The following is a 115343-nucleotide window of genomic DNA, read 5'->3' as shown; positions in this document are numbered from 1 at the left end:
CGCCATAGCCCTGTTTCTTCTGCACCTGGCCGGATCGGTCGCCCTGCTGCTGTGGGCGGTGCGGATGATTCGCACCGGGGCCGAGCGCGGTTACATGGCCCGCCTGCGGTCCGGCCTGCGCGCGGCCGATGGCAGCCGGTTGCGGGCGGGGCTCTATGGCGCCCAGTCGGCGCTCCTGCTGCAAAGCTCCACCGGGGTCGCGCTTCTGGTCACGGGATTCGTTTCGGTCGGCACGCTGCAGTCCGTGACCGGCGTGGCGATGATTCTGGGGGCCGATGTCGGATCAGCACTGACGGTTCAGGTCTATTCGCTGCCGATCGGCGAGATCATCCCGTTGCTGCTGCTGGTGGGGGTAACACTGTTTCTCAAGGCGTGGAACCGCACGGTCAAGCAGACCGGGCGGATCATCACCGGGTTGGGGCTGGTCTTTGTGTCGCTCAGCATGATTCGTGCCGCCACCGCGCCCCTGCGCGACAGCCCGACGGTGGAAATGATCATGGGCTATCTGGCCACGGACCCGATCAGCGCGTTCCTGATCGGCGCGGTGCTGGCCTGGGCGATGCATTCCTCGATCGCGGCGGTCCTGACCTTCGCCACCTTTGCGGCGCAGGGGATCCTGCCGGTCCCGGCGGCCACGGCGCTGGTGCTGGGCGCCAATCTGGGCGGCGCGGTGATCCCCGTCGCGCTGTCCCTGTCGGCCGAGGCGAATGCCAGGCTCGTGGTGCTGGCCAACCTCGCCCTGCGCGGCGGCGGGGCGCTGCTGGCGTTGATAGCCATCGTTCTGGCGGCGCCGGATCTGTCGTGGCTGGGAGCGTCCGCCGCACGGCAGGTGGTCAACCTGCACCTTGCCTTCAACGTCGCCGTCGCGGTCCTGTCGCTGCCGCTGATTGCGCGGGTCGCGGCCGGGCTGCGATCGGTTCTGCCGCTTCCGTCAACCGCCCGGATACCGGCCCGGATCAGCGCGCTGGACGACGAAGCGCTGGCCCATCCCGAACGCGCTCTCGGCTGCGCCACCCGCGAAACCCTGCGCATGGGCGAGACGGTGCATTCGATGCTGGGTTCGATCATCGGGCTCTACCGCGACTGGAACGATGACGTGGCCGAGTTCATCGACCAGTGCGAACGCGAGGTGGACCGCACCCATTTCGAAACCAAGCTCTATATATCCCGGCTGCTCGAAGGCCGGATCAGCCAGACACAATCCCGCCGCGCGCTGGACATCGCCGCAATCGTCAACAATCTCGAAGAGGCGGCCGACCTGATCTCGTCGCAGATGACCGAGATCGCCCGCCGCATGCACAAGGAGCAGATCACCTTTTCCGAGGAAGGCTGGCGCGACATCACAGAGATCCACGATTGCGTCATGAGCAATGCCAAGCTGGCGCTGGACGTGCTGTTGTCGGGGGACGTGGAACTGGCCCGCCAGCTGGTGGCGGAAAAGGATCACATCCGCGCGCTCGAGATGAAGCTGCAGGCGCGCCACCTGTCGCGGCTGTCGCTCAACCCCACCAGCATCGCCACCAGCAACCTCCACCAGGAGACCCTGCGCGCGCTCAAGCAGATCAACAGCGCGTTTTCGTTCATCGCCTACCCGATCGCCGAAGAGGCCGGGGAACTGCTCTCAAGCCGACTGTCCAGCGCGCGGGGCGGCTCGTTCGGAGCAGGATAGGGGGCGGACCGGCGGCCGCACCGGGACCTTGCGCCGCAGACGGGGGCAGGGGGCCGAAGCCCGGAACCGGCGGCCCGGTCGCGGCGGGCGCGCCTCACCGGTCCACGAATTTCGCCGACGCCAGGCCCCGATAGCGCGCCACCAGCTCTTCGTCGACTTCGCTGCCATCCACCAGAAACGGCAGAATCCCCCGCCGCATCGACCGGCCGCGCATCGCCTTGATGTCGTCCTCGGATTTCGTGAGCCGCTGCGCCAGCCGCCGGCCCCATTGCGCGAGATATCCGTAGAGCCTGTCGATCTCGGCCTGATGCGCATCGCCCTTGGCCAGATCGTAAAACTCCTGCGGATCGTTTTCCAGATCGAACAGCATCGGCCGGAACCCGCCTTCGGCATGGATCAGCTTGAACCGGCCGTCGAACACCATGAACAGGCGCGCATCGCGCGGCTCGACCCCCAGTTTCACGGCCTGTCCGGTCGCGGAATAGTCGTATTCGCTGATCACGAAATCGCGCCACTCAGGCCGTTCACCCCGCAGCCACGGCAGCAGCGACCGCCCTTCGATGATGTGATCGGGCACCTTGCCGCCGGCCGCCTCGACAAAGGTCGCGGCCAGGTCGATGCTCTCCACCAGCGCGTCGCAGGTCGTCCCCCGCGTCGCGTCGGCCTCAGGCCGCGGGTCATAGACGATCATCGGCACCTTGACGCTGGGCTCGTGGAACAACTCCTTTTCCCCCAGCCAGTGATCGCCCAGGTAATCCCCGTGATCCGAGGTCAGCACGATCATCGTGTCCCGCATCCGCCCCGTGGCTTCGAGATGATCCAGCAGCACGCCCAGCTGGTCGTCGCATTGCTTGATGAGGCCCATATAGGCCGGGATCACCTTGGCCCGCACCTCTTCGCGCTGAAACGCCTGCGCGATGCGGTTCTCCATATAGGCGCCATAGATCGGGTGGGGATCCTCGCGCTCGACCGCGTGGCGGACGGGTTGCGGAACGTGGTTCGGCCCGAACATGGCGTGATAGGGGGCGGGCACGATATAGGGCCAGTGCGGCTTGATATAGGAAACATGCGCGCACCACCGTTCCTGCGCCTGGTCGATGAACTCGATCGCCCGGCGCGTCAGCCACGGGGTTTCGCTGTCCTCCTCGCGGATATTGGCGGGTTTGTCGGCATTGACGAACATCCAGCCCGAAGCGATATTGCCCGCCTCGTCCACCCCGGCATTGGCGAAATCGGCCCAAGGGTTTTCCGACGGATAGCCTCTGGCCTTGAGGTATTCGTTGTAGGGCGAGCGGCGCTCGTCATAGAACCCGTCCGGTCCCTCGGCCCAGAGCCCGTCATCGCGGATCCAGACGTCGAACCCGCATTCCGCCTGTCGCGCTCCGATCACGCTGTCGGGGCTGAGCCCCAGCCGCGCCATGCCTTCGGCATCGGCCTTCATGTGCGTCTTGCCGATCAGCCAGCAGCCCATGCCCAGCTTGCGCAGATGGTCGCCCAGCGTCATCTCGCCCACCCGCAGGGGAAAACCGTTCCACTGCGCCCCGTGGGACGAGGCGTAGCGGCCGGTATAGTAGCACATCCGCGACGCGCCGCAGATCGGCGACTGGACATAGGCACTGGTGAACCGCACTCCCATCCCTGCCACCCGGTCGAAATTCGGCGTCTCGAGATGGGGGTGTCCCGCGCAGCCCAGGTAGTCGAACCGCAATTGGTCATACATGACGAACAGGATGTTCATGGCGCCTCCTCGCACGGTGATGCCGTCTGCTCCGCCCTGGCCCTGACCAAGCACGATTCACGCCCCCTGTCCATGTCGCTCCCCCTTGCGGGCCCTGCCCGGTCGCCCAACCGGAAAACCGATCCTGCTTCTTTCTGGTTCCAAATACCCATGCGCCACCCCGGCCCCCAGCGCAACGCCGGACGCGGCGCGCCACGCCAGCCGCGACATCCCGCCCCGGGCCGCTTGTTGCCGGGCGCGGCGTATCCATATCAATCCTGATGTCCGTTGCGTGCGACGCTGGTGAGGAGGTTCGGACATGGCAAATCAGGGATTTCCCTTTGCAGATCGCGCCGACGCGGGGCGCCGGCTAGCCTCGGAACTGATCAAGCGCAGGATCGACGACCCGGTCGTCCTTGCCTTGCCGCGCGGCGGCGTGCCGGTTGCGGCCGAGGTGGCCGAGGCGCTGGGGGCGCCGCTCGACCTCGTGCTGGTGCGCAAGATCGGCGCGCCGCAGAACCCCGAGGTGGCGCTTGGCGCCATCGTCGAAGGCGACCCGCCCGAGATGGTGTTGAACGAGGACGTGATGCGCCGGTCCGGGGCGACGCAGGACTATTTGCGGGCCGAGCGCGACCGGCAGTTGCGCGAAATGGAGCGCCGCCGTGAACGCTATCTGGGCAGCCGCGCGCGGGTGGACGTACATGGCAAGACGGCGATCGTTGTCGATGACGGGCTGGCGACCGGCGCGACCGTCAAGGCCGCCCTGGTCGCGCTGCGTCGCCGGGGCGCGGCGCGGGTGATCGTCGCGGTGCCCGTGGCGCCCGCCTCGGAACTCCCGGTGCTGTCCGAGATCGCCGACGAGGTCCTGTGCCTCCATCCCGACCCGTATTTCCGCGGCGTGGGCGGGGCCTATGCCGATTTCCACCAGCTGACCGACGAGGAAACCATAGGCCACCTCCGCCGCGCCTGGACCGTGACCGAAACCACGCCGGCCGGCGAGATGCTGCGCCATGCGGTCAGCATTCCGCCGCTTGGCCTGCAGGGCGATCTGGTGATCCCGCCCGATCCGCGCGGCATCATCCTGTTCGCCCATGGCAGTGGCTCCAGCCGGCTGAGCCCGCGCAACCGGCAGGTCGCGCACAGCCTGAACGAACTGGGTTTCGCCACGCTGCTGCTGGACCTTCTGACCCCGCAGGAGGCCGCCGACCGGCGCAACGTGTTCGACATCCCCCTGCTGGCCGAACGGCTGCTGCAGGCCGACCTGTGGATCGCCGGCGAACCGGAACTGGCCGACCTGCCGCTGGGCCTGTTCGGCGCCAGCACCGGTGCGGCGGCGGCCCTGATCGCGGCGGCCGAACTGGGAGGGCGGATCTCGGCGGTGGTGTCGCGCGGCGGCCGGCCCGATCTTGCGATGCCGCGGCTGGCCGAGGTCACGGCGCCCACGCTGCTGATCGTCGGCGGGGCCGATACGCAGGTGCTAGAATTGAACCGCCGGGCGCTGGCGGCGCTGCAATGCGAAAAACAGCTGCGCATCGTGCCCGGGGCGGGGCACCTGTTCGAGGGCCCCGGCGAGCTGGAAGCCGTCACGCAGATGGCCGGCGCATGGTTCCAGCACTACCTTGTGCCCACGCATGCCGAACTGACCCCGCCGCCCGAAGCCTTGGCGAAACCGCCCGCCACCCCGGCCGAGGTGGTGCGCGCCGCGGCCGAGCCCTTGCCCGACCCCGACGACCCGGCCTTCGGCACCGCCTTCGACCGCTTCGGCGACGCGCGGGTGGTGCTCTTGGGCGAGGCCTCGCACGGAACCTCCGAATTCTACCGCGCCCGCGCCGCGATCACGCGGCGGCTGATCGAACGGCACGGTTTCAACATCGTCGCGGTCGAGGCCGACTGGCCCGACGCCGCGGTGATCGACCGCCACGTGCGCGGTCTGCCGCAGCGTCGCCGCAACGTGCCGGCCTTTTCCCGCTTCCCCACCTGGATGTGGCGCAACCGCGACGTGGACGAATTCGTGACTTGGCTGAAGCAGCACAACGAAGGCCGGCCCGCCGAGGCGCGCGTGCGGTTCCAGGGGCTCGACATCTACAGCATGTTCAACTCGATCCACGAGGTGCTGGCCTATCTCGACCGCCACGACCCGCAGGCCGCCGCGCAGGCACGCCGGCGCTATGGCTGCCTGGCGCCGTGGTCGCGCGAACCGGCGGCCTATGGCCGCGCGGCGCTGAGCCGGGGCCATGCCATGTGCGAAGAGCCGGTAACGCGTGTTCTGGTCGATCTGCTGACGCGGGAACTTTCGCTCGCCCGACGCGACGAAGAGGCGTTCTTCGACGCGGTTCAGAATGCCCGGGTGGTTGCCGGAGCAGAGCGCTACTATCGCGCCATGTATTACGGTTCGGCGCAAAGCTGGAACCTGCGCGACACCCACATGTTCCAGACCCTGAAACGGATCATGGATCATGTCGGCCCCGACGCCAAGGCGATTGTCTGGGCGCATAATTCCCATATCGGCGATGCTCGTGTGACCGACATGGGCGCCAGCCGGGGCGAGCTGAACATCGGCCAGCTCTGCCGCGAGGAATGGGGCGACGCCGCCGCGCTGATCGGGTTCGGCACCGATTCCGGCACAGTGGCCTGCGCCTCGGACTGGGACGGCCCGATGGAGATCAAGGCCGTGCGCCCGTCGCGCCCCGACAGCCACGAATCCGTCTGCCACGCGGCCGGGATCGAACGGTTCCTGCTGGACCTGCGGCCGGGTGTGAACGAAGACTTGCGCGCAGCGATGGCCGAACCGCGGCTGGAACGCTATATCGGCGTGATCTATCGCCCCGAAACCGAACGCTGGAGCCATTACAGCCACGCGATCCTGTCGGCGCAGTATGACGGATTCGTCTGGTTCGACCGCACCCGGGCTGTCGTGCCCCTGCCGATCGAAACGATCGGCGGAGGAGAGGACGAAACCTACCCCTTCGGCCTGTAGCGGAACGTGCGCGCAACGACGGGCCCCCACCATCATTCGATCCGGTCGGAAAGGGCGCTCCGCGTCCGCCTTTACGCTTGATTCGTGAGAGCGCCCCCGGCCCATTCATCTTGCCTGAAATACTCCGGGGGGTGCGGGGGGCAGCGCCCCCCGCATCGGTCGGATTGGCAACGCCAATCCGAAACCGCGCGCCGTTGCACCACGCGCTCACCCTCGCCCGATAAAGGGCATCTTGGTCGCCATCACCGTCATGAACTGCACATTGGCCTCAAGCGGCATGTTCGCCATGTGCAGCACCGACGACGCCACATGCGCCACGTCCATCACCGCCTCGGGCCTGATCGACCCGTCCGCCTGCGGCACGCCCTCGGCCATCGGCGCGGCCATCTCGGTCAGCGCATTGCCGATGTCGATCTGCCCGCAAGCGATGTCATAGGGCCGCCCGTCCAGCGACAGCGTGCGCGTCAATCCCGTCACGGCGTGTTTCGACATGGTATAGGGGGCCGAACCCGGTCGTGGCACATGCGCCGATACCGATCCATTGTTGATGATCCGTCCGCCCTGCGGGCTCTGCCGCCGCATCTGGCCAAAGGCCGCGCGGGCGCAAAGGAACATGCCGGTGATGTTGACCTCGGCCAGCGCGCGCCAGTCGGCCACCGATATTTCATCAATAGGCTTTCCGGGCAGCGACATGCCGGCATTGTTGAACAGCGCGTCCAGCCGGCCCGTCTCGGCCACGAAGGCCGCGAAACCGGCATCGACCTGCGACTCGCTGGTCACGTCGCAGGGCAGGATCAGCGCATTGGCGTGCCCCTGCGCGGCCTCTTCCAGCGGGTCGCGGCGCCGGCCGATCAGGCCCACGGTCCATCCGTCCGCCAGAAAGGCGCGGGCGCAGGCACGGCCGATCCCGGTGCCGGCTCCGGTGATGATGATGGTCCTCGTCATGGTCTTCCCCGCCTCAGCCCGTCAGTGATTGTCCCGTGGCAGATCCTTCGCCACCTGTCGATAGGCCGTCGCCAGCTCCAGGCAGCCGCCATCGGCCAGCTGCCCGACATGGGTTCGGTATATCTCCTGCCACGGCGTCTGGTGGTGCAGCTTCGGCGGCGCCCACGCGGCCTTGCGGGCCTCCCATTCCTCCTCGGGCACCAGCGCGTTCAGCGTGCATTCGTTCAGGTCCAGCCGCACCCGGTCCCCGGTCTTCAGGTAGGCAAGCCCGCCGCCCACCACGCTCTCGGGCGAGGCGTTCAGGATCGAGGGGCTTTCCGACGTGCCCGACTGTCGCCCATCGCCCACCGTCGGCAGGTGGTTGATCCCCGCCTTGATGAGCGCATCGGGCGGCTGCATGTTCACCACTTCGGCCGAACCGGGATAGCCCACGCAACCCACCCCCCGGATGAACAGGATGGTTTCCTCGTCGATGCCCAGCGAGGGATCGTTGATCCGCGCGTGATAATCCTCGGGGCCCTCGAACACGACCGCGCGGGCCTCGAACACGTTTTCCGACCCCGGTTTCGACAGGAACCTGCGCCGGAAATCGTCGGAAATCACGCTGGTCTTCATCAGCGCCGAATCGAACAGGTTGCCCGACAGCACGAGGAAACCGGCATTCTCGCGCAGGGGTCGGTGGTAGGGGCGGATCACGTCGGGATCGCGCGTGCGCCAGTCGGCCACCGCCTCGCCCACGGTCCGGCCCGAAATCGTCTGTGCGCCCTCGTGCAGCCGCCCGGCCGCGGCCAGCTCGCCCATGATCGCGGGCACGCCGCCCGCGCGATAAAACGCCTCGCCCAGATATTTCCCTGCGGGCTGGATATTGGCCAGCAGCGGCACGTCATAGCCGACGGTCTGCCAGTCGCGCACGTCCAACTCCACGCCCGCATGGCGGGCAATCGCCTGCAGATGCGGCGGCGCGTTGGTGGATCCGCCGATCGCCGAATTGACCATGATCGCGTTCTCGAACGCCTCGCGGGTCAGGATGTCGGAGGGCTTGAGATCCTCCAGCACGATTTCCACCGCGCGCTTGCCGGTGGCATAGGCCATCGCCATGCGTTCGCGAAACGGCGCGGGGATCGCGGAACAACCCGTCAGGCTCATGCCCAGGGCCTCGGCCATGGCGTTCATGGTGCTGGCGGTGCCCATCGTGTTGCAATGGCCCAGGCTGGGCGCGCTGGCGCAGACCCGGCTCATGAATTCCTCGTAGTCGATCTTGCCCTCGCTCAAGAGCCGGCGGCTCTCCCAGACCACGGTGCCGGAACCGACCAGTTCACCGTTCCACCAGCCGTCCAGCATCGGCCCGCCCGACAGCACGATCGCAGGCAGATCGGCGGTGGCCGCGCCCATCAGCATCGCCGGCGTGGTCTTGTCGCATCCCGTCGTCAGCACTACCCCGTCGATCGGATAGCCGTGCAGCACCTCGACCAGCCCCAGATAGGCCAGGTTGCGGTCCAGCGCCGCGGTGGGGCGCTTGCCGGTTTCCTGGATCGGGTGGACCGGAAATTCCATCGGAATGCCGCCCGCGTCGCGGATGCCCGCCTTGACCCGGTCCTTGAGGAAGACATGGATCTTGTTGCAGGGGCTCAGGTCGCTGCCGGTCTGGGCAATGCCGATGATCGGCTTGCCGCCCTGGAGTTCCTCACGCGTGAATTCCTGGTTCAGGTAACGCTCGATATAAAGCGCGGTCATCCCCGGATTGTTCGGGTTGTCGAACCATTCCTGGGAACGGAACCGCTTGTTGGCGCGGGTGTCGGACATGGGGGCCTCCAGCCATGCGGGGGGTTGATCTGGCGGCAGGATTGCAATTTGGTATACCAAATGCAAGCAGGATCGGAGGCGCGCTGATCGCAGGGGCGCGAGTGAAGGGACGTGATACGGCATTTCATGGTAAGGGCGCTTGTCACGCTGTCGGCCGGGGCAGGGGCCGCGCAGCCGGCCGGCGATCGTCTGGCCGATCCCGAAGGCTGCCTGTCGCGGCAGGCCGAGGCGAACCGCCCGGTGGCCGATTGCGTGAACGAGGCGCAAGTGGCCTGTTTCCAGTATGAAGAGGCCAGCCCGGCCGCCAATGCCTGTTTCCTTGCCGCCAAGGAAGAATGGGGGGAGCTGATCGCGGCCCGAATGGACCGGATCCGCGCCACGGCCCCGCCCGAAATCGCCGCCATTGCGGGCATCGAGGTGAAATACGACCTGCGCGGCAACCTGATGCAGTGCGACCGTATGGAGGAACTGGCGCTGGTGCGCGAGGATCCCGGCCCCGCCGTGCTGGCCCGGCGGGTGCGGTGCGAGGCGACCGCCGTGGGGCTGGCCTATGCCAAGCTGTGGTTGCAGTCACGCGACATGCATTGAACAGGCGGGTATTTGCCGCCGGCCTGCGGCGCGGCTGGACATGCCGGCGCCCCGCCCTTAGGTGCAAGCGCAGGAAATGACACGCGAATGTGAAGCGGGGCGCAGCGTGCGGCGCTTGCCCGCGCGGGGCGGCCCACGCATCATGCACCGGTGGACCAAGGGAGGGGCGGTATGCTGACCCGTCGCCATTTCATCATTACCAGCGCGGCGATGTTTTCGCCCGCGATCGCCGGCCCCGTGCTGGCGGATCGGTCGAAATGGGACGAGTGGGACGCGCTCGTGACGCCGCCGAACTATGATCCCTTCACGTCGAACCCGTGGGGGCTGCATCCGCGGTTCCTGCCGCATGTGGTCGAGGCCCGCCCCGGTTTGCGTCAAGGCGACCTGCATGTGGACGCGGTGGCGCGCTATCTCTACCATATCCGCGAGGCCGGCATTGCCATGCGCTATGGAGTGGCGATCGCCAAGGGCAACCTCTACGAGCCCGGCACCTACCGCGTCGGGCGCAAGGCGAAATGGCCGCGCTGGACGCCGACACCGGCGATGATCAAGCGCGAGCCTGAAACCTATGCACAATATGCCGACGGAATGCCGGGCGGACCGACCAACCCGTTGGGATCGCGTGCCTTTTACCTGTATGAAGGAAGCCGCGACACCTATCTTCGCATCCACGGATCACCCTATCCGCAGTCGATCGGCGGGCGGGCGAGTTCCGGCTGCGTGCGCATGGTGATGCGCCACATCATCGATCTTTACCCGCATGTGGAGGTGGGCGTGACGGCCTATCTCTATCCGCCGGAGGAATATGTCACAGCGTCGAACTAGGCGCCGTCTGCAGGTCCATTGCCGGACTGCCGTAGCGACGCGGCGGTTTCGGATTGGCCGGGCCAATCCGACCGATGCGGGGGGCGCTGCCCCCCGCACCCCCCGGAGTATTTTCGGGCAAGATGAAGGAACGGTCATTCGCCGGCCGCGCCGCTGATCCGGGCAGCGCCGGGTGTCAGCCTTCGGTCCTGGTGCAGATCGGATTGCCTTGGGCCGTGCGGAGCGGAAGGAAGGTCGATTCCACGGGTCCGTTCCAGAGGTAGTAGAAGCAGCCATCTTCGGGCGCGATCTTGACCGTCGAAAGGTCCTGGCCGGGTGCGGCAAGCATGCGCACGCTGTCGGGCACCTCCTTCAGGATGCCCGGTTCGACCACCTCGGAGCCGTTCGGCATGGAGGCCGCGCAGGCCGCAAGCGTCATCAGAACGGGGAAAGTCCACATGGGTTTCATTCGGTCGTCTCCGCAGGGCCGCGTGTCATCCAGTGCAGGCTAAGCGTTTCGGGGGCCGGTTTCCAGAAGCTCTCGGGAAATCTTGGGAATCGGCGTGACGCGGGCTCCGGATTCAGGAATTGCCCTTGCGCACCTCTTCCTCCATGTCGAGCCCGCTCAGCCTGGCCACATGGTCGCTGATCATCGGAACGTAGTCGCCGCCTTTTCCGATCGCTTCGACATGGGTGTAGTAGTGCTTGATCGCCGCGCCCATGATGTTGACCACGCTCGCCTCGGACGCCATGTTGGCGGCATAGCGCACGTCCTTGGATGCGTTCTGGATGGTGAACTTATGTGCGTCCCGGTCGCGGTCGATGACGTAGCGCATGAATGTCTCGTAAAACCCGTTCGCCATGCGGCTGGATCCGATCACCTTGTGAAACACCTGCGGCGAAATGCCGACCTTGGCACCCAGGGTGAGTGCCTCGGCATAGAGCGCGCCGTAGCCCATCCCGATCATGTTCATCAGCAGTTTCATCTGGTGGGCGCTGCCGGTGGGGCCGATATGGGTGATGTTCCCGGCCCAGCAGTCGATCACCGGGCGGATCCTTTCAAATGTCTCGGCATCGCAACCGACCATCGCGTCCAGCGTGCCTTCCTCGGCCTCTTTCGGCGTCCGGCCCAGCGGCGCGTCCACAAGCGTCACGCCGCGTTCGGCCATCTCGGCGGCCAGCGCCCGGGTCGAGGCCGGGTCGGCGGTGGTGGAATCGATCACGATCAGACCCGGCCGCGCGCCGGCAAGGATCCCGTCCGGCCCGCGGATCACGGATTCGACCTGGGAGCTGTTCGACAGGCAGACATGGATGATGTCGCACCGCGCCGCCATGTCGGCGGGAGAGGCGGCCTCATGTGCGCCTCGGGCCACAAGATCCTCGACCGGGTCGCGGTTGACATGGCCCTTGATCCACAGTTCGTAGCCGGCCTTCAGGATGTTGGCCGCCATGCCGTGGCCCATGAAGCCCACGCCGATGAAGCCGATGACGGGTTTGTCCGATGCGGTCATGTGATCCCCCTGTGGACGCGGAAAAAGGGGCGCTTGCGGCGCCGTAAAAATGGTATACCATTTCGCGGCGCAAGAACAAGCCGGCGGGGACAGGACATGGGGCCGCAGAGGGGAACCGGGACATGCTGAGCTTTGCGGCGGCGGTGTTTCTGCTCATCATCACGCCGGGGCCGGGGGTTTTGTCAACCGCCGGCATGGGCGCGGCTTATGGGTTCCGGCCAACGCTGCGCTATGTGTTCGGGCTGTGGGCGGGCAACAACCTGGTGGCGCTGGCCGTGATCACGGGCGTTGCCGCGATCGTGCTGGGGGTGCCGGTGGTGCGAAACGTGCTGCTGGTCGCGTCGGTCGTGTATCTGCTGTATCTTGCCGCCCGCATTGCCTTTGCCGGGACCAGGGTCGCCTTCATCGAGGCGAAACGTCCCCCCGGCATCGCTGCCGCGCTGATGCTGCAGGCGATCAATCCCAAGGCATATGCCGTCAACACCACGCTGTTCACCGGCTTTGCCTATGCGCCCGACAATCTGGTCTGGGAAACCGCAAGCAAGCTGGTCATCTTCAACCTGTTCTGGATCCCGATCCACCTGGCCTGGGCCTGGGCGGGAGTGACGCTGGAGCGGCTGAACCTGGGCGTGCGGCACCAGTTCCACATCAACGTGGTGATGGCGCTGGCCATGCTGGGGGTGGTGATCCTGGCGCTGTTGTCCAGCTTTGGCGCCAATTGACAAGGACAGGAGTCCGCACATGCCGCACCTTCTGAGCATCGGCGAATGCATGGTGGAACTGGCCCCGGCGGGGGCCGACACGTTCCGCATGGGGTTCGCCGGCGATACATTCAACACCGCCTGGTATGCCCGTCGGCTGCTGCCGCCGGACTGGCGCGTCGGCTATTGCACGCGGGTGGGGACCGATGCGATCTCGGACAGGATGGTCCAGTTCATCGACGATGCCGGTATCGAGAACGCCGACATCGCTCGCGATCCGGATCGGACCGTCGGGCTCTACATGATCCAGACCGAGGACGGAGAGCGGCATTTTTCCTACTGGCGCGGAGAATCGGCCGCGCGGCGGCTGGCGGAGGATCCGGGATGGCTGGCGGGCCGGCTGGGCCGCGCGGACGTGCTGTTCTTTTCCGGGATCACGCTGGCCATCCTGCCGCCCGAAGGGCGCGCGCGGCTCTGCGCCGCGCTGGCCGAAGCCCGCGCCACCGGGAAACGGGTGGTGTTCGACACCAACATGCGTCCGCGCCTGTGGGAAGATGCCGACGCGTTGTGCCAGGGGATCATGGCGGGGGCAGGGGTGGCGGATATCGTGCTGCCGTCGCTCGATGAGGAAGTCGCCGCCTTTGGCGACACCGACGCGAGAGCGGTGGCCGATCGCTACCACCGGGTCGGGGCGGGGCTGGTGGTGGTCAAGAACGGCGGCGGGGAAATCCTCGCCTCGGACAACGGTGCCCGGACGCGCGTCCGGCCGCCCGACGTGGCCCGGCCGGTCGATACCACCGCCGCGGGCGACAGTTTCGATGGCGGATTTCTTGCCGCCCATTTGACCGGGGCGCCGCTGGCGGCGGCCCTGACGCGCGCCGCGGCATTGGCCGCACGCGTGGTGCAGGCCCCCGGCGCGCTGGTGGACCCCGGATCCGATTTCGCAACAGAAGAGGACACGCCATGACCCGACCCACCCTGATCGCCATCGGCCGCTATTACGACTGGGACATCGAGCCGATGCGGGCCGAATACGATCTGCACGTCGCCACCGATACCGGGGCAGTGGCGGATCTTCCCGAAGCGGTGCGGACCACCTGCGAGGCAGTTGCCTTCAAGGGGCATGCGGCCTTTGGCGGCGCGGTCATGGACCTGCTTCCCGCGCTGAAGCTGATCGCCAATTACGGCGTGGGCTATGACACGATCGACGTGGAGGCGGCCAGTGCGCGCGGCGTGAAGGTGACCAACACGCCGGACGTTCTGAATGACGACGTGGCGGATCTGGCGGTGGCGCTTCTGCTGGCGCAATCGCGCGAATTGCGGCGGGCCGAGAACTGGGTGCGGTCGGGCGACTGGGCGCGGCGGGGCGACATGCGGCTGGCCCGCAAGGTGAGCGGCGGACGCGCCGGGATTCTCGGCCTCGGGCGGATCGGGCGCGAGATCGCCGACCGGTTGACCGCCTTCAAGATGGAGATCCATTACCATTCCCGCGCGCCCAAGGACGTGCCGGCGGGGTGGGTCCATCATCCCGATCCGGTGTCGCTGGCCGCGGCGGTGGACTTTCTGTTCGTTGCGCTTGTCGGAGGCGAGGCGACGCGGGGGATGGTCTCGGCCCCGGTCATCGAGGCGCTGGGTCGGGACGGGGTGATCGTCAACATCTCGCGCGGGAGCACCATCGACGAGGGCGCGCTGCTGGACGCGCTGGAGCAGGGGCGGATCCGTGGCGCCGGGCTGGACGTGTTCCTGAATGAGCCGAACATCGACCCACGGTTCATGGCGCTGGAGAATGTGGTGCTGTTGCCCCATGTCGGATCGGGCACGATCGAAACCCGCAAGGCAATGGGACAGTTGCAACGCGACAATATCGCGGCGCATTTTGCCGGAAGGCCGTTGCCGACGCCGGTGAATTGAAGGCGAAGGCGGTGCGCCGGGGGCTCTGCCCCCGGACCCCCGGGATATTTTTCGCAAGAGGAAGGAACATGGTCTCGGTGGCCGCTGGCGAACGCGGGTCAGCGTTGGCTTTCGGCGCCGGTGGCCCCGGCCATCCGGTCAAAAAGCCAAAGCACGCCTGCATCACCGTCGGACCGGGCATGGCGATAGAGCCAGGTCTGCATGGGCGGCACGTCGAAGGGCAGCGGCAGAACGGTGAGCCCGAGCGCGCGTGCCCAGCTTTCGGGCAGGCTGACGGCAAGATCGGACACCATGACGAGGGCGGGAACGGCCAGGTAATGTTGCAGCCGCACCCGGATGCGCCGCCGCAGACCCACCGCGCGCAGGGCGATGTCCACCGCGCCAGAGCCGCGCTGCCGGCCCGAAACGTGGATGTGGTCGAGGGCCAGGTAACGCTCCATCGTCAGCGGCGCCCGCGCTGCGGGGTGGCCGGGGCGCAGGCCGCAGACATGGGGTTCCGGCGGCAGAGGGCGGCGGATCAGACCGGCGGCGTCGGGCAGCGCCACCTCGGCGGCGATGTCAAGCGTGCCGCGCGCCAGAGCCGCCGGGATGTCCGCACGCGGCAGGCGAAAGCTGCGCAGCCCGATCCCCGGCGCGGATGTGGCCAGGTCGGCGAACAGTTTCGGCAGAACGAGCGTGTCGAACGCGTCCGTCATGCTGAGTCGGAACACCCGGTTCGATCGCGCCGGATCGAACGCCTGCGCCCGCTGCGCCGACGCCGCCAGCCGCTGCAGCGCCTCGCTGACATCCGCGGCGATGCTTTCGGCATAGGGGGTCGGCGCCATCCCGTCGCCGGTGCGGATGAACAGCGGATCCCCAAGCGCCGCCCGAAGGCGCGCCAGCGCATTGCTGACCGCCGGCTGCGTCACCGACAGCATCTCGGCCGCGCGGGTCAGATTGCGTTCGGCATAGATCGTGTCGAACACGACGAACAGGTTCAGATCCAGCTGGCTAAGTTTCATAACATAATTCACATTATGAATATCACAGATCATCATAATAAATTTCAGGAATAAGGTGAAGCGATCTATCCTCGCCCCGATCGAAAGGACAGGAGGCGACCATGGACTTTTCCTTCTCACCGAAATGCGAGGAGATGCGGCAGAAGCTGCTGGCCTTTACCGACAGCTACATCATCCCGCGCATTCAGCAGCACCACGAAGAGACGCAGGCCGGGAAATTCCCCGTGTCCTTCATGGAGGATCTCAAGGCGCTGGCGCGCGAAGAAGGGCTTTGGAACATGTTCCTTCCCTCGCTGCGCGAGGGCGAGCCGGGAACGGCCATGTCGAACCTCGACTATGCGCCGCTGGCCGAGATCATGGGCCGCGTGCCCTGGAGCGCGGAAGTGTTCAACTGCTCGGCCCCCGACACCGGCAACATGGAGCTGCTGCACATGTTTGCCACGCCGGAGCAGCGCGAACAGTGGCTGGTGCCGCTGTTGAACGGCGAGATCCGGTCGGCCTTTGCCATGACCGAGCCGGACGTGGCCAGTTCGGACGCCACCAACATCACCACCTCGATCCGGCGCGAGGGCGACGAATACGTGATCAACGGGCGCAAGTGGTTCATCTCGAACGCCTGTCACCCGAACTGCAAGGTCTTCATCGTGATGGGCAAGACCGACCCGGACAACCCCGACCGGCACCGCCAGCAGAGCATGGTGATCGTGCCGCGCGACACGCCGGGGCTTGAGATCGTGCGCAATCCCACGGTGCTGAACCATCACGCGCCCGAAGGCCATGCCGAAATCCTTTTCCGCGACGTGCGGGTGCCGGTCAGCAATCTTCTGGGCGAGGAAGGCAGCGGCTTTGCGCTGGCGCAGGCGCGGCTGGGGCCGGGGCGGATCCATCACTGCATGCGCTCGATCGGCGCGGCGGAACTGGCGCTGGAACTGATGGTGGAGCGTGCACAGGATCGCCGCGCCTTTGGCAAGTATCTGGCCGACCGTGGCGTGATCCGCGAATGGATCGCGCAGAGCCGGATCGAAATCGAACAGGCCCGCCTGCTGACGCTCAAGGCCGCGTGGATGATCGACAATGTGGGCGCCAAGGCCGCGCGCAAGGAGATTTCCATGATCAAGGTGGTCGCGCCCAACCTGCACACCCGCGTCACCGACCGCGCGATCCAGGTGTTCGGCGCGATGGGGCTGACGCCGGACACGCCGCTGGCGGATCACTACACATGGGGCCGCGCCCTGCGCTTTGCCGACGGGCCGGACCAGGTGCACCTGCAATCCATCGCCAAAATGGAGATTCGCGAGACCAACCGCGGCAAGTCGGCCGACTACCTCACCCCGCCCGACCGCGGCTGAGCCGGGTCAGAGCGCGGCGCAAATCTCGCCGAGGAAGTCGAGCAATGCGCTGACCCGGGCCGGCATGCGACGACGGCCCGGGTAAACGGCGGAGAGGGTCGCCGCGTTGTCTTCGAACGTGATATGCGGGCAGACCTGAACCAGCCGTCCCTCTTGCAGCGCCTTGCGGCAATACCATTCCGGCAGGAATGACACCCCGCCCCCGTGCTGCAGCACGTTTCGCACCGATACGGGATCATTGATCGCGGTGGTGTCGCGCCCCAGATCGATCCGGCGGCGCAATCCATCGACCAGCACATTCATGCGGCGGGCGTGGGACTCTTCGCACACCCGCACATGGGGCAGAAGGGCTTCGACCGACGGATCGGGCGCCAGCTTTGCCGCATAGCCGGGCGCGCAGACCCAGATCAGCCGTCCCTCGCACAATTTGCGGCTTGCCAGGTCCGATCCGGTGAATGCGTCGGCCACCACCGCGAGGTCCGCCTGATTTCCGACCCGATCGGCGGGGCGCATGCAGGTCAAGATTTCCAGAGAAACATTCGGGTATTGCCGGTGAAAATCGGCGAGTCTCGGAGACAGGATTTCGCGCGAAAAGGCAAAAGGCATCGCCGCCGTGACCCGCCCTGCCGGCGACCCGCTCAGTCCGGACATGATGCTGTTGGCCTCGGCAACCTCATCCAGGATGCGCTGTGCCCTGCGATAGAACGCCTGACCCTCGGACGTGACACGCAGATCTCTCGGATTTCGTTCGACCAGCTTCAGGCCCAGGCCCTTTTCCAGCCGGGTCAGGGCCTTGCTAACCGTTGACTTCGATATTCCCAGATGCCGAGCCGCGGCCGAGATGCCGTTGCGCTCGACCACCGCCGCGAATATCGGCACATCGTCGATCTGCCAATTCATCGCCATACCCACCCACTCGTAAATGAAAAACTCCAAGCAATCAGGCACCCACGGTAAATCGAGTGGACCGGGTTTTCCATTGCTCGGAAGGTGTAGGCCGAACGGCTCGGGCGGCGAAAAACCTGCCCGTTCGGGTCAGGTTCCGCGCGGGCTTTGCCCCGATCGGATCAGCAGACCGACCAGCGTCAGGGCTCCGAAAGCTGCCCCCGTCACAAAGGTTGCCGGCGCGCCGAACCGATCCCAGAGCCACCCCGCCAAGGCACTGGCGCCAAGAAGGGCAACGCCGCTGACCAGGTTGAACATGCCGAAGGCGGTGCCGCGCAGATCGGCCGGTGCAGTGTCGGCCACCATTGCCGACAGCAACCCTTGCGTCATGCCCAGATGCGCGCCCCACAGCAGGACACCGCCCAGCACCATGGCCCAATGGGTCGCGGCGGCCAGTATCAGGTCGGCCACAACCAGCACGGCCAATCCCAGCGTGAGCAGTCCGCGCCGCCCGATCCGATCCGACAGGCGGCCCACGGGATAGGCCGATGTGGAATAGACGACATTCATCGCCACCATGACCAGCGGAACGAGAGCCATCGCAATCCCGCTTTGCTGCGCGCGCAGAACCAGGAAAGCTTCGCTGAACCGGGCCAGGGCGAACACCGCGCCGATCGCCACCACCCACCAATAGGCGGCCCCCAATCGCCGCAGGTTCGCCCGCGTGATCGGGTTCCGGCGGTGACCATCGCCGCGTCCGGGCGGTTCGCGCAGCCCCAGCGCCAGCAGGCCGACCGCCACCGCGCCGGGCAGAACCGCCACCCAGAACACGGCGCGGAAATCGTCGTGCCACGCCAGCATCAGCCCGACCGCCAGAAGCGGCCCGAGGAATGCGCCGACCGTGTCCAGCGATTGCCGCAGCCCGAAAGCCGCGCCGCGGATCTCGGGCGGGGTCAGGTCGGCGATCAGCGCATCCCGCGGCGCCCCCCGAATGCCCTTGCCGACGCGATCCAGCAGCCGCGCTGTCAGCACCAGCCCGATCCCCGGCGCCATCGCGAACAACGGCTTGGTCGCGGCCCCCAGCCCATAGCCCAGCACCGCCAGCCCCTTGCGCCGGCCCAGCCAATCGCTCAGGGCACCCGAAAACACCTTGACGATCAAGGCGGTCGCCTCGGCCAGTCCCTCGATCAGCCCAACCATCAGCGCACTGGCGCCCAGCGTCGTTACCATGAACATCGGCAGCAGCGCGTGGATCATCTCGGACGAGACATCCATCAAGAGACTTACGAAGCCAAGGATCCAGATCCCCGCAGGGATCCGCGCCCGCACGCGCGCCATCGGGCTATTCCACGCCTGCCGGCATGGGTAGATCCAGCATCCGCCGGGCGGTGCGCCAGTCCGCAACCGGGCGTTCGTACCGCTCACACAGCTCCACTACCCGCCGCACCAGCGCGGCATTGGAGGGTGCGAGGGTCTCGCGGTTCAGCCGCACATTGTCCTCCAGCCCCGTGCGGGTGTGGCCGCCCGCCGCCACGCACCATTCGTTCACCTCGATCTGATGCCGCCCGATCCCAGCTGCGCACCAGTCGGCTTCGGGTGCCAGCCGCTCCATCGTGCGGACGTAGAAGTCGAACACCTCCCGATCCACAGGCATCGCGTTCTTCACGCCCATCACGAACTGCACATACAGCCGCCCGGGAATCCGCCCGTTGCGGTTCATCGCCACGGCCTGATGGATGTGGCTCAGGTCAAAGGCCTCGATCTCGGGCTTTACCCCGTATTCGCGCATCTCGCCGGCCAGCCAGTCGATCAGCTCGGGGCTGTTTTCGTAAACGCGCGTGGGAAAGTTGTTCGACCCCACCGCCAGCGACGCCATGTCGGGCCGAAGCGGCAGCATCCCGCCCCGTTCGCGCCCCGACCCGGACCGCCCGCCGGTCGAGAACTGGATGATCATGCCGGGACAGTGTTTCCTGACCCCCTCCATCAGGCGCGCGAACCGATCGGGGTCGCTGGTCGGGGTGCCGTCATCGTTGCGCACATGGGCGTGCATGATGCTGGCCCCCGCCTCAAAGGCTTCATGTGTGCTCTCGACCTGTTCCGCCACGGTGATCGGCACCGCGGGGTTGTCGGCCTTGGTCGGCACCGACCCGGTGATCGCCACGCAGATGATACAGGGTTTGGCCACGTCCTCTCTCCGGTCCTGCCACGGGATGGCGCATATTCCTCCAGCCCGCCGGCGCCGTCCAGCCCCGATCGCACGGGGCGGGTTCCGCAGCGTCATCCAAACCGGCTGCTTGACCGGCCCGGCGCTCGGGCGCGACAGTCCCGCCACACGACCAGTGGAGGATCCCCAATGGCCGCCCTGCCCCAGGCCGCAGACTTTCTCGAAGAATCCCAAACGCTGTACGCGGCGATTGCGCCGCTTTCGGACGCAGACCTCCGGCAACCCACCCAATTCAAGGGCTGGACCATCGACGACGTTCTCGTGCACCTGCATTTCTGGAACAAGGCGGCGGATCTCTCCACCACGGACGAAGCCGCCTTCACCGCGCTCATGGGCCAGCTGATGGGTAGCCTTCAATCAGGCGGCCTGCGCGCCTTCGAGAACGCGCAAATCCCCGAACGCGGCACCGAACTGCGCGACCTCTGGATCGCTCATGCCCGCGACATGGCCGCCCGCTGGGCCGACATGGACCCCAGACGCCGCCTGCCGTGGGCCGGTCCCTCGATGTCGGCACGCTCTTCGATCACGGCGCGTCAGATGGAAACCTGGGCGCACGGGTTCGAGGTGTTCGACGCTCTCGGCCTGCGCCGGCAGGAAACCGACCGCATCCAGAACATCGTGGTGCTCGGCGTCAACACTTTCGGCTGGTCGCACAAGGTCCATGGCCTCCCCGTGCCCGACACCCTGCCCAGCCTGCGTCTCACCGCCCCCAGCGGCGCGCTCTGGATCTTCGGCGACGATGCGGGCGCCATCACCGGACCAGCCGTGGATTTCGCCGCCGTGGTCACCCAGACCCGCGCGCTGGCCGATACCGCGCTCCGGGTCGAAGGCGAGATCGCCCGCACCTGGATGGAAAACGCCCAGTGCTTTGCCGGCCCGCCGGAAACCCCGCCCGCGCCGGGAACCCGAACCGTCGCGGGTTGACTGCCGATCCTGCTTCTTTCTGGTCCGAAATACCCCGGGGGAGTCGCGCATGGCGCGACGGGGGCAGCGCCCCCACCTGCCGCGCTCAGTTCGAAAACACCCCCGCGTATTGCTCGCGCAGCGTCTTCTTCTGCACCTTGCCCATGGTGTTGCGCGGCAGCGCGTCCACCAACACCACCCGCTTGGGCTGCTTGAACTTCGCCAGCCTGCCCGCAAGCCCCGCCATCACCGCCTCTTCGGTCAGGCCCGGATCGGACGGCACCACCACCGCCACCACGCCCTCGCCGAAATCGGGATGCGGCACGCCGATCACCGCGCTCTCGACAACGCCCTCCATGTCGTCGATCACCTCCTCCACCTCCTTGGGGTAGACGTTGAACCCGCCCGAGATGATCAGATCCTTCGCCCGCCCGACGATCGTCACATAGCCGTCCGCATCCACCGACGCCAGGTCGCCCGTGATGAACCAGCCGTCCGGCCGCAGTTCCTCGGCGGTCTTCTCGGGCATCTGCCAATAGCCCTTGAACACGTTGCGCCCGCGCACCTCCAGCACGCCGACTTCGCCCACCTCCGCCTCGCGCCCTTCGACCATGATCCGCGCCTCGACTCCGGGCAAGGGAAAGCCCACGGTCCCGGCTCGCCGCTCGCCCTCATAGGGGTTGGAACAGCTCATGTTGGTTTCAGTCATGCCATAGCGTTCCAGAATCCGGTGCCCGGTGCGCGCCTCCCATTGCCGATGCGTCTCGACCAGCAGCGGCGCCGAGCCCGAGATGAACAGCCGCATGTTCGCCGCCCGCTCGCGCGTGAGCCGGGGATCGGCCAGCAGCCGGGTATAGAAGGTCGGCACCCCCATCAGCGCGGTCGCGCGCGGCATCGCCTCGAGGATTGCGTCAACGTCGAAACCGGGCAGAAAGATCACTTGGGCCCCCGCCAGCAGCGCCACGTTGGTCGCCACGAACAGCCCATGCGTGTGAAAGATCGGCAGCGCATGGATCAGCACGTCCTCAGCCGTGAACCGCCAATAGTCGCGCAGAACCTCGGAATTCGACGACAGGTTGTCATGGCTCAGCATCGCGCCCTTGGACCGCCCCGTGGTGCCCGAGGTATAGAGGATCGCCGCCAGATCGTCCGCCCCGCGCGCAACGGCCCGAAATCCGGGCACCTGCGCCTCGGCCAGATCGCGCAGGCTGCCCTGCCCCGCCTCGTCCAGCGTCAGCACCTGCGCCCCGCCGGCAATGCTGCGGATCTCCTCCGCGCGGGCCGGGTCGCAGACCACCACCGCCGGTTCCGCGTCGCCCAGGAAATAGGCCACTTCGGGCGTTATATAGGCGGTGTTGAGCGGCAGAAAGACCGCCCCCGCCATCACCGTGCCGAGGTAAAGTTCGATCGCTTGAATCGTCTTGGCCACCTGCACCGCCACCCGGTCGCCCGGCCGCACCCCCTGCGCTGCCAGCGCCGCCGCCATCCTCTCGGCGCCTGCAAACAACTCGCCAAAGGTCACCGGGTCGCCACCGGGGATCTGCGCGAACACCGAATCCTCGCGCCCCACCGACGCAGCGCGCAGGCGGCTCAGCAGGTGGTTGTCGTCATACATCGGGCGGCCTCCTCGTCTGTCCGTCGTTATCTGCCCCCGGCAGCCTCCCGAAATCAAGCCGTTGATCTTTGCCCGCAACAGGCGCAGTGTCGCGCCATGGCAACATCGTTAACATCGCATCGACCCGGACTGGGCGTGGCGCTGAAGCTCGGCGCGATCTTCCTGTTCACGGGCATGTCGGCGCTGATCAAGGCCGCCTCGGACTCCGTGCCACCGGGCGAGGCGGTGTTCTTCCGCTCCTTCTTTGCCATCCCGGTGATCCTGGCCTGGCTGACCTGGCGGGGCGAGCTGTCACAGGGTCTGCGCACGCGCAACCCGATGCTGCATGTCAAACGGGGGCTTCTGGGCACCGCGTCGATGGGGCTGACCTTCGCGGGACTCGGCCTGTTGCCCCTGCCCGAGGTCACGGCAATCGGCTTTGCCGCCCCGATCTTTACACTGATCCTTGCCGCGCTGATCCTGGGCGAGCGCATCCGGCTCGTGCGGATTTCGGCGGTGGCGGTGGGACTGGTGGGCGTACTCGTCATGCTCTGGCCGCGGCTCAGCGGTGCCTCGACGCTGGAACAGGGGGCAGCGTTGGGGGCGCTGTGCGTGCTGGGCGCGACCCTGGGGCGGGCGCTGGTGCAGATCCATATCCGCCGCATGGTCGAAACCGAACCGGCGCCGACCATCGTGTTCTGGTTCTCGGCCACGGCCTCGGTGCTGGGGCTGATGACCCTTCCCTTCGGCTGGGTCGTGCCCGACGCCACCACGGCGGGTCTGCTGATCTCGGCCGGACTGGTAGGCGGCGTGGCGCAGATCCTCGTCACCTCGTCCTTCCGCTTCGCCCCCGCCTCGCTACTGGCGCCCTACGACTATTCGTCGATGCTGTTTGCCATCATCGTCGGCTATACCCTGTTCGGAGAGCTTCCGACCCCGGTCATGCTAGCCGGGGCCGCGCTGGTAATTGCGGCGAATGCGGTGGTGCTGTGGCGCGAACGCCGGCTGGGGCTGAAACGCGACCGCGAACGGGATGCCGCCGCCCTGCCCCGAAACTGAACGATCAGGCGGGCAGCCGGGTTTCCGCGACCTTCTTCCACAGCGATTCGACCTGTCTGCGGTCGTGCCGAGCCTGTTTTTCCAGCCGCCTGACCAGCCTCCGCCCGACCGCGTGGGCGGGAGAATCCTCGGGCATGTCCTTGCAGATCCGGTCCAGAACCTCGCGCGCCACCACCGCATCGTTCATCGCTCCCAGCGCATTCTGCAGCCGCTTGAGCCGTTTGCGGAACTTCACGCGCGCCGGCCCGCCGGCGTCCCACGCGCCGCAGTCCAGCGTATAGCGCAGCTTCTTGATTTCCTTGCGGAATTCATGCCGGTGCGCGTCATCAAGCTTGTGAAACCGGCGCCCAAGCCTGCCCGCCTTGCGGACCCGTCGCTTCAGGGCCTTGTCCGCCGCCTCGCCAGCCGGCCGGTCGAGAAAATCCGCATCGCTGCCGAGCAGCGCCGCCCAGCGGTCCAGCACCTTGCCGCCCTCGCCATGGGCGAGGTATTCGCGCAGCGCCTTGCGCGCGGCGATGCGAGCCTCGCTCAGCGCCACCTCAAGCGTCCACAGCCCCGAATCCGCCGGGTCGGCGTGGCGTTCCGGCGCGATGATCTCGACCGCCACCACGTCCAGATCCCGCAACTCCCCGATCCGCCGTCCCAGAAGCCGGGCCTCGTCGCGCAGTGCGCGGGCCTGCGGGTCGTCCTTGCCGAAGATCCCCAGCGCGGTGCGCAGCTTGCGCAGGGCGACCCGCAACTGGTGCGGGCCTTCGGGCACGGTCGAGGTCATCAACACCCGCCGCGCCTGTTGCGCGTCCCGCAGAAAGCCGGAGAGAACGTCGCGGACGTTGGGCATGTGCGGCGCGTCCTTGGGCATGGGCGGTCCGATCGGTGGCAGCATATCGCCGCGACAGGGTGCGCGTTCGGGTGGCCCCCTGTCAACCTCGGCCTGCCCAAGACCGCCGCGCGCAAAACGGCCCCGGCGAAGGTTCGCGCGGGGCCGCATCTGTCGATCGGGTCCGGTGCGCGGACCACAGAATCATTCGCGCACGAGTTTCTCGTAGGCGTCCGCGATCTCGCGGGTCAGCTGCCCCACCTCGAAGTTGTAGGGGCCAATCTGGCCGACCGGCGTGACCTCGGCCGCGGTGCCGGTCAGCCAACACTGTTCGAAGCCTTCCATCTCTTCGGGCATGATGTGGCGTTCATGCACCTTGATCTGACGATCCTCCAGCATTCCGATCACGGTCTGGCGGGTGATGCCGTTGAGAAAGCAGTCGGGCTTGGGCGTATGAACCTCGCCATCCTTGACGAAGAAGATGTTGGCGCCGGTCGCCTCGGCCACATAGCCGCGATAGTCCATGAACAGCGCGTCCGAACAGCCCTTGTTCTCGGCCTCGTGCTTGGACATGGTGCAGATCATGTAAAGGCCGGCTGCCTTGGCGTGCACGGGGATCGTCTCGGGGCTGGGGCGTTTCCATTTCGCGATGTCCAGTTTCGCCCCCTTCATCTTGGCATCGCCGTAATAGGCGCCCCATTCCCAGGCGGCGATCGCCACGCGCACCGGGTTGCGGCGCGAGGCAACGCCCATGTCCTCGCCCGCGCCGCGCCAGGCGACCGCGCGCACATAGGCGTCCGACAGGCCGTTGGCCTTCAGCACCTGACGCTTGGCCTCTTCGAGCTGATCCACGCTCCACGGGATCTCGAAATCCAGCATTTTCGCCGAGGCATGAAGCCTTTCGGAATGTTCGCGGCTCTTGAAGATCTTGCCGCCATACGCCCGTTCGCCTTCGAACACCGAAGAGGCGTAGTGCAGCGCGTGGGTCAGGATGTGTACGTTCGCGGACCGCCAGTCGATCAGCTCGCCATCCATCCAGATCTGGCCGTCACGGTCGTCATATCCAGCCATTGCGCATCCTCCTGTATCACACGCGCCGTTTCCGAAAGTTGCGCTAGAAAGGGCCGATGCGGTCACAATCTTGCGCAAAAACTGCGATTCGATACCGCTTCGGTCTTGGAATGTCAACAAGGCTGACATAAACTCGGGACAAACGGAGATGAGGCAAGGAGACGCAGCATGTCGGATGGACGCGCCGCACCGGTTTTCGGGGGCGAAAGCCTGCTGTTTCTGACGGACGAACAGCTCCGCCAGGGGATCGAGGCGATGTTCTTTGCCTATCGCGGGTTCACCGCCGATCCGGACCGCATCCTGGCGGACATGCATTATGGCCGGGCGCACCACCGGGCGATCCATTTCATCAACCGTGCGCCGGGGACTACGGTGACCAACCTGCTGTCGATTCTCGGGGTGACCAAGCAGTCGCTGAACCGGGTGCTGCGCACGCTGATCGACGACGGGCTGGTGGAAAGCCGCGTCGGCACCCGCGACAAGCGCGAACGCCATCTGTATCTGACAGACAGGGGGCGCGCGCTCGAGGCGCGGCTGTCGGATGCGCAGCGGACGCGGATGCGCGCGGCTTATCGCGAAGCAGGCCCAGAGGCGGTGGCCGGGTTCAAGAAGGTGCTCGAGGCGATGATGGATCCCGAGATGCGCCGGCTCTATGCAAGGCTGAAGGACGGCAAGTGATGACCGGGACGGCCGCGCATCTTCTGATCGTCGATGACGACGAGCGTATCCGCGAGCTTCTGAAGAAGTTTCTGATGCGCAACGGGTTCCTCGTCACCGCGGCGCGGGATGCCGAACATGCCCGCCGGGTTCTGGCGGGGCTGGATTTCGACCTGATCGTGCTGGACGTGATGATGCCGGGCGAGGACGGGCTGTCGCTGACCCGCAGCCTGCGCGAGACCCGCGCCACGCCGATCCTGCTCTTGACCGCGCGGGGCGAGACCGAGAACCGGATCGCGGGGCTCGAGGCGGGAGCGGATGACTATCTGCCCAAGCCGTTCGAGCCCAGGGAGCTGCTGCTCAGGATCAACGCCATCCTGCGTCGGATGCCGGGGATGTCCGAGGGCGACACCGCGCCCAAGATCCTGCACCTTGGCCCGATCCGTTATGACGTCGAGCGGGGCGAGATGTGGCGGGGCGAGGAACCGGTCCGCCTGACCGCGACGGAAAGCCAGCTGATGCGGATCTTTTCGGCGCGACCGAACGAGCCGGTCAGCCGCGCGCGCCTGGTTGAGGATCTGGGCCGCGACAAGGGACAGGCGCAGGAACGCGCGGTGGACGTGCAGATCACCCGGCTGCGGCGCAAGATCGAGGCGGATCCGAAGCAGCCGCGCTATCTGCAAACCGTGCGCGGCGAAGGTTACATGCTGTCGCCGGACTGAGAGGGCGCGGGACGGCCCTGACGGGCCGTGCCTCCGGCGGAGATATTTGAAGCAAGAGGAAGAGTCGGGGAAAGAGATGAAAACGGCGTTGCTGACCCATGCGGACTGTTTGAATCACGTGACGCCCGAGGGACATCCCGAACGGGTGGCGCGGCTGGAGCATGTGCTGCATGCGCTGGAACCGCTCGCGCTGAATCGTGTCACGGCGCCGATGGCGGCGGACGACGACATTCTTCGGGTGCATCCGCAACGATATGTCGATTACCTGCGCGAGATGCGGCCCGAGACGCGTTTCGCGCGGCTTGATGCCGACACATGGATGTCGCCGGGGTCGCTGGATGCGGCGTTTCGGGCCGTCGGCGCAGTGGTGCGCGCGGTGGACATGGTGACGGGCGGCGAGGCGAAGAATGCCTTTTGCGCGGTGCGCCCGCCGGGCCATCATGCCGAGGCCGAGACGCCGATGGGGTTCTGCCTGTTCGGCAATGCGGCGATCGGCGCCAAACACGCGCTGGAATTCCACGGCGCAGGCCGGGTCGCGGTGCTGGATTTCGACGTGCATCACGGCAACGGCACGCAGGCGTTGCTGGAGGACGACCCGCGGGTGCTGTTCGTGTCCTCGCACCAGATGCCGTTGTGGCCTGGCACCGGGCGGGCCGAGGACACGGGGCCGCATGGCACGGTGATGAACATGCCCTTGCCCCCCGGCAGCGGCGGGGCCGAGATGCGCGCCGCCTGGAGCCGCGCCTTTGACCGGGTGCGCAGGTTCGGGGCGGATATCATCATCGTCTCGGCCGGGTTCGACGCCCATGCCGAGGATCCGCTGGCGAACCTGGAATGGCAGACCGAGGATTACCGCTGGATCATGGAGGAGATCTGCGCGCTGGCCGATGCGTTGTGCGGCGGCCGGATCGTCTCGACTCTGGAGGGCGGTTATGATCTGACTGCGCTGAGCGCCGGGGTGAAGGCGCAGGTGGAAGTGATGATGAAGGCCGCGACATGACCGAGACAGCCGAAAAGCCCGTTGAAGAGATGACGTTCGAGGAAGCCATGCGCGAGCTGGAAGCCGTGGTCACGCGGCTGGAACGCGGCGACGTGGCGCTGGACGAATCGATCACGCTCTATGAACGCGGCGCTGCGCTGAAGAAGCGCTGCGAAGAGGAACTGGCCCGCGCCGAAGAGAAAGTGGCGCAGATCACGCTGGATGCGGACGGGACTCCGACCGGGACCAAACCCGTCGAAGGCATGTGAATGTTCCGGCAACGGCTGGCCGCGGATGCGGCGCGGATCCAGGCGCATATCGACCGGGTGCTGCGCGGGTTCGACGATCTGCCGGTGGTGCAGGGCATGGCCTGGGCGACCGAGGGCGGCAAGCGGCTGCGCGGGTTTCTGGTGATGGAGAGCGCGCGACTGCATGGCGTGGACGAGGGTCGCGCGATCTGGCCGGCGGCGGCGATCGAGGCGATGCATGCCTACAGCCTGGTGCATGACGATTTGCCCTGCATGGATGACGACGACCTGCGGCGCGGCCGGCCGACGGTGCATGTGAAATGGGATGACGGCACCGCCGTTCTGGTGGGCGATGCGCTGCAGGCGCTGGCCTTCGAGCTGGCGGCGCATCCCGAATGCGGCGACGCGGCGGTGCGGGCGGATCTGGCGCTGACGCTGGCGCGCGCGGCCGGCGCGGGCGGCATGGTGCTGGGACAGGCGCTGGATATGGCGGCCGAGAGCGCGGCCGAGCCCTTGACGCTCGATCAGGTCATCGCGCTGCAGGCGGGCAAGACCGGGGCGCTGATCGAGTGGTCCGCCTGTGCGGGCGCCCGGCTGGCCGGGGCGGATCCCGGGCCGCTGGCGGCCTATGCGCGCGCGCTGGGGCTTGCCTTTCAGATTGCCGATGACATCCTGGATGTGGAGGGCGATGTTGCCAAGGCAGGCAAGCGGCTGCAGAAGGATGCGGGGCGCGGCAAGGCGACCTTTGTGTCGCTGCTGGGGCTGGATGGCGCCAAGGCGCGCGCGGCGGAGCTGGTGGAAACCGCCTGTTCGGCCCTTGACCCCTATGGCGAAAGGGCGGAATGCTTGCGAGAGGCGGCGCGCTTCGTTATCTCGCGCAAAAGCTGAAACTTGCCGCCTTGGGAGGCGCGCGTGCCCGACCGACCGAACACACCGCTTCTGGATCTCGTGAATCGCCCGGCCGATCTGCGACAGTTTTCCGACGCCCAGCTGGCGCAGCTGGCGCGGGAGCTGCGGGCCGAAACCATCGCCGCCGTGTCGCAGACCGGCGGGCATCTGGGCGCCGGGCTGGGCGTGGTGGAGCTGACCGTCGCGCTGCACGCGGTGTTCGAAGCGCCGCGCGACAAGATCATCTGGGACGTGGGCCACCAGTGCTATCCGCACAAGATCCTGACCGGCCGGCGCGACCGTATTCGCACGCTGCGGCAGAAGGGCGGCCTGAGCGGGTTCACCAAGCGCGCCGAGAGCCCCTATGATCCGTTCGGGGCGGGGCATTCTTCGACCTCGATCAGCGCGGCGCTGGGGTTTGCGGTGGCGCGGGATCTGGGCGGGGTGATCCCCGAAGGGATCGGCGACGCGGTGGCGGTGATCGGCGACGGCGCGATGAGCGCGGGCATGGCGTTCGAGGCGATGAACAATGCCGGCCATCTGAAGAAGCGGATGATCGTCATCCTCAACGACAACGACATGAGCATCGCGCCGCCCGTGGGGGCGCTGTCCTCCTATCTGTCGCGGCTTTATGCCGGGGCGCCCTATCAGGAACTGAAGGCCGCCGCCAAGGGCGCGGTGTCGCTGCTGCCGGAACCGTTCCGCGAAGGCGCCAAGCGCGCCAAGGAGATGATCAAGGGCATGACGATCGGCGGCACCCTGTTCGAGGAACTGGGGTTCTCTTACGTCGGGCCGATCGACGGGCACGATCTGGATCAACTGCTGCCGGTGCTGCGCACGGTGCGGGCGCGGGCGACGCGGCCGGTGCTGGTGCATGTAGTGACGAAAAAGGGCAAGGGCTATGCTCCGGCCGAGGCCGCCCGCGACCGGGGGCACGCGACGGCGAAATTCGACGTGGTGACCGGCGAGCAGAAGAAGGCCCCGTCGAACGCGCCGAGCTATACCAGCGTGTTCGGCAGAACGCTGGTGAAGCTGGCCGAGCAGGACGACAGGGTCGTGGCGGTGACGGCGGCGATGCCGGACGGGACGGGCCTGAACCTGATGGCCGAGCGGTTCCCGTCGCGCTGTTTTGACGTCTCCATTGCCGAGCAGCACGGGGTGACCTTCTGCGCCGGGCTGGCGGCAGGCGGGATGAAGCCGTTCTGCGCGATGTATTCGACCTTTTTGCAGCGCGGCTATGACCAGGTGGTGCATGACGTGGCTGTGCAGGGGCTGCCGGTGCGCTTTGCCATCGACCGCGCGGGGCTTGTGGGGGCGGACGGGCCGACGCATGCGGGGGCCTTCGACATCGCGTTCCTCGCGAACCTGCCGGGCATGGTGGTGATGGCCGCGGCGGACGAGGCCGAACTGGTGCACATGGTGACAACGGCGGCCGCGCATGACGAAGGCCCGATCGCCTTTCGCTATCCGCGCGGAGAAGGGGTCGGCGTGGACCTGCCGGAGGTGGGCGAGGTGCTGGAGATTGGCAAGGGCCGCATGATCCGCGAAGGCGCGCGCGTGGCGATCCTGTCGCTCGGCACGCGGCTCTCGGAGGTACTGAAGGCCGCAGAGTCTCTGGCCGCGCGGGGGATCGAGCCAACGGTGGCCGATGCGCGGTTCGCCAAGCCGCTGGACCGTGATCTGATCCTGCGGCTGGCCGCTGATCACGAGGCGCTGATCACCATAGAGGAAGGCGCGGTCGGCGGATTCGGCAGCCATGTGGCGCAGCTTCTGGCCGAAGAAGGCGCGTTCGATGGGGGGCTGAAGTTCCGGTCGATGACCCTGCCGGATCGGTTCATCGACCATGCCGCGCCGTATGACATGTATGACGAGGCCGGGCTCAACGCGCCGCAGATCGAGGCGAAGGTGCTGGAGGTTCTGGGCGTGGCGTCGCTGGCGGGCAAGCGGGCGTGACCCGGTAGGCCGGCGGCGGAGGCCGGATCGAGGGGCTTTGCCCCTCTGCCCCTGCGGGGCATTCACCCCAGAGTATTTGAGACAAGATGAAGGGGCGCGGCGCGCCGGTGCCTGCCGCGGGTGGCGCGGCTACAGGATCACGCGATGCTCGGCCTGGCCCTTGATGCCGATCTCGGCCGAAAAGGTTCGGCCATCGTCGCGACCGGGATCCTTCAGGCCGGTGCGGGCGGAGGTGACGAAAAGCCGGGAGAGGTCCGGGCCTCCGAAGGCCGGGCAGCTGGCCTGTTGCGCGGGCACCTCGAGTGCCGACAGGAATGTGGCGTCCGGCGAATAGCGCGCGACCCTTGCGGCCCCCCATTGAGCGACCCAGAAACAGCCCTCGGCATCCACCACCGCGCCGTCCGGGTTCAGCGCGTCCTCGCGCAGGTCGAGGAAGAGCTCCGGGTCGCCCTTCGGCCAGCCGTCCGACCCCAGCGTCTGGCGCATCACGCGGCGGCTCCAAGTGTCGGTGAAATAGGCCCATTGCCGGTCGGGAGAGAAGCAGATCGCGTTCGGCACGGTGATCCTGTCGAACAGCCGCCGCAGCCGCCCGCGATACCAGCGCCAGATCGACCCCGCGTAGGGTTCGAAATTCTTGCCCATCGTGCCGATCCAGAACCCGCCCCACGGGTCGGCCCGCCCGTCATTGGAACGGGTCACCGGATTGTCGGCCTCGATCGCCGCGACGGGAATTTCGGCACCGCTTTCCCGATCGAACACCAAAAGCCCGGTTTCGGAGGCAATCAGCAGTCGGTCGCGGTCCACCCAGCCCGCGGCCGAGACATGCCGGCCGAACCGCCATTCTTGCGGAGCGCCGTTTTCGGTCGCCATCAGGCGCTTGCCCAGGATGTCGAACCAGAAGAGCTGTTCGCGTTCGGGGTGCCACAGTGGCCCCTCGCCGAGTTCGCAGATCCGGTCGTCGTGGATTTCGACGGTCATGCCGCGGCCTTTCTGGCCGCGCGAAGCCCCGCCAGCGTCATGTCGGCGGCATCTGCGCGCAGCGGCGCCACGCCCTGTTCCGTCAAGGCCCGCACATAGTGGCCCGCCAGCCCGCCGGAACCGACCACCGCCACGTTCTGACCGAGCCAATAGCCCTTGGCGCCCGCCAGATCGACGCCAATCAGCAGCCCCGACAGGCGCGCCCGGGCCGCGCGCGGCGGCAGATTCTCCAGCAGCGATTCCGCGCGCAGTCCGAAGAGGCGCGCGGTGAGGTGCTGCGGTGCGCCCATCGCGTCCTGCAGCGCTGCGACGAAGGCAGGTTCATCCCAGCCCTTGTCGGTCAGTGAATGGCGCAGGATCGAGCGGTCGGACAGGAGCGCGAACAGCTCTCCGGTCATCGCGGTGCGAAAGCTGACGATCTCGCCTGCGCTGACCTGCACCCATTTGGTATGGGTTCCGGGCAGGCAGACCACCCCGTCGAAATTCGGATGCGCCGCCATGAAGCCGGCGATCCGGGTTTCCTCGCCGCGCATGACGTCGGCGGGATCGGACTGGCTGACGCCGGGAAGGATGCGCACGTCCAGGCGTTTGTCTTCGGTTTCCACTGCCATGGCCTGCCGCACATCCGGCGGTGCGCAGGGGACGGAAACGTATGGCGCCTGAACCCAGCCCTGCCTTGACCCGGCCATGCCGCAGATCAGGACCGGCAGCTTGCCGCGCCTGGGCAGGTGGCGTTCGAGCAGATCCAGTAGCGTCGGTTCGTAGTCCGCAGGCCCCAGCAGATTGACGCCGCGCGCCGAGGACAGTTCCGCGATCACCTGGTCCCGGGCGTCCATGACCCAGACCCGCAGGCGCGATGTGCCCCAATCCGTCGCGATCCAGTTTGCCGTCATCGCTCCTCTCATTGCGAAAACCTTCTGTGTTCAGAGGTATAGCGGCAAGCCTGTCGCACCCAAACAGTTTTATCGGAGCGGATGATGTCAGGCGTGTTTCGGATCGGCCTGGCCGATCCGACCAAGGCGAGGGGGCGCTGCCCCCTCGCGCTCCCCCGGAGTATTTCCCGGCAAGATGAAGGATCAGGCCGGATCAGCGTGAGGCGAGGCGCTTCAGCAGCCCAGCGGTAGAGCCGTCCTTGCCAGTGACCGGCGCGCCCCGCACCATGGGCAGGAGCGCATTGGCCAGTTCCTTGCCCAGTTCCACCCCCCACTGGTCGAAGGAATTGATGCCCCAGATCGTGCCTTCGACGAAGACCCGGTGTTCGTAAAGCGCGATGATCTGGCCCAGCGTGAAAGGGGTGAGCTTGGGATAGGCGATGGTCACCGATGGCCGGTTGCCGGGAAAGGTGCGTTGCGCGGCCTGGGCGTGCCGTTCGTCGCCTTCGAAACCGAGGCGCGCGGCGAGTTCCATCGCCTGGTCGAAACTGCGGCCGGTCATCAGGGCCTCGGACTGGGCGAGGCAGTTGGCCTTGAGCAGGTCGTGGTGGTGCTTCAGCTGCGGCTCGTGGCCCTGCGCAGCGATCAGGAACTCGGCGGGCACGATGTCGGTGCCTTGGTGCAAAAGTTGGTAGAAGGCGTGCTGGCCGTTGGTGCCGGGCTCGCCCCAGACCACGGGACCCGTGGCGCGGGAAAGCGGTGCGCCGTCGCGGGTGACGCGCTTGCCGTTGCTTTCCATGTCCAGCTGTTGCAGGTAGGCCGGCAGGCGTGCCAGGCGCTGGTCGTAGGGCAGCACCGCCCGTGTGGGGTAGCCGCAGATGTTACGGTGCCAGAGGCCCACCAGCCCCAGCAGGATCGGCAGGTTGCGGGACGGCGGCGCGGTGCGGAAATGGTCGTCCATCGCGCGCCCGCCGGACAGGAAGGCGCGGAAATTCTCGGGCCCCACCGCCAGCATCACAGGCAGCCCCACCGGCCCCCAAACCGAGTAGCGCCCGCCGACCCAGTCGGCAAAGCCGAACACGCGGTCGGGGTCGATTCCCATTTCAGCGGTGCGGTCGAGCGCGGAGGAGACCGCCGCCAGATGGCCGGCCGCGTCCTCACCCACCGCCGCGCGCAGCCAGTTCAGCGCGGTGGCGGCGTTGGTCATGGTCTCGATCGTCGTGAAGGTCTTGGATGCGATCACGATCAGCGTGGATCGCGGGTCGAGCGCCTTGAGCGTGTCAGCCACATGCGCACCGTCCACGTTCGACACGAAATGCGCGCGCGGCCCATCGTGATAGGGCGCCAGCGCGGCGGTCGCCATCACGGGGCCCAAGTCGGAGCCGCCGATGCCGATATTCACCACGTCGGTGAATGGCTGCCCGCCGGGCGCCGTGATCTCGCACGAACGCACGCCGACGGCGAAACGCTCCATACGGCGCAGGGTATCGGCCACGGCGGGACGCACGTCACGGCCGTCCACGATCAGCGGTTCGGCATCCTCGCCCGCCCGCAGCGCGGTGTGCAGCACGGCGCGGTTTTCGCTGGTGTTGATCTTCTCGCCCCGGAACATGGCATCGCGGCGGGCGGCCACGCCGCGGGCCTCGGCCAGTTCCAGCAAGAGCGCCAGCGCCTCGCGGTCGATGGCGGTCTTGGAGAAATCGAGCAGCATGTCGCCGGCTTCGGCCGAAAACGCATCGAACCGGGCAGGGTCGTCGAACAGCGACAGTATCGGGCGGTCCCTGGTGGCCGCCCGATGTCGTTCCAGCCTTTGCCAGATCGCATCGCTCATGCGTGGCCCTCCAGCTGCGCGGCCTCGCGGGCCAGAAGCTCGATCGCCGCCCAGTCGCCGGCAGCGATGCGGTCGGCGGGGGCGACCCAGCTGCCACCCGCGCAGATCACGTTGGGCAGGGCCAAGTAGTCGCGCGCATTGGCCGGGCTGACCCCGCCCGTGGGGCAGAAGGTGATCTGCGGCAGGGGCGCGCCGATGGCCCTGAGCGCCGGTGCGCCGCCCGAGGCTTCGGCGGGGAAGAATTTCAGCATGTCATAGCCGCGCGCCAGCAGCCGCATCGCCTCGGTCGCGGTGGCGGCGCCGGGCAAGAGCGGCAACTCTGCCGCTTCGCAAGCCGCCAGCAGCTCGTCGGTCGCGCCGGGCGAGACGCCGAACTGCGCGCCGGCCTCTTTCGCCGCAATCACGTCGGCGGGCGTGACCAGCGTGCCCGCCCCGACCACGCCGCCCGGCACCTGCGCCATCGCGCGGATCGCCTCCAGCGCGGCGCGGGTGCGCAACGTGACCTCGAGCGCTGGCAGGCCGCCTGCGACCAGCGCTTCGGCCAGCGGGCGGGCTGTGGCGGCGTCGTCGATGACGATCACGGGGATGATGGGGGCCAGCGCGCAGATTTCGCGGGTGCGGCGGCTGGCGTCATGTGCGGTCAGGACCATGGGGTCAACCTCCGAATATGGATGCGCCGCGGTCGGCCGATCCGACCGCATGGCGGAATGCGGCGAAGAGTTCGCGCCCGGTGCCGTGCTGATGTGCGGACAGATCGGCGACGGCCGCCGGGCGGTCCGGCACGCCGGGGGTCAGGATCTCGAGCCTGCCGGCCTGCGCATCGACCCGCACGAGGTCGCCGTCGCGCAGCCGGGCGATCGGGCCGCCATCTACGGCCTCAGGGCAGACATGGATCGCCGCGGGCACCTTGCCCGAGGCCCCCGACATGCGCCCGTCTGTCACCAGCGCCACCTTCTGCCCCCGCCCCTGCAGGATCGACAGGATCGGCGTCAGGCTGTGCAGTTCGGGCATCCCGTTCGCCTTGGGCCCCTGAAAGCGGACCACCACCACCAGATCGCCGCTCAGATTGCCGGCCTTGAACGCCGCCTTGACCTGATCCTGGTCGTCGAAGACCCGCGCGGGGGCCTCGACCACATGATGTTCGGGCGCGACCGCCGACACCTTCATCACCGCCGTGCCCAGCGATCCCGTCAGGCGTTTCAGCCCGCCGGTGGGTTGGAACGGATCGCCGGCCGGGCGCAGGATCCTGTCGTTCAGGCTGCGCCCCGCGCCGTCCCGCCAGGTCAGTTCGCCGTCCCGCAGAACGGGTTCGCGCGTGTAGTGGTGCAGCCCCCGCCCCGCTACGGTCAGCGTGTCGGGATGCAGCAGCCCTGCGTCCAGCAGCTCGCCGATCATGAAGCCGAACCCGCCGGCGGCGTGGAAATGGTTCACGTCCGCCAGACCGTTGGGATAGACCCGCGCCATCAGCGGAGTGACCTCGGAGAGCTCGGCAAAATCCTCCCAGTCCAGCAGGATGCCCCCTGCCCGCGCCATCGCGACCAGATGGATCAGCAGGTTGGTGGACCCGCCCGTGGCATTGAGCCCGACGATCCCGTTGACGAAGGCGCGTTCGTCCAGCACCTCGCAGACCGGCGTATAGTCGTTGCCAAGCGCGGTCAGTGCCAGCGCCCGTTTCGCCCCCGCCTGCGTCAGCGCATCGCGCAGCGGCGTGTTGGGATGCACGAAGCTGGCGCCGGGCAGATGCAGCCCCATGAACTCCATCAGCATCTGGTTTGTGTTCGCGGTGCCGTAAAAGGTGCAGGTGCCGGGGCCGTGATAAGCGGCCATCTCGGCCGCCATCAGTTCTTCGCGCCCGATCTCGCCGGCGGCGTATCGCTGGCGCACCTTGGCCTTTTCCTCGTTCGGCAGACCGCTTTCCATCGGACCGGCGGGCAGGAACACGGCCGGCAGATGCCCGAAGGCCTGCGCCGCGATCACCAGCCCCGGCACGATCTTGTCGCAGACGCCCAGGAACACCGCGGCGTCGAACACGTTGTGGCTGAGCGCGACCGAGGCCGAAAGCGCGATCACGTCGCGGGAAAAGAGGCTCAGCTCCATCCCCGAAAACCCCTGCGTGACCCCGTCGCACATGGCCGGCACGCCGCCGGCCACCTGTGCTGTGGCGCCAGAGTCGCGCGCCGCGACGCGGATCAAGTCCGGAAAGCGTTCGAACGGCTGATGCGCCGAGAGCATGTCGTTATAGGCGGTGACGATACCAAGGTTCGGCGTGTGCCCCTTGGCCAGCCGGTCCTTGTCCGGGCCAGAGGCGGCCACCGCATGGGCCAGCGCACTGCAGGAAAGATGTGCCCGCGCCGGGCCGGCCTCGCGCGCCGCGGCCATCCGGTCCAGATGCGCGCGACGGGTCTCCCTGCTGCGGTCGATGATGCGGTCGGTCACGCGCCGCACGGTGTCGTTCAGTGCCATTCCCCCCCCTCATGCGATCTCGCGCCAGCGCCGCCCGTCGCGGTGCAGCAGCATCAGCGCATCCTCGGGCCCGGAACTTCCGGGATCATAGGGCTCGGGCGCCGGCCCGGCCTCTTCCCAGCCGGCGATGATCGGATCGGCCCAGGCCCAGGCGGCCTCGACCTCGTCGCCGCGCATGAACAGGGTCTGGTCGCCGCGGATCACGTCCATGATCAGCCTCTCATAGGCATCCTGCGGCGCGGCCTCGGGGCCCAGGGCCTCGGCAAAGGTCATGTCCAGCTTGACCTCGGTCAGGCGGAACCCCCCCGGCCCCGGCTCCTTGATCGTGTTGCGCAGCGTGATCCCCTCGTCCGGTTGCAGCCGGATGATCAGCGCATTGCCGCGCCGGCCCTCCATTTTCGGAAAGATCATATGCGGCGGGTCGCGAAAGACCAAGGCGATCTCGGACATGCGGGCGCGCAGCCGCTTGCCGGTGCGCAGGTAGAAGGGCGTGCCGGCCCATCGCCAGTTGCCGATATTGACCTTCATCGCCAGGAAACTTTCGGTCAGACTGTCGGGATTGCCCACGTCGTCGCGATAGCTGCCCTGCCCGTCGCGCCCGCGATACTGGCCGCGCACGATGTCGGACATCGGCACCGGCTCCAGCGCCTCGATGACCTTGAGTTTCTCATTGCGCACCGAATCGGCCCGGAACCGCGACGGCGGCTCCATCGCGATCAGGCACAGAAGCTGCATCAGGTGGTTCTGCACCATGTCCCGCATCGCGCCGGAGCGGTCGTAATAGTCGCCGCGCCCCTCCACCCCGATGCTTTCGGCCACGGTGATCTGGACATGATCGACATGGGTCGCGTTCCACAGCGGCTCCCACAGGGAATTGGCAAAGCGCAGCGCCATCAGGTTCTGCACCGTTTCCTTGCCCAGGTAATGGTCGATCCGATAGATCTGATGTTCGTCAAAGGCCTGCCGCAGATCGGCATTCAGCGCCTGCGCGGTCTGCAGGTCATGGCCGAAGGGCTTTTCCACCACGATCCGGCTGTCCGGCGTGGCGACGCCGTGATCGTGCAGGCGGGCCGCGATCGGGCCGAACAGCGCGGGCGACACCGACAGGTAGAAGGCCCGCACCACATCCGGGCGCAGAGCCGCCTTCAGTGCCGCCCAACCATCCGCCCCGGCGGCATCGACGGGAATATAGTCGATGCGCGCCAGAAACGCCTCGCGCAGGGCCTTGTCCGCCTTGGCGGCGGGGGCAAACTCGATCAGAGTGTTGCGCACGAAGTCGCGAAACCCGTCACGGTCCATCTCGCTGCGGGCCGAGCCGATCACCCGTGCCTCGGCCGGCATCTGCCCGACCTGAAAGCGGTGAAACAGCCCCGGCAGGATCTTGCGCCGGGCAAGGTCTCCGGTGGCGCCGAAAATGACGAGGTCGAAGGGATCGACCGGGATGACACGGGACACCATTGACCTACCTCGCCTCGGCCCGCGCGGCCGGGCCATGTTGGGGTTTCATTCGGCACTCTCCTGTAACGACACCGGGCACCGCGCGGCAAGAGTGCAGGCCGGAAAGATGCGAATCCGATTTTCCGTTAGCGTTAACATTTTGCGCGCGCAAAAATCAACCGCGAACTTCGGCGCCGCTTCACGTCCCGCAACAGGTTGTCAGATCAGGCAAAATCGACCGCGACCGATCCGAAAGGTCCGAAATCCGCGCGAATGCGGCTGCCTGGGGGGCATTCCACGGGGCGGATGAAGCTGCCTGACAGGATCACCTGCCCCGCCTCGATCCGCTGACCGTATTGCGCCATGCGGCGGGCCAGCCAGACCACGCCGGCCACGGGATCGTTCAGAACGCCCGCGCCCAGCCCGGTTTCTTCGACCTCGCCGTTGCGGCTGACGATGGCGCCGACCCAGCGAAGGTCAACCGCATCCGGCGCGTGGCGGGCGTCGCCCAGCACGATTCCGGCATTGGCGGCATTGTCGCTGATCGTGTCCACGATGCCGCGCGCCTGCCCGGTCGCCGGGTCGCGGCGCAGGATCCGGGTGTCGAGGATTTCCAGCGCGGGGGCCACGTGGTCGGTGGCCGCCAGAACGTCGTCGCGGGTCACGGTCGCGCCGGCCAGCGGCGCGCGCATGACAAAGGCGATTTCGGCCTCGATCCGCGGCTGGATAAAGCGGCCGGCGGGCACGGTCGCGCCGTTGTCAAAGAGCATGTCGTCGAACAGCACCCCGGAATCGGGAATGTCGATGCCAAGCGCGCTCTGCATCGCCTTCGAGGTCAGGCCGATCTTCCAGCCGATGATGCGGCGGCCCTGGGCCAGCTTGGCCCGCATCAGCGCGGCCTGAACGGCATAGGCGTCATCCATCGTCATGTCCGGGTGACGCAGGGACAGAAGGCCGATCTGCTGCCCGGTCCGTTCGGCCGCCAGAAGGTCGGCGGCGGCGCGCTCCACCTCTTTGGGGGTCATGCTTCGTCCTCGACCGTGTTGCGCAGGGTGCCGATGCCGGTGATCTCGATTTCGACCACATCGCCGGGGGCGAGGAATTGCGGCGGGTCCAGCCGGGCGCCCGCGCCGGTGGGTGTGCCGGTGACGATGATGTCGCCGGGAACGAGCGTGGTGAAGGTCGAGATATAGGCGATCTGCTGCCGCACCGGGAACAGCATGTTGGCCACCGCATCGTCCTGCCGGACCTCGCCATTGACCCGCGTGGTGATGCGGGCCGCGTCGATCTGGGCGGGCGCGGTGAAGGGCACGAGCCACGGCCCCATCGCGCCGGAGTTGTCCCAGTTCTTTCCCTGGGTCACGTTGAATTTGGCGTGGCGCACCCAGTCGCGGATCGTACCTTCGTTGCAGATGGTGAGCGCGGCGATGTGGTCATAGGCGTCCTGCGCCCGGATGCGCCGGCCGCCCCTGCCGATAACTACGGCCAGTTCGCCTTCGTAATCCAGCATGTGGCTTTCCGGCGGACGGATCAGCGGCCGGTCATGGCCGGTGAAGCTGCGCGGAAAGCGGGGGAACAGCGACATATGCGCGGGCTGGGCGCTGCCGTCGCGGTATTCGGCGTTTCGGTCCGGGAAATTGACGCCGACGCAGATGATCTTTTCCGGGTTCGGGATCGGGGGCGCGTAGTCGAACGTGCCCTTGGGATGCGTTACCGGGTGCTCCCCGGCGGCAAGGCACAGATCGTAGAGCGCGCCGGCCTCGATCACCTCGCGCAAGGAGGGCCATTGCCGGAAATGCGGCGACAGCGCGATGGCGCCTTTGTCCGTGATCGCGCCATAGAGGGTCTGGCTGCCGTGGCTGAACGTGGCGATGCGCATGCGGGTTCACTCGACGGGAAAGATCACGTTGGTCTGGCCGGTGCCCGAAGAAGGGAAATAGTCCGTCACCACCTCGCATTTGCCGGTGTAGTCGTCCCAGCCGAGTGCGCCGTAGAGCATCGCGGTGTCGTGCATCGCCCCTTCGCCGCTGCAATGGCGGGCATAGTCGGGCAGCATCCTGAGAAAGGCCGCGTGGTCGCCGCGCTGCCACATGTCCAGCACGTGCAGGTCCATCTGGCGGTTAAATTCCGAACTGATGGTGAATGTGCCGTTGTTGGCGGCGTAATCCTTGTTGGCCCAGATCTTGTGGGAAAGCGAGCCCGAGGCGACCAGCAGCACGCGGCTGTCGGAGGCTTCGATCGCGGCGCGGATCGCCTGACCCACCACGCGGCTTTCGTCGTGGTCATGCACCGTGCACCAGGCGGCGACCGAGACGACCTTCATCCGATGTTCGCGGGACATGAAATGCATCGGCACCAGCGTGCCGTATTCCAGTTCGAGACTGTCGAGGTGATGGCCGAGCGTATAGGCGCCCATGTCGCTGGCCGCCTGCGCGATGGCATCGCCGAGCGCGGGGTTGCCTTCGTAATCGTAGGGCAGGTTCTGGATGAACTGGGGAAACTCGTTCGAGGTGAAGAGCCCCTTGAAGCGCGCGTTGGCGTTGATGTGAAAGCCCGCGTTGATGACCCAGTGCGTGTCGCAGATCACCACCGTGTCCACGTCGAGCGCGCGGGCGCGGCGGGCGATTTCCAGATGGCCGTCGATGGCGGCCTGACGCTTGCCCTTGATGGGTCCGTCCTGTTCCGACATCAGCATGGTCGGCACATGAGTCATCTTGGCGGCGAGTACGAGTTCTCCCATCGGTTCCTCCTTGTGGCGATGGCGGGGCGAGGGGCTCTGCCCCTCGCGCTCCCCGGGATATTTTCAGCAAGAGGAAGGATCAGGCGCCGAGGCGCGGAATCCGGTGTCGTCCCGTGGCAAAGCCGACATGTTTCTGTTCCATGTAGAATTCGAAGCTCCAGTCGCCGCCGTCGCGGCCGATGCCCGACGCCTTGACCCCGCCGAAAGGGGTGGGCAGGTGGCGGACGTTTTCCGAGTTGACCCAGATCATGCCTGCCTCGAGCCGATCTGTCACGCGCAGGGCGCGGGTGAGGTCGTTGGTCCAGACGTAGGCGGTCAGGCCGTAGGGGGTGTCGTTGGCGATGGCGAGGGCCTCTTCTTCGGTCGAGAAGGGGATCGAGGTCAGGACGGGGCCGAAGATCTCCTCGCGCGCGATGCGCATGTCGTTGGTGGCATTGGTAAAGAGCGTGGGGCGGACGAAGAACCCGTCGCCGTCCAGTGCGGTGCCGCCGGCGGCGATGGTGGCGCCGTCCTGTCTGGCGATGTCGAAATAAGAGGTCACCTTGGCAAAGTGTTCCTCGCTGATGAGAGGGCCGATCTCGGTGGCGGGGTCCAACGGGTGGCCGACGCGGATCCGGTTGACCCGTTCGATCAAGCGGGATTCGAAGGTTTCGCGGATCGTGTCCTGCACCAGAAGGCGCGAAGAGGAGGTGCAGCGTTCGCCGTTGATCGAGTAGATCATGAAGATCACCGCATCCAGCGCCCGGTCGAGATCGGCGTCGTCGAACACGATCACCGGGTTCTTGCCACCCAGTTCCAGGTGCAGCCGTTTCAGCGTGTCCGCCCCCTGTTTCATGATGATCGACCCGGTGCGGGATTCGCCCACGAAGGCGATGGCGCGGATCAGCGGATGTTCGGTCAGCGCGCGACCGGCCTCTTCGCCAAAACCGTTTACCGTGTTGAGTACACCCGGCGGCAGGCCGGCCTCTTCGGCGATCTCGACCAGCAGCCGGGCGGTCAGTGGGCTGGCCTCGGCCGGTTTGTGGACCACGGTGCAGCCGGCGGCGAGCGCCGGCGCGATTTTCCAGGTGGAAAGCATGAAGGGCGTGTTCCACGGGGTGATGACGCCCACCGGGCCGATGGGGACGCGGGTGGTCACGTTCATCAGCGTGGGCGATGGCAGGTTCTGCCCGTCGCGGGCGCGCGGCGCCATTTCGGCGAAATAGCGGAAGTTTTCCGCCCCCCGCAGCGCCGCCTTGGACATGAAGCGCAGAGCCTGCCCTGTGTCCCAGCATTCGCAGAGCGCGATTTCCTCGGCGCGGTCTTCGATTGCGTCGGCGATGCGCATGAGGATGCGGCGACGGTCGGTCGCGGGCATGTCGCGCCATTCCGGGAATGCGGCGGTGGCGGCTTGGGCGGCCGCGTCGACGTCGTCGGCCGTGCCATGTGCGACCCGGCAGATTTCGCTGCGGTCCACGGGCGAGATCGTGGCAAAGCTGCCGCCTGCGCCGGGTTGGTCCTGCCCCGCGATCCGGTTGAGGATGCCGGTGTCGCGGAACCGGCGCAGATATCCGTCGAGATTGGCGAGATTCTGGTCCAGATCGCTCATGCGAGATCTCCCGCTGCTGGGATAGTTGCGTTGTTAAGGAGATATCTAGGGCAATGGTCCCGCTCGGTCAATTATTAATATGTTAAACAGATTGACGACCGCAGATTGCCGCCTGCGACCGGGCGCGCGGGTGGACATTGCCGGATCGCCCGCGATGTCGGTCAAGCCTCGTCGGCCGCCTGTGGCTCGGGCGTGCCCTTGATCCATTCGCGCGCCTTCTGCATCACCGCGTAGAGCACCGGCACCAGCACCACGCCGATCACCGTCGCCGCCAGCATGCCGCCGAACACGGCAACGCCGATCGCCTTCTGGCTGGAGGCCCCTGCCCCGTTCGCGGCCAGAAGCGGCACCACACCCAGAAGGAAGGACAGCGCTGTCATCATCACCGCGCGGAACCGCTGGCTGGCGGCCTCGGCGGCGGCCTCGATGATCGACAGGCCCGCCGCGCGCTGCTCCATCGCGAATTCGACGATCAGGATCGCGTTTTTGGCCGCCAGACCTATGAGCATGATCATCCCGATCTGCGTATAGAGGTTGATGTCGCTGCCCACCACGGCCACCGCCGCCACCGCGCCAAAGAGCGCCACCGTCACCGACAGCAGGATCGCCACCGGCATCGACCAGCTTTCATACTGCCCCACCAGGAACAGATATCCGAACAGCACCGCAAGCCCCAGGATCACCACCACGATCCCGCCGCTGGCCAGCTGCTGCTGGGCGCTGCCGGTCCATTCGAACTGATAGCCGGGCGGCAGAGCGGTTCGGGCGACCTCGGTGATCGCATTGATCGCGTCGCCCGAACTCAGCCCCGGCGCGGGCACCGCCGTCACGGTCGCCGACCGGAACAGGTTGTGCCGTTTCAGCAGAACGGGGCCCAGGATGTTTTCCACGTCGATCAGCGTGCCCAGCGGCACCATGTCGCCGTTCGCCGAACGGACGTAGAGGTTAGAGATGTCCTCGACCTGATCGCGGTAGCTGCCCTCGGCCTGGATCATCACGCGATAGACCCGGCCGAACAGGTTGAAATCGTTGACGTAGAACGATCCAAGTTGCGCTTGGAGGGTCTGGAACACCTCGGCCACCTGCACCTGCAACAGCTTGGCCTTTTCCCGGTCGAGATCGACGAAGACCTTGGGCACGTTGGCGCGGAAGGTGGTGTAGGCGTGGCTGATCTCGGGGCGCTGGTTGACCGCGTAGATCAGCGACCCCACCGCGGCGGACAGATCCTGCGGACTGCCGCCGGCGGTCTGCTGCACCTCCATCTCGACGCCCGCCGACACGCCAAGGCCCTGGATCGGCGGCGGGTTGAAGGCCACGATCGACGCGGCCACCTCGCCATTGGCGATCTCCAGCAGCCGGCCCAGGATCGCGTCGGCGCCGAGCGATTCATCCTGCCGGTCATCCCAGTTGTCGAGGTTCACGATGATCATCGCTCCGTTGGGGCTCAGTCCGTTCAGGATCGAGAACCCGTTGACCAGCACGGTGTTCGCCACGCCGTCGATGGCGCGGATCTGCTCGTTCACGCGGGCGGTTACCGCCTCGGTCCGGCTCAGCGTCGCCGCATCGGGCAGCTGCACGTCCACGAACAGATAGCCGTTGTCCTCGAGCGGAATGAAGCCCTTGGAGGTGGCGTTGAAGATCGACCCGCCGGCCAGCATCAGCGCGGCGATGATCGCCAGCCCCAGCAGCGGCACCCGCAACAGCCGCCGCACGATGCCGACGTAACCGCTGCGCATGCCGCCGATGAAGCCCTCGAACATCGCGATCAGCCCCTTGGGCGGACCCGAACGCGGTTTCAGCACGAGAGCGCACAGCGCCGGCGACAAGGTCAGCGCGTTGACCGACGAGATCAGCACCGCGGTCGAAATCGTCACCGCGAATTGCGAAAACAGCCGCCCCGTCATGCCCGGCATGAAGGTCACCGGCACGAACACTGCCAGCAGAACCAGCGTGGTCGCGATCACCGGCCCGGTGATCTGGCCCATCGCCTTGCGCGTGGCCTCGGGCGGACTCAGCCCTTCTTCGGCGATGATGCGTTCCACGTTCTCGACCACCACGATCGCGTCATCCACCACGATGCCGATCGCCAGCACCAGCGCGAACAGCGACACGGTGTTCAGCGACATGCCGAACATCAGCAGAAAGGCGAAGGTGCCGATCAGCGACACCGGAATCGCCACCGCCGGAATGATCGTGGCGCGCACGCTGCCCAGGAACAGGAACACCACCGAGACCACCAGAACAAAGGTCATCATCAGCGTGGGGATCACGTCACTCATCGACTGTTCCACGAAATCCGTGGAATCGAAGGGCACCGCATATTCCACGTCGTTGGGGAAGGCGGCCGAGAGGCGCTCCAGCTCGGCCCGCACCGCCTCGGACACCGCCAGCGCATTGGCGCCCGGCGCCTGATAGGCCCCGATCACCGCCGCCGGCTGTCCATCGAACCAGCCCGAGGCCGCATAGAACTGCGAGCCCAGCTCGACCTTGGCGATGTCCTTCAGCCGAACCACCGCTCCGGCCTCGCCGGTGCGGATGACGATGTTCTCGAACTCTTCGGGCGTATCCAGCCGCCCCTTGGCCTTGACCGTGTATTGAAAGGTCTGGTCCTCGGGCAGCGGCGGGGCGCCGACCTGACCGGCGGAAACCTCGGCATTCTGGTCGCGGATCGCGCCGATCACGTCCGAAGGCGCCAGACCCAGCGCCGCCATCCTGTCGGGATCCATCCAGACCCGCATCGCGTATTTCAGATCCGTCAGCACATCGGCCTTGCCCACGCCAGCCACTCGCGCCAGCGCGTCGCGAATGTTGATCGAGGCATAGTTGGCCAGGAACACGTCGTCATAGGTGCCCCCCGGCGAGGTCAACGTCACCACCAGCAGCATGTTGGTGGATGCCTTCTGCGTGACCACGCCCGAGGCCGTCACCTCGGTCGGCAGGGTCGCCATCGCCTGCGCCACGCGGTTCTGCACGTTGACCGAGGCGATGTCGGGATCGGTGCCCACCTCGAAGGTGACGTTCAGCGAATAGCCGCCATTGTCGGAGGAGGTGGAGGTCATGTAGAGCATGTCGTCCACCCCGTTCACCTGCGCCTCGATCGGCGCGGCGACGGCGTTCTCGACGGTTTCCGAGCTTGCCCCGGTATAGTTGGCCGAAACGTTGACCACCGGCGGGCTGATGTCCGGGAACTGCGCCACGGGCAGCGCGACATAGCCGATCGCGCCCATCACTGTCAGCACCAGCGAGATCACGAGCGCAAGTTTCGGACGATTGATGAAGATCGTGGAAAACATGCGCTCAGTTCCCGCCGTCCGCCGCGACCTTGGACACCGGCACGCCGGGGCGCACGCGCTGCAGACCTTCGACGATCACCTCGTCGCCGGGGTTCAGCCCCTCTTCCACGATGATCTCGGTCTCGACCGCGCGGCCGGTCTTGACATAGCGCTGTTCGACCATCTGCTGGTCGTTCACCACCAGCACGAACGGCCCCTGCTGGTCGCGCTGCAGCGCCGCCTGCGGGATCAGCAGCTTCTGTTCGGGCTCAAAGGCCAGGATCCGCACGGTGACAAAGGCACCGTCCACCAGCAATCTGCTGTCATTGGGAAACTGCGCCCGGACGGCGATCGCGCCGGTGCGCGGGTCGATGCGGTTCTCCACGAAATCCACCTGCCCGGTTTCGTCCAGATCCGACCCGTTGGGCAGGGTCACACGAACCTCCGGGGACCGGTCCGAACGCGCCAGCGTCTCCGGCGTTTCGCCCAGATGTTCCAGCACGGTGATGAACTGCTTTTCGCTCAGCGAAAAGGCGACGTGAACGGGACGTTCCCGCACCAGCGTCACCAGCGGCCCCGTCGTCGGCCCGACCACTTCGCCCTCGCTGACGTTGATCCGGCCGATGCGCCCCGAAAACGGCGCGTGAATTTCGGTATAGCTCAGGTCCAGCTCGGCCTGCCGAATGGCCGCCTCGGCGGACTTGATCGCCGCCTCGGCCACCAGTTCGTTGGCGCGCGCCACGTCCACCTCGGATTGTGGCGTGGACCCGCGCGCGAGCAGCTCAAGTTTTCACGCCAGTTCAACCTTTGCCAGTTCCAGATTGGCCCTGGCGCGATCCAGATCGGCCCGGCGCGCGGCCAGCGTGGCCTCGTAAAGATCCGGCTCGATCCTGAACAGCAGATCGCCCTTTTCGACCTCGGCCCCGTCCTCGACCAGCCGTTCCTTCAGGAACCCCTGCACGCGGGCGACTATGTCCACCTTGTCGATCGCCTCGACCCGGCCGATGAAGCTGGCTTCGTCGGTGATGTCCTCGACATGGGCGGCCGAGACCACCACCTTGGGGGGCGCGGCATCCTGCGCCAACGCTGGCGATGACAAAACCGCCGCCAATCCCAAAAGCACCTGTCCGAAAATCGACAATGGCGTTCGAACGCCGCCTTCCTTGAAAAGCACCTGCAGCAACTCCCGAATGGCTGAGGAAAACGACGCAACGAATAACTACATCATTGTCCGATCACGCAGAAAAAACAAACCAAAACCCTTGATCCCGGAACGCCGCCGCCCAGACGCTGTTCCTTCATCGCCGGGACTGCCTCTCGTTTCGCTTCTTTCTGGTCCGGAAATACCCCGGGGGAGTCCGCGCTCGCGCGGACGGGGGCAGCGCCCCCTTGCCCGCCCCGTTCAGTCCGCCGCCAGCTGCGTCGCAAACAGTCGCCCGAATTGCGGCAGGCAATCCCCGACTCCCGCCAGCCGCAGCATGTGCCAGCCGAGCGCCAGGTTGCTGGCGATCACCGGCACGCCGGTCGCGGCCTCGATTCGCGGGATCACCGGCAGACAGCGCAGGTTGGTGCAGGCGATCACGACGGCCTCAGCGCCCGCCGCCACCTGCCGCGCGCCACGGTCGATCGACGCCGGCGCGATCCGCGCCACCACGCGATCGTCACCTTCCTCGAACGACCCGAAGTCCGCGATTTCGAACCCCGCATCCGCCAGCCTGTCCCGCATCTGCGCCGACACCTGCGGCACATAGGGCGTGAGAAACCCCAGCCGCCGCACTCCCAGCGCCTGTCCGGCGGCGATGATCGCAGCCAGCGGATCGGTGACCCGCACCCGTGAAAAAACCTCCTGGATGGCCCGCGCCACCGCATCCGACCCGATCACCGTCGCCGCAGAGGTGCAGCCATAGCCGATCACGTCGAAGGCCGGCGCAGACGGCAACAGCCGCGCCGCGGCCGGCAGATCCGCCTCCATCCGCGCCAGGGTGTCGGGGCGCACCTCGGGCGCCATCGGGATCCGGCTGTGGTAAAGCGCCACGCCATCGAGCGCCATCATGCGGGCGAATTCGGGCTCCAGCGTTTCGTCGGTTTCCAGAACGATCACGCCCAGGGTGGCGCGGGTGCCGATGCCGGCATCGGTGTCAAAGGGCAGTTTCATGCGATCACCGGCAGCTCGGGCGCGGCGCGCGCGGTCAGCAACTGCGGGCCGTCGGCGCGCACCACGATGTTTTCCTCGTGCACCATGATCCGCCCGTCGCCATAGGACAGCGAAGGCTCCAGCGTCAGCACCATGCCCTCTTCGATCACCGTTTCGTCAAAGGCGGCGATCGACGGCCATTCGGTCAGCTGCATCCCCAGCCCGTGACCGAACCGGCCCACATCTCCGCCGCCGGGGTCCATCTCGGACGTCACCGCGCGCATCGCCTCGAACAGTTCGCGGCAGGTGGCGCCGGGACGGGCGGCCTCGATCCCCGCTTCGGTGGCGCGCCACAGCACGTCATGGACTCTCCGCGACAGTTCGTCGGCGCGGCCGATGGCAAAATTGCGGTCGAAATCGCAGAAATAGCCGTCCCATATGGCGCCGGTGTCCGGCATCAGGATGTCGCCCGCCTGCAGCGGCCGGCGCGAAGGCGGCGAGATCACGTCATGATAGCCGCCCCGATCCGCCCCGCCGACCAGATAGGGCACGTCATCCGCCCCCTGCTCCAGCGCGGCGATGCGGAAGGCGCGGAACAGCTCCTCAAGCGGCTGGCCTTCATGCGCCAGCTCCGGCAATTCGGCGAAGACGCTCGAGCCGATGGCGCAGATATGGGCGATCTTGGCAATTTCGGCTTAGGATTTCACCATGCGCAGCCGGCGGATCAGGTCGGTGCAGTCGGCCACCCTCAACCCCGGCAGCGCCGCCACCAGCCGTTCGAAATCGCCAAGCGGCATCCGCAGGTGGGTTTCGTGCCCTTTGGGGATGCCGATGGCCGCCCCCTGCCCCGCAAGCGGCGCCAGCAGTTCCACCAGCAGCGACACCCCGTCATCGTCCGGCGCAGGCGCGCTCCAGCTGCGAATGTCCCGCACCCATGTCCGGCGCATCAGCGCGGCGCCGATCTCGGGGATCACGGCCACAGGCCTGCCCTCGGCGGGCACGAACAGAAACCACGGCCGCGTCGGGCTTTGCCAGAACAGGGTATGGAAACCGCTGAAATACCGCAGTTCGGCTTCGGTGGTCAGCAACAACCCCGCGAGCCCCTGTTCGGCCATCATCGCCTGCGCGCGTGCCATTCGGGCAGCAAACTCGGCCTCGGCAAAGCCGCGTGGGGGCGCCTCAGGCGGCATCTTCGCCCTCCATGATCGCGGCGAAGATGTCCGGGTCGGTCACGCCCTCGGATCCGATCAGCAGCACGCGAGACGCCGCATCCAGCCCGAGCGCAACGGACAGCGCCTTCGATTTGCGCGCCGCGATCAGCGCGGCCAATCCGGCAACGGCGCTTTCGCCGGCACGCACCGCCGGATCGCCCGTCTCGCAACGGGCCAGCAGACGCACCGTGGGCGGGATCAGCGCATCGGGGATGGTGAGAAAGTCGCGCGCCTCTTCGCGCAGGATTTCCCAGGCCATTTCCGACGGCTCGCCGCAGGACAGCCCGGCCATGATGGTTTCTTCCTCGATCGCCACTGCGGTGGGGCGGCCATTGCGCGCGCTTTCGAAAAGGCAGGCGGCGCGGTCCGGTTCGACGATCACCACGCGGGGGCTGTCCGCCCCGTAATGCTGGCGCAACCCGGCCGCGACTGCGGCCGCCAACCCTCCCACCCCGCCTTGCAGAAAGACATGGGTCGGCGGCACCGGCAGCGCGGCGCATATCTCACGCGTCATCACGCCATAGCCCGCCATCACGTCGCGCGGCGGATCGGTGTAGCCTTCCCACGACGTGTCGGAGACCACGAACCAGCCGTTTGCTTCGGCCTCTTCCCGCGCTTGGCGCACCGATGCGTCATAGTCGCCGTCGATGCGGATCACCTCGGCGCCGAGCGCGCGCATCGCGGCGGCGCGGCCTTCGCTCACCTCGGCGTGGATGTAGATCCGGCAGCGCGCGCCGAAGCGCCGACAGCCCCAGGCCAGCGATCGGCCGTGATTGCCGTCGGTGGCCGAGACCAGCGTGATCGCCGCACAGGCATCGCGGTGGCGGCGCTGGCGGATCTCGGCTAGCGGCACCTTGCGCCCCAACTGCCGCGATATCTCCCGAGCCAGCACGCGCAGCGCTGCGTAGGAGCCACCCAGCGCCTTGAAACTGCCCAGACCGAAACGTGGACCTTCGTCCTTGTAGTGGAGCGCCGCCACGCCAATGCATGCCGCAAGTCCCGGCAGGGGCACCAGCGGCGTGGGCGCGTAGCCTTCCCACGCGGTGATCTCGGCCCACGCGGCGGCAAAGTCCCGCGGGCCGATCACGCGCTGCGCGGCGTTGCCCCCAGCCGGTTGCACCTGAACATGCTCAAGCGGCATGGCAAAGGGATTGCTGTCTGGCGCCATTGTTGCTCCTCCCGATGCCGCGAAATCCTGTCTAGCGCGTGGCACCGGCGATGGCGAGTGCGCGGCCGCGCTCACCGGCCGGGCTGTGAAACCGCTCTCGGTCCGAAAAGCGCCGCCAGACGATCGTCGATCACGCCGAACCACTGACGCTCGCCCGTGCGGTTTCCCAGTGCACGCGCTTCTTCCAGCCAGTCGCGTGCCGCGCGCAGGTCGCCCCCGAGCCGCGCGATTTCCGACAGCAACACCAGTTGCACCGTGCGGTGGATGAACACCCCCATCGCGTCATAGGCTTCGATGGCCGCTTCGATCAGGACGCGCCCGGCATCGACATCGCCGCGTTGCGCCACCAATAGCCCCCAAAGCATCTGGCCATAATGCAGCCAGTAGGGAAATCGACGCTCCTTGCCGATCCGGCACAGTGCCTCGGCATGGACGCCAAGCGCATCCTGATCGCCGGAAAGAACCGCCAGCCCCCCCAGCATCGAATGCGCCAGCGCAAGACTGTAGGCATGGTTCATGCTCTGCGCCCGCGCCAACCCGTCGGACACCCGCCGCAGACCCTCCTCGCGGCGGCCCTGCAGCCACATCCCGTAGCCGCCCAGAACCTGCGCGACCACGCAAGGGCAGACTGCATACCGGCCGGCAAGTTCGCTGGTATCGGTGTCGATCGTCTTGCCGATCACCCAATCCAGATGCGCGAGCGCCCGGTCGAAATCGCCCATGATCCAGTGGCTGCTGCCGACGCAGCGATGGGCAAGGATCAGCGCCTCGTCCGCGTCGATCCGTTCGGCAAGATCCAGCATGTCCCGCGCCACGCCCAGCGACCGGTCCAGATGCCCCGCCATCCACCGATAGCCCCACAGCCCGAACAGCGCGTGAAACCGGCTGGGATCGTCGCCCAGTTCCAGGGCGATTTCCTCGGCCCGCTGAAACGCGCGCACGGTGGCCTTTGACGTATAGCCATGCGTTGCGATCAGGGGCGTGCCGATCATGTTCCGGATCTGCAATTCCAGTTCCATCGCGCGGGAGCGGGAAATGCGCGTCTTGCCGGTGACCAGCTTCAATGCGCGTTCGAGATGGACCAGTGCCTCGGTATTGGCCGATCTCCGCACCGCCGCCAGGCCCGCGTCCAGCAGGCATTGCGCCGCCCTTTCGGGTTGTTGCGCGGCCTCGAAATGATGGGCCAGCACTTCGGGCAGAGGCGGGGGCATGTCACCGCCGCCCTGTTCCATCACCTCGACGATGCGGGCGTGGATCGCGCGACGGTCACGGCGCAGCATCAGCTGATAGGCGACATCCTGAATCAGCGCGTGACCAAAGATCAGCCGCTCGGGATCGCTGCGCGCCGGCGACCGGATCATCTGTGCCTCGAACAGTTCCGCAATTGCCCGGTCGAACCGGTCGCGCCCATAGCCGGACACGCGGCGCAGCAGGGTCCGGTCCACCTCGCGCCCGATCGCGGCGGCGACCTGTGCCAGCTGTTTGGCTGTCGGCAGCGCATCCAGCCGCGCGGCCAGCGAATCCACCAGGCTTTCCGGCACCTCCCAATTCTGCGGCACCTCCGCGCCCGCCTGACCCTCGGACGAAGACTCGAGCCGCCGCACCACGGATTTGGTGAGCTCTTCGGCAAAGAGCGGCAACCCTTCGCTGCGCCGGATGATGGTCTGCCGGGCTCCGTCGGGCACCGCCGCGGGGCGGGCGGCATTGTCGATCAGTTCGCCCAACGCCCCGGCCGCCAGCGCCGCCAGTTCGAGATGCGTGTCGAACCTGTCATGTGGCGGCGGTTCGCGCTCCGCCCGAAAGGTTACCAGCATCATGATCCGCGCCCGCGCCAGCCGGTGCTGACAAAGCCGAAGCAGCGAGAGGGTGGTCGGATCCGCCCAGTGGCAATCCTCGACCCAGAGCAGAACGGGCGTGTGTCGCGCCACCGCCTCGGCGTGATCGACCAGCAAGAGCAGCGTTTCCTCGAGTTTCTGGCGAGGGCTCATGTCCAGCGGCGCGACCGTCCCGGCCAGGTCGATCGACAGAAGCGACGCCGCCAGCGCCCGGTTGCACGGATCGTCCATGCCCGCCCGATCCAGCCATGCGGCCAGCGCCTCGGCTCGGTTGGCGCATCCCTGCGTCACGAGGTCGTCCATATGCTGGCTCAGCCGGCTTATGACCGGAAAGAGCGGCGTGCCCATGTGATGGGGCGAGCACTGAAGGGTGACCAGAGCCTTCGGTTCGGATCGCACACCGTCCAGAAACGCCCGCGACACGCGCGACTTGCCGATCCCCGCGGGCCCCGAAACCAGAACCGACCGCCCGCGCCCGGCAACCGTTTCGCGCCAGATACCGATCAGCCTGTCCACCTCGGCCTGCCGACCCACAAGCGGGGTGAGGGTGCCGTTGTTGCGGATATCGAACCGGGTTCTCGACGGGTTCTCGCGCCGGACACGATACAGTTTCATCGGCCCTTCGACCCCTTTCAGCCAGCGCGGCTCGAGCTGATCATAGTCGAACCGGTCCCCGGCCAGCCCGCGCGTGCGGTCGCCGGTCAGGATCTCGCCGGGGGCGGCCTGCACCTGGATTCGCTGGGCGACATTCGGGGCGTTGCCCATCAACTCCTCGACCGACACCCCGTCCGCGCCGGGGGCGGTCACGACCACGGTGCCGGTATGGATGCCGATGCGCGCCCTGACCGGGATCCGTTCGCCGGTATCGGTTTCGAACGGTGTTCGCGAGATCGTCTCAAGGCAGTCCAGCGACGCAAGGACCGCCCGTTCGGCATCGTCCTCGTGCGCATGCGGGTAACCGAAACAGGCCAGAACCCCGTCGCCGAGGATCTTCGCCACATGCCCGTCGAACCGTTCGACCGCACCGGTCACCGACAGGGTGAAGTGCTGGACGAGGTCCGCGAAATCCTCTGGATCCAGCCGCACCGAAAGTTCGGTCGAACCGACGAGGTCGCAGAAAATGACGGTCAACCGCCGGCGCTCGCCAGGATGGGGGGTGGTTTTCACCCGCCCGGCCGCCGGCCTTTCCGCCAGCGTGGCCGCAGCGGCGACCATTCGGCGGCGGGCCACCAGCGGCAGTCCGAGTTCCCTGAAGTCGTTTGACGTCAGCAGCGGAAGGCTTGAAAGATCCACGCCGCCGGTTTCCAGCAATTCCGCGTAGCGGCCAAGATCGTGTTGGTTCAGAAACGCTGTCAGGTCGTTGTATTGCCGTGACATGGCGACAACCCTCCCCTCGGGTATTTCATCATGCTAGGCGATCGGCGGTCGCAGAGTCCACTGCAAGCGGCCGATCGCCGCTTTTTTTGAGCGATCACTCTGCCGCTGCGCGAGACGGTCGCGCGGCGATACCCGGATATGGCAAGGTTTCGCGATCAGAGGTGCCGTCTGCCTCTTCGCGGGCACAGGCAAAGGACAGCGCCCGGGCCGTCCGGTGGCGGATCAGACAGGCACCGATATCCGGCCACGCACCGTAGCGCTTCATCAAGTCGCTCCAGTTGCCCGCCCCATGCGCCCGCGCCAGTTCCCGTTCCGCGCGGCGCAGATCCGCCGGCGTGGGGCGCAGATGCGCCCGCCGCGCCCGTGCCACCGCCATGCGGAAGGCGGCGAACCGCAACGCCAGCGCTCCTAGTTCGAAAGTCAGGCTTTCAGGGCAGCGCAGCGACGCCGCCGCCGGACGGTCTTCGGACCCGACAAGCAGGTCGAACCGGCCGGTGATCCACAACCACTTCAAGAAATCCGGCCACAGCGCCTTGATGTCGCCACAGGGATAGGGTTCGGCGCCACGTTCGCGTGTCCTGCCCAGTTGCCCGAGCCCGGCCCGTGCATCCTTTCGCGGCGCCGCGCATACCGTCCCCCAACGCAACCGCCGCGCAACCAGACGGCAACATCCGAGCGCGTCCGATTTCTTCGCGACCTGACGCTTCAGGAAGGCAAGCTGCCCGGTCGACAGTTCGACGCCGGCCGCGCGCGCGATCCCGGCCCAGGTCCGGTCGGGGAAGGCCATGCCCTCGGCCGCGATCACGAGCGCCTGCGCTTCGGCCTGCCCCAGCACATCGCACCGGACGGCACGGCGCGCGCCCAGGCGGATGCCGACCAGCGGCTCGCTCAGCGCAGGCCAGGGCCGATCGGGCAGGAAACTGACGGCGACCTCGTCCTCGCTGGAAATCGCGCGGCAGCGGAACAGCCGGTAGATCGCCCCGTGGCCTATCGCACCGGCGGGCGCGCAATCAGCGGCCCGCAGCGCCCCCATGCTCGCCGCGCCAAAGATCGCGGCGCCGTCCTCGATCACATCGACCACCTCGCGGGGCGAAATGGCCAGCGTATTGGCGAAAACCCCGTCCAGCACCACGAAGACCGAAAAACCCAGGATCCGGTAGCGATAGAGATCGCCGCGCCGCGCCGGCGGAACGATCAGAGCCTGCGGCAGGATCGCGCGGATCGGCTCGACCGGGCAGGAGGGGCCGACAAAAACGACGGTCTGAAGCGCCTTTCCGGTCATGGTCACACCAGATGCCGCATGCAGCGCCAGCCGACGCGGGCGCGGTCCACGACGAACACCGACAGATCCGGCACCCGCACCCGCACCACGGGCAGGCCAATGGCCGGATCCGTCATGTCGGCCACGATCGCCTGATCCACCCCGACCTCCCGCAGACGCCGCAGGATCGCATCCACGTCCTCGGCGATGCTGTCCGACGGCTGCACCGGCGGTCCGCGCCCGAAAGACTGCTCATCCGGCCCTGGATCGGGCGCCGGTCGCAGGGGAGAGCGCCGTTCGATCAGGTTGAATGAATCCCGGGCGCTCTGGATCGTGCCGATGCGGGCTTGGTGCGCCTCGGTCAGGGCGCGGTTCACCGCGTGTTCCATCACCGGATCACATCCCCAGCCGCCGAAGGTCATGCAAACCACCCCCGCCGCCGAAGGATAGGCGGCGTCGGCAATCGTGCATTCGACGACCGGAACGCGGATGTCGGTAGAGATCTCCGTCAGCGCGATCGAAACACCGCCCTCCGACAGCCGACCGAGGTAATCCGCGCAGCCGGGCGGCAGGGTCTGCGACGCGATGGCCCTCCGCGCGGGCGGATCCCGGTCGTCCCCGCCGTAGATGTCGAAGAACAGGTGCTGGCTGACCGCGTCGCGCTCGATCACTTCCAGAAGCGCATGGAGGATCGCTTCGCCCCGGGTCGCGCCGGAGGCCAGCCCGTTCGTATCCACCTGGGTCAGCAGCCCCTCTTTCGGCGGGCTGCGGCACAGATCGGCGGGAATCCAGATCTCGCGGCCCTCGATCATCTCCCAGGCCTGCACCCAGGCGATGGAGACATCCGGGCGATAGCGCGAATCCGGCGGCAGATCGAAGCGTTCGGGATCCGCGCAGTGTTCACCAATGCGCAACAATTCAACCCGCGAACATCGCCGGAACGGTGCGTGAACGCGCTCGGCCGACACACGCTCGACCCCTTCCATGATGGCGCTGATGCGCGCGGCCTGCGGCGTTAGCCCCTTGCCCATGTGGGTCGTCAGATCCCGGGCCAGCGGCGTCGTTGCCGCAAAGACCGGCAGGTCGGAGCCGATCAGGCGCGAAATCTCCGACACGCGCGTGATCGGCACCCGGTCCAGCACCGCGTCGGCGCGTGCTTCCATCACCTCGACCGGCAGGGTGCGGTTGGTCCCGCGACGGCATTTGTCGAACGCCTCGCCGCGGGTCAGCGGGCAATTCTTCAGATACACGGGTCTGACTGCGGTCAGAGCCCCATCGCCACGACGTGGTTGTTCTTGTCGTGGACGAACAGATGCGCATGCGCCTTGTTGGCAAGCTCGATCAGCATGTCCATCTGCTCTTTGGTCAGTTCGTCGATCGCCGTCTTGACGTGATCGCCCAGATGCCCCGGATCGGTTTCCGGTATGGCGTTGCCCTCGGCCAGATACCGTAAATTCACCGCAAGGTTTTCATAATCGGCCACTTTCCCCTCCCACTCGTCAAAAAGTCAAAAAAGAGATGTGAAAAAATCAATCTCCAAGTAATGTTAACCTATCAGAAACAATCCATCGAGTCCACGAAAGGCCCTGTCGGCCGCTCGAAGGACGCCGGATGGCGGCTGGGAAGATTTCGCCGGCCACGGCGCACCCATGGCCCGTTGCCGGGTCGCCCCGGCGCGCGTTGCAAGGAGGCAAACCATGACCGGACCGGGACCGGGCGCGATCCTGCGCGCCAAGATGACGCTGTGCACCGGGCCCGTGGACGCGGTGTTCACGCGGCTGTGGACACACGAAGACCCCGCAAGGATCGTTCCGGCCTTTCTCGTCATGCTGCACCAGATCATGCGCGCATCCGTTCCGGTGATGGAGGCCGCGATCCGCCGGTGCGAGGAACTGGGCACGGATGACGACCTGATCGGCCCGCTGGCGGACTATTACCGCCACCACCTGGAAGAAGAGCGCAACCATGATGTCTGGGCGCTCGAGGATCTCGAGGCCGCGGGATTCGACCCTGCGGCAGTGCTGGAGCGGATGCCGCCGCCCGCCGTCGCGCGTCTGGCCGGCGCCCAGCGGTATTGGGTCGAGCATTACCATCCCGTCACGCTGCTGGGCTGCATCATGGTGCTGGAATCCTTTCCGCCCACGACCGAAATCATCGACCGCATCCGTGACGACTCGGGCCTGCCCGAGGCGGCGTTCCGCACCTTCCGGTTGCACGGCCGGGTCGATCCTCATCACAGCGCCGAGTTGTTCCGCATGGTGGATTTGCTATCTCTGGGTCCGCGCGAAATCGCCATGATCGGCACCAGCATGATGGCCTGCATGGAATCCCTGACCGACTGCATCGGCTCGCTTCAGCCGGTGGACCCCGGCACCCTGCAGGCGGCCTGAACGCGCGGCCCGCACTCTTGCAGGCATTTCCTGCTGCGATACCATGATTCAGGTCAAGGCGCCCGCGCCGTCCGCCCGCAAGGTTTCGGTGCGCGCGAAACGAGGAGACGGATCATGGCCATCACCGATCACGCAGGATTGCCGCCCGAGGCGCTGCGGCCCACCTGCGACCCGGCCACGCTGGGCTTTGCCTCGACCCGGGAACTGGATGGGGTCGATCAGCTGATCGGCCAGGACCGGGCGATGGATGCGATCCGACTGGCGGCCGGGGTCCGGCACGCCGATTTCAACCTGTTCGTCCAGGGCAGTTCGGGCATGGGCCGCCGCCGGGCGGTGATGGAGCTGCTGCGCGAGCAGGCCGGGCAGCGGCCGACCCCATGCGACTGGGTCTATGTCAACAATTTCGAAGCGCCGCACAAACCCCGGGCGCTGAAACTGGCGCCGGGGCGCGCGCTGGAGTTCAAGTCGGCGATGGAAGAGCTGGTGGACGATCTCGCGATCGAGATCCCGGCCATGTTCGACTCCGAAGATTACCAGGCACAGCGGCGGGCGCTGGAACAGGAATACGGCCAGCGGCAGGAAACCGCGATGGCCGAATTCGCCGAACGCGCCAAGAGCGAAAACGTCGCGGTGATGCGCACGCCGATGGGCTATATGCTGGCACCGATCCGCAACGGCGAGGTGGTCAAGCCCGAGGTCTACGAGAAACTGCCCCAGGCCGAACGCGAAGAGATCGACGCCAAGATCGCGCGCCTGCAAGAAGAGTTGGCAAAGGTTCTGCAGCAGGCCCCCAAGATCGAACGCGAATTGCGCCGCCGGCTGGAAGATCTGCACCGCGGCATGGCCGAACGGGTGGTGCGGGATCAGGTGCAGGAGGTGGCCGCGCTGTTTCCCGATCACGAAGGCATCCAGGCCTATCTGGACGAGGCGCGGCAGGACATGATCGCCAATGCCGCGCTGTTTCTCGAACTGGCCGCCCAAGCGGGACAGAATCCCTTCCCCGAGGCGGTGCGCAAGGCCCATCCCCTGCCCGTCTTTCAGCGCTATGCCGTCAACGTGATGGTCTCGCACCAGGCCGACGGCACCGGCGCGCCGCTCGAGGCCGAGGATCTGCCGACGCTCGACCGGCTCACCGGCCGGATCGAACATGTATCCGAAATGGGCGCGCTGGTTACCAATTTCACGCTGATCAAGCCCGGTGCCCTGCACCGGGCCAATGGCGGCTATCTGGTGCTCGACGCCCGCCGTCTGCTGTCCGAGCCGATGGCCTGGCCCGCGCTGAAACAGTGCCTGCAAAGCGGGTCGATCCCGATCACGTCCATGGCCGAACGGCTCAGCCTGATGTCCACGGTGTCGCTGCAGCCCGACCCGATCCCGCTGGACGTGCGCGTGGTGCTGATCGGCGACCGGATGCTGTATGCGCTGCTGTCCATGCTCGACCCGGACTTCCCCGACCTGTTCAAGCTGCAGGCGGATTTCGAGGACGACATGGAGCAGGACGACGAGTCGCGCCGGCTTTATGCACGGATGATCGCGGCCCGGGCGAAACGGGACGGCACCCGCCCCCTGACCGCCGCGGGCGTGGCGCGCGTCCTGGACGAGGCCGCCCGTGCCGCCGGCAGCAACCGCAAGCTGTCGCTCAGGATCGACATGCTCAGCGACCTGATGCGCGAAGCCGATTTCTATGCCGCGCAGGCCAGCCGCGACGAAATCGGAGTCGAAGAACTGGATCGCGCCGTGGCCGAACGCGAACGGCGCGCCTCGCGGGTGCGCGACCGGCTGCAGGAGGCGGTGGAACGCGGCACGATCCTGATCGACACCGACGGTGCCAAGGTTGGGCAGGTCAACGGGTTGGCCGTGTCGATGCTGGGCGGTTTCGCCTTCGGCCATCCCTCGCGCATCACCGCGCGGGTGCGGATGGGCAGCGGGGAGTTCATCGACATCGAACGCGAAGTCGAACTGGGCGGCCCGCTGCATTCCAAGGGCGTGCTGATCCTCGCGGGCTATCTGACGTCGACCTATGCGCTGGATGTCCCGTTCTCGCTGCGCGCCAGTCTGGTGTTCGAGCAGACCTATTCCGGCGTCGATGGCGACAGCGCCTCCTCGACCGAGCTTTACGCGCTGCTGTCGGCGCTGTCGGGCCTGCCGATCGACCAGGGGCTGGCGGTCACCGGCTCCGTCAACCAGGAAGGCGAGGTGCAGGCGATCGGCGGGGTCAACGAAAAGATCGAAGGCTTTTTCGAAACCTGCCGCCGGCGCGGTCTGACGGGGCGTCAGGGGGTACTGATCCCGCAGTCGAACGTCCAGCACCTGATGCTGAAAACCGAGGTCGTCGAGGCCGTGGTCCGGGGCAAGTTCCGCGTCATCCCGGTTTCCACCATCGACGAGGGCATCGCGCTGCTGACCGGCCGCGAGGCCGGCGCACGGGACCCGGACGGCAATTTCCCACCCGACAGCGTGAACGGGCTGGTCGAGGCCCGGCTGCGTGCCTTTGCCGAAGCACGCAGGGCCTTTGGCAAGACGGACGGCAACGGAGAACAAACGAAATGACCACGAACAGGAAAAGGGTTCTGGTCTGCGCCGCCAGCTGTTCGGACGCCGAAACCGCCCTGACGATCGCCGAACAGCTTGCGCGCCTGTGGGGCATCGACCTGGGCGGCGTGTTCCTGCAGGAATCGGCTGTCCTGGAATCCGCCAGCCTGCCCAGCCAGAGGATCGTCACGGCGACCGGGGCGCTGATGGATCGTCCCGACCCGCAGAGGCTGCGGCACATTCTGGACCGCGAGGCCCGCGCCTTCGAGGCCGCGCTGTCGCGCTTTGCCGAACGCTATTCGCTGCACTGGCGTCTGGAGGCGGGCGGCGGCGGGACATTGCAGACATTGTGGCAGGTGGCGCGCGGCTGGGATCTGTTGCTGATCGGTCAGCGTCTGTCGCGCGCCCCCGCCGGTCCGGTTCTTCTGATCGCGCCCGAGGGAACGGGCAACCCGGAACTGTCCGATCTCGCACAGCGGCTGGCGGAGGGGCTTGGCACGTTTGTCGAGCGGCTGTCTCCGCAAGGGTATACCACGGAGGACCGGCAAGCGCTGCTGGACCGCATCAACCGCACCCGGGCCGCGCTGGTCCTCACGGATGCGGCGCAGGGGTCCTTCCACGACGAACGCGCTCTGCGCGACTTGGTCGAAGCCGCCCGCTGCCCGGTTCTGGTGTCGCAAGCCGGCGTGCAGCAGAACCGCACGACCGAGCCGCGCTGACGGCGTCCCGAAGCCAAAAGCGGCAACGAGGTGTCGAGCGAGGCCTTGGCTGTTTTTCTGGTGACGCGAATCTGACTCGCCCGGCGCTCAGTCGCCAACGCGCTGGCCCGTGGCCCGGTCGAAGACGTGCAATGCCTCGGGCGGGGCGGAAAAGGCCAGTTCCTGCCCGCCGGGGATATCGCGAACGCCTTCCAGGCTTGCCGTCAGATCGGTCCTCGTGCCAGCCAGAACCCCATGCACCAGCGTGTTCGCGCCCAGCTGTTCCAGCACGTCCACCGCCAGCCGGATCGGACCTTGCGAATCGGCCACCAGGTGTTCGGGACGAATGCCCAGCGTCACCGGCCCCGACGCGGCGGTGGTGCTGGCAATCACCGCACCGTTTTCCAGCGTCAGCCGGCCGCCCTCGGCATGGGCTGGCAGAAAGTTCATCGCCGGGCTGCCGATGAAGCCCGCGACAAAGACCGAAGCAGGGCGGGAATAGAGCTCGATGGGGCTGCCGAACTGTTCCACATAGCCCTTGTTCAGCACCATAAGACGGTCGCCCAGCGTCATTGCCTCGACCTGGTCGTGCGTGACATAGATCGACGTGACCCCCAGCCGCTTTTGCAGCTTGCGGATCTCCAGCCGCATCTGCACCCGCAGCTTCGCATCGAGGTTGGAAAGCGGTTCGTCGAACAGGAACACCTTCGGATGGCGCACGATGGCGCGGCCCATGGCGACGCGCTGGCGCTGACCGCCCGAGAGCTGCCGCGGCTTGCGGTCCAGATAGTCGCCGATTTCCAGGATCTCGGCGGCCTCGCGCACGCGGGCCTCGATCTCGGCCTTGGAAAACTTGCGGATCTTCAACCCGTAGGCCATGTTCTCCCGCACCGTCATGTGCGGATAGAGCGCGTAGTTCTGGAACACCATCGCGATGTCGCGCTGCGCGGGCTCCAGGTCGTTCACCACCCGGTCGCCGATATGCACCTGCCCGCCCGTGATGGTCTCCAACCCCGCGATCATGCGCAGCAGCGTGGACTTGCCGCAGCCCGACGGGCCGACGACGACGATGAACTCGCCATCTTCGATCTGCCCGTGCACATGGTGCAGGACTTCGGTGTCGCCATAGGATTTCGTCAGGTTCTCAAGGGTGATCGAAGCCATCATGTGCCCTTATTTCTCGGTCTCGGTCAGCCCTTTGACAAAGAGCTTCTGCATGGTGATGACGACCACGATCGGCGGCAGCATGGCCAAAAGCGCGGTCATCATGATGATGTTCCATTGCGGGGTCTGCTCGGCGGCTTCCAGCATCTGCTTGATCGAGATGACGATGGTGGTCATCGAGGTGTCGGTGGTGATCAGCAGCGGCCACAGATACTGGTTCCAGCCATAGATGAACAGGATCACGAACAGCGCCGCGATGTTGGTGCGCGACAGCGGCACCAGAATGTCCCAGAAGAACCGCAGCGGCCCCGCCCCGTCCACACGGGCGCTTTCCAGCAGCTCGTCGGGGATGGTCAGGAACACCTGCCGGAACATGAAGGTCGCCGTGGCCGAGGCGATGAGCGGCAGCGACAGCCCGACATAGGAATTCAGCATCCCCAGATCAGCGACCACTTCGAAGGTGGGCAGGATCCGCACCTCGACCGGCAGCATCAGGGTGATGAAGATCAGCCAGAAGAACCCCATGCGGAAGGGAAAGCGAAAATAGACGATGGCAAAGGCCGAGATGATCGAGATCGCGATCTTGCCCACCGCGATCATCAGCGCCATCGCAAGGCTGTTCAGCAGCATCCGCCAGACGGGCGCGATCTCGGTGCCCGAAAGCCCCGATCCGAACAGGGTGGCGGTGAAGTTTTCCCAGAAATGCCCGCCGGGCAGAAGCGGCAGCGGCGCCTGGGTCATGCGCACCGCGTCATGGCTCGCCGCCACGAAGGTGATCCAGATCGGCAGCGCCACGATGGCGATGCCGACGATCAGCACCACATGGGTGAGAATGTCGATCCAGCGGCGGTTCTCGACCATCAGTATTGCACCCTCTTCTCGATATAGCGGAACTGCACCACCGTGAGCCCGATCACCAGGATCATCAGGACCACCGACTGCGCCGCCGAACCGCCCAGATCGAGCCCCACGAAGCCGTCATTGAACACCTTGTAGACGAGGATCGTGGTGGCGTTCGCCGGCCCTCCTTGCGTGATCGCGTGGATGATGCCGAAGGTGTCGAAGAAGGCATAGGTCACGTTGATCACCAGCAGAAAAAAGGTGGTGGGCGAAATCAGCGGAAAGATGATGTCGGCAAAGCGGCGGAAGGGGCCGGCGCCGTCGATCGCGGCGGCCTCGATCACCGAGCGCGGGATCGCCTGCATCGCGGCGAGGTAGAACAGGAAATTGTAGGCCACCTGTTTCCACGCGGCGGCCATGATGACCAGCAGCATCGCCTGGTTGCCGTTCAGGTAATGGTTCCACTCGATGCCCATGAATTCCAGGAAATATGGCAAGATCCCCAGCGTGGGGTTGAACATGAACACCCACAGCGCGCCAGCCAGCACCGGCGCCACCGCATAGGGCCAGATCAAGAGCGTGCGATAGGTCGTGGCGGCCCGCGCCACCCGGTCGGCAAAGCCCGCCAGCACCAGCGCAAAGCTCATCGACAGGGCCGCCACGGCGGCGGAAAAGACGATCGTTCGCCCGAAGCTGCCCAGGTAGATCGGATCCTCGGCCAGCGCCACGAAATTCTCGAACCAGACGAACTCGGTCGAAAGCCCGAAGGCGTCCTCCAGCAGGAAGGACTGATAGATCGCCTGCGCGGCAGGCCAGATGAAGAAGACCAGCGTGATCGCCACCTGGGGGGCAACCAGCAGATAGGGCAGAATGCCCGGCGGGAAATGAACGCGTTTCAGCATGATCCGTGGCGATCCGAATGGCGCGGCGCCCGCGACCCCAAGGCCGCGGACGCCGCCATCATTGGCAGAGGCCGGCCCTTACTTGGCGGACCGCTCGAACTTGCGCAACAGCGCATTGCCGCGCGCCACCGCGTCGTCCATCGCCTGGCGGGCGGTCTTCTGCCCGGCCCAGAGCGCCTCCATCTCTTCGTTGATGATGTCGCGGATCTGCACGAAGTTGCCGAACCGCAGCCCGCGCGAATTCGGCGTCGGCTCGTTGAGGCTGAGCTGCTTGATCGCGGTGTCGGTGCCGGGGTTCTTTTCATAGAAGCCCTGGGACTTGGACAGTTCATAGGCCGCGGTCGTGATCGGCACATAGCCGGTTTCCTGGTGCCACCAGGCCTGAACCTCGGGGGTGGACAGATATTTCAGGAACTTGGCCACGCCCTTGTATTCCTCATCCGACTTGCCGGCCAGCACCCAAAGCGTCGCACCGCCGATGATCGAGTTCTGCGGCTTGTCCGCCACGTCGGTGTCAAGCGGCAGCATGGTCTGGCCGAAGTTGAACTTGGCCTGGCTCTTGATGCTGCCGTAATAGGCCGAAGAGTTCATCCACATACCGCATTCGCCGTTGGTGAACATCGGCAGGCTGTCGCCCCGACGGCCGCCATAGACGAAGAGGTTGCCGTCCTGCATGTCGGCCACGGCCTGAAGCCGGTTCACCACCGCGTCGTTGTTGAACACCAGTTCGGTATCCAGCCCGGCAAAGCCGTTTTCCTTGGTCCCGATCGGCAGGTTGTGCCAGGCCGAGTAGTTCTCGATCATCACCCAGGACTGCCAGCCGAAGGAAAAGCCGCATTTCATGCCGTTGTCGACGAGCTTCTGCGCGGCTTCCTTCACCTCGTTCCAAGTGGTCGGCACCTTTGCGCCGGCGGCATCCAGCGCGTCCTTGTTGTACCAAAGAACCGGGGTCGAGCTGTTGAACGGCATCGACAGCAGATGCCCGTCCGAGGTCTGGTAATACGAGATCACCGCCGGGAGATAGTCCGACTTGTCAAAGCTTTCGCCCGCATCCGCCATGAGCTGCTCGACCGGATAGACCGCCCCCTTGGCGGCCATCATCGAGGCGGTGCCGACCTCGAACACCTGCACCAGCGCGGGCTGCTGCTTGGCCCGGAACGCGGCGATCGCGGCGGTCATCGTCTCGGTATAGTTGCCCTTGTAGACGGGCACGACCTTGTAATCCGACTGCGTGGCGTTGAAATCGGCGGCGATCTTGTCCACGCGCTCACCATTGGCGCCGCCCATGGCATGCCACCACTGGATTTCCACCTGCGCAAGCGCGGCCGTCGCGCTGAGCGTCAGCGCCGACGCGCCCGCCGCCAGAGTTTTCCAGAGCATGTCAGTCTCCCCTCTTTCGTTTTGACATCGAACAGACCTTTTCCCTTTGCAACAATGAAAGCAAGAGAAAGTTTTGTGAAAGTTTGATTGCACTTTCATGTCACGGCCGGAACCAGGCCCGAAAGCGTGGAAAGGGCGGCAAGGTTGCGCAATGGGTATTTTCGACCAGAAAGAAGCAGGAGTGCACCATCAAACCGCGGGATCGAACGCCCGGTCGCAGCCGCCATGCGATCCGCCAGCATCCCGGTCGTCCGGAGCTTGGCGTCATGGCTCGAATGGTCTTGTTCCCAAGGTATCGCCCGGCGCATAGTCCGGCAGCGCAGCACGGGATCGCAGGGAACATGCCGAACCACCGCACTTGTCACCGCCAGAATATGAACGCGATCGGGTGTCGCGACGGGCGGCGGATCCGGCCGTCACGGGACGCCGGGGACTGACCACCGATGCCGGCGTTGATGGTGCAGGGGACCGGCTCGAATGTCGGCAAGTCGATGCTGGTGGCGGGGCTGGCGCGGGCGGCACGGCGTCGGGGGCTGTCCGTCGCGCCGTTCAAGCCGCAGAACATGTCGAACAACGCCGCGGTCACTGCCGACGGGGGCGAGATCGGCCGGGCGCAGGCCTTGCAGGCCTTGGCCTGCGGGCTGGAGCCCACGGTGCACATGAACCCGATCTTGCTGAAGCCGGAAACCGACCGGGGGGCGCATGTCGTGGTGCAGGGCCGGCGCCTGGCGACGGTGGCGGCACGGGACTACGGCGGGCTGAAGGCGCAGTTGATGGAGCGCGTTCTGGACAGTTTCGAGCGGCTGTCGTCCGCCCATGACCTGGTGATCGTCGAAGGCGCCGGCAGCCCCGCCGAGGTCAATCTGCGCCCGCGGGACATCGCCAACATGGGCTTTGCGCGGGCGGCGGACGTGCCGGTCGTGCTGGCCGGCGATATCGACCGCGGCGGCGTCATCGCCCAGATCGTCGGCACGCAGGCGGTGATCGACCCGCAGGACGCGGCGATGGTCGTGGGGTTCCTCGTGAACAAGTTTCGCGGCGATCCACGCCTGTTCGATGACGGCTATCGCTTGATCGAACAGCGCACTGGCTGGCGCGGTTTCGGCGTGCTGCCGTGGTTCGACGGCGCTTGGCGCCTGCCGGCCGAAGACGCGCAGGAGATTCGCAGCGGCCCGCGCAAGGGGCGCTTTCACGTCGTCTGTCTGCACCTGTCGCGGATTGCGAATTTCGACGACATGGACCCGCTGTCGCAGGAGCCGGGCGTGTCCGTGACGATGCTTCCCGCGGGCGCGCCGATTCCGGCAGACGCCGATCTGGTCGTCATTCCCGGCACGAAATCCACGCGCGGCGATCTGGCCTGGCTGCGCGCGCAGGGCTGGGACGTGGACCTGCGCGCCCATTGGCGGCGTGGCGGGCGGGTTCTGGGCATTTGCGGGGGCTACCAGATGCTGGGCCGGACCGTGGCCGACCCGCAGGGAGTCGAGGGCGATCCGGGGGAAACCCCCGGTCTTGGTCTTCTGGGCGTGACCACTGTCATGCACCCCGAGAAACGGCTGTCGCGGGTTCGGGCGAGGCATGCTGCATCGGGGCTGGAGCTGGACGGCTACGAGATCCATGTCGGGCGCACCACGGGGGCCGATTGCGCCCGGCCCTTTGCCTTTGTCGATGACCACCCCGAAGGTGCCACGAGCGCCGACGGCCGTGTGACGGGCACCTATCTGCACGGCCTGTTTCGCGATGACGCCTTTCGCCGACACATGCTGGAGCAATGGGGCGCGGAGCCGTCCGGCCTGTCCCATCAAGCCACTGTCGAGGCGACCCTCGACGCCCTGGCCGACCACGTCGAGGCCCATCTCGACGTCGATGGACTGCTAGCAATGGCGCGCTGAGCCCGGCGCGGCAGGTCGGGATCCCGGCACCGGAACCAGCGGCGGCGCGAGCGACCGCAAGCCGGAGCCGAGCGAAGCTCTTGCCAGGCGCCTTCCATGTGTCGCCCGTGCGACAGGGCAGCACGCCCCGTATCGCTAGAGCCGCAGGTCGGCGTCGCCCGCCGGCAGGATGGATTTCAGGTCGAACAGGACATGCACCGGCTTGCCCAGCCGGCGGAACCGGTCCGCGCCGGCGGAGCGGAACGCGTCATGGGCCACGGCCAGGATCACGCCATCGTAGGCCGCCGCCTGCGGCTCGGCCACCAGCTCCAGCCCGTATTCGGCCCGCGCCTCGGTCGGATCGGCCCAGGGGTCGTGCACATTGACGGCGGCGCCGTAGTCGCGCAGCTCGGCCACCACGTCCACCACGCGGGTGTTGCGCAGGTCGGGGCAGTTTTCCTTGAAGGTCAGCCCCAGCACCAGGATGCGCGATCCCTTCACCTCGATTCCGCGCTTCAGCATCGCCTTGACCATCCGCCCCGCCACCCAGGCGCCCATCCCGTCATTGATTCGCCGCCCGGCCAGGATCACCTCGGGGTGATATCCCAGCGCCTCGGCCTTGTGGGTCAGGTAGTAGGGATCCACCCCGATACAGTGCCCGCCGACCAGGCCGGGGCGGAAGGGAAGAAAGTTCCACTTGGTCCCCGCCGCCGCCAGCACCGCCTGAGTGTCGATCCCCATGCGGTTGAAGATGATCGCCAGCTCGTTCATGAGCGCGATGTTCAGATCGCGCTGGGTGTTTTCGATGACCTTCGCTGCCTCGGCCACCCGGATCGAGGGCGCCTTGTGCGTTCCGGCGGCGACGATCGAGGCATAGAGCGCGTCCACCTCGTCCGCCACCTCCGGTGTGGAGCCCGAGGTCACCTTCACGATCGTCGTCAACCGGTGGTCGCGGTCGCCGGGGTTGATGCGTTCGGGGGAATAGCCGCAGAAGAAATCGCGGTTGTAGGTCAGCCCCGAGGCGCGTTCCAGCGCCGGCACGCAGTCTTCCTCGGTGCAGCCGGGATAGACGGTGGATTCGTAGATGACGATGTCGCCGCGCTTGATCACCCGGCCCACCGTTTCCGACGCCGCCAGCAGCGGGCCAAGATCGGGGCGCTTGTGCGCGTCGATCGGGGTCGGCACGGTGACGATGAAGATGCGCGCAGCGCGCAGCGCCTCGGGGTCGTGGGTCAGCGCCAGATGCCGCGCCGCGGCCAGCTCTTCGGGCGCCACCTCGCGGGTGTCGTCGCGGCCCGCGCGCAACTCTTCGATGCGCCGGGGGTCGATGTCGAAACCGATCACCCGCCGGTGCTTGCCGAACTCCACCGCGAGCGGCAGCCCCACATAGCCCAGCCCGATCACGGCGAGAGTCTTGTCCCCGCTCATGTCCGTCACTTGCCGTAATACTCCCTGAACCAGGCCACGAAGCGCGCGATGCCCTCGCGCACATCCGTCTGCGGCCGGTAGCCGGTCAGCCGCATCAGAAGCGACGCATCCGCCCAAGTCGCCGGCACGTCGCCCTTCTGCATTTCCATGTAGTTGCGGATCGCCGGCCGGCCGAGCGCCTCTTCGATCGCATCCACGAAGTCCAGCAGCCGCACCTTGTCGGAATTGCCGATATTCACCACCCGGTAGGGCGCCACCGGCGACAGGCTGTCGCCTTCGGGCACCACGCCGCCCTCGGGCCGCTGCGGAACCGCGTCGATCAGCAGCCGGATGCCGCGCACCAGGTCATCGACATAGGTGAAGTCGCGCCACATCTCGCCGTGATTGTAGATGTCGATGGGGCGGCCCTCGAGGATCGCGTCCACGAACTTGAACAGCGCCATGTCCGGCCGCCCCCAGGGGCCGTAGACCGTGAAGAACCGGAACATGGTGGTCGGCAGGTTCCACAGATGGGCATAGGCATGACCCATGCTCTCGGTCGCCTTCTTGGTGGCGGCGTAGATGGTCAGCTGGGTGTCGGCCTTGTCGGTTTCGCGGAACGGCATCTCTTCGTTGGCGCCGTAAACCGACGAGGTCGAGGCCATCAGCAAATGCTGCACCTGATGCCGGCGCGCGGCCTCCATCACGTTGAAGGTGCCGACAACGTTGGCATCGACATAGGCGCGCGGGTTCTCCAAGCTGTAGCGCACACCGGCCTGCGCGGCGAGGTGGACGATGACGTTCGGTTCAAACGCATCCGCCGCGGCGTCGAAGGCATCGCGGTCCTCCAGCATCGCCTCGGTGGCGGTGAAGTTGGGGTTCTGCAGCAGCATCGCGTGGCGGCGCTGCTTGAGCCGGATGTCGTAGTAATCCGTCATCCCGTCGAACCCGTGGATGCGGAAGCCTTCCTCCAGCAGCAGCCGGGCAAGGTGAAAGCCGATGAACCCGGCCGTACCGGTGACGAGAATGCGGCGGGTGTCGGTGGTCATGGGGTCTCCTTCGGCGTGGACCGAGCCGTTGCGATTGCGGAAGGTCATACGACCGCGCGCCGGATTCCGCCAGAGCGGCATGTCATGTCGAAACCGCAACAGGCACGCCAGCGCCGCCGGGATCGCCGGGATACGGCAAAGACGCGTATCCTGTCCGACCCGCGGACATCGCGGCTTCGCGCACAAGGGCGCTTTTCGCCGGCGGTTGCGGCGGTTATCATCGGCCGCCAGGAGATCCCGATGGCCCAAGGCACCCCGCATCGCGACAACCCCGACCTGACCGACCTGGCCGATTCGGCCTGGCTGGACGTGTTGCAGGCGGTGGACCGCACCTATGCCGAACTGGTCGCCTATCAGGAACGGCTCGAGGCCAAGAACCACGAGCTGGACGCGCTCAGGCGGTTCATGGCCTCAGTGTTGCAATCGGTGTCGGACGTGCTGATGGTGGTGGACCGCAACCACCGCCTGCAAGAGGCCAGCCGGTCGCTGGGCCGGATGCTGGGCCGCCCCGAATCCGATCTGCCGGGCACGCCGCTTTCCGATCTGGTGACCGACGCCTCGCAGGCCGAACTCGCCGCGGCGGTGGACCGGGCGATGGCGGCGCGCGCCTCGCAGATGGTCGAGATCGACATCGCCACGCCGCAGGGTCCCGCGCCGCTGGAAGTGTCGATCGCGCCGCGCCTGGACGATCGCGGCCGCGCCACCGGGGCGGTGCTGACTGGGCGGCCCCTGGGCGAGCTGCGCCGCGCCTATGCCAAGTTGTCGGAAAGCCACAAGGCGCTGCAAGAGGCGCAGGCGCAGCTGGTGCGCAACGAAAAGCTGGCCGCGTTGGGACGGCTGCTGGCGGGCGTGGCGCATGAGCTGAACAATCCGATCAGTTTCGTCTATGCCAACGCTCATGCGCTCGAAAAATACGTCAGCCGGTTCGAGACCTATTTCCAGAAGGTGCAGGAAGGCGCCGACCGCGAGGAACTGATCCGCCTGCGCCAGGAGCTGAAGCTGGACCGCGAGCTGCGCAACCTGCGCGCGGCGATCGACGGCGCCCGCGACGGGGCCGAACGGGTGCGCGACATCGTCGAGGATCTGCGCCGGCTGTCCGCCGAAGGCTCGGGCGAGATCACCGAGTTCGACCTGGCCGAAACCGCCCGCGTGGCCGCGCATTGGGTCGAACGCGGCGCCCGGCGGCAGGTGACGCTGACGCATACCGGCGATGCCCATGTGCCGGTGCGGGGGCGGCCGGGGCACATCCAGCAGGTGATCATGAACCTTGTCCAGAACGCCCACGACGCGGTGGAAAACGTGGACGACCCGCGCATCACCATCGACACCCGGACCGAAAACGGTCGTGCGGTTCTGTGCGTGCGCGACAACGGCCCCGGCGTGCCGCCCGACAAGGCCACCGCGATCTTCGACCCGTTCTACACCACCAAGGACGTGGGCCGCGGCACCGGGCTGGGACTTTCCATCTCGCACAAGATCGCGCAGGAACATGGCGGGCAATTGCGCCTGTGCCCGTCCGAATCCGGCGCCTGCTTCCGGCTGGAACTGCCATTGGAGACCCGCGAATGAACCTGCTCTGGATGCAATCGGCCGGCTGTGGCGGCTGCACCATGTCGCTTTTGTGCGCCGAGGATCCCAACGTGCTGGATCTGCTCGACACCGCCGGCATCCGCCTGCTTTGGCACCCCGCGCTCAGCCAGGAGACCGGCACGCAGGTGCGCGCCCTGCTGGAGCGGATCGAGGCGGGCGAAGAGACGCTCGACATTCTCTGCGTCGAGGGCGCGATCCTGCGCGGGCCGAACGGGACGGGACGGTTCCAGGTGCTGGCGGGCACCGGGCGGTCGCTGCTGGACTGGGTGCAGGCGCTGGCCGCGCGCGCGGGTCATGTGGTCGCCGTAGGCAGCTGCGCGGCCTTCGGCGGGGTGTCCTCGGCCGGCGACAACATCACCGATGCGGTGGGGCTGCAATACGAGGGCAAGCATCCGGGCGGCGCGCTGCCGGCGGGGTTCCGGGGCCGCGCCGGGCTGCCGGTCGTCAACGTCGCGGGCTGCCCCACCCATCCCGGCTGGGTGGCCGAGACGCTTCTAATGCTGGCCGAGGGGACGATGGGGCCGGAGGCGCTGGACGAGCTTGCCCGGCCGCTGTTCTTCACCGAGACGCTGGCCCATCACGCCTGCCCCAAGAACGAATTCTACGAATACAAGGCCAGCGCGCAGAAGCTGTCGCAGCAAGGTTGCCTGATGGAGCATCTGGGCTGCGTCGGCACCCAGGCCGCCGCCGATTGCAACATCCGCACATGGAATGGCGAGGGCAGCTGCACCCGTGCGGGATATCCCTGCATCAACTGCACCGCTCCCGAATTCGAGGAGCCCCGCCACGCCTTTACCGAGACGCCGAAATTCGCCGGCATCCCCGTGGGCCTGCCCACCGACATGCCCAAGGCGTGGTTCATGGCGCTGGCCTCGCTGTCCAAGGCCGCCACGCCGCCGCGGCTCAGCGCGAACGCCACCGCCGACCGGATCCTCGTCCCGCCAAGACCGGGGGCGCCGCGCAAATGACCGACCCGACGCGAACGCTGCTCGTCGGCCCGTTCAACCGGGTCGAGGGCGATCTGGAAATCCGGCTCGAGGTCGAGGACGGGCAGGTGCGCGCGGCCTATGCCAATTCGCCCCTGTTCCGGGGGTTCGAGCGGATGCTCGTTGGCAAGGATCCGCGCGATGCGATGACCATCACCCCGCGCATCTGCGGCATCTGCTCGATCAGCCAGTCGGCGGCGGCGGCCGCGGCGCTCGGTTCGCTCACCGGCGCCCACCCCGCCCCGCAGGGGGCGCTGGCCGCGGCGATCCTGCACGGGGTGGAGAACCTCGCCGACCATGTAACCCATTTCAACCTGTTCTTCATGCCCGATTTCGCCCGCCCCGCCTATGCCGGCCGCGACTGGCACGACACGGCGGTGGCGCGCTTCACCGCCGCCCAGGGCTCGGCCATCCGCGCCACGGTCGAGGCGCGGGCCAAGCTGTTCCACATTGTCGGGCTTCTGGGGGGCAAGTGGCCGCACACGCTGGCGATCCAGCCCGCCGGCGTCACCCGCGCGCCCTCCGCCCGCGACCGCCAGCGCATCCGCCTGTCGCTGGCCGGTTTCCGGCGCCATCTCGAAGACGTGCTGTTCGGCGCCCCTATCGAAGCCTTCGCCGGGCTGAAGAGCCTTGATGCGCTGATGGGCTGGAGCACGGGCGATGCCGGGCTGTTTCTGCGCATCGCCGCCGATCTGGAGTTGGATGGGCTCGGTCGCGGGCCGGGGCGGTATCTGTCCTTCGGCGCCTATCCGCTGGCCGAGGGGCGCGCCATGGCGGAGGGCATCTGGGCCGAGGGGCGCCACCAGCCGCTCGACACCGCCGCGATCACCGAGGATCTGACCCATGCCTGGATGCTGGGCCGGGCCGCGCATCCCGCCCACGGCGTGACCGAACCCGACATGGAGATGACCGAACCCGCCTACAGCTGGTGCAAGGCGCCGCGGTTGGGCGGGCGGACGATGGAGGTGGGCGCGCTGGCGCGCGCGGTGGTGGACGGACACCCGCTGGCGCTCGATCTTGCTGCGCGCGGCGGCGGGGTGCTGGCGCGCATCGCCGGGCGGCTGCTGGAAATCGCGCGCACCCAGGTCCTGCTGGAAGAGTGGGCCGCGGCGCTCGATCCGGGCGCGCCCTTCATGGCCGACATGCCCCCCATCCGCGACGGCTCGGGCGAAGGGCTGGTCGAGGCCGCGCGCGGCGCGCTCGGCCACTGGATCCGGGTCGAGGGCGGGCGCATCGCGGGCTATCAGATCGTGGCGCCCACCACCTGGAACTTCAGCCCGCGCGATGCCGAGGGCACCCCCGGCCCGGTCGAGGCGGCGCTGGTCGGCGCACCGGTCCGCCCGGACGAGGATACGCCGCTTGCCGTCCAGCACATCGTGCGCAGCTTCGACCCCTGCATGGTTTGCACGGTGCATTGATGGGCGCAGCGTCGGGCCGCCGCATCCGCGTGCGCGGACAGGTGCAGGGGGTAGGGTTCCGCCCCTTCGTGTGGGATCTCGCCCGCCGCATGGAGATCACGGGAGACGTGCGCAACGATGCCGAGGGCGTGCTGATCCATGCCGCCGGTCCCGCGCTTGACGCCTTTGAACGCGCGCTGGCGACCGAGGCCCCGCCGCTGGCCGAGGTGCAGGCGGTGGAAAGCGCGCCCCATGTCTTTGACTGCGCGCCCGAGAGGTTCGAGATCGTCGCCTCGGCCGGCGGCACGGCGGATACCGGCGTGACGCCCGATGCCGCCACCTGCCCCGCCTGCCTGGCCGAAATCCGCGACCCGGCCGAACGGCGTCACGGTTATGCCTTCACCAACTGCACCCATTGCGGGCCACGCTTCACCATCCTCGACCGCCTGCCCTATGACCGGGCGAAGACCTCGATGCGCGCCTTTGCGATGTGCCCTGCCTGCCGCGCCGAATACGAAAACCCCGCCGACCGCCGGTTCCACGCCCAGCCCATCGCCTGCCCCACCTGCGGCCCGCGCCTGTGGCTGGAGGTGGACGGCGCCGAGCAGCCCGGCGACCCCATCGCGCAGGCCGCGGAGATGCTGCGCGCGGGCGCGATCCTTGCCGTCAAGGGGCTGGGCGGGTTCCACCTGGCCTGCGACGCGCTGAACGGCGCGGCCGTGCAGCGCCTGCGGGAGCGCAAGCGCCGACCCGCCAAGCCCTTTGCCCTGATGGGTGACTTGGACATGATCCGCACCCATGCCGATGCCGGGCCCGAGGCCGAAGCGCGGCTGACCGACCCCGCCGCGCCGATCCTGCTGTTGACCGCGCGCGGCGCCGCTCTGCCCGAGGCGGTGGCACCGGGACAGGACACGCTGGGATGGATGCTGCCCTCCACGCCGCTGCATCACCTGCTGCTGGATGCCTTCGGGGGGCCGCTGGTGATGACTTCGGGCAATCTTTCGGGTCAGCCGCAGGTGATCGGCAATGACGAGGCGCGGGCGAAGCTTGCGCCCTTCGTCGATGGTTTCCTGATGCATGACCGCGACATCCTGCGCCGGCTGGACGACTCGGTGGAACGCCTGACGCCGCAGGGACCGATGATCCTGCGCCGGGCGCGCGGGCGGGTGCCGGGCACGCTGCCCCTGCCGCCGGGGTTCGAGGACGCCCCGCAGGTGCTGGCCTTTGGCGGACAGCTCAAATCCGCGATCTGTCTGACGAAATCGGGCCGGGCGCTCTTGTCGCATCACCTGGGCGATCTCGACGACCGGCTCTGTTACGACGAATTCCGCAAGGCCGATGCCGATTACGCCGGGCTGTTCGACCACCGCCCCCAAATCTTCGCCTGCGACCTGCATCCCGGCTATCGCGCCTCGCAGCACGCCAAGACCCGCGCCAGAGCACACGCGGATGGCGCGCTGATCCGCGTCCAGCACCACCACGCGCACATGGCCGCCTGCATGGCGGAAAACGGCTGGCCGCGCGATGGCGGGCCGGTTGCGGGGATCGTGCTCGACGGGCTGGGGCTGGGCACGGATGGCACGATCTGGGGCGGCGAAATCCTTGTCGGCGACTACGTCGGTTTCCGCCGTGCCGCACATCTGGCCCCCGTTCCGCTGATCGGCGGCGATGCCGCGCAGCGCGAGCCCTGGCGCAACCTGCTGGCGCGGCTCGATGCGGCGGGGCTGGGCGCGTTGGCCGATGAAATTCTTGCGGGCCGCGACCTGTCCCTGCCCCGCGCCGCCGCCGCGCGCGGGGTGAACGCGCCGCTTTCCTCCTCGGCAGGCCGGCTGTTCGACGCCTTCGCCGCCGCGCTGGGGCTGGTGACCGGCGCGCAGAGCTTCGAAGGGGAGGCTGCGATGCGGCTTGAGGCACTGGCCCGCAGCGCGCCGGAGGCGCTGTCCCGCCCCTACCCGTTCGACGCCGCCGGTGATGCGCTTGACCCCGCGCCGCTGTTTCGCGCTTGGGCAGACGACCGAGCCGCCGGCGTGTCGCCCGCGATCATGGCCGCGCGATTCCACGCCGGACTGGCCGAGGCGTTCTGCGCCCCCGCGCGGGCGCTGATCGAAGGCGGCGCGGCGCGGGCTGTGGCGCTCTCGGGCGGGTGTTTCCAGAACGCCACGCTGCTGGATCTGTGCGCCCGGCGGCTGGAGGGGCTGCCCCTGCTGATCCACCGCAAGGTGCCGGCCAATGACGGCGGGCTGGCGCTGGGGCAGGCGCTGATCGCTGCGGCGGGCGGCGGCGGGGATGGGCGGTAAGCTCGTTTCCACCCGCTGCAAGGTAAGGTAACGGCGCGACCGGATACCGTGGTATGCAGATCCCCCGTTCCCGCCCGTTAACCGTCTGAAAAATCGGCGGGAACCGCCTGCCGCATCAATCCCGCCGCATTTCCCTTTATCGCGCCGCACCGCGCGGCATCCTTTACCGGGAAGGAACCCGACCCGCGCCAGGCGGGCGGGGAATCAATTGCAGCAACGGAGGAGGGGCACGCCTTGAAGCCCAGGGAAACCTTCTATGACGTGATGCGCCGCCAGGGGATCACCCGGCGCAGCTTCATGAAATACTGTTCGCTCACGGCCTCGGCGCTGGGGCTGGGGCCGGCTTTCGTGCCGAAGATCGCCCACGCGATGGAAACCAAGCCGCGCACCCCGGTGATCTGGCTGCACGGGCTGGAATGCACCTGCTGTTCGGAAAGCTTCATCCGCTCGGCGCATCCGCTGGTCAAGGACGTGGTGCTGTCGATGATCTCGCTGGACTACGACGACACGCTGATGGCGGCGGCCGGCCACGCCGCCGAACGGGCGCTGGAAGAGACCATCGAGCAATACCGCGGCAACTACATCCTGGCGGTCGAGGGCAACCCGCCGCTGAACGAGGACGGGATGTTCTGCATCACCGGCGGCAAGCCCTTCGTGGAAAAGCTGCGCCATGCCGCAAAGGACGCCAAGGCGATCATCAGCTGGGGGGCCTGTGCCTCTTATGGCTGCGTGCAGGCGGCCTATCCCAACCCCACGCAGGCCACGCCGGTGCACAAGGTCATCACCGACAAGCCGATCATCAAGGTGCCCGGCTGCCCGCCGATCGCCGAGGTGATGACCGGCGTCATCACCTACATGCTGACCTTCGACCGTCTGCCCGAGCTCGACCGCCAGGGCCGGCCGGCGATGTTCTACGGCCAGCGCATCCACGACAAGTGCTATCGCCGGCCGCATTTCGACGCCGGCCAGTTCGTCGAGGCCTGGGACGACGAGAACGCGCGCAAGGGCTATTGCCTCTACAAGATGGGCTGCAAGGGGCCGACCACCTACAACGCCTGCTCCACCATCCGCTGGAACGAGGGCGTGAGCTTCCCCATCCAGTCCGGCCATGGCTGCATCGGCTGCTCCGAGGACGGGTTCTGGGATCAGGGCAGCTTCTATGACCGGGTGACCGACCTGACCCAGTTCGGCGTGGAATCCAATGCCGACAAGATCGGCATGACGGCGGCCGCCGGCGTGGGCGGCGCAGTGGCGCTGCACGCCGCCGTCTCGGCGCTGAAGGCCGCGCAGCGCAAGACACAGAACGACGTTTCCGAGGAGGCCTGATAGATGGTTGTTCAAACCCCCAACGGTTTCGAGCTGGACAATTCCGGGCGCCGGATCGTCGTGGATCCGGTGACGCGGATCGAGGGCCACATGCGCTGCGAAGTCAACGTGGATGAAAACGGCGTGATCCGCAACGCCGTCTCCACCGGCACCATGTGGCGCGGGCTAGAGGTGATCCTGAAGGGCCGCGACCCGCGCGATGCCTGGGCCTTTACCGAACGCATCTGCGGGGTGTGCACCGGCACCCACGCGCTGACATCCGTGCGCGCGGTCGAGGACGCGCTGGGGATCACCATCCCCGACAACGCCAACTCGATCCGCAACATCATGCAGCTCAACCTGCAGATCCACGACCACATCGTGCATTTCTATCACCTGCACGCGCTGGACTGGGTGAACCCCGTGAACGCCCTGCGCGCCGACCCCAAGGCGACGTCCGAGCTGCAACAGACGGTGGGGCCGAACCACCCGCTGTCCAGCCCGGGCTATTTCCGCGACGTGCAGAACCGGCTGAAACAGTTCGTCGAATCCGGTCAGCTGGGCCTGTTCAAGAACGGCTATTGGGACAACCCCGCCTATCGACTGCCCCCCGAGGCCGACCTGATGGCGGTGACGCACTACCTCGAGGCGCTGGATCTCCAGCGCGAGGTGGTCAAGATCCACACCATCTTTGGCGGCAAGAACCCGCACCCCAACTGGCTGGTGGGGGGCGTGCCCTGCCCGATCAACATGCACTCCACCGGCGCGGTGGGCGCGATCAACATGGAACGGCTGAACCAGGTCTCGACCATCATCCAGCTGTGCCAGGACTTCGTGCGCAACGTCTATATCCCCGACGTGGTGGCGATCGGCGGCTTCTACCGCGACTGGCTGTATGGCGGCGGGCTGTCCAGCCAGGCGGTGCTCGCCTATGGCGACATCCCCGAACATGCCAACAATTTCGACGCCGACCAGCTGCACCTGCCGCGCGGCGCGATCATCAACGGCAACCTCGACGAGGTGCATGACGTCGATGTGCGCGACCCCGAGCAGATCCAGGAATTCGTCGATCACAGCTGGTATGATTATGGCGAGCCGGGCCGCGGCCTGCACCCGTGGGACGGCGTCACCGAGGCGCGCTTCGAGCTGGGCGCGAACACGGTCGGCAGCCGCACCAATATCGAGAACATCGACGAGGCCGCCAAATACAGCTGGATCAAGGCACCGCGCTGGCGCGGCCACGCGATGGAGGTGGGGCCGCTGGCGCGCTACATCATCGGCTATGCCAAGGGGCATGACCAGATCACCGATCAGATCAAGGGACTGTTGCGCACCATGGACCTGCCGGTGGAGGCGCTGTTCTCGACACTGGGGCGCACCGCGGCGCGGGCGCTCGAGGCCGAGTATTGCGCCGATCTGCAGCGGTATTTCTTCGACAAGCTGGTGACCAACATCCGCAACGGCGACGAAAGCACCGCCAATATCGAGAAATGGGAACCGTCGAGCTGGCCGAAACAGGCCCGCGGCGTCGGCATGACCGAGGCGCCGCGCGGCGCGCTGGGGCACTGGGTGTCGATCGCGGATGGACGCATCGAGAACTATCAATGCGTGGTGCCCACCACCTGGAACGGCAGCCCGCGCGATGCCAAGGGCAATATCGGCGCCTTCGAGGCCAGCCTCATGAACACGCCGATGGAACGCCCCGACGAGCCGGTGGAGATCCTGCGCACCCTGCACAGCTTCGACCCGTGCCTGGCCTGTTCCACCCATGTCATGTCGCCCGACGGCGACGAACTGACCACCGTAAAGGTCCGCTGAAGGAGGCATCCATGAAACGACTTGCAACCGTTGCCGCCATTGCGGCGCTGACCGCCACCCCGGCGCTGGCCCATACCGGCGTGGGCGGCACGTCGGGCCTTGTCGCGGGCTTCGTGCATCCTCTGATGGGGGTGGATCACCTGCTGGCGATGGTGACGGTCGGGCTGTGGTCCGGCTTTGCCCTGCCGCGCCATGTCTGGGCCGGCGCGGCCAGCTTTCTGGCCGCGATGGCCGCCGGCGCGGCGCTGGCCTGGGGCGGCGTGGCCCTGCCCTTTGTCGAAGGTGGAATAACCCTGTCGGTCATCGCCTTCGGCCTGATGACCGTATTCGCCCGGCCCGGTCAGGGCGTTCCGGCCAGCGCCGCCACGCTGGCGACGATCGCGGGCTTTGCCATCTTTCACGGTCACGCCCATGCCAGCGAGGCCACCGGCGCCGCGCTGGCCTATCTGGCCGGCTTCCTGGCCGCCACGGCGGCGCTGCACCTGGCCGGGATCGGGCTGGCCCGCGCGGTGGCCGACGGCCGGCTGACGGCCCTTCTGCAACGCGGGATCGGCGGCGGGGTGGCCGTTGCCGGCATGGCCCTGATGCTGGGGTAAGCCATGGCACACGATACCATCCATGTCCCCAACCCCGATGTCGAACCGCTGAAATCGGCGCGACTGGCCGGCGACGCCACCGAAACCGATGTCGAAAGCATCCGCCGGCGCACATCGGTCTTCGTCTACGAATGGCCCGTCCGGCTGTGGCACTGGGTCAACGCGCTGGCGATCCTGGTGCTGGCGGTCACCGGCTGGTTCATCGGATCGCCGCCGCCGTCCATGCAGATCGGCGAGGCCACCCACCAGTTCGTGTTCGGCTATATCCGGTTCGCCCATTTCGCCGCCGGGCTGATCCTGACGGTGGGCTTTCTGGGCCGCATCTACTGGGCCTTCGTCGGCAACCACCACGCCCGGCAGCTCTTTCGCCTGCCGCTGTGGAACCGCCGCTGGTGGTCGGAAGTGTTCTATGAACTGCGCTGGTATCTGTTCCTGGAACGCGAGCCCAAGAAATATGTGGGCCACAACCCGCTGGCGCAGGCGGCGATGTTCCTTTTCATGACGCTGGGGCTGAGCTTCATGATCGTCACCGGGCTTGCACTCTACGGCGAAGGTCTGGGCGCGGGGTCCTGGGCCGACCGGCTGTTCGGCTGGGTGATCCCGCTGGCGGGCGGCAGCCAGGCGCTGCATTCGATCCATCACCTGGGCATGTGGGCGATCGTGATCTTTGTCATGATCCACGTTTATGCCGCGATCCGCGAAGACATCATGTCGCGCCAGTCGATGGTGTCCACCATGATCTCGGGGCATCGCACCTTCAAGGACGACCGCCCCGAGTAAACCGCGCAGGGACGATTCATCTCACCAATCCGGCGGGCTGAGGCCCGCCGTTTTTCATATGGTCAATTCTCTTTCGGTTTTTCGCAACATTGGCTAGCTTCTTTTCATGACGACTCGCGCCGGCATACCACAGCACACGGATATCTGCTTGAAAAGCAAGCATTTACAAAACATCGGGCGGAGTTGCAGTTTTTGCCCACCTTCAGGGTGAAAGCTTTATTTTCGGTTCTGCGCCGGATCGACAATCACCTGTCCGGCGGCGAGCGACAGGGAGAGAGCATGACTTCCAGGACACTCATTCTGGGCATCGGCAACGTGCTTTGGGCCGACGAAGGCTTTGGCGTGCGCTGTGTCGAGGCGCTGGCCGAACGCTGGCGCTTTGACCCGACGGTGCGGATCATGGATGGCGGAACGCAGGGTCTCTACCTGCTGCCCTTTCTGGAAGAGGCCGACCGGCTGGTCGTGTTCGACGCGGTGGATTACGGGCTGGCGCCGGGCACGCTGAAGGTGGTCGAGGGCGACGCGGTGCCCGCCTTCATGGGCGCCAAGAAGATGAGCCTGCATCAGACCGGCTTTCAGGACGTGATCGCCACCGCGCAGCTGATGGGATACTGCCCGGAAACGCTGGTGCTGATCGGCTGCCAGCCCGAAGAGCTCGAGGATTACGGCGGCGGGCTGCGCGCCGTGGTGGCGGCGCAGATCGACCCGGCACTGGAGATCGCGCTGGACCGGCTGCGCGCCTGGGGTCACGAGATCGCCCCCGGCCGCGCCGAGGGCGCCGAGCTGGCCGACCGCGCCATCCGCCGCGATGCCTATGAAGAGGGCCGCCCTTCGGCCGAAGAGGCCTGCCGCATCGGCGATGCCCGGTTTCTGCCGACGCGGTGCTAGGCCCATGTGCGTCGGCATCCCCATGCGGATCATCGCCTGCGACGGCATCGCTGCCACCGCGACCGACGGCCGGCGCGAGGCGCGGATCGACCTGTCCCTGACCGGCCCGCAGCCGCCCGGCACCTGGGTGCTGAGCTTTCTGGGGGCCGCGCGCGAGGTGCTGCCCGAGGACGAGGCGCTGAAGATCCGTGCCGCGCTGGACGGACTGGCCGCCGTCATAGCCGGGGGCGAGCCGGGCGATGCCTTTGCCGATCTCGAGGAAACCGGCCCCACCCTGCCCCCGCATCTGGCCGCCGCAAAGGCCGCCGGCAAGACCATCGCCTGAGGAGACGCGCCATGATCCACCCCCTGATCGACCGACTGACCACCGAACTCGGCTGGCCGCATCTGGAGGATGCCGAAAGCCTGGCGGCCTTCACCACCGCGCCGGGGACGCATGTGGTCTTTGTCCCCGGCGATCCCGCGCGCAACCTCGAAACCCCCGATGTCGCCGTGATCCTGCCCGAGCTGCGCATGGCCTTTCAGAACCGGTTCGACTGCGCCGTGGCCGGCAACGGGATCGAGAAGACGGTTTGCGAACTGGCCGGGGCCTACAAGACGCCCAGCCTGATCTTTTTCCGCGCCGGCCAGCCCATAGGCGCCATCCCCAAGGTGCGCGACTGGGCCGACTACATGGCCCGCACCACCCATATCCTGGCTGCGCCCGCCCCCGAAACTGCCGCCGAAACCGCCTGAAGGAGAAGCCGACCATGGCCAATTTCCACCTGCCGCCCGTGGGTTTCGGCCCCGGATCCCAGCCCGAGGACGCCGACGGCGCGCCGCAATACCTGCCGATGCCGCAGGAGATGCGCGTCTTCGTGCCACCCAGCCCCGAGGTCACCGATCCCACCCGGCTGGCCCCCGCGCTGAGGCTGCTGCGCGAGCTGGCCGCCGCCTGCCGGGTCTGCGCGCAGGACGGCACCCGCGCCGAGTTCGACCTCGCACCGCTCGATGCCGAGAACCGCGCGCTGATTGCCGAAACGCTGGGCCAGGGCGAGGTATCGATCCGCATCCGCGGCGTGCCGGCGGTGGCCGTGCAGGAAAGCGTCTTTGCCGGGGTCTGGGTGCTCTCGGGCCGGGGCATCGACCGCATCGAGGTCGCGCCAATCCCGGCGCCGGCGATCAGCCGCGCCTTCGACCCGGTCCGCGCCGCGATGGGGGCGGAGGCGCCGCGCGGGCCGGCGGTGGTCAACGCCCCGCCGCTGCTGGTGGAGCTGCAGGACAAATCCGCCGCCTGGACCGCGGGCGTCGCGCCCCATGTCATCAACCTCTCGCTGCTGCCCCATACCGAGGATGACCTGCTCTGGCTCGACGCGGCGCTTGGCGAAGGCTCGGTCACGATCCTGTCGCGCGGCTACGGCAACTGCCGGATCACCGCCACCGCCCTGCCCCATGTCTGGCGGGTGCAGTTCTTCAACTCGATGGATACGCTGATCCTCGACACTTTCGAGGTCACGGCAATGCCCGAGGTGGCGCTGGCCGCGCCCGAGGATCTTTCGGACAGCGCCGATCGCCTGACCCGCGTGCTGGAGACGATCCGATGACCACCTTCGAAAGCGGCTATCACGCCGACCCGCAGGGCTTCAGCCCGCAGGCGGTGCTGGAATGCAAGATCTGCTGGACCCCCTACGACCCCGCCCGGGGCGACGAGCACCGCCAGATCGACCCCGGCACGCCGTTCCGCGACCTGCCCGAGGACTGGTCCTGCCCCAATTGCGGCGCGCCCAAGGAACATTTCCTGGTCAGCCGCGACCCCGGCGCGACCGAGATGCTGGAAGCCGCGCGCATCCGCGCCCGCACCGACCGGCTGGTGGCCGATTTCCGCGAGATCTGGAACGCCAAGATGCGTGACGTGCCGATGGTCAACCGGGCGCTGTCGATCGAGGCGGTGGGGTTCCGGCTGCATGAGGGCCGGCCTCTGGGCGTGCTGGTCAGTCCGTGGTTCATGAATCTCGTGCTGCTGCCGGCCGAGGACGAGGACTGGTCGCGCCTCACCCCCGGCGACAAGGAAGTGATCGGCTTTCCCTCGGGCGACTACGAGTTCATCCACAACGTCCGCGAGACGGTTGGCGGCTACAAGGCCTGTTCGCTGTTTTCGATGATGGGCGAGTTCCGCACCCAGGCCCAGGCGGTCGAGGTCGCCCGCGCGGTGATGGTGGCACTTTTCGACGAGGCCAACCGCGCCGAAACCGACCGTCAGGCCGAGATCCGCGCCGCGCGCGAGGCCGAACTGGCGCCAGAGCCCGCGCCCGCTGACGCGGTGCCCGACCTGTCGGAACCCTCGCGCCGCGCGGTGATCACCGCCGGGCTGGCCCAGGACGGCTGAAATGACATACGCCCGCCCTCTTTGCTCCCCCCGGCTTGTCGCCCGGCCCGCACCCGCCCTGCCGGTGGCGCGGCTGGTTGTCGGCAAGCCGGTCGAGACGGCAGCCGACATCCTGCCTCGGCTATTCAACCTGTGTCGCGCGGCGCAGGGGGCGGCGGCGCGGCTGGCGCTGGGGCTGCCATTGGCGGAGGGCTGGCGGGAAACCCTGCGCCACGAGATCCTGCGCGACCACCTGATGCGGCTGTTCCTTGTCTGGCCGGCGCGGCTGGGCATGGGCGCCGGCGCCCCGCCGGCGGGCTGGGAGCGCGACGCGGGCGTCGTGGCGCGCGCCGTGTTCGGCCCCGCGGCCCGCGCGCCCGCGACCCCCGAGGCGCTGACGGCCTTCCTCGGCTCTGGTCATGGGGCGGCCCCCGTGCTGGTGCGGATCGGTGACGCCTTCGGCCCCGGCGCGGCCTGCGCGGAGTTGCCCCTTGTCACCCCTGAGGCGGCGCTGACGCCCGGCGCGGTAGAAAACTCGGTCGCCGCCCGCCATGCCGGCCATCCCGCCCTGCGGACGCTGGCGGCGCGCCACGGGCGCGGGCCGCTGTGGCGCGCTGCGGCGCGGCTCTATGACATCGCCGCATGCCTTGAGGGCACATTGCCCGCGCCGCTCACCCCCGCACCGGGTGTTGCGCTTGTCCCCGCGGCGCGCGGGCTCTATGCCGTCAGGGCAAAGGCCCGCGATGGCCGGGTGGCCGCGTTCGCCCGCGTCACGCCCACCGACCACCTGCTGGCCCCGGGCGGCGTGCTGGAGCAGAGCCTTGCCGCGCTGCCGGCGGACAGGACGGGACTTGCGCCGCTGGTTCTGGATATCCTCGACCCGTGCAGCCCGGTGCGGCTGGAGGAGGCGGACGATGCATGAGATGTCGCTGTGCGAAGGGATCCGGCAGGTGATCGAGGATCACGCCCGCGCCAACGGCGTCACGTGCGTGCGCCGGGTGCGGCTGGAGATCGGCCGTTTCGCGGGGGTCGAGAAACCGGCGCTGGAATTTGCCTTTGAAGTGGTGATGCGCGGCAGCGTGGCCGAGGGCGCGGAACTGGTGATGCTGGACCTGCCCGGCCGCGCCCTGTGCTATGACTGCGCCAGGGAAGTCGAGATCGCCGACCGGCTGGACCCCTGCCCCGAATGCGGCGGCGGGCGGCTGATGCCGACCGGCGGAGATGAAATGCGGATCAAGGATTTGGAGGTCGTCTGATGTGCACGGTTTGCGGATGCGGGGATGCCAAGGTCGAGGGCCACGCCCACGATCATGACCACGATCATGAACATGGCCACGCCCACCACCACGGGCATGGTCACGGACACCACCATCACCACCACGGCGATCTGCATTTCGGCCAAGGCCCCGCCGGCGTCGCCGTGCCGGGAATGAGCCAGGAACGCCTGATCGAGATCGAGACGGACATCCTGGCCAAGAACGACCGCTACGCCGCCGAGAACCGCGCCTTTCTGCGCGGGCGGGGGGTGTTTGCGGTCAACCTCGTGTCGTCGCCGGGCTCGGGCAAGACCACGCTGTTGTGCAGGACGATCGAGGCGCTCGGCGACCAGCCGCTGGCGGTGATCGAGGGCGACCAGCAGACCGCCAACGACGCCGACCGCATCCGCGCCACCGGGGCGCCCGCGGTGCAGGTCAATACCGGCAAGGGCTGTCATCTGGACGGTCACATGGTGGGCCACGCCATCGAACACCTCGACCCGCGCCCGGAAAGTTTCCTGTTCATCGAAAATGTCGGCAACCTCGTCTGTCCCGCCGGGTTCGATCTGGGCGAGGACTGCAAGGTGGCGATCCTGTCGGTCACCGAAGGTGAGGACAAGCCGCTGAAATATCCCGACATGTTTACCGCCGCGCGGCTGGCCATCCTCAACAAGGTGGACCTTGCCCCGCATTGCGACGTGGATCTGGACCTTTACGAATCCAACCTGCGCCGGGTGAACCCGGACATCGAAACCCTGCGCGTTTCGGCCCGCACCGGCGAGGGGATGGAGGCCTGGACCGGCTGGCTGCGCGCCCGCCTGGCCGACAAGATCCGACCGAGAGCCGCGGAATGAGCACCGGGAAGCTGCCCACCGTCCTGCTGATCGACGACGAGGAACATTCCCTCGCCGCGATGCGCATGGCGCTGGAGGACGAGTTCGATTGCCTCACCGCCACCAGCGCCGACGAGGGCTGGCGGCTGATGGAGGAGAACTATGTCGAGGTCATCTTCTGCGACCAGCGGATGCCGGGCAAGACGGGGGTGGAGTTCCTGACCGAGGTGCGCGACCGCTGGCCGGAAACGGTGCGGATCATCATCACCGGCTATACCGACACCAACGACATGATCGCCGCGATCAACGCGGCCGGGATCTACCAGTTCGTCACCAAGCCCTGGCATCCCGACCAGCTGTTGATGGCGGCGCGCAATGCCGCGCATCTGTTCCAGCTCAGCCGCGACCACGACCGCATGGCGCTCGAGATGCGCTATCTGGCCAGCCGCGCCGAAAGCCAGCTGGAACAGCGCCGCAAGGCCCTGCGCGAAGGGCTGGGGTTCGAAAAGGTGCTGCGCGCGCCCAATTCGCCGATGAACGCAGTGGTGATGCAGGCCCGGCAATATGCCAGCTTCGACGTGCCGGTGCTGCTGATCGGCGAGGCGGGCACCGGCAAGACCACGCTGGCGCGGGCGATGCACTATACCTCGTTGCGGTCGGACAAGCCGTTTCACGAACTGAACTGCGCAGGCCTGACCGACGATCTGCTGCAGGTGGAACTGTTCGGGGCCAAGCGCGGCGCGCTGCCGGGGCTGGCGTCGAACCGGATCGGACTGTTTCAGAAGGCCGACCGGGGCACGCTGTTCCTGAACGGGGTGGATACGCTGAGCCCGGCGATGCAGCTTGCGCTGTTGCGGGTGGTGACCGAGGGCGCGTTCCAGCCCGTCGGCGGCCACGAGACGCAGAACACGAACCTGCGGCTGATGACCGCCAGCCACTGCGACCTGCGCGCCCTGGTGGCGCAGGGCCGGTTCCGGTCCGACCTTTACCACGCCCTTTCGGTGGCCGAGATCGCCGTGCCGCCGCTGCGCGACCGGCGCGGCGATGTGGCCGTGCTGGCCCGGCACATGCTGTTCGACGCCGCATCCGCCCATGGCAAGCCGGTGCACGGGCTGTCGGACGAGGCGTTGGAGTTTCTGGAGAACTACCACTGGCCGGGCAACCTGAAGGAGCTGGAAAACGAGATCACGCGGATGCTGATCTTTGCCCAGGACAGCGTGCTGGGCCCCGAGCTGATCTCGCGCCACATCCTGCAGGCGCCGCGCGGCAGGGGCAACGCCGACCGTGGCGCCGATCACGCCGCCGACGCCGTGCTGGCGGCGGGCGGCACGCTGAAGGAGCGGGTCGAGGCGATCGAGATGCGCATCCTGCGCGAAACGCTCACCCGGCTGAAATGGAACAAGAGCCGCGCGGCGGCGGAACTGGGGCTGTCGCGGGTGGGGCTGCGGGCCAAGCTTGACCGCTACGGCATCGCTCCGCCGGTCCGCTGCGCCGAACAGCAAGAGGAGGCCTGACCCATGTGCCACGCAGTGCCTGCGCGGGTGACGCAGGTTCACCCCGGAGAGATGGCCGAGGTCGATCTGGCCGGCGCGCGCAAGACGGTTTCGACGGTGCTGGTGGGCGCGGTCGCACCGGGCGATTACCTGCTGGTCCATGTCGGCTATGCGCTCGGCCGGATCGACCCGGACGAGGCCGAGGCGACGCTGGCCGCTCTGGCCGAGCTGGGAGAGGCACCATGAAATACGTGGACGAATTCCGCGCCCCCGATCTGGCCCGCGCGCTGGCCGCGCAGATCGCCGCCGAGGCGCAGCCCGACCGCGAATTCCGCCTGATGGAGTTCTGCGGCGGCCACACCCACGCGATCTTTCGTTACGGGGTGAAGGATCTGCTGCCTGCCAATGTGCGCATGATTCACGGCCCCGGCTGCCCGGTCTGCGTGCTGCCGATCACGCGGCTCGACATGGCGATCGCGCTGGCCCGCCGGCCGGGCGTGATCCTGTGCAGCTATGGCGACATGCTGCGCGTGCCCGGCTCGCGCCGGCAGTCGCTCTTGAAGGCCCGTGCCGAAGGGGCGGACATCCGCATGGTGGGCTCGACGATGGACGCGATCCGCCTGGCCGAGGAGAACCCCGAGCGCGAGGTGGTGTTCTTCGCCATCGGGTTCGAGACCACCACGCCCCCCACGGCGGTGGCGGTCAAGGCGGCCGAGGCCAAGGGGCTCACCAATTTCAGCGTGTTCTGCAACCATGTGCTGACGCCCGCGGCGATCACCAACATCCTCGAGGCGCCCGAGATCCGGCAGATGGAGGCGGTCGAGATCGACGGCTTTCTGGGGCCGGCGCATGTGTCGGTGGTGATCGGCTCGCAGCCCTACGACTATTTCGCCGAGGAGTTCGCCAAACCCGTGGTGATCGCCGGGTTCGAACCCATAGACGTGATGCAGTCGATCCTGATGCTGGTGCGCCAGATCAACGAAGGCCGGGCCGAGGTCGAAAACCAGTATACCCGCGCGGTCACCCATACCGGCAACGCCGCCGCCAAGGCGCTGGTGGCCGAGGTGTTCGAGCTACGCCGCAGCTTCGAATGGCGTGGGCTGGGGCGGGTGCCCTATTCGGCGCTGCGCCTGCGCGACCGCTTTGCCGCCTTTGACGCGGAACGGCGGTTCGAAATGGCCCCCGGCCGCGCGGTCGAGAACAAGGCCTGCGACTGTCCGAAGATCCTGCGCGGCGCGGCGGTGCCGACCGACTGCAAGCTCTTTGGCAAGCAATGCACGCCGCAGACGCCGCTGGGATCCTGCATGGTGTCCGACGAAGGCGCCTGCGCCGCCTATTACAAATACGGCCGCCGCCGCGCGGCCCCGAACCGAATGGAGGCCGCGGAATGAAGCACGCGACATTCGAAAAGGGCGTGGTCGAGATGGGCCACGGCGCCGGTGGGCGCGACATGGCCGACCTCATCCGCCACCTCTTCGTGACCGCCTTCGACAATCCCGACCTCACCGGCGAGGAAGATCAGGCGATCCTGAGCTTCCCGGCCGGGCGCATGGCGATCTCGACCGATGCCTTCGTGGTTTCGCCCATGTTCTTTCCCGGCGGCGACATCGGGGCGCTGGCGGTGAACGGCACCGTCAACGACGTGGCGATGGGCGGGGCGGATCCGGTGGCGCTGAGCGCCTCCTTCATCCTCGAGGAAGGGCTGCCGCTGGCCGATCTCGCGCGGGTGGTGGGCTCGATGGCGCAGGCGGCGCGGACGGCGGGCGTGCACATCGTCACCGGAGACACCAAGGTGGTGGAGCGCGGCAAGGGAGACGGCATCTTCATTACCACCACCGGCTTCGGCCAGGTGCGCGAGGGCGTCAGCCTTTCCGCCCGCAACGGGAGGCCCGGCGACGTGGTGCTGGTGTCGGGGACGCTGGGCGATCACGGCGTGGCGGTGATGGGCCGCCGCGAGGGCTTTGATTTCGACACCAACATCGTCAGCGACTGCGCCGCACTCAACGGGCTGGCGGGCGCGCTCTTGGACGCGGTGCCCCAGACCCGGCTGATGCGCGACCCCACCCGCGGCGGGCTGGCGGCGGTGCTGAACGAGATCGCCGAGGCCAGCCGCGTCGGCATCGCCATCCGCGAAGACGCCCTGCCGATCCGACCCGGCGTGGCCGGCGCCTGCGAGATCCTCGGACTCGACCCTCTCTACGTCGCCAACGAGGGCAAGCTGGTGGCGGTGGTGCCGCCCGAGCAGGCCGAGATCGCGCTGGCGGCGCTGCGCGCGCATCCGCTGGGGCGCGAGGCCGCGATCATCGGCGAGCTGCGCGCCGATCCCGACCATTTCGTCGAGATGGAAACCGCCTTCGGCGGCCGGCGCATGGTGGACTGGATCGCCGGCGAGCAACTGCCGAGGATCTGCTGATGCGTATCCTGATCCTCACCCACGCCTTCAACAGCCTCACCCAGCGGATCTGGCTGGAGCTGACCGAGGCCGGCCATGAGGTCGCCGTGGAATTCGACGTCAACGATGCCGCCACCCGCCGCGCGGTGGCGCGGCTGCGCCCCGATCTGCTGCTGGCCCCCTTCCTCAAGCGCGCTATCCCAGAAGATGTCTGGCGCACCCTGCCCTGCCTTGTGGTGCATCCCGGCCCGCCGGGCGACAAGGGGCCAAGCGCGCTGGACCGCGCGGTGCAGGAGGGCGCGCCCGAATGGGGCGTTACCGTTCTGCAGGCGGTGGCGGAGATGGATGCCGGCCCGGTCTGGTCGCATCGCCGCTTCTCCATGCGGACGGCCACCAAATCGAGCCTCTACCGCCGCGAAGTGACCGAGGCGGCGGTGGCGGCGGTGGCCGAGGCGCTGGAGCGGTTCGAACAGGGGCTTGGCCCCGCCCTGCGCGACAACGGGTCCGAGCCGATGCGCCCGGTCCTGCCGCAGGCAGACCGCGCCATCGACTGGGAGCGCATGACCACGGCCGAAGTGCTGGCCCGCATCCGCGCCGCCGACGGTATGCCGGGCGTGCGCGACGAGATCGAGGACCATCCGGTGTGGCTGCACGACGCGCTTCCCGCCGACGCCAATGGCACCCCCGGAGCGGTCATCGGCCGTGGCGAGGAGGCGATCCTGCGCGCCACCGCCGATGGCGCGGTCTGGATCGGCCAACTGCGGATGACCCTGCCCGGCGAGGCGCGCACGCTGAAACTGCCCGCCGTCGAGGCGCTGCGTCTTTTGGGCGTGCCGCTGCCGCCGCGCGTCGATCTGCCCGGAGAACCGAGCCGGGTGGAAACCGAACGCCACGGCGAAATCGCGCTGATCCGCTTTCCGTTCCACAACGGCGCGATGAACCTCGGCCGCTGCCGGGCACTGGAAGCCGCGATCCGCGCGGCCGCGGCCAGCGATGCCCGCGCCATCCTGCTGACCGGCGGGGCGGAGTTCTGGTCGAACGGCATCGACCTGGCCACGATCGAGGCCAGCGACAGCCCCGCCGAGGCGTCGATGCAGCTGATCGAGGCGATCGACGACGTGTGCCTTGCCCTGCTCGAGGCGCGCGACAAGTGGGTGGTGTCGCTCATGCGCGGCAATGCCGGGGCGGGGGGCGTGTTCATGGCGCTGGCCGCCGATGAGGTGCTGGCCCGCGACGGCGTGGTGCTGAACCCGCATTACAAGAACATGGGCAATCTCTACGGCTCGGAATACTGGACCTATCTGCTGCCGCGCCGGCTGGGGGAAGAGGGCGCGCGGGAATTGATGGAGACGCGCCTGCCGCTGTCGGCACGGGGCGCGCTGCGGCTGGGGCTGATCGACGGTTTGGTCGAGGCCGGCCCGGACGCGGCCGAGGCCGAGGCGATGGCGCGGCTGCGCGCGCGGCTGGACGAGCCGGGTTTCGAGGCCCGGCTGGCCGCCAAACAGGCCCGCCGCGAACGGGACGAGGCCGAAAAGCCGCTCGCGCATTACCGCGCCGAAGAGCTGGAGCGGATGCGGCTGAATTTCTTCGGATTCGACACCAGCTATCATGTGGCGCGTTACAATTTCATCACCAAGGTGCCGAAGTCGCGCACGCCGCATTATCTGGCGCGGTTGACACGCTGCGGCTGAGGGGTTCCACCGCATGCGTCGCGCACGCGGCGCGGCCGGCGCATGGGTATTTGGAACCAGAAAGAAGCAGGATCGCGTTCTGTCCTTTCAGCCGGGGGGCGAGGCGGCCAGGCGCAGGCGGACCTGTTTCTCCAATTCGACGATGGCGAAAAAGGCGACGCCGATGCCAATGACTATGGCGCCATCCACAAGCGTCACGGGCCGGGTCGCGAACACCCTGTGCATGAAAGGTGCGTAGGTGAAGAGGATCTGTCCGCCCACCACCACCGCCACCGCGATCCACACCGCCGGGGTGCCGCGCACGGCTTCCCATGTGAGCGAGGTGGCGTGGAAATTGCGGATGAAGAAGAGGTGAAAGATTTCCAGCACGATCACCGTGTTGACCGCCAGTGTCCGGGCCAGGTTCAGGTCGTAACCCTGCGCCAGCGCGTAGTTGAAGATGCCGTAGGTGCCGGCAACGAACAGGACCGAAACCAGCAGGACGTGCCAGACCAGCGTCTGGTCCAGCAGCGGGGCGTTCACGGCGCGGGGCGGGCGGCGCATGATGCCGGGTTCGGTACGTTCGAAGGCCAGCGCCACGCCCAGCGACCCGGCGGTGACCAGGTTGATCCACAGGATCTGCAGCGCCGAGAGCGGCATGGCCAGCCCCGCCAGCAGTGCAATCACGACCACCGCAGCTTCGCCGGCATTGGTGGGCAGAGTCCAGCTGACGACCTTGTGGATGTTTTCGAACACGGTCCGGCCTTCGCGCACCGCCGCCGCGATCGAGGCGAAATTGTCGTCGGTCAACACGAGGTCGGCGACCTCCTTGGCCGCGTCCGATCCGGTGACGCCCATGGCCACCCCCGCATCGGCGCGTTTCAGCGCCGGAGAGTCGTTGACCCCGTCGCCGGTCATGGCCACGATCTCGCCCGCGGTCTGCAGGGCGGTCACCAGCCGCAGCTTGTGTTCGGGCGTGGTGCGGGCAAAGACGTTGGTCAGGCGGGCCTCTTCCACCAGAAGCGCATCGTCCAGCCGGTCGAGATCGGCGCCCGTCAGCACCCGGTGGGCGGAGTCGATCCCGATCCGCGCGGCGATCGCCGAGGCCGTGGCCGCGTGGTCGCCGGTGATCATCTTGACCTTTATTCCCGCGCCGCGACATTCGGCCACGGCGGCGATCGCCTCGGACCGGGGCGGGTCGATCAGACCAGCGAGGCCCAGCAGAACCAGCCCGTCGCCCACCGAGTCGTGGCTCAGCGACCGCCATGCGCTCGGTGCGGTCATGACAGCGGCCGTGATCCAGAGGTTCCGGCCGGCCGTCCGGGCCGGCCTGCGCGGAACAGAGCGCCAGCACAGCCTCGGGCGCGCCCATGACATGCACCAGCGTCTCACCCCCGGACATTCGATCCAGCGTGGCCATATAGCGGTATTCGGCATCGAACGGGATCACAGCCAGGCGCTCGATCCCCGCGCGATCGGCCAGACGTCCGGCCTTTTCCGCCAGCACCAGCAACGCGGCTTCCATCGGGTCGCCGGCCACCGTCCGGCCATCGTCGCCGTCCAGCGGCGCACTGTCGTTGCAGGCGAGCGCAGCGGTGATCAGCCGATCGAGCGCGAGGTCGGTCGCCTGGCCGCGCGCGGCATCCGGGGCGGGCGCGTCCGAGGTATCGGGCAGGATCGAACCCCGGCCGAGATAGCCTTCGCCGGTCACGCGATAGTCCGCCGCCGCGGTGCCGAGGCTGGCCACCATCATCTCGTTGCGGGTCAGCGTCCCGGTCTTGTCGGTGCAGATCACCGTCAGCGCGCCCAGTGTCTCGATCGCCGGCAGGCGGCGGACAATGGCGTGGCGGGCCGCCATCCTGCGCACGCCCGCCGCCAGCGTGATCGTCAGCACCGCCGGCAGGCCTTCGGGGATCGCCGCCACCGACAGCCCGACCACGGTCATGAACAGCTCTTCGAACGGGTGGCGCTGGACGAAATGGCCATAGACGAGCAGCAGCGCCGCCGAGAACAGGATCAGCGCGGTGATCGCGCGTGCAAAGGCATCCATCCGTGCCACAAGCGGCGTGGTCAGTTCCTCGACCTCGGCAAGCATCCCGCTGATCCGGCCGATCTCGGTCGCCGCGCCGGTTGCCGTGACCACGCCCCGGCCCTGTCCGGCGACGATCAGCGTGCCCGAAAAGAGCATCGAACGACGTTCCCCCAGCGGCGCATCCCGTGCCACCTGTTCTGTGGACTTCCCGACCGGCACCGATTCGCCGGTCAGGATGGCCTCCTGCGCCTTCAGGCGGTTTGCCTCGATCAGCCTTGCATCCGCCGGCACCCGGTCGCCGGCCTCGACCAGAATCACGTCACCGGGCACGAGCTCTTCGGTCGGGATGCGCCGCCGGACCCCGTCGCGCAGCACGGTGGCCTGCGGGGCCAGCATCCGGTGCAGCGCCGCGATCGCGGCTTCGGCGCGGCCCTCCTGCACGAAGCCGATCACCGCGTTGACCAGCACCACGGCCAGGATCACGGCGGTGTCGATCCAGTGGCCCAGTCCGGCGGTGATCGTCGCCGCGGCGAGCAGCACATAGATCAGCAGGTTGTTGAACTGGCGCAGGAACCGCAGCACCGGCCCCGCTGACGCGCCTGCGGCAGGGCGTTCGGCCCGTGTCTTGCCAGTCGTTCGGCGGCCTCTCCCTGCGACAGCCCGGAGGGAGACGACCCCAGTTCGGCCAAGGCCTGCCGCGCCGTCCGGGCGTGCCAGTCGGTGCGCGTTTCGCTCATCGTTCGGTCCCGTTCATCGCCGCCCGTCCGACTCCGTCGGGCATCGTCTAGCTTCGCTTGCCAACCAGCGTCTTGATCTGGCTCAAGCCGCAGAGGTCAAGGCGTGTGCCGCGCTCCGTCGAGATCCTGCAACTGCCGCAGGATGGCGCGGGCCTCGGCCGGGTCGATCACGCTGATCGCAAAGCCCACATGGGCAAGGACATGATCGCCCACCCGCGCCTGGGGCGTGAAGGCTAGGTTGATCTCTTTCACCACGCCGCCGAAATCGACACGGCCGACGCGCCGCAGCGGATCGTCGCCGGTGAGGCTGAGGATTCGTCCCGGAACCGCAAGACACATCGTCGCTTTCTCCTAGTGCCCATGTTGCATGCTGGCTACGGGGATATGCAACCGTGTCACCCCTCCAGGCGCGCGCCGACGGCGGAGATCTCGGCCAGGATGCGGCGACCGGTCTCGGCCACCGCCGCGGCAACGTCCGGAGTCAGGCTGCTGCCATGGTCGAAAGCGGAGGCCTCGATCGCATAGACCACGCAGTGCGGCGGCAGCCGGTCGATGGCGCGGGCCAGCTCGATCGCCTCGGCCAGGCCCAACCCATGCGTGGACACCGTCGTCAACTCCGATGGCAGCGCCGTCGCCGACACGTCCAGCCGCCTGATCGCGCCCGCACGCGCACCCGAACGGCAGGCATCGACGATCCAGACCGCCGCCAGCCCGTCCAGAAGGGCGATCAGCGATGCCGGTTCGCCATCGGTGTCCAACACCCGAGCGCGCTGCGGCGCTCGGCCCCGCAACCAGCGGGCCACTTCGCGCCCCACGGCATCGTCGCCGCGCCGGGGGTTGCCGATGCCGATCACGGCGAGGCGGACGGGGCCGGTCACGGGGTCATTCCCGGTCGATCCGGAGCTTCAGGAAATGCGTGGCGCAAGAGATGCAGGGATCGTAATTGCGGATCGTCTGTTCGCATTTGTGCTGCAGTTCGGTCTTCGGCAGGTCAAGAAATCCGCCGACATGGCCGGCCAAGTCCTCTTCGATGCTGGCTTGGTTCTGGGCGGTGGGCGGCACGATGCGGGCGGCGGTGATGAGGCCGTCGCCATCGATTTCGTAGCGGTGGAAGAGCAGCCCGCGCGGCGCCTCGGTCGCGCCGTGGCCGATGCCGGGACGGGGCTCGACCGCGACGTGGGGCCGGTCGGGCTCGGCATAGTCGGCGATGATCCGCAAAGCCTCGTCGCAGGCATGCAGGATCTCTACCGCGCGCACGATGATGCCGCGATAGGGGTTGCTGCAGACGGGGCCCAACCCGGATTCGCGCGCGGCCTCCTGCGCCGGTGGCGACAGACGGTCGAAGTTCAGTGCATAGCGGGCGAGTGGACCGACGAGATAGGACGACCCGTCGGCCATTCGCGAATGCAGCGCGGTGGAACGTGCGACCTGCATCTCTCTGAAATGCCGGTCAAAGTCCGAAACGGGAATGTCCAGCCCCCGATTCGAAACGATTCGGCCTTCGTTGAAGGGATATTCGTGCGGGTGGCGCAGCGCCACGAACGCATAATCGCGCTCGCTGTCGGGAAAGTCGAAGCCCGCGACCCAGCGCACGGTTTCCAGCGCCAGATCGCGCGCGCGTTTCAACTCCTCGGCCAACGGATCCAGTTCCCGCCTGCGCGGCACGCGGTAGAACCCGCCAACGCGGATGTTGACCGGGTGGATCTCGCGCCCGCCGATCAGCGCGACGATCGCATTGCCCGCCTTCTTGAGCATGAGCCCTCGCCGCACCGCCTCGGCATGGTCGCGGGCCATGTCGATCGCGCCATCATAGCCCAGGAAATCCGGCGCGTGCAGCATGTAGACATGCAGCGCGTGGCTTTCGATCCATTCGCCGCAATAGATCAGACGGCGCAGGGCGCGGATCGGGCCGTCCACGGTGATGCCGAAGGCGTCTTCGATCGCGTGAACCGCACTCATCTGATAGGCCACGGGGCAGATGCCGCAGATGCGCGCGGTGAGGTCGGGGGCCTCGATGGCGGCGCGACCCCGCAGGAAGCTCTCGAAGAACCGGGGTGGCTCGAAGATCTTCAGTTCGGCCGAGCGCACCGCGCCGTCGCGCACCACCACTTTGAACGCGCCTTCGCCCTCGACCCGGGCGAGATAGTCAACCTTGATCGTTCTGGTCGTCATGTCGCTCGCTTTCTTCGCGAAAGGCCGGCGCGGCGGCATTGAAGCTGCGAAACGCCCGCCGCAGTTCGTCCTGGCCCAGTCCCAGTTCCCGTGCGCGCTCTGCCAGCGCAGCGGCGTTGGGGGTTTCCATCGGCCCGAAACAGCCATAGCAGCCCCGGTCGTGGGCCGGGCAGATCGCGCCGCAGCCGGCCTGCGTCACCGGACCAAGGCAGGGCGTGCCGCGCGCCACCATCACGCAGGTCAGGCCGCGCAGCTTGCATTCGATACAGACGCTGTGCGCGGGCACCACTGGTCGCCGTCCGGCCAGATGGGCCGCGATCGTTTCGACCAGCTGCCGTTTCGAGACCGGGCAGCCGCGCAGTTCGAAATCGACCGGCACATGGTCGGCGATCGGTGTCGATGTGGCCAGCGTGTCGATATGGGCGGGATCGGGATAGACCGCCGCGGCATAGTCCCGCACATCCGCGAAGTTGCGCAGTGCCTGGATTCCGCCGGCGGTGGCGCAGGCGCCGATGGTCACCAGCACCCTCGACCGGGCGCGGATGTCGCGTATGCGTTCGGCATCGTGCGCCGTGGTGACCGAGCCCTCGACCAGCGACAGATCATAGCGGCCGCGGATCACGCCCCGGGCGGCCTCGGGGAAATAGGCGATGTCGATCGCGGCGGCGATGTCGAGCAGTTCGTCCTCGCAGTCCAGCAGGCTCAGCTGGCAGCCATCGCACGAGGCGAATTTCCAGACCGCGAGACGGGGTTTGCGTGGTGTCGGGGTCATCTCAGATCTCCCGTAGCGCCAGTCGGCGCGCGATGCGGTCGAGTCGGAACACCGGGCCGTCGCGACACAGGAAATCGGCGCCGAACTGGCAATGGCCGCACAGGCCCACCGCGCATTTCATGTTCCGTTCCATCGACAGGTGGATCGCCGTCTCGGGCAGGCCCGCATCGGTCAGCGCGGCGGCGGCAAAGCGCATCATGATTTCGGGACCGCAGACCAGCGCAACCGTGTTGGCGGGGTCGGACACGGCCCGCGGGATCAGCGTCGTGACCACGCCGACATACCCGCGCCAGGGGGAGGTGGCGTGATCCACTGTCACCGCGACCTCGATGTCAGATCGCCGCCCCCAGCGGTCCTGCTGGCGGGCGAACAGGATCTGATCGGGGCTGCGCGCCCCATAGACCAGCGTCAGCCGGCCGATCCGGTCGCGCCGGGCCAGAAGTTGCAGGATAGCCGGCCGCAGCGGCGCAAGACCCAGCCCGCCGGCGACGATCACCACGTCCCGGCCGTCCAGCGCATCGGTCGGCCAGCCGGTGCCGAACGGGCCGCGCAGGCCCAGCGGGTCGCCCGGCCGCAGCCGCGCCAGCGCCCGCGTCACGGGGCCAACCGCGCGCACCGTGTGCCGGATCCGGTTTCCGTCCGCGGGATCGCCGCTGAGGCTGATCGGCACCTCGCCCACGCCAAAGACCGTCAGCATGTTGAACTGGCCCGGCATGAAGCCGCTGCCTGCGCCGTCCTCGATCTCGAGCGTCCAGACATCGGGACCGTCCCGCCACCGGCGGCGGACATGCGCGACGCGCGGCACGAGCGGGTGCGCCATGCGGGGTTCAGCCATCTGGTCCATAGACATCCAGCATCTGTAGCCGCGCCGCCTGCAGCCGTTGCGACAGGACCGGCACGAACCGCTTCATCAATTCGTAACCCAGCGCGGGGTCGTCCTCGCATTTCCGGCGCAGGCAATGCGCGTCCATCGCGATGGCGCGGGTCGGTTCGACCACCCTGGCGTCGTAGCTCCAGCGATAGGGTGGCACCAACCAGGACACGCCCACCACGTCGCCCGGACCGAGCGTCAGAAAGGTCATGGTTCCGCGCCCTGGCGCCGTGATCTCGAGCGCCACTTGGCCGCTGCGCAGAAGATAGAGCGCATCGGCCTCTTCGCCTTGGCGAAACAGATGGTCGCCCTCTGCGAACACCACGTTGCGGGCACAGCCGCCGATCAGCTCGGAAAAGGCGTCGCTGAGCCCGGCAAAGAAGGGATGTGCGCGAATGATACGTTGCAAATCTTCCATCGCCGTGCCCCCTACCCTTGCGCGATCGCCGCGACTTCTTCGGTGATGTCGATGCCCACCGGGCACCAGGTGATGCAGCGCCCGCAGCCGACGCAACCCGAGGTGCCGAACTGGTCGATCCAGGTCGCCAGCTTGTGCGTCATCCATTGCCGATAGCGCGCGCGGGACGAGGCCCGAACGCTGCCGCCATGAATATACGAAAAATCCATGGTGAAGCAGGACTCCCAACGCTGGGTTCGGGTGCTCTCGGTTCCGGACAAATCGGCCGAGTCTTCGGTGGTGGTGCAGAAACAGGTGGGGCAGACCATCGTGCAGTTGCCGCAGGTCAGGCAGCGGTCGGCCACGTCGTCCCAGCGGGGGTGGTCCGGGTTGTCCAACAGCAGCGCGCGCAGGTCGTGATCCGGCATCGCGCGCCCCATGCTGGCGGCGGTGCGGGCGACGATGGCCTCCGCCGCCGCGCATTCCTCGGCGGTGGCGGGGCGGTCGGCCACATCCCGCAGCAGAGCGGCACCCCGCGGCGATCCCGCCTGCGCCACAAAGCTGGAGCCGCCCTCGCCGGGCAGTTCCGTCAAGGCGATGTCGAAGCCGGACGTTGCCGCCGGCCCGGTGCCCATCGACGTGCAGAAACACGTCCCCCCTGCCCGCGCGCAGTTCACGGCGACGATGAAAAGCTCTTTGCGGCGAGCCGTGTAGAACGGGTCGGGATACGCGCCTTCGGTCAGGACCCGATCCTGGATGGCGATCGCGTGCAGATCGCAGGCGCGCACGCCGATGAAGGCGAACCGTTCGTCCGGAGCCGGTTCGGCGTGGACCCGAACCCGATCGCCGTCGCGGGTTGCCCGCCACAGCCGCTGACGCGGCGGGTGCAGGAACCGCTTCCACGCCTGCGCGCCCGAAGTGAAACCGAATATCGTCTCTGCACCGGACCGGGTCAGCCGATAGCGGCCGCCATCCTGCTCGTCGCTCCAGCCCGCGGGCAGTTCGTCCACACCGCTGATGTCGCCACAGGCGATGACGCCATCCCGCACGGTCGGACCGAGAACGCGATAGCCGTCGCGGTCGAGCGCCCCGATCAAGGCGTTCAACCCGGCAATCGCCACTATGACCCGGTCCTCCGGCTCCATCCACCTGTTTCCGGGGCGCGAACGGGAATGCCCGCACCCGTTTCCGTCGAAGGGAAACATTTCCGCCCCGCAAATGCAAGCCTGGCCACCGGGTAAAGGCCAGTCCGGGCGATCCGGTCCAGCACAGGCTCGACCGTATCTCATGGTCAGGACACGATCACGCTGGCCGCCTGTTTCCTGCAGATCTCGGTGGGTCACGCCGAGGCTGCCCTGCGCACCGGCAACATCCAATCGCCCGGGCCGGAGACCGCGCGGCGCGTCCTGGAAGCGCCCCCCATCCCTGGACCGGCGGCGGGTAGAATGTTCCGGCTTCGGTCAGGGCAACGGGCAGGCAGGCCGGCAGATCGCGCTCTCGGGCGGCCCACGCCCTACCCTGCGCAGCAGCTGAGTCTGGCCACGTCCCTGTCAAAGCTTTGCGCGGCGAGCTTCAGTCCTTCGACCGTCGTCAGATAGGGAAAGATCGTCTCGCCCAGAGCCTTGGTGGTCATCCCCATCTTCAGCGCCATCGCCAGCGTCTGGATCGTGTCGGCCCCTTCGGGCGCCACGATCTGGCCGCCCAGCAGGCGGTCGGTTTGCGCGTCCGCCACCAGCTTGATCAGCCCCCGCCTATCCCGGGCGGCCAGCGCGCGCGGCACGTTGTCGAGCCCCAGAACGCTGGTTCTGACCTCGTGGCCCACGGCAGTCGCCTGCGCCTCGGTCAGGCCCACGCCCGCCACTTGCGGGTCGGTGAACACCACCCAGGGCATGGTCGCGTTGTCATAGGTCATCGGCCTGAGCCCCAGCGCGTTGTTCACCGCGATCTTGGCGCCATAGGCGGCCATGTAGACGAACCGGTCGCGGTCGGTCACGTCGCCCGCGGCATAAACGCCGGGGCGGGTGGTGGCCATGTCCGGGCCGACCTTGATCGACCCGCGCGCGTCGGTTTTGATCCCCAGCGCCTCCAGCCCGAGGCCTTGCGAATTGGCGATGCGCCCGGTTGCGGCCACCAACCGCGCGGCGGTCAGCGTCTCGGCCTTGCCGCCGCGTTCGATGATCAGCGCCACGCCGCCGTCCCGCGCGGCCACCTCGCGGTAGCGCAGGCCGGTTTCCACGCGGATGCCCTCGGCGCGCAACGCCTCGGTCAGTGCCGTGCCGACCTCGGGCTCTGCCCCCGGCAACAGGCGCGAGCGGGTGACCAGCGTGACCTGCACCCCCAGCCGCGACGCCATCTGCGCCAGTTCGCAACCGATATAGCCGCCGCCCAGCACGATCAGGCTCTCGGGCCGTTCGGGCAGCGTCAGCAGGCCGGTGCTGTCAAGCACATCCACCGCGTCGATCCCCGGAATCTCTGGCATCAGCGGGCGCGATCCGGTGGCAACGATGATCCGTCCGGCCGTGATCTTCCGCCCGCCGACCTCGACGCCGCCGGGGACCAGTCGCGCGGTGCCGTCCTCGACATAGTCGACATTCTCGTATTGGGGCAGGAGGCTGATGTATTTCTTGTCCCGCATCTCCTCCACCAGCGCCGCGGTGCCGGCCACCAGCGCCGGCCAATCGACGCCGGGCGCGCAGGGGGCGATGCCGGGGAACCGGCCTGCGGCCGATGCGGCGTGAACCGCCTCGGCGGCGCGGATCATCACCTTGGACGGCACGCATCCGACATTCAAGCAGGTGCCGCCGATGGTGCCATGACCCACCAGCGCCACGCGTCGGCCCGCCTTGGCCGCGGTGATCGCGGCGGAAAATCCCGCCGATCCGGCACCAATGACGATCAGGTCATGGGCGCCCGTGTCCTTGTCTGCGTTGCGACAGTCCTTCATGGTCTTGTCTTTCTCTTGCGATCACCCGGGATCGGATCCGGCATGGCCGGGACGGACGGCTCCGCCCCGGTCACGATCGAATCGTCCTTGTCATGTCGATAAAGCCTGCTTACGCTCTGTAGTTCATACAGACTCAACGGGAAAACGCATGAATGACGGTCGCGGAAAGGTAAGAGGGTTGCGCCGGTCCGAACTCGCGCGGCTGACCGGCTGCAATCTGGAGACCATCCGTTATTACGAAAACATCGGCATCATGCCCCCGCCGCCGCGCACGGCCCGCAACTATCGCGTCTATGACGAAAGCCATGTTGCGCGGCTGCGGTTCGTGATGCGGGCGCGGGATCTGGGCTTTACGCTGGAGGAAACCCGCGATCTGCTGGATCTGGTGGACGGCCGGGCGGGGACATGCCCGGATGTGCAGGCGCTGGCGCAGCGGCATATCGAAGCCGTGCGCGCCAAGATCGCCGATCTGCGGCGGATCGAAAGGGTTCTGAGCGAAACCGTATCGCGATGCACGGGCGACGAGGTGCCCGACTGCGCCGTAATCGACGCGCTGCAGCAGGCGGATTAGACCCATCGCCGCCGGCGCCGCCGGATCAAGGCGACAGGGGGTCAGTCCAGTTGCGCCTTGACATAGGCCACCACGCTGCGCGCCAGGGATCCGGGGTCATAGCCGCCTTCGAGCATCGTCAGAACCCGCCCTTGGGCGAACCGGTCGGCGACCTGGACGATCTGCCGGCTCAGCCAGGCATAATCGGCTTCGAACAGGGCAAGATGGGACATGTCGTCCATCGCGTGCGCATCGAACCCCGCCGAGACAAATATGAACTCGGGCCTGAACCGTTCCAGCGCCGGCAGCCAGTGCGCCTCGATCGCGGCACGAAACGCCGGGCCGCCGGTTCCCGCCGGCAGCGGAACGTCCACCAGGTTGGTCGCATCGCTTTCGTGGCCGGTGAACGGATAGAACGGGTGCTGAAAGGCCGAACAGAACAGCACGCGGTCGTCGCTGTGAAAGATGTCTTCGGTGCCGTTGCCGTGGTGCACGTCGAAATCCAGGATCGCGATTCGGCGCAGCCCGTGTTCCGCCAGCGCGTGTGCCGCGGCGACGGCGATGTTGTTGAACAGACAGAACCCCATCGCGCGGTCGCGCGTGGCGTGGTGGCCGGGCGGGCGAATGGCGCAAAAGACCGGGTTCGCCTCGCCCCGCATGATCAGGTCCACGCCCAGCACGCCCGCCCCCGCCGCCAAGAGCGCGGCCCGGATCGAACCCGCCGACAGCACCGTGTCGCCGTCGATCGCCACCGGCCCCCGGCTTGTATCGGTGGCGAACAGCTGGTCCAGATAGGCAGGGTCATGGACCCGTTCGAGCTGTTCCCGCGTGGCTTCGGGCGCATCATGGTGGCGCAGCACGTAATCCAGCCCCGACATGATGAGCTGATTGCCGATCACGTCCAGCCGTTCGGCCGATTCCGGGTGCAGCGATCCGGTATCGTGCAGCCGGCAGTCGGGATGAGAAATGAACCCCAGCATCCTGCGCCCTCAGATCGGCAGGTCCACGATCACGCAATCCGGGTCCTCCGGGTCGCGCTGCTGGGAAAAGCCCAGCTCTTCCATCAGCTTGAGCATCGGCGCATTGTCGCGCAGCACGGTGCCGGTGATCCGGCTCAACCCGTGCTGGCGGGCGGCGTCGATCAGCGCCTTCATCAGACGCGTACCCAGCCCCCGGGTCTGGAACCTGTCGGACACCACGATCGCGAATTCGCAGCTGGTGTTGTCGGGGTTGATCGTATAGCGCGCCACGCCCAGCTGTTCGGGCTTGCCGTCCCGTTCGATGACCGCGACCAGCGCCATCTCGCGGCGATAGTCGATCTGGGTGAATTGGGCCAGCATCTCCGGCGACAGTTCGGCAACCGAGCCCATGAAGCGGAACCGCTTGGCCTCGTCCGACAGGTCACGCACGAACGCGGCCTCGGCCTGGGCGTCCTCGGGGCGGATCGGCCGGATGGTCAGGGGCGTGCCGTCGGTCAGGTGCACGCGCTGCACCAGGTGTCGCGGATAAGGATGGATCGCCATGTGGTCATAAGGGCCGTGGCGGGCCGGCGGGCGGGCGATGCCGATCCGGGCATCAACGGCCAGAACGCCGCCGGGCCCGGCAACCAGCGGGTTGATGTCAAGCTCGGTTATCTCGGGCAGTTCGCACACCATGTCCGACACCCGCAGCAGGACGTCGATCACCGCCTTGCGGTCCACCGCCGGGCGGTCGCGGAACGCATCCAGCAGGCGGGCGACGCGGGTGCGGTTGATCAGCCGGTTGGCCAGCACCTCGTTCAGCGGGGGCAGCGTCACGGCGCTGTCGCGCAGAACCTCGACCATCGTGCCGCCCGCGCCGAACACGATCACGGGACCGAACACCGCGTCGCGGCTGACCCCCACCAACAACTCGCGCGCATCCTCGACATGCGCCATCCTTTCCACGGTGACGCCCTTGATCGTGGCGTCGGGCCGCTCGCGCCTTGCTGTCTCCACGAGATCGCGAAAGGCCAGTTTCACATCGGCGGCGGTATGCACGTTCAGCCGGACCCCGCCGATGTCGGATTTGTGCACGATCTGCGGCGAGTTGATCTTGATCGCCACCGGATAGCCTACTGATTCAGCCGCGATCAGCGCCTCCGAGGCGGTTTCGGCCTCGATGGTCAGGTTGATCGGGATGTGAAAGGCCCGCAGCACCGCCTTGGATTCGATGTCCGACAGCATGTGGCGGCCTTCGGCCAGGGCGCCTTCGATGATCATGCGCGCCCCTTCGGTGTCGGGCGGCAGATCGTCATGCAGCGGCCCCGGCACCTCGAGCGCGAGCATCCGGTTGCGGTGATGCTCGGCCAGATAGGAAAATGCCTCGACCGCGCTTTCGGGGGTGGTGAAGTCCGGGATCCCGTTCGAGGACAGCAGTCGGCGTGCCTCGGCCACGGCGGTTTCGCCCATCCAGCAGGCCAGGACAGGCTTGTGCGTGCGCTTGGGGATCGCATCCACCAGCGCCTGCGCGGCGGCGGTGGCGTCGGTCATTGCCTGCGGCGTCAGCATGACCAGAACGCCGTTGAAGCCGGGATCGCGCAGCGCGGCCTCGACCGCGGCCTTGAACTGTTCGGGCCGCGCATCGCCGAGAATGTCCAGCGGATTGGACCGCGACCAATAGGGCGGCAGCACCTTGTCCAGCGCCTCGATCGTGGCCCTGGACGGCGCCGGCAGATCGACCCGCAGATCGCCGGCCCTGTCCGCCGCCAGAACGCCGGCTCCGCCGCCATTGGTGATGATCCCCAGCCGGTTGCCGCGCGCGCGTTTCCCCGGCGCGAGGATTTCGGCGGCCGAAAACAGGTGCCCGAAGCTGCGCGCGCGTACCGCGCCGGCGCGCGACAGCGCCGCGTCGAACACCGCGTCATCGCCGATCAGCGCCCCGGTATGGGTGTGCGCCGCCGCCGAGCTTTGCACATTGCGCCCGGCCTTGAGCACGATCACCGGCTTGAGCCGCGCCGCATGGCGCAGCGCCGAGATGAACGACGCCGCATCGCGGATACCTTCGACATAGAGCAGGATGGCATGGGTCTTGGGGTCGTTGGCCAGGAAATAGAGAACGTCGCCAAAGTCGATGTTCAGCGCGTTGCCCATCGATACCAGCGCCGAAAAGCCCAGCCCGTGCGGCTCGGCCCAGTCCGATATGGCCGAACACAGCGCCCCCGACTGCGACACCAGCGCCAGCCCCCCCGGCGGGGTTTCCGACCGCAGAAAGGTCGCGTCCAGTCCCAGCCACGGTCGCACCAGCCCCACGCAGTTCGGCCCCAGAAAACGCACGCCATGCCGCGCCGCGGCCTCTTTCAGGGGGGCCACGTTCTCGGCCCCCGGCCCGCCGCCCTCGCCAAAGCCGGCCGACAGGATGACCGCGTGGCGCGTGCCGGCCTCGCCGCATTGCCGCAGGATATCGGGCACGGTCTGGGCAGGCGTGGCGATCACCGCCAGGTCGACCCGAGCCCCTGTGCTGGCAAGGTCGGGGTAACAGGGCATGTCGCCCAGCCGGTCATGTTTGGGATTGACCGGATAGAGCCGCCCTCCGAACCCGGCGCGGCGGATATTGGCGAGGACACGGCCCCCGACGCTGGCGGGGTTGTCGGAGGCGCCGAACACGGCGACCGATCCCGGATCGAACAGCGGGGCAAGAGGAGATCGGATCATCATGAAACTCCGGGGTCGAAAATTTCTGCCGATTCAAGCCTTGCCCGGCACCGGTCGCGGCGGGCGTGGCATCGAACCGACCCAGGCTGCGGAATACGTCCCGCAGAGGTCGCCGGCCTTGACCTGCATCAAGCGGTTCGTCGCCGCCGACCTGAACGAGGGCGATCCGATGGCCAAGCATCCGGTCGCGGCGTCAGGGTTTTGCGGGGAGATGGAGGCGAGTACCGGAATCGAACCGGTGTACACGGATTTGCAATCCGCTGCGTCACCACTCCGCCAACTCGCCTTTTCCAGTGGTGCTTTAGGCAGGTACGCGATGTTCGAGAATATTGCAAGACGGGTTTGAGAATTTCATGCCACGCCTCCGCGCCGCGAACGCAAGGACCCGCCCCGGGGCGGTCCTCGCGAGGGGGCGGACCGGGCATCGGCGTCAGGCGTTGGCCCAGCCGCCGTCGATGATATGCGTCTGGCCGGTGGTAAAGGCGCTTTCATCGGACCCCAGATAGACCGCGAGTGCGGCGATTTCCTCGGCCCGGCCGATCCTGCCCATCGGCTGGCGGGCGATGAAGTCGCGCATCGCCTTGTCATAGTCGCCCGTGGCCCGCAGCCGGTCGTGCAGGGACGGACTTTCAACCGTGCCGGGGCAGATCGCGTTGGCGCGCACGCCTTGGGTGACGAAGTCCGCCGCGACCGACTTGGTCAAGCCGATCACCGCCGCCTTGGTGGTGCCATAGACGCAGCGGTTGGGCGCGGCGATCAGCGAAGAGACCACCGACGAGATGTTGACGATCGACCCGCCGCCGCGTTCGATCATGCCGGGGATCGCCGCCTGCATGGTGTGGAACATGGCGCGGACGTTGAGCGCCCAGGCAAAATCCAGCTCTTCGTCCGTGGCCTCCAGAATCGTGCCGTGATGGACAAAGCCCGCGCAGTTCACCAGAATGTCCGGCGCGGCATCCCGGACCGCCGCCTGCGCGGCATCCTTGTCGGTCACGTCCAGCGCCATGGTCGCCGCCGCGCCGATCCCGTCGAGCTTGGACCCATCGAGATCGGTGGCGATGACCCGCGCGCCCTCGGCCACAAAGGCCGTGGCGATGGCCCGACCGATCCCCTGTCCCGCCGCGGTGACAAAGGCGGTCTTTCCCTCAAGCCGGTTCATTTGCTCTTCTCCCCTGCAAACCAGTCCACCATCTGCGGGACCAGCATTTCGCCCTTGCCCGCGGCGATCGCCGTGTTCAAGGCGCGGTCGGCGCAGACCGCCATCTGCGACGGCGCGCCCAGATCCTCGGCCATCCGTTCATAATACCCCACGTCCTTGGCCGCGTTCTTCACCGAAAAGGCCAGCGCGATCTGATCGTCGATGGCATAGGCCTTGATGAAGTCCATCATGCCCGAATGGTTCGGCCCGGCGGCCATCACGTCATAGAGCTTTTGCCGCTCGACCCCGGCGCGGTCGGCCATGGCAAAGGCTTCGGACATGGCGCAGGCGGTGGTCATGGCGTAGAAGTTGTTGATGAGCTTGATCGTGTGCCCCGCCCCCAGCGGCCCGAGGTGGAACACATTCTCGCCCAGCACATCGAGGATCGGCTTGACCCGGTCATAGGCGGCCTTGTCGCCCGAACACATGATGTTCAAGAGCCCTTCCACCGCATGCGCCGGCGTGCGCCCCAGCGGCGCATCGAGATAGGTCGCCCCCTTGGCCGCCATGTCGGCGCCGATCTTCTTGGTGGAGGCCGGCAGAGAGGTGCCGAAGTCGATCACGATCTGTCCCGGTCGCAGCCCGGCCAGCACGCCGTCTTCGCCATAGACGCGGGATTCAACCTGGTCGGAGGTGCCCATGCAGAACATCACGATGTCGCTTGCCTCGGTCAGTTCGCGGGCGGTTTTCGCCTCGGTCGCGCCGCGGGCCAGCGCTTCTTCGACTCCGGTGCGGTCGCGGTGGCCCATCACGGTGACGGAATAGCCGTTCTTTTGCAGGCATTCGACCATGGCGCGGCCCATCAGGCCCAGGCCGATGAATCCGATTCGTTCTTCAGGCATTGTCGTATTCCTCCTTTGGTCTGAGCGCGGAAAGTCTCGGCAGGGCGAACACGGGATCGGGGGCGATCCCGGTCAGCGCCCGGAAACTGGCCAGCGCCATGTGTTGAAACAGGTCGAACCCGGTGAGGGTCCGCGCCCCGGCCGCCCGCGCGGCGGACAGAAAGCGCGTGTTTACCGGGGTATAGACGGCATCGAAGGCCCAGGCGGGTCGGTTCGGCAGCGGCAGCGCGAAGGCCGAGGCCGGATAGCCCGCCATGCCGCAGGCGGTGGCGTTGACGAGGCCGTCGGCGGTGGCGATCGCTTCCGGCGCCCTGTCGGCCGGGATCGCCCGGCAGGCGGGGCCGACCAGCGCGGCGAGCGCCCGGGCGCGGGCGGGGTCGGTGTCCCAGACGGTGATTTCGGTGGCCCCGAGCTCGGCCAGCGCGGGGGCGAGGGCGCGGGCCACGCCCCCTGCCCCGGCCATGGCCACGCTGCCCGGCGGACTGTCGCCGAAAAAATGGCGCCACGCGGCTATGAAGCCGGAACAATCGGTGTTGGCGCAGGCGATACCGTCCGGCGTGAAGATCCGGGTGTTGACGGCGCCAAGGCGCGTCGCCGTTTCCTGCGATCCTGTCCGGGCCGAAGGCCCGGACCGCGCCCGACCCCGCCCCCCAGGGCGGGCGCGATTGCGCCCCCCCTCGGTGTCGGGCGCGATGGAAATCTCACGCCCGATCAGGTCCGCCGCCGCCGATTTCCACGGATGAGTGATGGCCACGCCGTCCCAGCCCTCGGCCCGCAGGGCGGCGACCGTCCCGGCAAGGTCGAACGCCGGCTTTCCCGCCGTGTCGATTGCGGTGAAGTCCAACCTGATCCCCGCAAGGTCGCACAAGGTCTCCAACCCCGCAGAAAAGCGCGAGCGGCCGATATTGGCCCCGATCAGGCCGCAGCGCAGGGTGCGGGACTGGGTTGGGGGCGCGGTCACGGCGTCACCGTCACAGGGCGTCCCTCGGCCCCGGCCTCCAGCACCGCCAGTGTCACGGCCAGCGCGGCGCGCCCGTCCGCGCCGGTGGCCAGCAGCGGATCCGCCCCGCCGCGTGCGACCCGGGCGAACCGGGAGAGTTGCGCCTCCAGCGGATCGACGGTCGGCAGGTCTCCCTCCTGCACCATCAGCATGGGCCGCGACCAGTCGGGCACGCCCCCCGCCGCGTCGCGCCAGAGCGCCAGCGACGGAAAGGACAGTGCCCCCCGCGTGCCGATGAAACGCCAGCAGTCCTCGTGCGTGGTGGCGATGGCGGGGTTCTCGCCGGTTGCGGCCTCGAACGCCCAGGGCGAGGCGCCGGCATCGGTCAGCAGGAACGTCCCCAGGGCACCGGAGGCAAAGCGCAGGCAGATCGCGGCGGTATCCTCGACCGGCCCGCCGCGCCGGTCGCTGGACAGCATGGCCGAAACCTGCACGATCTCGCCCGCCAGCAGGCGCAACAGGTCCACGTCGTGGATCAGGTTGATGAGCACCGGCCCCCCGCCCCGCGCCACACGCCAGGCGGCATCGTGATAGCCGTCATGCTTGCGCAGCGCCCAGATGCCCTGCACCGCGACCGGATCCCCCATTTGCGCCAGCCTGTCGCGCGCGATGGCAACGAAGGGGTGACAGCGCCGGTGGTGTCCGGTGAAAAGCGGCAGGCCGGCGGTATCGGCGGCGGCGATCATCCGGTCGGCCTCTGCCAGGGTGGCGGCGACGGGCTTTTCCACCAAAGCCGCCCAGCCCCGCGACAGCGCATCCAGCGCGTCGGCGCAATGGCTCTGAGTCGGGGTGGCGATTATGGCCGCGCGGGTGTCGGGCGGAACAGCCTCGACCGTGTCCGCCACCGGTAGGCCCTTGTCGGCCAGTTCCGCGCGGCGGGCCGGGTTCGGTTCGACCACGGCGGTCAGGCGCACTTCGTCCGACAGGGCGGCGAGGCGCGCGTGGCGCTGGCCGATCGAGCCACCGCCGATCACGGCAAGGGGCAGCGGCGCGGTCATGGGATATCAGCTCCTGTGTGAAGGGAGACACGCGAGGGATGCGTCCGCCCGAGGGGGGCGCAGAGGGCGCCCGCCTGCGGGGCGAGCGGGCGCATCCCGGTTCGCTGCGCGGATCGGGCGGGATGCCATCCCCCCGACCTCACATCACCGCTCCGATCTGCCATGGGACGAATTCGTAGTCGCCCAAACCCTGCGCCTCGGATTTCGATTTCTCGCCCGAGGCCAGCCGCAACAGGCGGTCGTAAATCTCGCGGCCCACCTCCTCGACCGAGGCGCCATCGGTCAGGATGCGGCCGGCGTTCACGTCCATGTCCTCGGTCATCCGGTCATACATCGTCGTGTTGGTGGCGATCTTCAGCGTCGGCGCGGGCTTGGAGCCGAAGGCCGAACCGCGCCCGGTGGTGAAGGCCACCAGATTGCAGCCCGACGCGATCTGTCCCGTCACGCTGGCCGGGTCGTAGCCGGGGCTGTCCATGAAGGTGAAGCCGCGCGCGGTGACCGGCTCGGCGTATTTGTAGACGCCGGTGAGCGGGGTCGTGCCGCCCTTGGCCGCCGCGCCCAGCGACTTCTCAAGGATCGTGGTCAGCCCGCCCTTCTTGTTGCCGGGGCTTGGGTTGTTGTCCATGCTGCCACGATTGCGGGCGGTGTAATCCTCCCACCAGCGGATCAGGTCCACCAGTTTCTGCCCCACCTCCGCCGACACCGCGCGGGCGGTCAGCAAATGTTCGGCACCGTAGATCTCGGGGGTTTCGGCCAGAACTCCGGTTCCGCCCTGCGCCACCAGCAGATCGCAGGCATGACCCAACGCGGGGTTGGCGGTGATGCCGGACCACGCGTCCGACCCGCCGCATTGCAGGGCAACCATCAGCTCGGACGCCGGGCAGGGTTCGCGCCGGGCCTCGTTGGCGATGGACAGCATCGCCTCGACCCTGGCGATGCCCAGTTCCACCGTGCGCCGCAGCCCGCCCACGTCCTGGATATTCATCGCCTGGAACAGGGGGCCGGGGGTCAGCCCGTAGGCCTCGACCAGCCAGTCGATCTGGTTCATCTCGCAGCCCAGCCCCGCCATCAGCACGCCGGCCACGTTGGGGTTGCGGGCATAACCCCACATCACCCGTTGCAGCGCCTCGAACCCCTCGCCCGATCCGGCCATGCCGCAGCCGGTGCCGTGGACGAAGGCGACCACCCCGTCCACGTTGGGATAGGCGGCCATGCGGTCGGGGGTGAAATGCGCCGCGATCATCCGCGCCGCCGTAGCCGAGCAGTTAACCGAGGTCAGCACGGCGATGTAATTGCGCGTGCCCACCCGGCCATTCGCGCGGCGATAGCCCATGAAGGTATCGGGCCGGGCGACCGGTTCGGCGGGCCGCAGGTTGGTGGCGAATTCATACTCCTGCGACACGTTGCGGAATTCCAGGTTGTGGGTGTGCACATGCTCGCCCGCCGCGATGTCCCGGGCGGCATAGCCGATCACCTGCGCGTATTTCCGCACCGCCTCGCCCGCGGGAATGGGCTGCGTGGCCAGCTTGTGTCCGCGGGGGATCGGCTGGGTCGCACCCTCTTCGCCCGCGCGCAGGGCGCGCAGGGCGGTGACGACATTGTCGGACGGATCGAGGCGGATGGTGGCGGACATGGATCCTTCGGGTCTTGAACTGATGGGAGACGGGAGCCGAAACCGGCCCCCGCCGGCGCGTCACAGGAACACGGTGACGATGGTAGGCCAGATCAGCAGCACCGAAAGCGCCAGGATCTGGATGCCGATGAAGGGCAGGAACCCCTTGAAGATATCGGTCAGCGAGATATGCGGCGGCGCCACCGATTTCAGGTAAAAGGCCGCCGGGCCGAAAGGCGGCGACAGGAAGCTGACCTGCATGTTCATGCAGAACACCACCCCGAACCAGATCGACACCTGCCGGGGGTCGAGCTGGCCCAGAAACCCGATCTCCTCGACCGGCAGGCGCAACACGATGGGCAGGAACACCGGCATCACCAGCAGGACGATGCCGACCCAGTCCATGAAGGCGCCGAGAAAGAGGAAGATCACCATCATCACCAGGATGATCCCCATGGTCGGCAGGTCGGCCCCGATGATGGTGGTGGCGATGTAGGTCGGCCCGCCGGCGATGGTGTAGGCGCCTGCCAGCGCGGTGGCCCCGATCGTCACCCAGATGATCGTGCCGGTGGACCGCAGCGTGCGTTTCAGACTGTCCCAGAGAAGGTGGAACGACATCTCGCCACGGATCGCGGCAATGGTTCCGACGGCGACCACGCCCATGCCGGCGGCCTCGGTAATGCCGGTGATGCCGCCGTAGATCGACCCCAATACCACCCCGATCACGACGATCGGCGCAACCAGCCCCTTGCCCATGGCCCATGACCGGCGGAACCGTTCGCGCCCGGCCACCAGCAGGATCGCCGCCACGCACAGGCCGAAGGCCGCGCCGAACTTCCACACGTAATCCGGCGTGCCCAGCGTGATGGGGTCCACGCCTTCGACCGCGCGATTCTGGCCGGTGACGGTAAAGAACAGCGCCCGCAGGAACAGCGCGCCCAGGAACCCCGCGCCGATGGTCAGCAGGAAGGTGGCGAACAGTCCCGCCTTTTGCCAGCCCACCGGATCACCGGGCCGCAGTTCGGGAAGCGGTGCCTTTTCTGGGTTCAGCCGCGTGGTGATCAGGATGTAGATGATGAAAAAGCTCGCCAGCATGAAACCCGGCAGGAAGGCCGCGGTAAAGAGCGCCTTGATCGACGTGTCGGTGACCAGGCCATAGATGATCAGCACGATCGATGGCGGGATCATAGTGCCGAGCGAGCCGCTGGCGCAGATCGTGCCGATGGCGAGGTTCTGGTTGTAGCCCAGCCGAAGCATCTGCGGCAGCGCGATCAGCCCCAGCAAAACCACCTCGCCGCCGATGATGCCGGACATGGCCGCCATGATAACCGCCATGATCGAGGTGACGATGGCGATGCCGCCGCGGGTGCGCGACAGCCAGGCGTTCAGCGAATTGTACATCTCGCCGGCGATGCCGGATCGTTCCAGCAGGTTCGCCATGAAGATGAACAGCGGGATCGAGATCAGAACGTAATCAGTCAGCAGCCCGTAGATGCGCTGCGCGAGGATGTTGAGCGGCCCGGCGCCGAAATTGCCGAACAGGAAATCGGGGCCGAATTTCATCAGCAGCACAAGCGGCGCCAGAACCGCGCTGGCAAAGCCCAGCTGCATGCCGATGGCCAGCAGGAACAGCATGGCCAGCAGCAGGACCATCGAAATCGTGGCAATGTCGAACATCCGCCCCTACCCCCGTTGATCCGCGTCTTGCGCGCGGTCTTCCATTTCGTGGACCAGTTCCTCGATCTCGGATTCGTCCACCGGCGCGTGATGGATCGGCGCCTTGTTCCAGTCCACGATCAGGTTTGCCAGCGCCTGCACGCTGACCAGCAGGATCGCGATCAGCACCATCGGCTTCAGTGTGGCCGGGATCGGCGGGTCGAAGGCGGTGCCGAAGGTTTCCCAGCGCAGCAGCTTGTCGCGCGCCTCGCCGTAGCCGCCCCAGATCATGGTGACCGTGAAAACCCAGATCAGTGCGGTCGAAATCACGTCCGATGCCTTCTGCATCCAGCGCGGCATCGCGTCATAGAGCAGATAGATGCGGATGTGGCTGCGCTGCTGCATGGCGTAAAGCCCGGCGAAGAGAAAGATGAACCCGGCCGTCCACAGAGACAGTTCATTGGCCCACAGCGTTGGCCGCTCGAACACATAGCGCAGCACGACCTCGTACATCATCACACTGACCAGCATCACGATCAGCAGCATCGTCACCCGCGCCAGAAACAGGCTGATCCGGTCGAACCAGGACTGGATCGGCTCTTCCATGGCGGTGGCGCGCACCGTCCTGATCCCCATGACGAACCCCGCCACGATCAGCGCCAGGGCCAGCCAGTCGGCGGCACCGGCGGGGCCGTGCAGCACCTTCAGCGCGTCCGACGCCCAGCCGAAACTGATGATGAATTTCGGAAAGTTCCAGATCACCCACGCGGCCCCGGCGATGAAGACGGCCGGCCACAGGATCTCCTTCAGCGGCAAGATGGCCCGCATCCTGACTGCTCCCCCTGTCCCTGGGCAGGGACGGCCCCGCGCATGGGGGCCGCCCGCTCCGTTATGTGCCGGTCAGGCCGGGTTATTCGGACACAAGGCCCAGTTGCTTGAGGAACGCCATATGGCTGTCAACCAGCGCGCGGGCCTCGGGGGTCTTGTCGGCCCAGCCCTGCCAGGCGTCCTGCGCGGCCTTGCGGAAGGCGGCGCGGTCGGCCTCGGACCAGTTGTAGATCTTGACGCCCTTCTTTTCGAGCTCGGCCTTGGCCTGCAGGTTCTTGACCTCGAAGGTCAGCGCGGTCTGGAAGGCCAGCTTCTGCATCGCGGTGTCGATGATGCGCTTTTCCTGATCGCTCAGGCTGTTCCACTTGTCCAACCGGCAGGCCAGATGATCCGACGGCATCGAATGGAAGCCGGGGAAGTTGGCGTGCTTGGCGATGTCGTAAAGGCCCATCGACATGTTGTTGGCCAGGTTGGACGCATCCGCCCCGTCGATGATGCCAGTTTCCAGCGCGGTAAAGATTTCGTTGAAATCCATTACGATCGGTTTCGCGCCCAGCGAGGCGAGGATTTCCGTCTCCAGCCCCGGCGGCGAGCGGAACTTCCAGTCCTTCAGGTCGGCCAGCCCGGCGATCGGCCGGGTCGAGGCAAAGCTTTCCTGACCGTAGATCCACCAGCCGACCAGCTTCATGTTGTATTCGTTGTAAAGCTTGTCGGCCGCCTCGAACCCGCCATTGTAGAGCCAGGCATATTGCTGCCAGGGCGTGTCATAGCCGCCCATGATGTCGCCGACGAACTGGAAGGCGGGGTTCTTGCCGGTCTGGTAGGCGCCGCCGGTCATGTCGCAGTCGAGAATGCCGCTGGCGGCGGCGTCGAAGGTTTCCACCGACTTCACCACCGAGGACGAATAGAACATCTCGATCTTGATGTCGCCGCCCGACATGGTCTGCACGTCGTCCACGAACTGAGCGGCCAGCTTGCCCGACACGGTTTCGGGCGCATAGTGGGTCTGGATGCGCAAGGTGGTTTCGGCGGTCGCGGGAACGGCCAGCGCGGCGCCAAGCGCGGCAACGGCCAGTGTCTGTTTGAGTTTCATGAATCCTCCCTGATCGTACGCCCGCCCGATCCGGCGGACATTGCCTTGGCGCGCCCGTCCCTCAGGTCTCCTCTCCCCGCGGAACCGGCGCGCCGTGAATTTGGTATACCAAACTTTCGGAAAATGGTATACCAAAAATCGAAAGGACGCGACCTCTGGAATTTTGCAGAAAAACGCGGAACAAAGGCTGGGCCAGCGACGACAGGACCGAGATGACCAACCCGACCCTGCCCGAACAGATCGCGAATCGGCTGCGCCGGGACATCCTGCGCGGCAAGCTCGCGCCGGGCGCGCCGATCAAGGAACGCGACAATGCCGCCGAGCTGGGGGTCAGCCGCACGCCGATGCGCGAGGCGATCCGGATCCTCGCCAAGGAGGGTCTGGTGATCCTGCGCCCCGCGCGCAGCCCGATCGTCGCCAATCCGACGCTGAAGGAGGTAAGCGACCAGTTGGAAGTGTTGATCGCTCTCGAAATCCTGTCCGGGCGGCTGGCGGTCGAAAACGCCACCGATGACGAGATCGCGGCAATCCGCGAGCGCAACGAACGATTCATCCGCGAATTCGACAGCGCCGACGTTCTGGACCGGTTCGAGATGGACATGGATTTCCACTTTGCGATCGCGCGGGCGTCGCACAATGCCGCGCTGGCCGAAACCCACCGCGCCTATCTGGAGCGTCTGTGGCGGGCACGGTTCCTGTCGGCCCGCAACCGCCACACAAAGGACCGGGTAATCCGCCAGCACCGCGAGATCGTGCGGGGGCTGGAGCAGCGCGACACCGAACTGGTGACCGGCGAGATACACGCGCATCTGAAGAACCTTCTGGATGCGATCCGCGACAAGTTCAGCGATCAGCCCGACACCGCCCGGCCCGCAGAGGATCCGGCCGCGACGGGCAAGGGCTGATCGACCACGATTTTCCAACCCATGAAAAGGATGAGGGGAGAGAGATG

General features: G+C 67.4%; 101 protein-coding genes, 1 tRNA gene and 2 pseudogenes (1 of these 104 only partly in view). 44 read left to right on the top strand and 60 right to left on the bottom strand.

Features of this window, described 5'->3' with window-relative positions:
- The first annotated feature begins 4 nt into the window (after nt 1-4).
- A complete protein-coding gene (locus C4S70_RS06945) occupies nt 5-1669 on the top strand; it encodes a Na/Pi cotransporter family protein (protein WP_327315066.1) in 1665 nt (554 codons plus the stop codon).
- A 94-nt stretch (nt 1670-1763) separates the two neighbouring features.
- On the opposite strand, the gene C4S70_RS06940 is transcribed toward C4S70_RS06945, so the two are convergent.
- On the bottom strand, nt 1764-3407 hold the full coding sequence (locus C4S70_RS06940; protein ID WP_104007382.1) for a sulfatase-like hydrolase/transferase: 1644 nt from the start codon (nt 3405-3407) through the stop codon (nt 1764-1766).
- A gap of 298 nt (nt 3408-3705) precedes the next feature.
- On the opposite strand from C4S70_RS06940, the gene C4S70_RS06935 reads away from it, so the two are divergent.
- Complete coding sequence (locus C4S70_RS06935) at nt 3706-6363, top strand: erythromycin esterase family protein (RefSeq protein ID WP_104007381.1); 2658 nt, start codon at nt 3706-3708, stop codon at nt 6361-6363.
- Between the two features lie 207 nt (nt 6364-6570).
- Here C4S70_RS06935 and C4S70_RS06930 read toward each other — a convergent pair whose 3' ends face one another.
- Together C4S70_RS06930 and C4S70_RS06925 are read right to left on the bottom strand one after the other, a co-directional pair.
- A complete protein-coding gene (locus C4S70_RS06930; protein WP_104007380.1) occupies nt 6571-7308 on the bottom strand; it encodes an SDR family oxidoreductase in 738 nt (245 codons plus the stop codon).
- Nucleotides 7309-7329: 21 nt separating this feature from the next.
- The gene (locus C4S70_RS06925) at nt 7330-9111 is read right to left on the bottom strand and encodes an IlvD/Edd family dehydratase (protein ID WP_104007379.1); all 1782 of its coding nucleotides are present in this window, start codon (nt 9109-9111) and stop codon (nt 7330-7332) included.
- Between the two features lie 126 nt (nt 9112-9237).
- Here C4S70_RS06925 and C4S70_RS06920 point away from each other — a divergent pair, with 126 nt between their 5' ends.
- Nucleotides 9238-9699 (top strand): hypothetical protein, encoded by a 462-nt coding sequence (locus tag C4S70_RS06920; protein ID WP_104007378.1) that lies wholly within the window; start codon nt 9238-9240, stop codon nt 9697-9699.
- Nucleotides 9700-9870: 171 nt separating this feature from the next.
- Nucleotides 9871-10524 carry a L,D-transpeptidase gene (locus C4S70_RS06915; protein WP_104007377.1) on the top strand — a complete coding sequence of 218 codons (654 nt, stop codon included), beginning with the start codon at nt 9871-9873 and terminating at the stop codon, nt 10522-10524.
- Between the two features lie 175 nt (nt 10525-10699).
- Here C4S70_RS06915 and C4S70_RS06910 read toward each other — a convergent pair whose 3' ends face one another.
- Both C4S70_RS06910 and C4S70_RS06905 read right to left on the bottom strand, forming a co-directional pair.
- On the bottom strand, nt 10700-10972 hold the full coding sequence (locus tag C4S70_RS06910) for a hypothetical protein (protein WP_104007376.1): 273 nt from the start codon (nt 10970-10972) through the stop codon (nt 10700-10702).
- A 112-nt stretch (nt 10973-11084) separates the two neighbouring features.
- A complete protein-coding gene (locus C4S70_RS06905) occupies nt 11085-12014 on the bottom strand; it encodes an NAD(P)-dependent oxidoreductase (protein WP_104007375.1) in 930 nt (309 codons plus the stop codon).
- Between the two features lie 122 nt (nt 12015-12136).
- Here C4S70_RS06905 and C4S70_RS06900 point away from each other — a divergent pair, with 122 nt between their 5' ends.
- Genes C4S70_RS06900 through C4S70_RS06890 form a run of 3 tightly spaced genes read left to right on the top strand, consistent with a single transcriptional unit; the run spans nt 12137 to nt 14626 of the window.
- Nucleotides 12137-12736 carry a LysE family translocator gene (locus tag C4S70_RS06900; protein WP_104007374.1) on the top strand — a complete coding sequence of 200 codons (600 nt, stop codon included), beginning with the start codon at nt 12137-12139 and terminating at the stop codon, nt 12734-12736.
- Between the two features lie 19 nt (nt 12737-12755).
- Nucleotides 12756-13682 carry a sugar kinase gene (locus C4S70_RS06895; RefSeq protein ID WP_104007373.1) on the top strand — a complete coding sequence of 309 codons (927 nt, stop codon included), beginning with the start codon at nt 12756-12758 and terminating at the stop codon, nt 13680-13682.
- Complete coding sequence (locus C4S70_RS06890; protein ID WP_104007372.1) at nt 13679-14626, top strand: 2-hydroxyacid dehydrogenase; 948 nt, start codon at nt 13679-13681, stop codon at nt 14624-14626. Before C4S70_RS06895 ends, C4S70_RS06890 begins: the two co-directional genes overlap by 4 nt.
- Nucleotides 14627-14724: 98 nt before the next feature.
- On the opposite strand, the gene C4S70_RS06885 is transcribed toward C4S70_RS06890, so the two are convergent.
- Complete coding sequence (locus C4S70_RS06885; RefSeq protein WP_160114851.1) at nt 14725-15627, bottom strand: LysR family transcriptional regulator; 903 nt, start codon at nt 15625-15627, stop codon at nt 14725-14727.
- A gap of 101 nt (nt 15628-15728) precedes the next feature.
- On the opposite strand from C4S70_RS06885, the gene C4S70_RS06880 reads away from it, so the two are divergent.
- The gene (locus tag C4S70_RS06880) at nt 15729-16976 is read left to right on the top strand and encodes an acyl-CoA dehydrogenase family protein (protein WP_104007370.1); all 1248 of its coding nucleotides are present in this window, start codon (nt 15729-15731) and stop codon (nt 16974-16976) included.
- 6 nt (nt 16977-16982) lie between these two features.
- On the opposite strand, the gene C4S70_RS06875 is transcribed toward C4S70_RS06880, so the two are convergent.
- The 3 genes from C4S70_RS06875 to C4S70_RS06865 form a co-directional block, all read right to left on the bottom strand.
- Nucleotides 16983-17882, bottom strand: coding sequence for a LysR family transcriptional regulator (locus C4S70_RS06875; RefSeq protein ID WP_104007369.1), 900 nt, complete (start codon nt 17880-17882; stop codon nt 16983-16985).
- A gap of 129 nt (nt 17883-18011) precedes the next feature.
- Complete coding sequence (locus tag C4S70_RS06870) at nt 18012-19199, bottom strand: MFS transporter (RefSeq protein ID WP_104007368.1); 1188 nt, start codon at nt 19197-19199, stop codon at nt 18012-18014.
- 4 nt (nt 19200-19203) lie between these two features.
- Nucleotides 19204-20046, bottom strand: coding sequence for a BKACE family enzyme (locus C4S70_RS06865; RefSeq protein WP_104007367.1), 843 nt, complete (start codon nt 20044-20046; stop codon nt 19204-19206).
- A gap of 168 nt (nt 20047-20214) precedes the next feature.
- Here C4S70_RS06865 and C4S70_RS06860 point away from each other — a divergent pair, with 168 nt between their 5' ends.
- Nucleotides 20215-21009 (top strand): TIGR03084 family metal-binding protein, encoded by a 795-nt coding sequence (locus tag C4S70_RS06860; RefSeq protein ID WP_327315034.1) that lies wholly within the window; start codon nt 20215-20217, stop codon nt 21007-21009.
- An 85-nt stretch (nt 21010-21094) separates the two neighbouring features.
- Here C4S70_RS06860 and C4S70_RS06855 read toward each other — a convergent pair whose 3' ends face one another.
- Entirely contained in the window at nt 21095-22603 is a 1509-nt protein-coding gene (locus tag C4S70_RS06855) for a malonate--CoA ligase (RefSeq protein ID WP_104007366.1), read from the bottom strand.
- Between the two features lie 96 nt (nt 22604-22699).
- Here C4S70_RS06855 and C4S70_RS06850 point away from each other — a divergent pair, with 96 nt between their 5' ends.
- Entirely contained in the window at nt 22700-23641 is a 942-nt protein-coding gene (locus C4S70_RS06850) for a DMT family transporter (RefSeq protein WP_104007365.1), read from the top strand.
- A 4-nt stretch (nt 23642-23645) separates the two neighbouring features.
- Here C4S70_RS06850 and C4S70_RS06845 read toward each other — a convergent pair whose 3' ends face one another.
- Nucleotides 23646-24479: a CHAD domain-containing protein gene (locus C4S70_RS06845; protein WP_160114850.1), complete on the bottom strand. Its 834-nt coding sequence runs from the start codon at nt 24477-24479 to the stop codon at nt 23646-23648.
- Between the two features lie 183 nt (nt 24480-24662).
- Nucleotides 24663-25529, bottom strand: coding sequence for a branched-chain amino acid aminotransferase (locus tag C4S70_RS06840; RefSeq protein ID WP_104007363.1), 867 nt, complete (start codon nt 25527-25529; stop codon nt 24663-24665).
- A 168-nt stretch (nt 25530-25697) separates the two neighbouring features.
- On the opposite strand from C4S70_RS06840, the gene C4S70_RS06835 reads away from it, so the two are divergent.
- The 6 genes from C4S70_RS06835 (at nt 25698) to dxs (ending at nt 30976) form a co-directional block, all read left to right on the top strand.
- On the top strand, nt 25698-26207 hold the full coding sequence (locus C4S70_RS06835; RefSeq protein WP_104007362.1) for a MarR family winged helix-turn-helix transcriptional regulator: 510 nt from the start codon (nt 25698-25700) through the stop codon (nt 26205-26207).
- The gene (locus C4S70_RS06830) at nt 26207-26908 is read left to right on the top strand and encodes a response regulator (RefSeq protein ID WP_104007361.1); all 702 of its coding nucleotides are present in this window, start codon (nt 26207-26209) and stop codon (nt 26906-26908) included. Before C4S70_RS06835 ends, C4S70_RS06830 begins: the two co-directional genes overlap by 1 nt.
- 76 nt (nt 26909-26984) lie before the next feature.
- On the top strand, nt 26985-27908 hold the full coding sequence (locus tag C4S70_RS06825; RefSeq protein WP_104007360.1) for a histone deacetylase family protein: 924 nt from the start codon (nt 26985-26987) through the stop codon (nt 27906-27908).
- Nucleotides 27905-28156, top strand: coding sequence for an exodeoxyribonuclease VII small subunit (locus tag C4S70_RS06820; RefSeq protein WP_104007359.1), 252 nt, complete (start codon nt 27905-27907; stop codon nt 28154-28156). Before C4S70_RS06825 ends, C4S70_RS06820 begins: the two co-directional genes overlap by 4 nt.
- On the top strand, nt 28157-29023 hold the full coding sequence (locus C4S70_RS06815) for a polyprenyl synthetase family protein (protein ID WP_104007358.1): 867 nt from the start codon (nt 28157-28159) through the stop codon (nt 29021-29023).
- Nucleotides 29024-29047: 24 nt separating this feature from the next.
- Complete coding sequence (dxs, locus tag C4S70_RS06810) at nt 29048-30976, top strand: 1-deoxy-D-xylulose-5-phosphate synthase (protein WP_104007357.1); 1929 nt, start codon at nt 29048-29050, stop codon at nt 30974-30976.
- A gap of 129 nt (nt 30977-31105) precedes the next feature.
- On the opposite strand, the gene C4S70_RS06805 is transcribed toward dxs, so the two are convergent.
- The 20 genes and pseudogenes from C4S70_RS06805 to C4S70_RS06715 form a co-directional block, all read right to left on the bottom strand.
- Nucleotides 31106-31954, bottom strand: a complete 849-nt coding sequence (locus tag C4S70_RS06805) for an SMP-30/gluconolactonase/LRE family protein (protein ID WP_104007356.1) — start codon at nt 31952-31954, stop codon at nt 31106-31108.
- A complete protein-coding gene (locus C4S70_RS06800; protein WP_104007355.1) occupies nt 31951-32847 on the bottom strand; it encodes a 2-dehydro-3-deoxygalactonokinase in 897 nt (298 codons plus the stop codon). Before C4S70_RS06800 ends, C4S70_RS06805 begins: the two co-directional genes overlap by 4 nt.
- Before the next feature lie 193 nt (nt 32848-33040).
- The gene (gene pgi, locus C4S70_RS06795; protein ID WP_104007354.1) at nt 33041-34657 is read right to left on the bottom strand and encodes a glucose-6-phosphate isomerase; all 1617 of its coding nucleotides are present in this window, start codon (nt 34655-34657) and stop codon (nt 33041-33043) included.
- A complete protein-coding gene (eda, locus tag C4S70_RS06790) occupies nt 34654-35307 on the bottom strand; it encodes a bifunctional 4-hydroxy-2-oxoglutarate aldolase/2-dehydro-3-deoxy-phosphogluconate aldolase (RefSeq protein ID WP_104007462.1) in 654 nt (217 codons plus the stop codon). The genes pgi and eda overlap by 4 nt, the downstream gene beginning before the upstream one ends.
- Nucleotides 35308-35311: 4 nt before the next feature.
- Nucleotides 35312-37120, bottom strand: a complete 1809-nt coding sequence (gene edd, locus C4S70_RS06785; RefSeq protein WP_104007353.1) for a phosphogluconate dehydratase — start codon at nt 37118-37120, stop codon at nt 35312-35314.
- Nucleotides 37121-37129: 9 nt separating this feature from the next.
- The gene (zwf, locus tag C4S70_RS06780; RefSeq protein WP_104007352.1) at nt 37130-38578 is read right to left on the bottom strand and encodes a glucose-6-phosphate dehydrogenase; all 1449 of its coding nucleotides are present in this window, start codon (nt 38576-38578) and stop codon (nt 37130-37132) included.
- A 203-nt stretch (nt 38579-38781) separates the two neighbouring features.
- The gene (hpaH, locus tag C4S70_RS06775) at nt 38782-39582 is read right to left on the bottom strand and encodes a 2-oxo-hept-4-ene-1,7-dioate hydratase (protein ID WP_104007351.1); all 801 of its coding nucleotides are present in this window, start codon (nt 39580-39582) and stop codon (nt 38782-38784) included.
- Complete coding sequence (locus C4S70_RS06770) at nt 39579-40436, bottom strand: fumarylacetoacetate hydrolase family protein (RefSeq protein WP_104007350.1); 858 nt, start codon at nt 40434-40436, stop codon at nt 39579-39581. Before C4S70_RS06770 ends, hpaH begins: the two co-directional genes overlap by 4 nt.
- Nucleotides 40437-40442: 6 nt before the next feature.
- Nucleotides 40443-41297, bottom strand: a complete 855-nt coding sequence (hpaD, locus tag C4S70_RS06765) for a 3,4-dihydroxyphenylacetate 2,3-dioxygenase (RefSeq protein ID WP_104007349.1) — start codon at nt 41295-41297, stop codon at nt 40443-40445.
- 79 nt (nt 41298-41376) lie between these two features.
- On the bottom strand, nt 41377-42885 hold the full coding sequence (gene hpaE / locus C4S70_RS06760) for a 5-carboxymethyl-2-hydroxymuconate semialdehyde dehydrogenase (RefSeq protein ID WP_104007348.1): 1509 nt from the start codon (nt 42883-42885) through the stop codon (nt 41377-41379).
- 161 nt (nt 42886-43046) lie between these two features.
- Nucleotides 43047-46178, bottom strand: coding sequence for an efflux RND transporter permease subunit (locus tag C4S70_RS06755; protein WP_104007347.1), 3132 nt, complete (start codon nt 46176-46178; stop codon nt 43047-43049).
- A gap of 4 nt (nt 46179-46182) precedes the next feature.
- Nucleotides 46183-46938 carry an efflux RND transporter periplasmic adaptor subunit gene (locus tag C4S70_RS19050; protein WP_268807774.1) on the bottom strand — a complete coding sequence of 252 codons (756 nt, stop codon included), beginning with the start codon at nt 46936-46938 and terminating at the stop codon, nt 46183-46185.
- Between the two features lie 9 nt (nt 46939-46947).
- Complete coding sequence (locus C4S70_RS19045) at nt 46948-47331, bottom strand: efflux RND transporter periplasmic adaptor subunit (protein WP_235003745.1); 384 nt, start codon at nt 47329-47331, stop codon at nt 46948-46950.
- Nucleotides 47332-47559: 228 nt separating this feature from the next.
- The gene (locus C4S70_RS06745) at nt 47560-48312 is read right to left on the bottom strand and encodes a maleate cis-trans isomerase family protein (protein ID WP_104007346.1); all 753 of its coding nucleotides are present in this window, start codon (nt 48310-48312) and stop codon (nt 47560-47562) included.
- Nucleotides 48309-49481 (bottom strand): annotated as a pseudogene (locus tag C4S70_RS06740) (M24 family metallopeptidase). The gene C4S70_RS06745 and the pseudogene C4S70_RS06740 overlap by 4 nt, the downstream one beginning before the upstream one ends.
- Nucleotides 49471-50670 carry a diaminopropionate ammonia-lyase gene (locus C4S70_RS06735; RefSeq protein WP_235003744.1) on the bottom strand — a complete coding sequence of 400 codons (1200 nt, stop codon included), beginning with the start codon at nt 50668-50670 and terminating at the stop codon, nt 49471-49473. Before C4S70_RS06735 ends, C4S70_RS06740 begins: the two are co-directional and overlap by 11 nt.
- Before the next feature lie 71 nt (nt 50671-50741).
- The gene (locus C4S70_RS06730) at nt 50742-53882 is read right to left on the bottom strand and encodes an AAA family ATPase (protein ID WP_104007345.1); all 3141 of its coding nucleotides are present in this window, start codon (nt 53880-53882) and stop codon (nt 50742-50744) included.
- Nucleotides 53883-53976: 94 nt separating this feature from the next.
- Nucleotides 53977-55164, bottom strand: a complete 1188-nt coding sequence (locus C4S70_RS06725; RefSeq protein ID WP_104007344.1) for a TfuA-like protein — start codon at nt 55162-55164, stop codon at nt 53977-53979.
- 2 nt (nt 55165-55166) lie between these two features.
- Entirely contained in the window at nt 55167-56393 is a 1227-nt protein-coding gene (locus C4S70_RS06720; protein WP_104007343.1) for a YcaO-like family protein, read from the bottom strand.
- A gap of 14 nt (nt 56394-56407) precedes the next feature.
- Complete coding sequence (locus C4S70_RS06715; protein WP_104007342.1) at nt 56408-56626, bottom strand: hypothetical protein; 219 nt, start codon at nt 56624-56626, stop codon at nt 56408-56410.
- A 214-nt stretch (nt 56627-56840) separates the two neighbouring features.
- Here C4S70_RS06715 and C4S70_RS06710 point away from each other — a divergent pair, with 214 nt between their 5' ends.
- The 3 genes from C4S70_RS06710 to C4S70_RS06700 all read left to right on the top strand — a co-directional run bounded on the left by C4S70_RS06710 (nt 56841) and on the right by C4S70_RS06700 (nt 60784).
- Nucleotides 56841-57533, top strand: coding sequence for an iron-containing redox enzyme family protein (locus C4S70_RS06710; protein ID WP_200822736.1), 693 nt, complete (start codon nt 56841-56843; stop codon nt 57531-57533).
- Between the two features lie 114 nt (nt 57534-57647).
- The gene (locus tag C4S70_RS06705) at nt 57648-60083 is read left to right on the top strand and encodes a Lon protease family protein (protein WP_104007341.1); all 2436 of its coding nucleotides are present in this window, start codon (nt 57648-57650) and stop codon (nt 60081-60083) included.
- Nucleotides 60080-60784, top strand: a complete 705-nt coding sequence (locus tag C4S70_RS06700; RefSeq protein ID WP_104007340.1) for a hypothetical protein — start codon at nt 60080-60082, stop codon at nt 60782-60784. The genes C4S70_RS06705 and C4S70_RS06700 overlap by 4 nt, the downstream gene beginning before the upstream one ends.
- 87 nt (nt 60785-60871) lie before the next feature.
- Here the strand turns inward: C4S70_RS06700 and C4S70_RS06695 are convergent, their stop codons facing one another.
- The 4 genes from C4S70_RS06695 to ugpB all read right to left on the bottom strand — a co-directional run bounded on the left by C4S70_RS06695 (nt 60872) and on the right by ugpB (nt 65049).
- A complete protein-coding gene (locus tag C4S70_RS06695; protein WP_104007459.1) occupies nt 60872-61927 on the bottom strand; it encodes a sn-glycerol-3-phosphate import ATP-binding protein UgpC in 1056 nt (351 codons plus the stop codon).
- 9 nt (nt 61928-61936) lie between these two features.
- Nucleotides 61937-62788, bottom strand: a complete 852-nt coding sequence (gene ugpE / locus C4S70_RS06690) for a sn-glycerol-3-phosphate ABC transporter permease UgpE (RefSeq protein ID WP_104007339.1) — start codon at nt 62786-62788, stop codon at nt 61937-61939.
- Entirely contained in the window at nt 62788-63669 is an 882-nt protein-coding gene (gene ugpA, locus C4S70_RS06685) for a sn-glycerol-3-phosphate ABC transporter permease UgpA (RefSeq protein WP_104007338.1), read from the bottom strand. Before ugpA ends, ugpE begins: the two co-directional genes overlap by 1 nt.
- A gap of 78 nt (nt 63670-63747) precedes the next feature.
- Complete coding sequence (ugpB, locus tag C4S70_RS06680) at nt 63748-65049, bottom strand: sn-glycerol-3-phosphate ABC transporter substrate-binding protein UgpB (protein WP_104007337.1); 1302 nt, start codon at nt 65047-65049, stop codon at nt 63748-63750.
- Nucleotides 65050-65492: 443 nt separating this feature from the next.
- Between ugpB and C4S70_RS06675 the strand changes: the two genes are divergently transcribed.
- Entirely contained in the window at nt 65493-66938 is a 1446-nt protein-coding gene (locus C4S70_RS06675; protein WP_104007336.1) for a cobyric acid synthase, read from the top strand.
- 135 nt (nt 66939-67073) lie between these two features.
- On the opposite strand, the gene tviB is transcribed toward C4S70_RS06675, so the two are convergent.
- The gene (gene tviB / locus C4S70_RS06670) at nt 67074-68345 is read right to left on the bottom strand and encodes a Vi polysaccharide biosynthesis UDP-N-acetylglucosamine C-6 dehydrogenase TviB (RefSeq protein WP_104007335.1); all 1272 of its coding nucleotides are present in this window, start codon (nt 68343-68345) and stop codon (nt 67074-67076) included.
- Nucleotides 68346-68350: 5 nt separating this feature from the next.
- Nucleotides 68351-69373, bottom strand: coding sequence for an NAD-dependent epimerase/dehydratase family protein (locus C4S70_RS06665; protein ID WP_104007458.1), 1023 nt, complete (start codon nt 69371-69373; stop codon nt 68351-68353).
- 240 nt (nt 69374-69613) lie between these two features.
- Here C4S70_RS06665 and C4S70_RS06660 point away from each other — a divergent pair, with 240 nt between their 5' ends.
- The 21 genes from C4S70_RS06660 (at nt 69614) to C4S70_RS06565 (ending at nt 91039) form a co-directional block, all read left to right on the top strand.
- Nucleotides 69614-70942 (top strand): sensor histidine kinase, encoded by a 1329-nt coding sequence (locus tag C4S70_RS06660; RefSeq protein ID WP_104007457.1) that lies wholly within the window; start codon nt 69614-69616, stop codon nt 70940-70942.
- Nucleotides 70939-71931, top strand: coding sequence for an NADH-quinone oxidoreductase subunit B family protein (locus C4S70_RS06655; protein ID WP_104007334.1), 993 nt, complete (start codon nt 70939-70941; stop codon nt 71929-71931). Before C4S70_RS06660 ends, C4S70_RS06655 begins: the two co-directional genes overlap by 4 nt.
- Nucleotides 71928-73367, top strand: coding sequence for a nickel-dependent hydrogenase large subunit (locus C4S70_RS06650; protein ID WP_104007333.1), 1440 nt, complete (start codon nt 71928-71930; stop codon nt 73365-73367). The genes C4S70_RS06655 and C4S70_RS06650 overlap by 4 nt, the downstream gene beginning before the upstream one ends.
- Entirely contained in the window at nt 73367-75643 is a 2277-nt protein-coding gene (hypF, locus tag C4S70_RS06645; RefSeq protein WP_104007332.1) for a carbamoyltransferase HypF, read from the top strand. The genes C4S70_RS06650 and hypF overlap by 1 nt, the downstream gene beginning before the upstream one ends.
- A 234-nt stretch (nt 75644-75877) precedes the next feature.
- Nucleotides 75878-76969 (top strand): hydrogenase small subunit, encoded by a 1092-nt coding sequence (locus C4S70_RS06640; protein WP_104007331.1) that lies wholly within the window; start codon nt 75878-75880, stop codon nt 76967-76969.
- 3 nt (nt 76970-76972) lie between these two features.
- A complete protein-coding gene (locus tag C4S70_RS06635) occupies nt 76973-78766 on the top strand; it encodes a nickel-dependent hydrogenase large subunit (RefSeq protein WP_104007330.1) in 1794 nt (597 codons plus the stop codon).
- Nucleotides 78767-78777: 11 nt separating this feature from the next.
- Entirely contained in the window at nt 78778-79362 is a 585-nt protein-coding gene (locus C4S70_RS18800) for a HupE/UreJ family protein (RefSeq protein ID WP_200822735.1), read from the top strand.
- Between the two features lie 3 nt (nt 79363-79365).
- Nucleotides 79366-80142 carry a Ni/Fe-hydrogenase, b-type cytochrome subunit gene (cybH, locus tag C4S70_RS18795; protein ID WP_200822734.1) on the top strand — a complete coding sequence of 259 codons (777 nt, stop codon included), beginning with the start codon at nt 79366-79368 and terminating at the stop codon, nt 80140-80142.
- Nucleotides 80143-80421: 279 nt separating this feature from the next.
- Nucleotides 80422-81030, top strand: coding sequence for a HyaD/HybD family hydrogenase maturation endopeptidase (locus C4S70_RS06625; protein WP_104007456.1), 609 nt, complete (start codon nt 80422-80424; stop codon nt 81028-81030).
- Between the two features lie 4 nt (nt 81031-81034).
- Nucleotides 81035-81355, top strand: a complete 321-nt coding sequence (locus C4S70_RS06620; protein WP_104007329.1) for a HypC/HybG/HupF family hydrogenase formation chaperone — start codon at nt 81035-81037, stop codon at nt 81353-81355.
- Nucleotides 81356-81366: 11 nt separating this feature from the next.
- A complete protein-coding gene (locus C4S70_RS06615) occupies nt 81367-81765 on the top strand; it encodes a thioredoxin domain-containing protein (protein ID WP_104007328.1) in 399 nt (132 codons plus the stop codon).
- A 14-nt stretch (nt 81766-81779) separates the two neighbouring features.
- A complete protein-coding gene (locus C4S70_RS06610) occupies nt 81780-82613 on the top strand; it encodes a hydrogenase expression/formation protein (RefSeq protein WP_104007327.1) in 834 nt (277 codons plus the stop codon).
- A complete protein-coding gene (gene hybE / locus C4S70_RS06605) occupies nt 82610-83395 on the top strand; it encodes a [NiFe]-hydrogenase assembly chaperone HybE (RefSeq protein WP_104007326.1) in 786 nt (261 codons plus the stop codon). Before C4S70_RS06610 ends, hybE begins: the two co-directional genes overlap by 4 nt.
- A gap of 1 nt (nt 83396) precedes the next feature.
- Complete coding sequence (locus C4S70_RS06600) at nt 83397-84296, top strand: hydrogenase expression/formation protein HupK (protein ID WP_104007325.1); 900 nt, start codon at nt 83397-83399, stop codon at nt 84294-84296.
- Nucleotides 84289-84630 carry a hydrogenase maturation nickel metallochaperone HypA gene (gene hypA / locus C4S70_RS06595; RefSeq protein WP_104007324.1) on the top strand — a complete coding sequence of 114 codons (342 nt, stop codon included), beginning with the start codon at nt 84289-84291 and terminating at the stop codon, nt 84628-84630. Before C4S70_RS06600 ends, hypA begins: the two co-directional genes overlap by 8 nt.
- Complete coding sequence (gene hypB, locus C4S70_RS06590; protein ID WP_104007323.1) at nt 84630-85484, top strand: hydrogenase nickel incorporation protein HypB; 855 nt, start codon at nt 84630-84632, stop codon at nt 85482-85484. The genes hypA and hypB overlap by 1 nt, the downstream gene beginning before the upstream one ends.
- Nucleotides 85481-86977 carry a sigma-54-dependent transcriptional regulator gene (locus tag C4S70_RS06585; protein WP_104007322.1) on the top strand — a complete coding sequence of 499 codons (1497 nt, stop codon included), beginning with the start codon at nt 85481-85483 and terminating at the stop codon, nt 86975-86977. The genes hypB and C4S70_RS06585 overlap by 4 nt, the downstream gene beginning before the upstream one ends.
- 3 nt (nt 86978-86980) lie before the next feature.
- Complete coding sequence (locus C4S70_RS06580; RefSeq protein ID WP_104007321.1) at nt 86981-87202, top strand: HypC/HybG/HupF family hydrogenase formation chaperone; 222 nt, start codon at nt 86981-86983, stop codon at nt 87200-87202.
- Nucleotides 87199-88347 (top strand): hydrogenase formation protein HypD, encoded by a 1149-nt coding sequence (gene hypD, locus C4S70_RS06575; RefSeq protein WP_104007320.1) that lies wholly within the window; start codon nt 87199-87201, stop codon nt 88345-88347. Before C4S70_RS06580 ends, hypD begins: the two co-directional genes overlap by 4 nt.
- Nucleotides 88344-89369: a hydrogenase expression/formation protein HypE gene (gene hypE / locus C4S70_RS06570; protein ID WP_104007319.1), complete on the top strand. Its 1026-nt coding sequence runs from the start codon at nt 88344-88346 to the stop codon at nt 89367-89369. The genes hypD and hypE overlap by 4 nt, the downstream gene beginning before the upstream one ends.
- Complete coding sequence (locus C4S70_RS06565) at nt 89369-91039, top strand: hydrogenase maturation protein (protein ID WP_104007318.1); 1671 nt, start codon at nt 89369-89371, stop codon at nt 91037-91039. Before hypE ends, C4S70_RS06565 begins: the two co-directional genes overlap by 1 nt.
- 87 nt (nt 91040-91126) lie before the next feature.
- Here the strand turns inward: C4S70_RS06565 and C4S70_RS19400 are convergent, their stop codons facing one another.
- The 11 genes and pseudogenes from C4S70_RS19400 to merA all read right to left on the bottom strand — a co-directional run bounded on the left by C4S70_RS19400 (nt 91127) and on the right by merA (nt 100943).
- A complete protein-coding gene (locus tag C4S70_RS19400) occupies nt 91127-92302 on the bottom strand; it encodes an HAD-IC family P-type ATPase (protein WP_327315015.1) in 1176 nt (391 codons plus the stop codon).
- 112 nt (nt 92303-92414) lie between these two features.
- Nucleotides 92415-93491: pseudogene (locus C4S70_RS19395) on the bottom strand (HAD-IC family P-type ATPase); the annotation flags it as partial.
- Between the two features lie 104 nt (nt 93492-93595).
- Nucleotides 93596-93787: a cation-transporting P-type ATPase gene (locus C4S70_RS19390; RefSeq protein WP_327315014.1), complete on the bottom strand. Its 192-nt coding sequence runs from the start codon at nt 93785-93787 to the stop codon at nt 93596-93598.
- Between the two features lie 96 nt (nt 93788-93883).
- Nucleotides 93884-94126, bottom strand: a complete 243-nt coding sequence (locus tag C4S70_RS06555) for a HypC/HybG/HupF family hydrogenase formation chaperone (protein ID WP_104007317.1) — start codon at nt 94124-94126, stop codon at nt 93884-93886.
- Nucleotides 94127-94182: 56 nt separating this feature from the next.
- Nucleotides 94183-94665, bottom strand: coding sequence for a hydrogenase maturation protease (locus tag C4S70_RS06550; protein ID WP_104007316.1), 483 nt, complete (start codon nt 94663-94665; stop codon nt 94183-94185).
- Between the two features lie 4 nt (nt 94666-94669).
- Nucleotides 94670-95959 (bottom strand): Ni/Fe hydrogenase subunit alpha, encoded by a 1290-nt coding sequence (locus C4S70_RS06545; protein ID WP_104007315.1) that lies wholly within the window; start codon nt 95957-95959, stop codon nt 94670-94672.
- Nucleotides 95934-96731, bottom strand: a complete 798-nt coding sequence (locus tag C4S70_RS06540; RefSeq protein ID WP_104007314.1) for an NADH-quinone oxidoreductase subunit B family protein — start codon at nt 96729-96731, stop codon at nt 95934-95936. The genes C4S70_RS06545 and C4S70_RS06540 overlap by 26 nt, the downstream gene beginning before the upstream one ends.
- Nucleotide 96732: 1 nt before the next feature.
- Nucleotides 96733-97566: an FAD/NAD(P)-binding protein gene (locus C4S70_RS06535; RefSeq protein WP_235003743.1), complete on the bottom strand. Its 834-nt coding sequence runs from the start codon at nt 97564-97566 to the stop codon at nt 96733-96735.
- Nucleotides 97559-98020: a cyclic nucleotide-binding domain-containing protein gene (locus C4S70_RS06530; RefSeq protein ID WP_104007313.1), complete on the bottom strand. Its 462-nt coding sequence runs from the start codon at nt 98018-98020 to the stop codon at nt 97559-97561. Before C4S70_RS06530 ends, C4S70_RS06535 begins: the two co-directional genes overlap by 8 nt.
- An 11-nt stretch (nt 98021-98031) precedes the next feature.
- Nucleotides 98032-99144, bottom strand: coding sequence for a 4Fe-4S dicluster domain-containing protein (locus C4S70_RS06525; RefSeq protein ID WP_104007312.1), 1113 nt, complete (start codon nt 99142-99144; stop codon nt 98032-98034).
- A gap of 368 nt (nt 99145-99512) precedes the next feature.
- The gene (merA, locus tag C4S70_RS06515; protein ID WP_104007310.1) at nt 99513-100943 is read right to left on the bottom strand and encodes a mercury(II) reductase; all 1431 of its coding nucleotides are present in this window, start codon (nt 100941-100943) and stop codon (nt 99513-99515) included.
- 148 nt (nt 100944-101091) lie between these two features.
- Between merA and C4S70_RS06510 the strand changes: the two genes are divergently transcribed.
- Complete coding sequence (locus tag C4S70_RS06510; RefSeq protein ID WP_104007309.1) at nt 101092-101514, top strand: MerR family transcriptional regulator; 423 nt, start codon at nt 101092-101094, stop codon at nt 101512-101514.
- A 41-nt stretch (nt 101515-101555) separates the two neighbouring features.
- Here the strand turns inward: C4S70_RS06510 and C4S70_RS06505 are convergent, their stop codons facing one another.
- The 11 genes from C4S70_RS06505 to C4S70_RS06455 all read right to left on the bottom strand — a co-directional run bounded on the left by C4S70_RS06505 (nt 101556) and on the right by C4S70_RS06455 (nt 114391).
- Nucleotides 101556-102473, bottom strand: coding sequence for a histone deacetylase family protein (locus C4S70_RS06505; protein WP_104007308.1), 918 nt, complete (start codon nt 102471-102473; stop codon nt 101556-101558).
- Nucleotides 102474-102482: 9 nt separating this feature from the next.
- On the bottom strand, nt 102483-105164 hold the full coding sequence (locus C4S70_RS06500; RefSeq protein WP_104007454.1) for a bifunctional acetate--CoA ligase family protein/GNAT family N-acetyltransferase: 2682 nt from the start codon (nt 105162-105164) through the stop codon (nt 102483-102485).
- Nucleotides 105165-105376: 212 nt separating this feature from the next.
- Nucleotides 105377-105450, bottom strand: a tRNA-Cys gene (locus tag C4S70_RS06495).
- A 144-nt stretch (nt 105451-105594) separates the two neighbouring features.
- The gene (locus C4S70_RS06490) at nt 105595-106323 is read right to left on the bottom strand and encodes an SDR family oxidoreductase (RefSeq protein ID WP_104007307.1); all 729 of its coding nucleotides are present in this window, start codon (nt 106321-106323) and stop codon (nt 105595-105597) included.
- The gene (locus C4S70_RS06485) at nt 106320-107204 is read right to left on the bottom strand and encodes an NAD(P)-dependent oxidoreductase (RefSeq protein WP_104007306.1); all 885 of its coding nucleotides are present in this window, start codon (nt 107202-107204) and stop codon (nt 106320-106322) included. The genes C4S70_RS06490 and C4S70_RS06485 overlap by 4 nt, the downstream gene beginning before the upstream one ends.
- Nucleotides 107197-108165 (bottom strand): shikimate dehydrogenase family protein, encoded by a 969-nt coding sequence (locus C4S70_RS06480; protein WP_146064184.1) that lies wholly within the window; start codon nt 108163-108165, stop codon nt 107197-107199. Before C4S70_RS06480 ends, C4S70_RS06485 begins: the two co-directional genes overlap by 8 nt.
- A complete protein-coding gene (locus C4S70_RS06475; RefSeq protein WP_104007304.1) occupies nt 108162-109202 on the bottom strand; it encodes a Gfo/Idh/MocA family protein in 1041 nt (346 codons plus the stop codon). Before C4S70_RS06475 ends, C4S70_RS06480 begins: the two co-directional genes overlap by 4 nt.
- Nucleotides 109203-109341: 139 nt before the next feature.
- Nucleotides 109342-110835 carry a UxaA family hydrolase gene (locus C4S70_RS06470; RefSeq protein WP_104007303.1) on the bottom strand — a complete coding sequence of 498 codons (1494 nt, stop codon included), beginning with the start codon at nt 110833-110835 and terminating at the stop codon, nt 109342-109344.
- A gap of 60 nt (nt 110836-110895) precedes the next feature.
- Nucleotides 110896-112491, bottom strand: a complete 1596-nt coding sequence (locus tag C4S70_RS06465; protein ID WP_104007302.1) for a TRAP transporter large permease — start codon at nt 112489-112491, stop codon at nt 110896-110898.
- Between the two features lie 6 nt (nt 112492-112497).
- Nucleotides 112498-113298 carry a TRAP transporter small permease subunit gene (locus C4S70_RS06460; protein WP_104007301.1) on the bottom strand — a complete coding sequence of 267 codons (801 nt, stop codon included), beginning with the start codon at nt 113296-113298 and terminating at the stop codon, nt 112498-112500.
- Nucleotides 113299-113380: 82 nt separating this feature from the next.
- On the bottom strand, nt 113381-114391 hold the full coding sequence (locus C4S70_RS06455; protein WP_104007300.1) for a TRAP transporter substrate-binding protein: 1011 nt from the start codon (nt 114389-114391) through the stop codon (nt 113381-113383).
- Between the two features lie 212 nt (nt 114392-114603).
- Between C4S70_RS06455 and C4S70_RS06450 the strand changes: the two genes are divergently transcribed.
- Nucleotides 114604-115296: a GntR family transcriptional regulator gene (locus tag C4S70_RS06450; RefSeq protein WP_104007299.1), complete on the top strand. Its 693-nt coding sequence runs from the start codon at nt 114604-114606 to the stop codon at nt 115294-115296.
- A gap of 44 nt (nt 115297-115340) precedes the next feature.
- Nucleotides 115341-115343: the start of a fumarylacetoacetate hydrolase family protein gene (locus tag C4S70_RS06445; protein WP_104007298.1), read on the top strand. 843 nt of this gene lie beyond the right edge of the window; only the first 3 of its 846 coding nucleotides appear in the window; the start codon lies at nt 115341-115343; its stop codon lies off the right edge, out of view.

The sequence above is a fragment of the Jhaorihella thermophila genome (assembly GCF_900108275.1).
Taxonomy (GTDB): Bacteria; Pseudomonadota; Alphaproteobacteria; order Rhodobacterales; family Rhodobacteraceae; genus Jhaorihella; species Jhaorihella thermophila.
This window is presented reverse-complemented; position numbering and strand designations above follow the sequence as displayed.

Bases quoted from the DNA above. Each gene is read 5' to 3' on its own strand.
- C4S70_RS06940 (WP_104007382.1), bottom strand. From the start codon at position 3,407: ATGAACATCCTGTTCGTCATGTATGACCAATTGCGGTTCGACTACCTG.
- C4S70_RS06935 (WP_104007381.1), top strand. From the start codon at position 3,706: ATGGCAAATCAGGGATTTCCCTTTGCAGATCGCGCCGACGCGGGGCGC.
- C4S70_RS06930 (WP_104007380.1), bottom strand. From the start codon at position 7,308: ATGACGAGGACCATCATCATCACCGGAGCCGGCACCGGGATCGGCCGT.
- C4S70_RS06925 (WP_104007379.1), bottom strand. From the start codon at position 9,111: ATGTCCGACACCCGCGCCAACAAGCGGTTCCGTTCCCAGGAATGGTTC.
- C4S70_RS06920 (WP_104007378.1), top strand. From the start codon at position 9,238: ATGGTAAGGGCGCTTGTCACGCTGTCGGCCGGGGCAGGGGCCGCGCAG.
- C4S70_RS06915 (WP_104007377.1), top strand. From the start codon at position 9,871: ATGCTGACCCGTCGCCATTTCATCATTACCAGCGCGGCGATGTTTTCG.
- C4S70_RS06910 (WP_104007376.1), bottom strand. From the start codon at position 10,972: ATGAAACCCATGTGGACTTTCCCCGTTCTGATGACGCTTGCGGCCTGC.
- C4S70_RS06905 (WP_104007375.1), bottom strand. From the start codon at position 12,014: ATGACCGCATCGGACAAACCCGTCATCGGCTTCATCGGCGTGGGCTTC.
- C4S70_RS06900 (WP_104007374.1), top strand. From the start codon at position 12,137: ATGCTGAGCTTTGCGGCGGCGGTGTTTCTGCTCATCATCACGCCGGGG.
- C4S70_RS06895 (WP_104007373.1), top strand. From the start codon at position 12,756: ATGCCGCACCTTCTGAGCATCGGCGAATGCATGGTGGAACTGGCCCCG.
- C4S70_RS06890 (WP_104007372.1), top strand. From the start codon at position 13,679: ATGACCCGACCCACCCTGATCGCCATCGGCCGCTATTACGACTGGGAC.
- C4S70_RS06885 (WP_160114851.1), bottom strand. From the start codon at position 15,627: ATGAAACTTAGCCAGCTGGATCTGAACCTGTTCGTCGTGTTCGACACG.
- C4S70_RS06880 (WP_104007370.1), top strand. From the start codon at position 15,729: ATGGACTTTTCCTTCTCACCGAAATGCGAGGAGATGCGGCAGAAGCTG.
- C4S70_RS06875 (WP_104007369.1), bottom strand. From the start codon at position 17,882: ATGGCGATGAATTGGCAGATCGACGATGTGCCGATATTCGCGGCGGTG.
- C4S70_RS06870 (WP_104007368.1), bottom strand. From the start codon at position 19,199: ATGGCGCGCGTGCGGGCGCGGATCCCTGCGGGGATCTGGATCCTTGGC.
- C4S70_RS06860 (WP_327315034.1), top strand. From the start codon at position 20,215: ATGGCCGCCCTGCCCCAGGCCGCAGACTTTCTCGAAGAATCCCAAACG.
- C4S70_RS06855 (WP_104007366.1), bottom strand. From the start codon at position 22,603: ATGTATGACGACAACCACCTGCTGAGCCGCCTGCGCGCTGCGTCGGTG.
- C4S70_RS06850 (WP_104007365.1), top strand. From the start codon at position 22,700: ATGGCAACATCGTTAACATCGCATCGACCCGGACTGGGCGTGGCGCTG.
- C4S70_RS06845 (WP_160114850.1), bottom strand. From the start codon at position 24,479: ATGCCCAACGTCCGCGACGTTCTCTCCGGCTTTCTGCGGGACGCGCAA.
- C4S70_RS06840 (WP_104007363.1), bottom strand. From the start codon at position 25,529: ATGGCTGGATATGACGACCGTGACGGCCAGATCTGGATGGATGGCGAG.
- C4S70_RS06835 (WP_104007362.1), top strand. From the start codon at position 25,698: ATGTCGGATGGACGCGCCGCACCGGTTTTCGGGGGCGAAAGCCTGCTG.
- C4S70_RS06830 (WP_104007361.1), top strand. From the start codon at position 26,207: ATGACCGGGACGGCCGCGCATCTTCTGATCGTCGATGACGACGAGCGT.
- C4S70_RS06825 (WP_104007360.1), top strand. From the start codon at position 26,985: ATGAAAACGGCGTTGCTGACCCATGCGGACTGTTTGAATCACGTGACG.
- C4S70_RS06820 (WP_104007359.1), top strand. From the start codon at position 27,905: ATGACCGAGACAGCCGAAAAGCCCGTTGAAGAGATGACGTTCGAGGAA.
- C4S70_RS06815 (WP_104007358.1), top strand. From the start codon at position 28,157: ATGTTCCGGCAACGGCTGGCCGCGGATGCGGCGCGGATCCAGGCGCAT.
- C4S70_RS06805 (WP_104007356.1), bottom strand. From the start codon at position 31,954: ATGACCGTCGAAATCCACGACGACCGGATCTGCGAACTCGGCGAGGGG.
- C4S70_RS06800 (WP_104007355.1), bottom strand. From the start codon at position 32,847: ATGACGGCAAACTGGATCGCGACGGATTGGGGCACATCGCGCCTGCGG.
- pgi (WP_104007354.1), bottom strand. From the start codon at position 34,657: ATGAGCGATGCGATCTGGCAAAGGCTGGAACGACATCGGGCGGCCACC.
- eda (WP_104007462.1), bottom strand. From the start codon at position 35,307: ATGGTCCTGACCGCACATGACGCCAGCCGCCGCACCCGCGAAATCTGC.
- edd (WP_104007353.1), bottom strand. From the start codon at position 37,120: ATGGCACTGAACGACACCGTGCGGCGCGTGACCGACCGCATCATCGAC.
- zwf (WP_104007352.1), bottom strand. From the start codon at position 38,578: ATGGTGTCCCGTGTCATCCCGGTCGATCCCTTCGACCTCGTCATTTTC.
- hpaH (WP_104007351.1), bottom strand. From the start codon at position 39,582: ATGACCCCCAAAGAGGTGGAGCGCGCCGCCGCCGACCTTCTGGCGGCC.
- C4S70_RS06770 (WP_104007350.1), bottom strand. From the start codon at position 40,436: ATGCGCATCGCCACGTTCAGCCACGGCAGCCAGACCCTCTATGGCGCG.
- hpaD (WP_104007349.1), bottom strand. From the start codon at position 41,297: ATGGGAGAACTCGTACTCGCCGCCAAGATGACTCATGTGCCGACCATG.
- hpaE (WP_104007348.1), bottom strand. From the start codon at position 42,885: ATGAGCGATCTGGACCAGAATCTCGCCAATCTCGACGGATATCTGCGC.
- C4S70_RS06755 (WP_104007347.1), bottom strand. From the start codon at position 46,178: ATGTTTTCCACGATCTTCATCAATCGTCCGAAACTTGCGCTCGTGATC.
- C4S70_RS06745 (WP_104007346.1), bottom strand. From the start codon at position 48,312: ATGAAACTGCCCTTTGACACCGATGCCGGCATCGGCACCCGCGCCACC.
- C4S70_RS06735 (WP_235003744.1), bottom strand. From the start codon at position 50,670: ATGGCGCCAGACAGCAATCCCTTTGCCATGCCGCTTGAGCATGTTCAG.
- C4S70_RS06730 (WP_104007345.1), bottom strand. From the start codon at position 53,882: ATGTCACGGCAATACAACGACCTGACAGCGTTTCTGAACCAACACGAT.
- C4S70_RS06725 (WP_104007344.1), bottom strand. From the start codon at position 55,164: ATGACCGGAAAGGCGCTTCAGACCGTCGTTTTTGTCGGCCCCTCCTGC.
- C4S70_RS06710 (WP_200822736.1), top strand. From the start codon at position 56,841: ATGACCGGACCGGGACCGGGCGCGATCCTGCGCGCCAAGATGACGCTG.
- C4S70_RS06705 (WP_104007341.1), top strand. From the start codon at position 57,648: ATGGCCATCACCGATCACGCAGGATTGCCGCCCGAGGCGCTGCGGCCC.
- C4S70_RS06700 (WP_104007340.1), top strand. From the start codon at position 60,080: ATGACCACGAACAGGAAAAGGGTTCTGGTCTGCGCCGCCAGCTGTTCG.
- C4S70_RS06695 (WP_104007459.1), bottom strand. From the start codon at position 61,927: ATGGCTTCGATCACCCTTGAGAACCTGACGAAATCCTATGGCGACACC.
- ugpE (WP_104007339.1), bottom strand. From the start codon at position 62,788: ATGGTCGAGAACCGCCGCTGGATCGACATTCTCACCCATGTGGTGCTG.
- ugpA (WP_104007338.1), bottom strand. From the start codon at position 63,669: ATGCTGAAACGCGTTCATTTCCCGCCGGGCATTCTGCCCTATCTGCTG.
- ugpB (WP_104007337.1), bottom strand. From the start codon at position 65,049: ATGCTCTGGAAAACTCTGGCGGCGGGCGCGTCGGCGCTGACGCTCAGC.
- C4S70_RS06675 (WP_104007336.1), top strand. From the start codon at position 65,493: ATGCCGGCGTTGATGGTGCAGGGGACCGGCTCGAATGTCGGCAAGTCG.
- tviB (WP_104007335.1), bottom strand. From the start codon at position 68,345: ATGAGCGGGGACAAGACTCTCGCCGTGATCGGGCTGGGCTATGTGGGG.
- C4S70_RS06665 (WP_104007458.1), bottom strand. From the start codon at position 69,373: ATGACCACCGACACCCGCCGCATTCTCGTCACCGGTACGGCCGGGTTC.
- C4S70_RS06660 (WP_104007457.1), top strand. From the start codon at position 69,614: ATGGCCCAAGGCACCCCGCATCGCGACAACCCCGACCTGACCGACCTG.
- C4S70_RS06655 (WP_104007334.1), top strand. From the start codon at position 70,939: ATGAACCTGCTCTGGATGCAATCGGCCGGCTGTGGCGGCTGCACCATG.
- C4S70_RS06650 (WP_104007333.1), top strand. From the start codon at position 71,928: ATGACCGACCCGACGCGAACGCTGCTCGTCGGCCCGTTCAACCGGGTC.
- hypF (WP_104007332.1), top strand. From the start codon at position 73,367: ATGGGCGCAGCGTCGGGCCGCCGCATCCGCGTGCGCGGACAGGTGCAG.
- C4S70_RS06635 (WP_104007330.1), top strand. From the start codon at position 76,973: ATGGTTGTTCAAACCCCCAACGGTTTCGAGCTGGACAATTCCGGGCGC.
- C4S70_RS18800 (WP_200822735.1), top strand. From the start codon at position 78,778: ATGAAACGACTTGCAACCGTTGCCGCCATTGCGGCGCTGACCGCCACC.
- cybH (WP_200822734.1), top strand. From the start codon at position 79,366: ATGGCACACGATACCATCCATGTCCCCAACCCCGATGTCGAACCGCTG.
- C4S70_RS06625 (WP_104007456.1), top strand. From the start codon at position 80,422: ATGACTTCCAGGACACTCATTCTGGGCATCGGCAACGTGCTTTGGGCC.
- C4S70_RS06620 (WP_104007329.1), top strand. From the start codon at position 81,035: ATGTGCGTCGGCATCCCCATGCGGATCATCGCCTGCGACGGCATCGCT.
- C4S70_RS06615 (WP_104007328.1), top strand. From the start codon at position 81,367: ATGATCCACCCCCTGATCGACCGACTGACCACCGAACTCGGCTGGCCG.
- C4S70_RS06610 (WP_104007327.1), top strand. From the start codon at position 81,780: ATGGCCAATTTCCACCTGCCGCCCGTGGGTTTCGGCCCCGGATCCCAG.
- hybE (WP_104007326.1), top strand. From the start codon at position 82,610: ATGACCACCTTCGAAAGCGGCTATCACGCCGACCCGCAGGGCTTCAGC.
- C4S70_RS06600 (WP_104007325.1), top strand. From the start codon at position 83,397: ATGACATACGCCCGCCCTCTTTGCTCCCCCCGGCTTGTCGCCCGGCCC.
- hypA (WP_104007324.1), top strand. From the start codon at position 84,289: ATGCATGAGATGTCGCTGTGCGAAGGGATCCGGCAGGTGATCGAGGAT.
- hypB (WP_104007323.1), top strand. From the start codon at position 84,630: ATGTGCACGGTTTGCGGATGCGGGGATGCCAAGGTCGAGGGCCACGCC.
- C4S70_RS06585 (WP_104007322.1), top strand. From the start codon at position 85,481: ATGAGCACCGGGAAGCTGCCCACCGTCCTGCTGATCGACGACGAGGAA.
- C4S70_RS06580 (WP_104007321.1), top strand. From the start codon at position 86,981: ATGTGCCACGCAGTGCCTGCGCGGGTGACGCAGGTTCACCCCGGAGAG.
- hypD (WP_104007320.1), top strand. From the start codon at position 87,199: ATGAAATACGTGGACGAATTCCGCGCCCCCGATCTGGCCCGCGCGCTG.
- hypE (WP_104007319.1), top strand. From the start codon at position 88,344: ATGAAGCACGCGACATTCGAAAAGGGCGTGGTCGAGATGGGCCACGGC.
- C4S70_RS06565 (WP_104007318.1), top strand. From the start codon at position 89,369: ATGCGTATCCTGATCCTCACCCACGCCTTCAACAGCCTCACCCAGCGG.
- C4S70_RS19400 (WP_327315015.1), bottom strand. From the start codon at position 92,302: ATGACCGCACCGAGCGCATGGCGGTCGCTGAGCCACGACTCGGTGGGC.
- C4S70_RS19390 (WP_327315014.1), bottom strand. From the start codon at position 93,787: ATGAGCGAAACGCGCACCGACTGGCACGCCCGGACGGCGCGGCAGGCC.
- C4S70_RS06555 (WP_104007317.1), bottom strand. From the start codon at position 94,126: ATGTGTCTTGCGGTTCCGGGACGAATCCTCAGCCTCACCGGCGACGAT.
- C4S70_RS06545 (WP_104007315.1), bottom strand. From the start codon at position 95,959: ATGACGACCAGAACGATCAAGGTTGACTATCTCGCCCGGGTCGAGGGC.
- C4S70_RS06540 (WP_104007314.1), bottom strand. From the start codon at position 96,731: ATGACCCCGACACCACGCAAACCCCGTCTCGCGGTCTGGAAATTCGCC.
- C4S70_RS06535 (WP_235003743.1), bottom strand. From the start codon at position 97,566: ATGGCTGAACCCCGCATGGCGCACCCGCTCGTGCCGCGCGTCGCGCAT.
- C4S70_RS06530 (WP_104007313.1), bottom strand. From the start codon at position 98,020: ATGGAAGATTTGCAACGTATCATTCGCGCACATCCCTTCTTTGCCGGG.
- C4S70_RS06525 (WP_104007312.1), bottom strand. From the start codon at position 99,144: ATGGAGCCGGAGGACCGGGTCATAGTGGCGATTGCCGGGTTGAACGCC.
- merA (WP_104007310.1), bottom strand. From the start codon at position 100,943: ATGAAGGACTGTCGCAACGCAGACAAGGACACGGGCGCCCATGACCTG.
- C4S70_RS06510 (WP_104007309.1), top strand. From the start codon at position 101,092: ATGAATGACGGTCGCGGAAAGGTAAGAGGGTTGCGCCGGTCCGAACTC.
- C4S70_RS06505 (WP_104007308.1), bottom strand. From the start codon at position 102,473: ATGCTGGGGTTCATTTCTCATCCCGACTGCCGGCTGCACGATACCGGA.
- C4S70_RS06500 (WP_104007454.1), bottom strand. From the start codon at position 105,164: ATGATCCGATCTCCTCTTGCCCCGCTGTTCGATCCGGGATCGGTCGCC.
- C4S70_RS06490 (WP_104007307.1), bottom strand. From the start codon at position 106,323: ATGAACCGGCTTGAGGGAAAGACCGCCTTTGTCACCGCGGCGGGACAG.
- C4S70_RS06485 (WP_104007306.1), bottom strand. From the start codon at position 107,204: ATGCCTGAAGAACGAATCGGATTCATCGGCCTGGGCCTGATGGGCCGC.
- C4S70_RS06475 (WP_104007304.1), bottom strand. From the start codon at position 109,202: ATGACCGCGCCGCTGCCCCTTGCCGTGATCGGCGGTGGCTCGATCGGC.
- C4S70_RS06470 (WP_104007303.1), bottom strand. From the start codon at position 110,835: ATGTCCGCCACCATCCGCCTCGATCCGTCCGACAATGTCGTCACCGCC.
- C4S70_RS06465 (WP_104007302.1), bottom strand. From the start codon at position 112,491: ATGTTCGACATTGCCACGATTTCGATGGTCCTGCTGCTGGCCATGCTG.
- C4S70_RS06460 (WP_104007301.1), bottom strand. From the start codon at position 113,298: ATGCGGGCCATCTTGCCGCTGAAGGAGATCCTGTGGCCGGCCGTCTTC.
- C4S70_RS06455 (WP_104007300.1), bottom strand. From the start codon at position 114,391: ATGAAACTCAAACAGACACTGGCCGTTGCCGCGCTTGGCGCCGCGCTG.
- C4S70_RS06450 (WP_104007299.1), top strand. From the start codon at position 114,604: ATGACCAACCCGACCCTGCCCGAACAGATCGCGAATCGGCTGCGCCGG.